Below are 99,874 nucleotides of genomic sequence, written 5' to 3'. Positions count from 1 at the left end.
CCGCAGGTGTAAAGCCGGTGACGGCACAGCCGAGCGGTACTAATAACCCGATAAACTCTGTCGGTTGTTTCATTTCCGCGTTCGATGTCCCTCTCCATTCAACTAGCTTAAGGTTTGACGTTGAAGACGTTGAATTTTTTTAAAGGTATTAAAAGGTATCTACAGCGACGGTGATCCACCTCTTCCCATGCCGAACAGAGAAGTTAAGCCCGTTAGCGCCGATGGTACTGCCGCGAGGTGGGAGAGTAGGTCGATGCCGAATTTAAAAAATCGTTCTAATTTATTAGGGCGATTTTTCTCTGGCGAGGTAGCTCAGCTGGTTAGAGCGCATGATTCATAATCATGAGGTCTCCGGTTCAATCCCGGATCTCGCTACGATTTAGATAAGAGCCACGAGAGATCGTGGCTCTTTTTTTATGCTAAATTCTAATCTCTAATCTCAGAGTCTTTTAATTTATCCTCTTGGTTTACAATGGATAGCACATCTATTCCTCTAAAGTTGTTATTCCCCAAAGTGCGCCGGTTTAAGAAAAATGGGCATATAAGTAAACTATTGAAAATTATATGATAAATAATGGATGTTTTTCTTTTATTATAAATACATTTGAGGATTATTTCGATATAGTGTCAAACGACGGCTAAATAGATGTGATTTGGGTCTGTTTGAAAGCTTTTGTGCTGTATGGATGACTAATATACAAGATTATGGGCATAGTTTCGAAAATAATTTCTTTTTGTAATAAAAAGTCAAGAATACCTGTTCAATCAATAAGCACAATAGCTTCTGTCGATCAGCATAAGAAAATGGAAGTTTCGTTAATGGAAGCAAAAGAGAAACTGGAAATAACCAATTCTATCCTATCTTCGGTGTTGAGTCTTTCCCATGTTTTGCCTTGGGATTGCGATGTCCCTACTCAGATATTTTCTTGCGATTATTTTATTTATCATCATGAAAGTCAACCGAAACCTATTAACGGAAAATATTATTGTTCGGTAGAAAAATATATCAATTCCATTCATCCGGAGTTCAGAGAACATATGATGTCCGTTTTTACCGATTTGTTGAATGGGAAACGGAAAAGTTTTCGTGAAGTTTACCAAGTACATTGGTATAACGATAGAGAATACGAGTGGATAGAAAAGCAGGGAGCGGTTTATGAATACGATTTGTCGGGGAAACCCAAGACGATCATTGGTTCGAGTGTCGTTATTACTGGACGGAAGAGGCTGGAACAGAATTTATTATTAGCCAAGGAGCAAGCAGAGGAGAGTAATCGGTTGAAATCGGCCTTTCTGGCGAACATGAGTCACGAGATTCGAACTCCTTTGAATGCAATTGTCGGTTTTTCGAATGTGTTGGCTCAAACAGATAGCGAGGAGGAAAAGCAAGAGTACTTAAGTATTATTGAACACAATAACGCTTTATTATTACAACTAATCGGAGATATACTGGATTTGTCGAAAATTGAGGCCGGCACGTTGGAGTTTATTTATTCTGATGTAGATATAGATCAGTTGCTTGAAGAGATAGAGCAGATGACAAGATTGAGAGTAAATCCGATAGGGTTTCTGTTGCTTTTACCGAGCGGATGCCGTCGTGTATCGTTCGAACGGAAAAGAATCGGTTACTACAAGTCATTAATAATTTTGTTACGAATGCGATTAAATTTACGGAGCAAGGAGAGATTCGGTTAGGGTATCGTTTACAGGAAGACGGTTATCTGTATTTTTATGTAGCAGATACCGGTTGCGGTATTCCGACGGACAAATTGGAACTGGTGTTCGGGCGTTTTGTGAAATTGAATAATTTTGCGCAAGGTACGGGCTTGGGTTTGGCTATCAGTGAAACCATAGTGAAACGTTTGGGTGGAGATATTGGAGTGGAGTCTGCGGAAGGCGAAGGATCTCTGTTTTGGTTTACCATTCCGTATGTCCCGGTAGAGCCGATAAATTCCATCAAACCTCCGGAGAAGACTGGTGGTTGTTTAGCAAATGTCCCGCGTGACCAGAGACCAGCCATTCTCATTGCAGAGGATAATTCGGATAATTATAAATTATATGAAACCGTATTACAGAAGGATTACAACCTTCTTCACGCGTTGAATGGAAGAGAGGCTGTTCAATTGTATAAGGAATATCTTCCGTCTTTGGTATTGATGGATTTGAAAATGCCGGAGATGGGAGGTTATGAGGCTGCGAGGGAGATACGTAAATTATCTGATCGTGTCGTTATTGTTGCCGTGACGGCTTTTGCTTTTGCTGAAGATGAACAACGGGTTTATCATAGCGGTTTTAATGATTATATCACGAAACCGATCCGGGTTGGCGTGCTGAAAGAGAAAGTGCGGGAATTTTTAAGTCTCGTATGATTTGTATCGTGAGTATCGTAAGAATGAGCGGGTATACAGGGAAAAGTATAATCGTATTCTATGTTTCCCAAATAGGAGGTGGATATCTTGTTTTCCACGATCGGCCTGAAGTAGATACGAAACGATGAATAAGTTGTCGATGGGAACAGGCGGGAAGTTAGCGGATTAGAGTAGTTAGAGAGAGCAACTCAATATAAGGTGAGTTGCTCCTCTTATTTTATTTATTATCAAGATCTTCCAGTAAGGCTTTAACGGTAGCCTCGACCTGAAGGTCTCTTCCCTTTATGGCATTCGCCGGATCGTTATTGACTTTTATATCCGGTTCCAATTGAAGATTTTCCAAATAGCGCCCTTGGTTATCTTTCATACCCACTTGAGGGATACCGAATACAAGGGTCGGGTCCTGTTGAAGTTCCCACCATACGGCAGTCATGGTTCCGGGAACCGGCATACCGACTAATTTACCGAGCTTCATCTCTTTGTAGGCCCACGGGAAACCGTGTGCATTACTGTAATTGTCTTCGCTCATGATTACCGCGGAAGGTTTGGCCCATTGGAATAGAGGATCCCGGCCGATGTATTGCCCTCTGGGGACGAATTGGGCGTATATGTTACCGCTTAATAGCGTTAGAAGGTCTTCATGAAGCCAGCCTCCTCCGTTCGAACGGGTGTCGATAATAATGGCTTCCCGGTTACGATAACGTCCCAATAGTTCGGAAAAAACTTCCCGGAAGCTTTGACTGTTCATAGCTTTGACATGTATATAACCGATTCTGCCTTGCGATAATTTGTCTACCAAAACTTTACGTTGTTTTACCCAACGTTTGTATAACAGGGCGTTTTCTTGTCTTGATGAAATGGGTTTCACGTATTCTTCCCAACGTACCTTGGTCGTCGGATCATAAAGGGAAAGAAGGACTCTTTTCCCCGCTAAATTTTGTAATAGTTGGAAATAATCTTCTCCTGCTTTGATTTCTTGCTGGTTGATCTTTTCGATGATTGTTCCTGCTTTGATTTTGGTGTCGGCGGAAACAAGCGGGCCTTTCTCGATAATCTCTTCAATTTTTAAACCGTTACCTTTGTATTCGGAGTCATAAAAGGCTCCCAGGGAGGCTGTTTGAGTTTTGCTGTATGTTCCGAAATATCTTGCACCCGTGTGGGAGGCATTTAGTTCGCCTAATAATTCACTAAGCAGGTCAGCGAAATCGTAATTGTTATTGATATGCGGCAAGAAACGCTCGTAGGCTTTTTTATAAAAATTCCAATCCAATTGATGAAGATCCGGATCATAGAATTTATCTTTTACTTGTCTCCAGGCATGTTCATAGATGTATTGGCGTTCGGCTGCTTTTTGGAGTTCTAATTCGGCATTGAATGGCAAAGGGGTTACTTTTCCGGAATTGACGTCGATTTTGCTGAGGCGTCCGCCCGACAACATGTAGATGTTTTTACCTTCTTTATCCATTTCCAGGCTGGCATAACGACTGTTTAACTTGGATAGGATACGGGTGCTTCCCTCTTTGAGATCTCTGACCCATAGGTCGTATCCTCCTTCGAAACGACTCATGTAGAAGAGTTTGTTCGCGTCATTTGTTAAAATAGCGTCTCCTAAATTGGAAGAATTGATCGTGAGACGAGCTATACGATCTTCCAGATTGTTAAAGTCGATCTTCAGTTCGGGAAGTTTATCTTTTTTCTCCGTCGTCTTCTCTTCTTTCTGTTTTTTAGCGTTCTTTGTCATCTCTTTGGCTAAGGCCGATTCTTCCTTGTTTCTTTTGAATTCATCCCAGGCTTCCGAGTCCAGGAACAGGGCATAAACATCGTATTGGGAACCCCAGCTTCCGTGACTACGGTACCCTTGTCGGTCGGTAGACCAGATGATCACTTTGCCGTTCATCATCCATTTAGGATTACTATCATTGTATCCGCTATTGGTCAGGTTATGTATTTCTCCGCTACCGTCGGCTTTGACAAGAGCGATGTCTGTATATTGCCAGCCTCCTTTTTCAAAATATTGCGCCAATATCCATTTCCCGTCCGGGGACCATTGATACCATTGATCTCCATCCGCGTAAGAGTAATTGTATCTCCCGTCTAATACGGTTCTTGTTTTTTTGTTTTTAAGCTGGATCACTTTGATTTCGGTTCTGTTTTCCAGATAAGCGATCTCTTTTCCATCCGGAGAAAAAGCCGGTTGGAAACAGGCATTTTTACTGTTTGTGATTTGAGATTCTTTGATCTCTTTTGCATATGTGAACGAGTGATCCGTACTATCCGTCAGGGAGGAAACATAGATGTTCCAGCCTCCGTTTCGTTCTCCGGCGTATACTAAAGATCGTCCGTCCGGAGAAAAACTTACGGAGCGTTCTTGTGTCGGGGTATTAGTGATTCGTCTCGTTGTGCCGTATTCGACAGAACTGACAAAAATATCTCCCCTGAGGACGAAAGCAATCTCTTTTGCGTTGGGCGATAATGCCATTTCTGTCGCCCCGTAAGTTAAATTTTGTAAGATTGAGCTCGGTTCTATCTCATCGGTTGTGATTTGGATGGTCAGTTTTTGAGGTTGTTCGCCTTCTTTACAGGTATAAATTTCTCCGTTGTAAAAATAACATAGGGTCCCGTTATCTGACATGGAGAGAAAACGTACCGGATGTTTACGGTGTTTGGTCAATTGTTTTACTTGTGAAGGATCTTCGAGTGATAATTTGCATACATTGAAATCCCCGAAGCGTTCACTTAGGAAATAGATGCTTTTTTCATCTTTCGTGAAAATAGGATTCCGGTCTTCAACCTCTTTGTTCGTGATATTAGTGAATTTGCCCGTTTTCAGATCGTGTAACCAGATATCGCGGGTGACAGAAGAGGTATGGTGTTTCCGCCAATTATCTTCGTAGCCTTTTCGGTCATGATAAACGATCCGGTCTCCTTTTTTATTAAAATGAATATCGTAAGCCTCAAAAGTCAGAAATTGTTCCGGTCTTCCGCCTTCTACGGGAATGCGATACATTTGTGCGCTGTTGGGAAACTGGGTGTAATGGACATCGGGTAAGATCGTTGCTCTGTAAATAATACTTTTTCCGTCTGGAGTAAAACATACCGGAATCTCGGAATTGGAATGAAATGTAAGTCTGGTAGGAGAACCTCCTGTCGCGGGCATGACATAAACATCAAGGCCGCCTGCTCGATCCGAAGCAAAAGCGATGCTTTTACCGTCCGGGGACCATATCGGTTGGGTGTCGTAAGCCGGGTTTGTCGTGAGTTGCGTAGCTTTTCCTCCCTTGCTGTCTACCGTGAATAGGTCTCCCTTGTAACAGAAAACGATGGTCGTTCCGTCCGGGGAGATGGCGGGATAACGCATCCACAGTGCCTCGTGTTGAGCAAATGCCTTTGGAATACTCAACAGGAAAATAATGGAAATGAAAAATGAAAATAGTTTCATGTTTGATCGTTTAAATGATTTGTTTGGTATAAAAATAATAAAATTATGGTATATAATCTCTTTTCGCAACATATTTAAATATATGGCGTCCCGCTCGAATGGAATTAAATTTGTACATTTACGTGTTAGGCGTATGAATGTCGGTTACCGTTACTTCGATTCCCCTTTCTTGTAAATCGTTTAAAATTTTAGAGGGGATCTTGTTATCCGTGATGATATGGTCAATGGCATCCAGATCGCAGATTTTACTGAATCCCCGCCGACCGAATTTGGAAGAATCTGCCAATACGATTGTTTTTTGTGAAGCCTTCATCATTACTCGATTTAAATTGGCTTCCATCATATTGGTTGTTGTCAACCCGTATTCCAAATCAATTCCGTCGACACCCATGAATAATTTGCTGCATGAAAAATATTCAAGCATATTTTCAGCATAATTTCCTACAACAGAGAGGGCGCTGTTGCGCACGAAACCTCCCAATTGAATAATGTCGATGTTCGGATTACGGGCCAGTATATTAGTTACGTTTATAGCTGCCGTTATTACGGTAAGATGTCCTTGGGCTTGAATTTGTCTGGCAAGGGCATGCATGGTGGTTCCCGAGGCGATCAAGATGGAATCATCGGGGGTGATCAATTGGGCTGCACTTATTCCTATCAGACGTTTTTCTTCCGTGTAGAATTTCTCTTTTTCGCTTACATGCCGGTCGTTGATATATGGGTTGATAAGGATGGCACTACCGTGGGTACGATACAACATCTTTTTTTCCTCTAACAGGGTTAAGTCTTTTCGGATGGTAACGGAGGAGACCTTTAGTTGGTTCGCCAGGTCTACAACGGATACAGAGCCTTGTTGACGTAAAGCTTCCAGAATATAATTATGCCTTTCCTTTACGGATAATGTTTTCATCCTATTTTGTAGTTATAAATGTCGTTTATTGTAATGATATATACACCTGAGACTTATAAATTAAGTTGGACGAAGTTAATAATTTATTTTGAAGGCCGGATGAAGCTCCTTTAAAAAAAGAGAACTTTTATTATATTATTTCGTATGTTAACTTAGATGTCCGGAGTTAATCGACGAGCATCGCATGGTATGGATATAAATTATAAACAGATGAAACGTAATGATTTAATCGGAAAAATTACAGATACATCTAAGACTTGGGATGTAGTAGTCATAGGGGGTGGGGCTACAGGACTTGGGGTTGCTGTTGATGCAGTTCTTAGAGGATTTAGTGTTGCTTTATTTGAATATGATGATTTTGCAAAATGTACTTCCAGTAGGAGTACGAAGTTGGTTCATGGCGGTGTGCGGTATTTGGCTCAAGGTGATGTCGGGCTCGTGCTGGAAGCTCTTTATGAACGTGGACTATTGAAGAAGAATGCTCCGCATTTGGTGAAGAATCAATCTTTTTTAATCCCCAATTACAGGTATTGGGATAATATTTTGTATACGGTCGGTTTGACTTTATACGATCTTTTGGCGGGACGTTTGGGATTAGGACGTTCTTTATATGTATCTAAATCGAAATCTTTGAAGCACATTCCCGTGCTTCGTGAAAAGGGGTTGAAAGGGGGTGTCATCTATCATGACGGTCAGTTTGATGACTCCCGTCTGGCTGTCAATTTAGTACAGTCTTGTATAGATAACGGGGGATGTCCTATAAATCATATGAAAGTTACGGGTTTGATTCATGGTACGGAAGGGAAAGTAAAAGGGGTGGAAGTGGTAGATATGGAAACCGAAAAATCATATGAAGTTCAAGCAAAAGTCGTTATAAATGCAGCAGGTGTATTTGTGGATGATATTATGCAGATGGATACTCCCACGGGAGAGCATATGGTACGTCCCAGCCAAGGAGTTCATTTGGTTTTGGATAAATCGTTCCTGCAAAGTGATTACGCGATTATGATACCGAAAACGGATGATGGCCGGGTACTTTTTGCTGTACCGTGGCACGATAAAGTTGTTGTCGGGACAACGGATACCTTGCGGGAAAAACCGGAATTTGAACCTAAACCCTTGGAAAAAGAGATTGAATTCATATTGAATACCGCGGGGAAGTATATGACGCGCAAACCTACCCGTAAGGATGTGTTGTCCGCTTTCGCAGGTTTACGTCCTTTAGCTGCTCCCAAAAAGGAGGGGAAGAGTACGAAGGAGATTTCGCGAAGTCATAAGATTATAGTTTCTCCGAATAATCTGATCACCATTACGGGGGGAAAATGGACGACTTACAGACGGATGGCGGAAGATACCGTAGATCAGGCTATAAAAATGCAATTACTGGAGGAACGGAAATGCATGACAAAAACGTATCATATTCATGGTTACCGTCTGAATCCGGATCTTTCGGATCATTTATATGTTTATGGTTCTGATGTGGACGGGATAAAAAAATTGATGGATAGCGATCCGGCAATGAGAGAAAAATTAAGTCCTAAATACGATTATACGGTAGCGGAGGTGGTATGGGCAGTCAGGGAGGAGATGGCCAGGAATGTGGAGGATGTTTTGGCCAGAAGGGTTAGGTTGTTGTTTCTTGATGCTCGGGTTGCGATAGAGGTTGCCCCGAAGGTTGCTGAGATTGTCGCGAAAGAGTTAGGGTATGATGAGATCTGGAAAAAATCGCAGATAGAACGATTTGAAAAAACAGCTGCCAATTATATACTGGATTAAACAAGAAGCCGATGTACCGGAGCTTCCTGAAAAATATTTTGTACCGCAAATAAATCTGCTTTTGGAGTGGCAATGTATTACGATTAGAAACCTTTATTCTCGTTAATTGTTTCGTTTTGTTACGAATTAAGTAAAAATAATTGCGTTTTTGTTTTGAATTATTTCGTTTTGTTTGTTTCTTTGTAACAAAACTAAAAATTTCTGTATATGAAACAGGATACTACAAAGCCATTTGATGTCATTGTTATTGGCGGGGGAGCTACCGGAGCGGGGACGGCGAGGGATTGTTCGCGTCGAGGACTGCGGGTACTGTTGGTCGAACGTTTCGACATCTCGACTGGAGCTACGGGTAGGAATCATGGATTGTTGCATAGTGGGGCTCGTTACGCCGTGACCGATAAAGAGTCGGCGGAAGAGTGTATTAAGGAAAATATGATTCTACGCAAAATAGCCAGTCATTGTGTGGAGGAAACGGATGGTCTGTTTCTTAGTTTGCCGGAGGATGATATCGCTTATCAGGCCAAATTTGTAGAGGCTTGTCGCCAGGCTGGAATTCGGGCGGATGTTATTGATCCGAAAGAAGCTTTGCGGTTAGAGCCGGCGGCTAATCCGGATATTATCGGAGCTGTTCGTGTTCCGGATGGTGCCGTAGATCCGTTTCGATTGACGGCTTCCAATATAATGGATGCGAAGCATCACGGTGCTAAGGTGTTGACTTATCACGAGGTGACGGAGCTTTTGCGGGAACAGGACCGCATTGTCGGGGTAAAGGTGTTGGATCATAAGACCAAAGAGGTGAAGTCGTATTATGCTTCGGTAGTTGTTAACGCGGGAGGAATTTGGGGACATAATATAGCCCGGTTGGCGGGAATCGATATTAATATGTTGCCGTCGAAGGGTGCTTTGTTGATTTTCGGACATCGGGTGAATAATATTGTTTTGAACAGATGCCGGAAGCCGGCGGATGCGGATATTCTTGTGCCGGGAGATACCATTTGCCTGATCGGAACGACTTCGAGTAAGGTCCCTTTTGAGGAGATCGACCATATGTATGTTACCTCGGGAGAAGTCGATTTGTTGCTGAGAGAGGGGGAGAAATTGTCGCCTGTTCTGGCTCAAACCCGAATCCTCCGGGCTTACGCTGGCGTCCGTCCTTTAGTAGCATCGGATAATGATCCCAGCGGGCGGAATGTAAGCCGGGGTATCGTTTTGTTGGATCATGCCGTTCGGGATGGATTGGAGGGATTTATAACGATTACAGGCGGAAAATTAATGACTTATCGGTTGATGGCTGAATGGACGAGTGATCTGGTCTGTAAAAAATTGAATGTTTCGGCTGTTTGTACCACGGCCACGGAAAAATTGCCCGGTTCCCGGGAAAATGTGGAAGAGATAAGTAAAAAAATTCTTTCTATACCTTTAACACAGCGGAATGCCACGATTTCCCGTCACGGTGATATGGCCGGTAAATTTTCTGAAAATACCTCTTTGGACAACAGTTTGGTCTGTGAATGCGAGGAGGTATCGGTAGGAGAGGTGAAATACGCCTTAAACGAGCTGGATGTGAATAACCTGGTCGATTTGAGGCGGAGGACGCGTGTCGGAATGGGTACTTGTCAAGGAGAACTTTGTGCTTGTCGTGCCGCGGGGCTGATGAGCGATCTGCATAAATCCTGCACGAGAAGGGCGAAAGAAGATCTCTCCTCTTTTCTGAACGAGAGATGGAAAGGAATGGCCCCGATTGCCTGGGGTGATACTTTGCGCGAGAGTGAATACACGTCTTGGGTTTATGAAGGCGTATGCGGTTTAACATGGTCTCAAAAACAAGAAGAATAATATGAAATTTGATACGGTTATTATCGGCGGAGGTTTGTCCGGATTGATTTGCGGTATTTATTTGTCAAAAAGAGGACAACGTTGCGTTATCATATCTTCGGGCCAAAGTGCCCTGCATTTTTCTTCTGGTTCTTTCGATCTGTTGAATGCGTTACCTGATGGAACCGGGGTGAATCATCCTTTGGAGGCCGTCGAAGAGTTGATCTTACAAGCTCCGGAACACCCTTACGCGAAGTTGGGAGTAGAGAAGTTTGCAACCTTGGCGGCAAAGGCAAAATCATTTCTTGAAGAGGCCGGAGTACCGGTTTCCGGAGATGAACGGAAGAATCATTACCGGATCACTCCCATGGGAACGATGAAACCTACTTGGCTGACCTTAAAAGAGCAATTGATGTCTGCTGAAAAAGATCGGTTGCCTTGGAAAAAGATAGCTGTTTTTAATGTTACGGGATTTTTGGATTTTTACACGCAATTTCTTGTGGATGAATTTTGTAAGATGGGAACGGAGTGTAGGGTTCATCTTATTCATTTTCCTGCCCTGGAGAATTTGCGGAAAAATCCGACGGAGATGCGTTCCGTAAATATTGCCCGCGTGTTTGATCATCCTGAAAATTTGGATGAATTGATTCGTATACTTAGAGAGAAAAGTGTCGATTGCGAGGCGGTCGTTCTGCCGGCAATTCTCGGTCTGGGGCGGGATAATGTATTGGATTACGTGCAAAATGAAATAAAAAAACCTGTTCGTTTGGTATCCACGCTTCCGCCCTCTGTGCCCGGAATTCGGGCACAACAGCGATTATGCAGGAGTTTTCAACAGGCGGGAGGAGTCTATATGCCGGGAGATACGGTGCTGAAGGCCGACAGAGAGGGAAGACGGATCACACGCCTTTACTCCGCTGACCATGGGGATATCCCTTTCGTGGGGCAACAGGTGGTGCTGGCCACGGGAAGCTATTTTAGCCAGGGGCTGATTGCCGAACCGGACCGGATATATGAACCTGTTTTCGATTTGGATGTCTCTTACCTGAAAGATCGGGAACAGTGGTATCGTCATAATGTATTCGAGGTGCAACCTTATCAATCTTTTGGCGTAAAAACGAATACCGATTTCCGGGGGATGTATCGAGGTGAGCCTTTGGATAATCTATATGTAGCGGGAGCGGTATTGGAAGGTTACAACGCGATGAAGGAGGGGTGTGGTGCCGGGGTTTCTATTTTAAGTGCGTTGTATGTAGCAGAGCGAATTTTAAGTAAATAAAACGGACGAGATGAATCTTCAACAACATAATATTAGCGATAATAATTTCGAACAATGTATCAAATGTACGATTTGTACGGTATATTGTCCTGTTGCTGCTGTAAATCCGGCTTACCCGGGTCCCAAGCAGGCCGGTCCCGATGGGGAACGGTTACGTTTGAAAAAGTTTGATTTTTATGATGAAGCGCTGAAATATTGTATTAATTGCAAGAGATGTGAGGTCGCTTGCCCCTCTAACGTGAAGATAGGGGATATCATTCAGTCCGCTCGTATTAAATATAGCGATAAAAAACCGAAATTCCGTGATTTTATATTAGCCAATACGGATTTGGTAGGCAGTTTGTCGACCCCTTTGGCCCCGATTGTAAATATGACATTAGGAATGAAACCCGTCAAGGCGGTTTTGGACGGTGTAATGAAAATCGATCATAGGCGTTCATTCCCTAAATACGCTTTTGGTACTTTTGAAAGCTGGTATAAGAAACAGGCGGAGAAACAGGCGGCTTACCCGGAACAAGTCAGCTATTTTCATGGTTGTTACGTGAATTATAATAATCCGCAGCTGGGAAAAGATCTGATCAAGGTAATGAATGCTTTCGGGGTGGGGGTGCAGTTATTGAGAAAAGAAAAGTGTTGCGGGGTCGCCCTGATCTCCAATGGTTTTATCAAACAAGCTCAAAAACAGGCGAATGCAAACATCAAATCCATTCGGGAGTCTGTGATAGAGAGAAATATGCCGGTAATCGCTACTTCTTCAACCTGTACATTCACTATTCGCGATGAATATCCGCATTTATTGAATATAGAGAATGCGGATGTTCGGGATAAGGTGGAATTGGCCACGCGTTATATATATCGATTGTTGAGTCAACGGAAAGTCAAGCTGAATTTTAAAAAAGGAAAAAAATGGAGAGTAGCTTACCACACGCCTTGCCATATGGAAAAATTGGGTTGGTCTTATTATTCGATCGAATTATTGAAATTGATTCCCGATATGGAGTTAATCGTATTGGATTCGCAATGTTGTGGTATAGCGGGAACTTATGGTTTCAAAAAAGAAAATTATAAAACTTCACAAGATATTGGTAACTCGTTATTTAAGCAAATCGAGTCTTGCGATATCGATTATGTTGTTACCGATTGTGAAACATGTAAATGGCAGATTGAAATGTCTACAACGAAACGTTGTGAACATCCGATATCAATATTGGCAAATGTTTTGGAATAGTACGTTTGTCATTTTTTTGAAAGAGAGAATGTTTTATTTCGTAAACATAAAATGTTAAAACGAAATTTTAATCTAAATTTTGTTGAATTTTATTTTGATTTAAAAATGTTATTCTCTATTTTTGATGCGATTTGAAATTAAATTGTTTCGAATTTGCAAGCAAACTATTTCGCATGAGTTCATTTTGAAATTAGATTTATCTGTTATTGTTAATATTAACACGTAAGTTATGAACCGAGGAAACAGGATGGATGGATTTCCGTTTTACGCTGAATTAGAGGCTGTGTTTGAAAAACAATTTCTTCTGTCCGATTCGGGAAGGAACAGGGATCGGTATGTAAAAAATCTTACGGTATCAGATGATTTATTCGAAATTCGGAAAAAACAGATGAATTTTTACTCTTTGGGATGGAGTAGAATGACAGGTAGAAATAAATTAATTGTAAATAATTAAAATCTAAACACATGTGGAGTTTTCTGAAACCGGAGCCTCATAAGCCCTTGCTTCCAAAGGAAGAAATAGCCCCGACGTACAATCGGTTACGTTGGCAGGTTTTCATTGGTATCTTTATCGGATACGCTGGTTATTATCTCGTTAGAAAGAATTTTGCGCTTGCAATGCCGTATCTTGTGGAGATGGGATTCGACAAAGGACTTTTGGGTGTTGCCATCTCGGCCAACGCTATCGCGTACGGTCTTTCCAAGTTTTTGATGGGAGGTGTTTCCGATCGCAGTAGTGCCCGGAAATTTTTGCCGTTAGGATTGTTGCTTTCGGCTTTGGTGACAATCATCCTGGGAACGGGCTTGGGAATTTCTTCCATCGTGTCGATGTTTATATTGCAATTCCTGATCGGTTGGTTTCAGGGTATGGGATGGCCTCCCAGTGGACGGGTGATGACCCACTGGTTTTCTCAAAACGAGCGAGGAACTAAAATGTCTATATGGAATTGCGCTCATAATGTAGGTGGGGCCGCGATCGGTCCTATGGCTGCTGTCGGTATGGTTTGGTTCGGCTCGTGGCAAGCCGGTACCTTTTGGTTCCCCGCGGTTGTCGCTCTTTTCATTGTCGTAATCAGTTTCTTGTTGATTCGGGATACTCCTCAGTCTTGCGGTTTGCCTCCTATCGAGGAGTTTCGGAACGACTATCCGAAAAATTATAGTGCCAAATCGGAAGAGGAGCTGACAACGAAGGAGATTTTCTTCAAGTATGTATTGAATAACAAAACATTGTGGTTTATTGCCATTGCCAATGCTTTTATTTATTTAGTACGTTATGGCGTATTGGATTGGGCTCCGACCTATTTGAAAGAGGCGCGGGATTTCGACATAAAGAGTATCGGATGGGCTTATTTTGCTTATGAGTTTGCGGCCATTCCCGGTACGATTGTTTGCGGTTGGTTGAGTGACCGGGTGTTTAAAGGGCGTCGTGCTTTGACCACTATGATTTATATGGTATTGGTCGCCGTGTTTATTTTCGTTTACTGGCAATTTGCCAGAACTCCGATGGCTATCAGTATTTGTTTGATTGCCATAGGATTCTTGATATACGGCCCTGTAATGCTTATTGGAGTGCACGCGTTGGATTTGGCTCCTAAGAAAGCCGCGGGAACATCGGCCGGATTAACCGGATTTTTCGGTTACTTCTTCGGAACAGCCTTGTTGGCAAATATAGGTTTAGGATATGTTGTTCAACATTTCGGCTGGAATTGGAACTTCATCGTCTTGCTCTTGGCTTGTGCATTAGCATTCCTGTTTATCGGATTTACATATAAAGAGGAACAATATCTTGTTAAAAATAATCATTAACATTCCTAAAAATCGAAATTATGATTAAAAGACTATTTCATGTCGCATGGGCATGCGGGTTAGTAGCCTCCGTGATGTCGTGTGAAGATCAAAAATTTAATGATGTGACAGTTGATGTCGACCGCGTACACGTGGCGACTTTGTCTGAAGAGATGCAAAAAGTTCGGGATTATGTTCCGGAATATGCCGTGATGGCTCATAGAGGTTCTACGTTCTGGACGCCGGAAGAGACAGAAGCCGCTTATCGTTGGGCGAGAGAGATCGGCGCCGATTATTTGGAATGCGATTTGCAGGTGTCGAAGGATGGAGTGGTATTGGCTTTGCATGATACGGATTTGAAACGTACTACTAATATTGCGGATGTTTTCGGTGAGGCTCTTCCCACGGAATTGAGAAAAGAGTACTACGAGAAATTGGGATATACCGCCGCACAAATCGATAGTTTGATGATTGTGGATACGAAAAATTTTGTTCCCAATTATCCTTCTTCTTATACTTACTATGAATTGATGCATTTGGATGCTGGAAGATGGTTCAACGAGAGCAGTTTAGAGCAGGCGCGCGCCGGCTTCGTGGAACAACATCAGTATATTTCGACTTTGGAAGATTTGGTAATGTATTCAAAAGGGTATCGTTTGAAGAGATACAAAGCGGGAGAAACGGATCCTTTTGGGCTTTGGAAGAAACCGGAAGGAGAGCGTGTCGTAACCGGAATGACGGCTACGAACAAAACCATTACCAATCCCATAAATTTTGTTACGGTTGATAAGGTTGTCAAATATGATTTCGAGTATGTCGTAGATACAAAGGCTGACGGAGGTGCACTTAGCGGAAATATTCCGGGTATCTACATCGAATTCAAGGAACCGTGGTTGAATCCGGCGGGATTTGAGCAAATGGTATATGATGAGTTATCGGAATTGCATATGAATATAATTACCGAGCCGGCAAACGAAAATGAACCTTTCTATAAAAATCATAAAGTGAATGTCGGCAATACGAACGGTAAGGTAGTTCTTCAAACTTTCTCTTTACAAAGTTTGGTGCAGGTGAGCAAGGTTTTTGAAGGAAAAGTTCCGATGTGTTTCTTGTTGTGGCTGGGAAGTGGGGCTACTGATCTGACATACGACGATCCTACCGGATATGCCTCTTTCATTAATTTGGGAGTACAGTATAAAGCTCATTTCATCGGACCGTGTATCGGTGGAGCTCCCAATAACTATCCGGAATTAAACAAACCCTGGCAAAATCATTTGATTCACCGGGCAAAAATGAAGAATCATCCGTATACTTTCGATACTTATGATCAGATGGCTAAATATTTTGGTCAGTATAATTATGGAGTAGAGGGCGGAGCCGTCTTTAAGGCTCCCTATCTGGATGCGTTGTTCACTAACCACTCGGATATGTCTCTTCAATACATGATTAATTTTAATTGGAGAAGTAAAGATGCTCCTCAAACTGTACCGGATGCACGTCAATTACTGGAAGAGTTGGGTTACGAAAAATAATTACATTTAATTGCATATACAAATGAAGAAATATATATTATTCCCTCTTGTGTTAGTAGCTGCCATGCTGTCTTCTAACGTGATAAAAGCTCAGGATCAGGATGTAGAGCCTTTGTTGAAATATATTAATAAGGAAAACGGACTTAAACTTACAGCCGGTGGTCGTCTTTTTGCCGATTTCGCTTATTATCATACGGAATTTACTCCCATGAAATCGGGGGCCGCAATTACAGATGCCCGCATCCGAACCTCGCTGACTTGGAAAAATTTCTATTTTTATGCTGATTTCGATTTCTCCAAGGGAACCTTCAAGCAGAAAAATATTTTTGTAAGGTATAATTTCAAAGAGTCTGTAAATGGCATTCATAGCGTGAAAGCCGGTTATTTTAATGAACCGTCCACGATGAGTTTGAATACCAGTCTGTATAATTATCACTTTATTTCTCGTCCGGCGGGGGTGAATGCGTTGTCTCCCGGACGTGCCTTGGGTGTTACCTACAAGTATTTTGACCGGAATTTTTTTGCGGATCAGGGCTTTTTTGCCGAAAACAAATACAACGATCAGATTGCAGGATTCCAAGGATTTAGTTTAAGCGGTCGTTGGTTATACAAACCGATCAATAATGACTATATGACGTTGCAGTTCGGTATCGGCATGCGTTACGGACGGATCAACAGCGGTGAAGTTATTAATGATAACGTGTTTAAGACCAACCTGGAAATCGAGGCCAATATGCAAACTTATGTGGATGCAACTACCCGTTTCTTGAATGCAGACGTGGCTTGGGCAAAAAATACGTTGAATGTAAATCCTGAATTATTGTTCAGAACGGATCGTTTCTTCTTCCGCGGAGAATATATTTTCAAAAAAATCTGGAAAGACCGGGATGATTTGACTTTGTTCGAAAATCAATTGGGAGGTCAGCAAAGTTGGCAAACTCTGGTGTCCTGGCAGAATGGAAACCCGATTCGTGCTTCCAAGTTCGATGCCGCGTATGTCGAGTTAGGCTATTTGTTGTGCGGTAAGGCTTATACCTATGATGACGAATACGCTTTGTTGGGAGGAATGAACGATAAAGTCGGACTTGAAGTGGTCGCTCGTTATAGTTACACGAATTTGAATGATATCAATAAGGGTGATGTGTTCTTAATAGGCAATCATAAGTTCTATCCGAATGGAGAGATAAAAGATTACCCGGTGGTTTCAACCAGTATCGGCGGAGGAAGAATGCATGCCGTTACTTTGGGATTGAACTACTCGTTTAATCAATATGTCAAAGTGATGGGTGAGTACCAATACGCTAATCTGGATAATGTTTATTTCCCCAATGATAAAAATTTCCATCAGCTGCAATTGCGCTTAATGGTTTCTTTCTAATGATAGGTAGGTTTGTAAGAAAGGGATGGCATATGTCATCCCTTTTTTTTAGGAATAAAGCGAGTTAATTTTATATATTTTCTATATCTTTTTTTGCGTGGGTGTTTTTATTAACAATTGTTTTTTTTATTTTTGACATTGAAATGTTGATGATAAACTGTACCAATTACTGAAATATGAAAATAACCGGCTTAATTATATTGTCTTTTTGGATTGTAACTAAAGGATCTTTCGGTCAGATTGATGTACGTGAAATAAACAAGCCGATCGAATTGCTGAATGAGGCGAATGAGGATATTAAAGATGGTAAGTATAAAGAGGCTGTACCCAAATTACTGGCAGCAGCCAAATTGAATCCGAAATTGAGAGATATTTATATTTCGTTGAATCAGGCTTGTCCTCAGACGAATCAAATATCAATACTAAAGGAGTACCTGAAAAGAGCACAATCTATTTTTATTGAAGATGATGAGATTTGCTATTATTTAGGAAATGTCTATCAAAACGAGAATCGTTTCGCTGAAGCGATAAGAGAGTATACTTCAGCTATCAAATACGCTAAGAAAAATGGCGAAGAGTTTGGCTTGACTTATGCTTATTATTTGAATCGCGGAAATTGTTATTTGAAACGAAGTGAGTTTCAGAAAGCCATACAGGATTATACCTACTCCTTGTCATTGAACGATAAAAGCGGAGCACTCTATGCTAATAGAGGAATTGCTTATTTTAAAACCGGAAAGAGGACAGAAGCTTGCCGTGATTGGAAAAAGGCCAAAACTCTCGGTGTAACGAGTGTGGGGCAATATTTGAATCGCTATTGTAAATAATCGACAAAAGAAGATTTACGGATTCAAGGTCTCGATCAATGAGGTTAAATTACTGGTAAATAATTTTACAGAGATGGCCAGCAAAATGATTCCGAAGAATTTTCTCAGGATGTATACTCCTCCCTTGCCGAATATTTTTTCTACTAAAGAAACATTCTTTATCACCAAGTAGACAACAATGATGTTCAGTATTAAGGCGATAATAATATTGACGGTATGATATTCCGCTTTTAAGGCTAACAGGGTCGTTAAGGTTCCAGCTCCGGCAATAAGAGGGAAAACCAGGGGAACGATCGCCGCGGCATCGGTCGGCCCGTCGTTTTTAAAAATTTCGATTCCGAAAATCATCTCTACGGCTAAAACGAAAATAATCAGGGCTCCGGCAACGGCAAAGGAAGAGATATCCACGCTGAATAATCCTAATAAGGCATCTCCGACAAAAAGAAAACCGAAAAGGATAAGAAACGAAAACAAAGCTGCTTTGGCTGCGTTTAATTTATGATGTTTATTCTGGATGTCGATAATAATAGGAACGGAACCCGTAATGTCGATTACCGCAAATAGAACCATAAAGGCGCTGACGATTTCCTGTATGCCAAGTGTCGAAATATCCATATTGTAAATCATTTATTCACTTGATGTTTTTTATAATCTCTTTTCTTTTTGTCAGAAAAAAATGGGTTAAATGCCAAATAAAAGTATTATTTTTGTCTGGATCTCGTTCATATCTGATGGATAGATACGCTAAGACTCGGCAAAGATACTGAATCATAGGATTTTTTCAAAAAATATGAATGGTAAAGAAAAGATATTTATGGAATATACGAAGTTAATTGTTGAGAAACAGGAAAATATTTGTATTGTAAAAGTCAATAATCCGGAAGCGTTAAATGCTTTGAGTTCCGTTGTGTTGAGAGAGTTAGACGATGTTTTCACGGTAATAGGTAAGGACGAGGCTACGGATATTGTTATTTTGACCGGGGTAGGACGTTCTTTTGTCGCTGGTGCTGATATTTCGGAGATGAGTAATTTGAATGCCGCGGAGGGTAAAGCATTCGGTGAGTTGGGAGCTAAGGTTTTTAGAAAAATTGAGTTATTGAATAAGGTGGTCATCGCTGCCGTGAACGGGTTTGCTTTAGGTGGGGGATGTGAATTGGCTATGGCTTGCGATATCCGGATTGCTTCTTCGAAGGCTAAATTCGGACAACCGGAAGTGGGGCTGGGGATTACCCCCGGATTTTCCGGAACCCAACGATTGCCCAGAATCGTGGGATTGGGGAAAGCGAAGGAGTTGATCTATACGGCGGATGTGATCCATGCCGAAGAAGCTTGTCGGATCGGCTTGGTGAATAAAGTTGTTGAACCCGAAATGTTGTTGGAAGAGTGTTTGAATATGGCCAGGAAGATAGCCTCGAAAGCTCCTTTAGCCGTGCAATATTCGAAAGAAGCTATCAATCGGGGAATGGAGACGGATATAGAGACGGGTATTGCTATTGAAAACTATTTGTTTGGACTTTGTTTTTCCACGGAAGATCAAAAAGAGGGGATGAGGGCTTTCTTGGCAAAGCAAGAGGTGACTTTTCAAAAAAAATAATATATATTAACAAAGTAATTGAAGGTTTAATATGAAAATTTGTGTCGTAGGTACAGGGACGATGGGTAACGGTATTGCCCAGACGTTTGCCCAGGCTGGTCACGATGTGTTGTTGAAAGGGAGATCAGAAGCTTCTTTGGCAAAAGCACATAAAGCCATAGATAAGAGTCTTTCTAAAATGGTAGAGAAAGGCAAAATGGAAGCCGCTCAAAAAGAGGCGATTATCGCAAAGATTAAGGACACCATGGCTTATGAAGATTGTAAAGATGCTGATTTGGTCATAGAGGTGGTGGCCGAAGATATGAACACCAAGAGTGAGATATTTAAAACGTTGGATGCTGTTTGCAAACCTGAGGCAGTATTGGCTACCAACACTTCTTCTCTTTCTATAACCGAGATTGCTGCTACGACTAATCGTCCGGAAAAGGTTATAGGAATGCATTTTTTCAATCCTGTCCCCATGATGAAATTAGTGGAAGTGATAAAAGGACAATTAACTTCTCAAGAAGTACATGATAAAATCATGGCCCTTGCCGCAGAAATCGGTAAGACTCCCGTGAGTGTAAATGAAGCTCCCGGGTTTGTGGTGAACCGTATTTTAATACCGATGATTAACGAGGGGATCGGTATTTATGCCGATGGAGTGGCCTCCAAAGAGGAGATCGATGAGGCTATGAAATTAGGGGCGAATCATCCTATGGGACCTTTGGCATTGGGGGATTTGATCGGTTTGGATGTTTGTCTGGCTATTATGGAAGTTTTGTACCATGAATTCGGAGATTCCAAATACCGTCCGCATCCTTTATTACGTAAGATGGTTCGGGCGAACCTGCTGGGTAGGAAGACCGGAATCGGTTTTTATGATTACCGTAAATGACAAAAATAAAAAAACCGGGAGATTTCTCCCGGTTTTTGTTTATTCTGATTTTTTCAATTTTTCGGTAAGCAAAGGAACGATTTTCCGTACATCTCCCACGATACCCAAGTCTGCTACATTGAAAATAGGAGCATACTTGTCTTTGTTGATAGCGATGATGTATTCTGCCTCTTCCATTCCGGCCAGATGCTGGATAGCCCCGGAAATACCCATGGCGAAATAGACATCCGGACGAACTGTTTTACCGGTTTGTCCTACCTGACGTTCGTGACCGAGAACTCCCGCGTCCACCATTGCACGGGAAGCCGATACCTCGGCTCCGATGGTGTTGGCCATGGCCCGTAACAGATCAAAACCCTCCGTGTTTCCAACTCCGCGTCCCCCGGACACCAGAATATGAGCTTCGGTGATGTCGATCAGATTCTTTTGTTCTTTTACGGTTTCTAACACGCGTACACGGAACTTGGATTTGTCAAAGCGGATCGTAACATCTTCGATCGTACCTTGACGATTCGTGTCTCGCTGTCCGATGCGCATTACACCCGGACGAACGGTTGACATTTGAGGACGATGGTCTTTGCAGATGATTGTCGCCATCAGGTTTCCCCCGAATGCCGGACGCGTCATTAGCAGGTCTCTCTCCTCTGAAATTTCTAATCCGGTACAGTCTGCCGTTAAACCGGTTTCTATACGGGCAGACAGACGTGGTCCCAGGTCCCGTCCGATTGTCGTGGCACCGATTAAAACGATGCTGGGTTTATTTTCCTTCACGATCTGGTAGATAGCCTGAGCGTAAGGTTCCGTTACGTAGGTTTCCAACTCGGGAGCATCTACACGTAAAACCGTGTCGGCTCCGTAAGCAATGCACTCCTGGGCTTGAGTCGATAAGTTGTGGCCTAATAGTATGGCGTATACTTTTTCATTTAAAGCATCTGCCAATTCTCTGGCTTTACCTAATAACTCCAGAGCCACATTTTGGATTACGCCTTCTCTTTGTTCGATAAAGACATAAACGTTTTTATATTGTGATTTATCCATCTGACTATTTAATTTTGAATTTGGAGAAAAGCTCTAAATTCTTATTAGATAATAAATTTCTCTTTTAATTTATTGATAATGATATCGGCGGCTTCCGTCGGTTCTACCTCGTAGATTTGTCCGGCAGCTTTCACTCCCTTCGTGAAGGATTTGTATACCCGGGTAGGAGAACCGTTTAGACCGATCTTGTTTTCATCCACGGTGATATTCGTGTAATTCCATAATTCAATTTCACGGTCGTAGGCTTCAACAATACCTCTTACGGACATATAACGGGGTTTTACTCCCGATGCCAATGCCGTTAATACACAAGGGGCATCTACTTCTACGATTTGGTGGCCTTCCTCGGTGGATTTTTTTATGGTAAAGGTTTTATTGCCGTCGAACTTCAGGTCCTCTACATAGGTTACTTGTGGTAAGTCCAAGTGTTCTGCAATTTGAGGGCCTACTTGTGCCGTATCTCCGTCAATAGCTTGACGTCCGGTAATTACCAAATCGTAATCCAAAGCTCTCAATGCTCCGGCTATCGTGTTAGAGGTGGCTAAGGTATCCGCTCCCGCGAATTTGCGGTCGCTTAATAAAATAGCGCGATCGACTCCCATGGCGAAAGCTTCTCGCAAGATGGCTTCGGCTTGTGGCGGACCCATCGTAATAACGGTTACGTGAGCACCGTATTGATCTTTTAATTGAAGGGCAAATTCAAGACCTCCTTTGTCATCGGGGTTCATGATACTGGGAACCCCGTCTCTGATTAAGGTTCCGGTAACCGGGTCAAGTTTAATTTCCGTGGTATCCGGAACTTGTTTAATACAAACAACTATCTTCATGTCGACTTTTTTTACTTTAATAAATTGGCTGCGATGACCATTCTCTGAACTTCTGAAGTTCCCTCGTAAATTTCAGTGATTTTAGCATCTCTCATCATTCTCTCAACCGGATATTCCCGGGTATAACCGTATCCTCCGTGGAATTGTACCGCTTTGGTCGTTACTTCCATTGCTGTTTCTGCCGCAAACAGTTTAGCCATGGCCGCATCGGCGGAGTAATTCTCTTTTTGATCTTTTTTGAAAGCGGCTTTTCTGACTAACAAACGGGAGGCATTGATTTTAGCTTCTAAGTCGGCCAATTGGAATTGGGTGTTCTGGAATTGACCGAGCGCTTTACCGAATTGTTTACGCTCTTTCACGTACTTCACCGTTTCGTCCATAGCTCCTTGGGCAATACCGAGGGCTTGCGATGCGATTCCGATACGTCCTCCGTCCAATGTTTTCATGGCGATTCCGAATCCCTTGCCTTCTTGTCCCAATAAATTTTCAGCCGGAACAATGCAGTTTTCAAAAATCAATTCGCAGGTAGCCGATCCGCGGATACCCATCTTTTTCTCTTTTTTGCCGATGGAAAAACCGGGAAAATCTTTTTCCACGATAAAGGCGGAGATTCCTCTCGTGCCTTTAGACTTATCGGTCATTGCCATGACAATATATACATGAGCATATCCGGCATTCGTAATGAATATCTTAGATCCGTTCAATACGTAATGATCTCCCTCTTTCACAGCCGTGGTTTGTTGTGCGGAGGCGTCCGTACCCGCATTGGGTTCGGTTAACCCGAAAGCGCCGATCCATTCGCCGGAGGCTAATTTGGGAAGGTATTTGGCCTTTTGTTCGGGTGTCCCGAATTCCATAATAGGAGCGCCGCATAGAGAGGTGTGAGCCGATACAATAACTCCTGTTGTGGCACATACACGGGATAGTTCTTCTACGGCCATCGTGTAAAGAACATTATTTCCGCCAGCCCCGCCATACTCAACGGGGAAGGGAATACCCATAATACCTAACTTTGCCATTTTTTCTACGGTTTCCATCGGGAATCTTTCCGATTCGTCTACTTCTGCCGCTAATGGTTTTACTTCTTTTTCTGCAAACTCTCTTATCATTTGCAAGAAGAGTTGCTCTTTTTTTGATAGACTGAAATCCATTATTATTAATGTTTTTTTAATTGATTGAAGCTAACTGTAATCTTAAATCAGCATTTTTTTAGAATTAATGCCGTTCCCATACCTCCCCCTATACAAAGAGAAGCAAGACCTACTTCAGCTTCACTGTTTAGCATTTCATATACAAGTGATACGATGATGCGATTGCCTGACGCCCCTATGGGGTGGCCTAATGCAATGGCACCTCCGTTGACGTTGGTACGTTCGTTTATCCACTCTCTCGTTACGCCATGTTGTGCCATTAGTTCATGAATTACTCCCAGTGATTGTGCCGCAAATGCCTCGTTGAGTTCTATCACGTCAATATCAGATAGTTTTATATCGGCATTTTTCAAAGCATTGGTAATGGCTGGTACGGGGCCCATACCCATAATGGCGGGGTCCACACCACCTTGTCCGACACCGATAATCTCGCATAGAGGGGTTAGGTTGTATTGTTTAACGGCCTCTTCCGATGCGAGCATCACGAATGACGCTCCGTCGTTGATTCCGGAAGCATTACCGGCAGTTACAGAGCCCTCTTTTTTGAAAGCGGGACGTAAGGTCGATAGTTTTTCCAGCGACGTTTTTCTATTGGGGAATTCGTCCGTATCGAATTGTAAAGTTTCTTTTTTTACTTTATACTCGATAGGCACAATTTCAGCTTTAAATTTACCGTTATCGATAGCAGCTATTGCACGCTTTTGCGATTCTAAAGCAAATTCATCCTGTTCTTCCCGGCTGATGGAATATTTTTCTGCTATATTTTCAGCCGTAATGCCCATGTGATACCCTTCAAATGCATCAGTAAGACCATCGAATACCATGTGGTCGATGACTGTTACGTCTCCCATGCGGTGTCCGTCGCGGACATGACCGGGAAGAATGTAACCGGCTTTTGACATGGATTCGGTACCTCCCGCGATAATAAGGTTAGCAAGTCCCGCTTTGATAGCGCTTACACCGTTGAGCACGGCTTTCATTCCGCTACCGCATATCATGTTGATGCCATAAGCGGGTACTTCCTGGGGAATCCCCCCTTTTATGGACGCCTGACGGGCCACTCCCTGCCCTTGTCCGGCAGATAGTACGTTACCTACGATTACTTCATCAATATGGGCAGGATTAATACCGGTTTCTGCAATGATGTTTTTAATTACTGCGGCACCGAGGTCTGCTGCTGACAATGAAAGAGTACTTCCTAAAAATTTGCCAATCGCTGTTCTTTTTGCTGCTACGATATATGCCTTCATTTATTGAGCCATTGGTTTTAAATTTTTAGAAACGAGTAATTCACAGCCCGTTGCTGCTTTGATGTCATCCAAGGTAAATTCACTGTTTAATTCTACCAATTCGATTCCGGCAGGAGTGATGTTCATAACACCCATCTCGGTGATGATCATGTCAACTTCACCCGCGGCTGTTAACGGTAGTGTACATTCTTTCAATATCTTGTGGTTCCCTTTTGCGGTATGTTCCATGGCAAGGATTACTTTTTTAGCACCAACTAAAAGATCCATGGCTCCTCCCATTCCCGGGGCTTTCTTGCCGGGGATGATCCAGTTGGCCAAATTTCCTTTCTCGTCTACCTGTAAAGCACCAAGAATAGTTACATCCACATGTCCGCCCCGGATGATTCCGAAAGAAGTGGCACTATCAAAGCTACATGCTCCGTCGATAGCCGTGATGTATCCACCGCCGGCATCCGTCAATTCCGGATTTTCTTTACCTTCTTCCGGTTTCGGGCCCATGCCTAATAATCCGTTTTCGGATTGTAGGATCACGTGTACGTCACTCTTCAGGTAGTTGGGGACCATTGTCGGCAACCCGATGCCCAAGTTAACTACGTCGCCGTCTTTTAATTCGAGGGCAACCCGCTTGGCAATAACTTCTCTTACTTGATCTTTATCCATAACCGTTTTAATTTTAAATTGTAAATTTTAGATTGTAAATTGACGATTACCTTTGGCGTGTAATTTAGGATTTAAAATCTAAAATTCTAAATGCTATTTCGTTTTTCTTCTAACAAGTTCTTGTGCAACAAATGAAGCCACATCATCGGCATAGGTGTTCATGCCGAAACCGGCATCGTATCCCAATTCTTTCGCTAACTCATGAGATATGCGAGGACCTCCGCAAGCTAAAATAACCTTATCCCGGAGACCTTCGGCTTCCAGCATCTCTACCAATTCCGTCAGGTTTTTGATATGAATGTCTTTCTGTGTTACTGTTTGTGATACTAACAAGGCATCAGCATGCAACTCGATAGCCTTGGCGATAAACTCTTCATTGGGAACCTGACTTCCTAAATTATGGGCCTCGATCATGTCATAACGTTCCAGTCCATAGTGTCCGGCGAATCCTTTCATGTTCATGATGGCGTCAATACCTACCGTGTGGGCATCGGTGCCGGTACTGGCTCCGACAACGACAATGGGACGTCCGATATGTTCACGGATGAATTCGTCTGTCTCGTGCATCTCCCATTTGGTCGATTCGACTTTGGGAACATGGATTGCGGTAAAATCGACCGTGGGTGTACAGCTCCCGTAACAGTTAAAAAAGGTATAACCTTCGGTCAATTCTTTACTGAATACGATTTGAGGGTTTTCGAAACCCATTTTCTTCAGCAGTTGTTTTGCAGCCTCGATGGCCTCTTCTCCGGCGGGAACGGGCAGGGTAAAACTTAATTGAGTTTTACCGTCGTTCATGGTATCGCCGTATGGTTTTATCTTTTTCAGATCTAAGGTCTGATCAAAATCATTTTTTTCCGTTGAATATAATCCACCACTCATACTAATTGAAAATTGAAAATGAAAAATTGAAATGGTTCAATAGATCATTTGTTGTTATTATTTTAGATTACGCGTTCATTGAAACTTTGGGATTAAAATTTAGTCCTCAAATTTCAATTTTCAATTCTTTTTGAGCATAAGCTCAATGAACGGATTGTAATAGTTCGCACTTTTTTCCGCTACTCCGTCCAGACCTTTGCCTCCGTTTTTCGGACGTTTGATATCTGCAAAAATCCCCTTTTCCAGTGCGGTAAACAGCCCTTCGTGTTCGATGTTCTCCAAAAGAGCGATGGCTTTGTCTAAAACCTCTTTGGCCCGGCGTTGAATGATTCCGTCCGTTTTAAACTCTACTTCGTCCCCGATATTTCTCATATTACCGAAAATATATTTTGCATTCTCGATGGAGAGATAGCGGTCTGACATGAAAGGCGTGTGGATAGCCTCTGTCGGCATTCCCAATAATTGAATACCTTGTGAAGTCCAAATACCGATCATGTTGAAAAGAGCATCTTGAATATGACCGCGGAAAATATTTCCCGTCATAAATTTGGTCGGGGGCATGTATTTTAACGGGGCTTTCGGGAAGATTTCGCGGGTCATTTGAGCTTGTGCCAATTCGAATAAGAAACCGTTTTCTTGCATGGGATCCATTTCGAATGCATGTCCTAATCCCATTTGTTCTTCCGGAAGTCCGGCAATGAGAGCTAATTGTTCGTTGATTAAATCGGAGGCTAATACCGTATGTGCTTGTTCGATTGCGTCGGCCGTCGTTAAATAGTTGTCTTCTCCCGTGTTGATAATGACACCGGCGAATCCGTTGATGACACGGGACATGAATTGATCGACCAAAGTCCGTTGCATGTTGATGTCGCGGAAAAGAATACCGTAAAGAGCATCGTTCAGCATAACATCCAACCCCTCTAAAGCTCCCATGGCGGCGATTTCAGGCATACATAGCCCCGAGCAGTAGTTACATAACCGAATGTATCGGCCTACTTCTTCGCCTACTTCATCCAGGGCTTTTCGCATGATTCGGAAATTCTCCTGGGTTGCAAAGGTTCCCCCGAAACCTTCCGTTGTAGCTCCGTAAGGCACGTAGTCTAAAAGACTCTGTCCTGTGGTACGGATTACGGCGATAATATCTGCTCCCTGACGGGCTGCTGCTTGAGCTTGTACCACGTCTTCATAAATGTTTCCGGTTGCGACGATGACATAAAGGTAGGGTTTGGGACCTTCGCCTATCGTTTTTAAATAGTGTTCTTTCTTTGCTCGACGATCACTGATTCGTTTGATGCTGGCTTCTACGTAAGGTTTCAAGGCCGAGCGAATCTCTTCATTGGAATGGACGGGTAGTTTCGTCATATCCAATTGGCCGTCGGCTACCTTCTCTGCAATTTCCTGGGGAGTCATTCTTGTTTCGGCGATCGTATTACCGAGAAAGAAAAGAATACCCTGATTCAATACCCCTTGTTCTTTGATTTCGTCTACCAAAACATTGGGTAGTGGAACGGTGTTCGCATCCACGCCGTCGATGCCTAAGAGACGGCAAAGAGTCCGCTCTACGGCAACAGTGGTGTAGTGTTCCACGAATTTTTGTACATCATCGGCTATTTTCTTGGACACTTTTTTCGCGTGTGCCACTTTGTCAAAATCCAGCCCTAATTTACTGTTCTGCATAGTTTTTTTGTTACGATTTTACATTCGTTTAGGGAAGAGGGGGAAAGAGGACTCTCTTGCCTTGATCCTCGTTTCTTCTCTTTATTTCCCTGCATTCGAACTTTATTTTCAATTTAATATTATTCTTTCTCTCTCTTATTCTTGGTGCAGATAGATTTCTGCCCGATCCAACAAATTCTCGTCTACTCCCAATATACGAGCAATACGCATCGCCTCCTGCGGCACGGAGGTATCGTTATCCTCGATCAGGGAATAGTCGATGTATTCGTTTATATTATGTATGGTCAACGTGCCTTTTACTTTTTCTTTCATAAATCCTTTTACCCTTAGTTTTCGGCAAGAAGCCTGAATCCCGCTGTAATGGGAGGTGATCAGGGATCGGACCTCGTTTTCCGTGAGAAAATCGAGTACCGCATTCACGATAGCTTTTCCTTCTGCCGGATTGGTCGTCCGTGCTAATTCATCGATAAGGATAAGGGCATTTTTGCCTGCTTTGATGTCTTGGACGATCCGGTTGATCCGGAGCATTTCTGATGCAAAGGAGGATAATCCGTTGAGCTCGCATTGCTCATCTCCGATACAGAGTAAAACCTCATCTACTAAAGCGATCTCGGCCTGAATCGCCGGTACGAAAAATCCGAATTGGAAAAGAGTTTGAGCTAAAGCGACGGTTTTGAGGATAACGCTTTTCCCGGCCATATTGGCTCCGGTAATCAGACAAGCTCCTTTGCCTATTTCGATATCAATCGGTTGATAGGCTTTCTGTTCGCTTTCCAGGATCTTCTTTATCTGCGGATTGAAGATACCCTGATAAGAGGTCGTGTGTGCCGCGATTCCCGGTTTGCAAAGATGCATCTCGATAGCCTGCTTGGCTTTAGCGATAAGGATATCTATTGTCGCGATTCCGGTTAAAGCTTCTGAAACGGAAAGAGCCAATCCACGCAACTGTCCGGAAAGTTTCTCCCGGATCTCGTCTTCCAGTAGAATGCTACGGAAGTATAGTTTCTCCACTTGTTTTTCATCCGCTTTTCCGGATTGTTTCAGTTTCTTTATTTCATGTCGTAAATCGGCCAGCTCGGTAGAGTATGCATCGTATATGTAAAAATAAGGAATACGCATCTTGTCCGGATCGAGGATATCGATGACCGGTTCGAGATCGGGAATACGGATGATATCAATCTTTCCCGTCTCTAACAAAAGACGTATATCCATGGCCAACAAGGAGAAGTTCTTTAATTCGAATAATTCGATGTCATCTAAGTTATGATTTTCTTCTATCCGGGAAATCGTACCTCGAATGTCTTTTATTCGCGTCAGTTTTATGCTGATCCTCGAAAGAATATCGGCGTATTGAGTATCTCGAAGGTAAAGACACATTTGTTCCACTCGATTCAATTCGTTGATAATTTCATCCGGGATTTGCTGGTAGGGAGTTGCATAGAGAACCCGTTTCGCCAAACCGGATTGTATTTCCAGTTGATCGATCATAAACCTGAATCCGTTCACTTCTTCTATGGCATTCCTTACTAAAAACATATCTGTTTCAAATTCTTTTTACATTATATACCGGTATTTGTAGGCTTTCCTGCATGGCAGACCTTAATTCATCCGGATCCAAACAATAGCCTTCGGGAGATAAAGGGTTGATACATACGGCAAGCAACTTGCTTTTTTGCAAGACTTTTAACTGTCCCCCCTTTTTCACGAAAGCGTAATAGGACTCCATAGAGGCAAATACCCGGGTGAAGTCCTTGATTAGTAACGTTATTTCCTTTATTTGCTTTTGTGCCCTTAAAAATTGTAATAACTTGTCACTGATTGCCCCGGCAACGAAAAGGGTGTTCCCATGACGGAAAATATCTTCTTTATGCTGTTCCAGCATAAAAACAGAGGGTATATTCAAATCATGAACGACACCCGTTTCATCTATAGACCAGACTCCGTTTTCGATACCGGCTAATTGGTGTGCCGTCATTGCATCCGCGGTATCAAGACGGATCAGGTCGTATATGTATTTTGTTTTTCTGACCAATTGAGGGATATTACAAGAGAGAGCAGCTCCCGTTGCCAGTATCATAGCTTCCGTTACAGCCGGAGAACTGAGACTGAGACGCGATAAGGCTCCGTCTACGATCGTCGTATCTACGTTAAAACGTTTCATCCCTTCGATGAGGTATCGTAAGGAAGCGGTATCCGGAGGACCGGATAACAGCACTTTTCCTTGCGAAACGGCTTTGGCCGTGATCAGTCGGCCTAAAGAGGTTTGACGATTGCTGACATCCATGATTTCGGAAACCAATCTTTTTTCCCGGTAATGTTTTTCGGACGTGATAAAGATCATGCCTTCGTATACTTCGATTTCCGGTTTGGGAGTTTGGCAAACCTGATCCCGATCTTCACCGTCAATGCCAATGGACGTTAGGGCAAATTGCTTTCCCGTATTCTTAACTCGATTAAGAATATAGTTTAAGCATTCTGTCTTCCCGGCATTTTTTGCCAATCCGACGATAGAAATACTGTTGTATTTTAATATCTCTTCAATAAAAGGCAAAGCGATCGTTGTTTTTAGTTGACGATGGTAAAGGATTCTCTTCACCATCGTCGATTGAAATCGTATTAATGTTTATTTCTTTCGTGACGAGCTAAAACTTTCGGTTCGATAGAGAGCTGATCTCCGTGTAAAAGAGCCGCGATACCTTCTCTGCGAGCCTTTTCGCATTCGGGGCAATGACACTCTTCTTGGTAATCCGTCGGTTCCGTATAGGTCGTGATAACGCCTTCGTAATTTCTTAATACTACCCGTTTCGGAGATTGGGAAAGAACATAATTAGGCATGACCGGAGTTTTTCCGCCACCTCCGGGAGCGTCCACGACAAAGGTTGGAACGGCATATCCGGAAGTATGGCCGCGTAGATTTTCTATGATCTCGATACCTTTGGATACAGGGGTCCGGAAATGTTCGATACCCATGGAGAGGTCACATTGATAAATGTAATAGGGACGAACACGCATTTTCACCAGTCCGTGCATTAATTTTTTCATCACGTAGGTACAGTCGTTGATACCTCTTAATAATACGGTTTGGTTTCCTAATGGAATTCCGGCATCAGCTAAACGGGCGCATGCTGCTGCAGATTCAGCCGTGATTTCATTCGGGTGGTTAAAATGGGTATTCAACCAGACCGGATGGTATTTTTTCAGCATATTGACCAATTCCGGAGTAATACGCTGAGGGCAAACAACCGGGGTCCGGCTACCGATACGAATAATTTCCACGTGCGGAATAGCTCTTAATTTACTAATAATGTACTCCAGACGATCGTCGCTTACCAAAAGCGCATCTCCTCCTGATAATAAAACATCTCTTACCTGCGGTGTTTTAGCGATATAGTCGATACACTTGTCTATTCTTTCTGTCGGGGAAGCACAGTCGTGTTGACCGGCAAAACGTCTGCGGGTACAATGACGGCAATACATGGAACATTGGTCGGTGATCAGGAATAACACCCGGTCCGGATAACGATGGGTCAGTCCGGGAACAGGAGAATCGCTATCTTCGTGTAAAGGATCTTCCAGGTCGGCAGCGGCTTTATGTAGTTCCAAAACAGAAGGTACGGATTGTTTGCGGATCGGACAGTAAGGATCGTTTTTATCGATTAGACTCAAATAATAAGGAGTGATTGCCATTCTTAACGTCTTTAGTGACTCGCGAATACCCTCTTCCTCCTCCGGGGTTAATTCGAGATATTTCTTTAATTGATCAACAGTCTCGATTCTGTTTTTTACTTGCCATTTCCAGTCATTCCATTGCTCATCGGTAACTTCCGGAAAAAAATCTTTTCGTCTGCTTTCTGACATTACTTTTTTATTTTAATTTTAGTTTGAATCTATATAGTGGATTGAAAAAATTCACTCCTATAATTATTTCACGTACAATTTTTCAAATAATTCCCGGATGCACGCTGATTCCCGGACGATATTCAGGGTTAATTCCGCGTGTCCTTTCGCGTAACCGTTTCCCACGATTAAACTTATATCTTTGCCTACACCCTCGGCACCCAAAGCTGCTTTCGTGAAGCTCGTTGCCATAGAGAAGAAGTAAACACATCCTTGTCCTTTGGTGATTAAAATTGATGTCATTTCGGTCGAGGGAACGTTGACGTTATTGATGGTTACTTCGCATCCTCTCTCGCCGGCGATCTCTGTCACCTTTTTATATACGTCCATCACTTTAGTCGCATCTGCTACAATCACGTGAGTGGCTAAATTCATCTCTTTTATCCGTTGTGCATTTTCTTCGGAAAATTCTACAACAATGACCTTTCCGTAAGGTCCCACGTTTTTCATGGCCTGGTAGCAGCATAGGATACCTGACTTCCCGCCGCCTCCGATAATGCAGACCGTGTCTCCTTCTTTTACAAGACGGGCTACTTGTGCCGGAGCTCCGGCGACATCCAGAAGAGCCAATGCCAGTTTTTCCGGAATATCATGGGGAAGTATGGCATACAACCCGCTTTCAAATAGAATGGCTTCCGCATCAACGTCTACTTGATCGGAGGCCGGATCTAATTTTTTTATCCGGTGAATTTTTAAAGGTGTCAAAGATAAGGAAACAAGAGTAGCTATTTTATCGCCGACCTTCAGGCTCTTATCCGGGAAGTTCGATCCTATCTCTTTCACTGTACCGATAAGCATCCCTCCGGAACCCGTCACCGGGTTCTGCATTTTTCCCCTCTCCTTTACGATCGCTAAAATCATCTCTTCCATACGGGAGGCATCTCCGTTGCAGGCTTGTTTGATCTGCGTGTAACTGGCAGAGTCGATGTTTAAGGTTTGAACGTCAATGAGTACTTCATTGTCGTATATCTCCATCGTGTTGTCTAACTTTATGGCCGGTTGAGGGAGAGTCCCTTCTGGAGAGATCACTCTATGTGTTCCGTATCTGCATCCTTTTTTCATCGAATAATCTGGTTTTTTGAAAAGATACTGTGACCTGCAAGGAATCTTCGTTGCAGATCACAGTAACATTATTTATTAAGCGTAAAGTTCGGTAAAGATTTTTCTTAGAGCTTCACACTCTCTTAACTCTTGAAGAGTGATCTCTGCATGTCCTTTGGTATATCCGTTTCCGACGATCATGGTTACATCGCTACCTACCCCTTCTGCTCCCAAAGCAGCTTTCGTAAAGCTGGTAGCCATAGAGAAGAAGTATACGATACCGGTATTTTTCGTGCAAAGAATACTGGTCATTTCGGTGTCGGTAATGTTTACGTTGTTGATGGTGATATCACACATCTCTCCGTTGGTCAACTCGCTGATTTTTTCCATTACCGGAACCGGTTGGGTGGCGTCGGCTGAGAACACGTAGTCACAGAATCCGAGTTTCTGTAAACGCTCCGTACTTTTTTGACTGTGGCAAAGACCGATTACCTTACCGGTTACTCCGGTGCGTTTTTTAGCCTCGTAGCAGCATAACATACCTGATTTACCACCGGCTCCGATGATTAATACGGTATCTCCCGGTTTTACTAATTTGGCGGTCTGAGCGGGGGCTCCTGCTACATCCAGGGCAGAAAGTGCCAAGTTCTCGGGAAGGTCTGAAGGAATTTTAGCATAAATACCGCTCTCGAATAAAATGGCTTTACCGTCGATATCTACTTGGTCAATATCCGGACGGATATCTTTGATTTTGTCAATGCGAAGCGGGGTTAGGGAAAGAGAAACCAAGGTTGCTATTTTATCTCCCTCTTTCAAATCGATTTTACCTTTCAAAGCATCACCGATCTTCTCCACGGTGCCCAGTAACATACCGCCTGAACCGGTTACCGGATTCCGGTGTTTTCCTTGTTTTTCAACAATGCCCATCATGATTTCGGCAATTTTCTTTTTGTCACCGCCGGCTTGTTCTTCGATCTGCGTGAAGCTGGCAGAGTCGATATTTAAGGTTTGAACATCGATTAAAATCTCGTTGTCGTAGATTTCATCCATGTTGTTGTCAATTTTGTTGGCCGGTTGCGGTAAAACCCCTTTCGGTTCGATCACGCGGTGTGTACCGTATTTATTTCCTTTTTTCTGCATAAAACTTTTATTTTAATGGTTTTAAATTTAAAATTCTTCTTGCTTCTTCCGAAGTCGCGATCTCTCGGCCTAATTCTTTTGCCAAACGAACGACTTTAGCTACTAATTCGCCATTGGATTTGGCGAGCACGCCTTTTTCTAAATAAAGATTGTCTTCAAAACCGACTCTCACGTTACCGCCCATGACAATCGCGGGAGCTGCCAGAGCAAACGCGTGACGACCGATTCCGGTAGCCGTCCAGGTTGAACCCGCGGGAATGGCGTTTACAAGCCAGCAGAGATTCTGTACCGTGGCAGGGGTACATCCGGGAACGCCGAGGACGAAATTGAATTGCATGGGAGCACCGGGAACCTGGCCTTTTTTAGCCATGTTTAATACGGTGTCCAAGTGTCCCATTTCGAAACATTCGTATTCCGGTTTGATGTTGTTCTCTAACATCCTTTTGCCGAAATCTCTCATCATGGGCATGGTGTTTTCAAACACGTCGTCCCCGAAGTTGCAAGTACCGCAATCGAGTGTAGCCATTTCGGGGAATAGTTCCGTCGGTTGAAGACGTTCTTCCGCGGTCATACCTACGGCTCCTCCCGTGGAGGGGATGATAATGACGTCGGGGCATACCTTGTAAATGGCATCAATGCACTCTTTGAAACGTGCCTTGCTCTGGGTAGGAGTACCGTCGTCTTCGCGAACGTGAAGGTGAACAATGGCCGCACCAGCGTCTACAGCAGATTTGGCTTCTCTAACTATTTCTTCTACTGTATAAGGAACGGCGGGATTTTGTTCTTTGGTTACTTCTGCCCCGCAAATGGCTGCAGTGATAATTAATTTTTCCATGAGATTATTGATTTTTGCGTTGATCTTCTTTTTTTACCACGCAGGTTCCGCTTGCGCGACAAACTACGATCGGTTCAGCCAAAACATCCGCTGCCGAAGCAGAGATATCAGGTCTGGCAGCAACTACTTTCTTAGCCTCGAAAACCATTTTTCGGGAAGAGTTTCCTACTTTCACGATCTCTCCGGTAGCTTCGATATAATCTCCGGCATAAACGGGCGCTAAGAACTCCACGTTGTCGTAAGCCACGAACAACCCTTCGTCTCCGTCGTGCATGATTAACAATTCCGTAGCCACATCGCCGAACAAGTGTACCATATGAGCTCCATCCACTAAATTTCCACCGTAATGAGCGTCTTTTGCACTCATTCTTAAACGTATCATTGTCTTTTCCATAACTTCTTTGTTTATTATTTGTTAGAGTAAAAGCGTTTACGCTTTGTCTTGTTTTATTATAAAATCTACCATAATAGCAGGGGTCTTTACGTTTTCTGCCGCAATTGCACCTACTTCAACTAACTCCGCAACTTCGGCGATTACCAAATCGGCAGCAGCAGCCATTAACGGGTTGAAGTTTTGTGAAGTGCCTCTGTAAACAAGGTTTCCGGATTTATCTCCTAAACTTGCACCGATCAAAGCAACGTCAGCGCGTAAAGGTTTTTCCAACAGATACTCTTTCCCGTCTACCCGAATGATCTCTTTTCCCTCTGCTACGATCGTACCCAAGCCTGTCTGGGTTAAAATACCTCCTAAACCGTTGCCTCCGGCACGCACTCTCTCGGCGAGACTTCCTTGGGGACAGAACTCTATCTTCAACTCTCCGCTATTCATTTGTTCACTGGTACACGGGTTTGTCCCAATGTGAGAAACATACAGTTTGCTTACTTGTTTATTGGCAATTAACTGACCTACTCCTCTATCCGGGTATGCCGTGTCGTTGCAAATCAACGTCAAATTTTTAACTCCTGATTTTGCCAATGCATCAACAATTTTGTTGGGGGTTCCGTTGGCCAAAAAACCACCTACCATGATGGTCATACCGTCTTTTACTTTAGATACGGCTTCTTCGATTGAAATGAATTTATCCATAGGAAGCATTTTATATTGTTTTGTTAAATATTTAACACATTCGCATTGATTTGTCAAATTTATATCGTTCTAAGGTATAAATGAAATATTTTCAACAAAATCTTTTGCGAATCCCATTATACAGAATGATTATATTTAATTAAAGATATTTTTCTGCTATTCTCTCTTCTCATCGGCGTTAAAGTTAGTAAATTTATAAACATGAGAATCGATTTTTGTTAAAATATTTTGGAGATTTGTATTGTGGAAGTAGAAAATAACAGGGTTGATTGTTAGTAATTTGAAAATACTATGTTGAGAAGTGGGCAATGGTATTTGAATGTTTTATCGACTTCTCGTGTATAGCCTCTTTGAGGGCTTTTTTCATTATTGAAATGCTGAATTTAGCACTTTAACCCCGTCCCCAAGTGCTATATGCCAAGAAGCCGAGTGCGGTTAACGTATTCCATAACATGTGTAGAGCGATGGCATAACCGAATCCCAAGCGGGTTCTTGTATATCCGAATAGTAAAGCTACAGCAAAAAAGGCAAACAAAAACCTGGTTGGCATATTGAAGTGGTAAATAGCAAAAAGAATTGCCGATAAATAAAAAATGACGGTATAATACTTATTCCATTTACTTTCAAATAAGGCGAGTTGTTTGTTTAATAGACTCATTGTAAAAAAAAGGATAGTCGCAACTGAAAGAATTGAACCGTATAAAGAAAGGACATGCCAGATATAATTTGAATCACAGAGCTCTCTGAATTTATACACGTATAGAAAATAAGAGATATAAAACGAGATGATCAGGCTTAACGAGATTTTGATTTTAGTGAGATTAAATCGACCGAGCGCATAGCGGCAACTAAATTCTTCTATGATAGGACCCAATAGGATCATTTGGAATAGATATAATCCGTTATCCGGATAAATCTGATAGAGAGCCGTGTTGGGTATTATGGGATGACTATAGATAAGGGATTCTGCTATTGCTGTCAGCAAATTCACTACGTAAACGGTCAGTAATAACCATAAAAATATAACGAAGAATAGCTTTATTTTATTCCGGGATTTGTCCTGAATGGGCTCAAAATCGGGTTTCTTTAGAAATTGAATAATGTCGTTGATAGTTTTCATGGTTTTATTTTTTTTATTTGTTAATTATAGATAGATAATAAATTATACCCGTGGAAAAAATGAAATGTGATTTTCTTTTCGTGGTTATAAAATCGGAGAGTTGCGTAGAAATATCAGACTAAAACCAAAGTAATTCTCCGTCTTTTGGATCGAAATATGTAAGACTGAGGTGTTCGCTTCTGTACCAGCTGAATTCGCCATATCTACAATTTTTTACAGTAGCAACGCCATTTCTTACTGCAACATATTGTTTGTTTCCGAAAAAAGAGTTGTAAGGGTATAGTCCGTCTGGTAAATATGTGGGAAAAGATTGGCCGGCATACATAGTGTAACCTCTATATGGAATATCTGGAGAGATTATGGAGCCAAACCCAAAAATGGGCAAAAAAAAGTACTCAAACAATGATGCCACGGTTATACCAACTGTTATGCAAAAAAAGTTAACCATACCTTCGTTAATTCCTTGCCATGTACCGATGATTTTATTCCATAGATAACTTAATTGTCCAGCTACCCATGCATCGTAGTTGCGATCGGGATAAGATTTTGTTATCGGTAATTTTTCGTTAATACTATCTATTCTGGAATTTATTTTATTATTGAACATTTTTATTTGTTCCTGATATTTTAATGATTTAGTAAGTAGGCTAAAAAGGTCTTCACTGATTCTTATATCGGAACCTTTGTTGATTGAGGTTTTGTATACATTATTTTTGTCTTTATAAACATGTTCATTAAAGCGCTTGCTTGCTTTAATAAAAAGCTGTAGATTAGCTTGATAATTTGAATTATTAAAATTAATTTCAATATAATCTGGATATAGATTGTCCATTTTTTGATCTTCAGTACATCTTACTCCGAATAAGCTACAGATAATAATAGCCAGACAAAACATTTTATTTTTCATATTTAATTATTTGGGGAAGGTTAATAATTATTGTATTTGTTGGTTGAATCAGCTTTTTCGTATTGGCAATAAGTTAAATCACGAAGATTTTGTAATCACGTCATGAATTAATTCTTATCCTAAGTTTATAATGTTCCTGTGTATTATAATATCGTTTTTCTTTTTTGGAAAATTGTCATTCAATCAGTATCGATTATTTGGTTGGATATTCCGGTAATGATTTAATTCGTTGATACGGTATTGTTTTTATCTGTGTGTGTTAACATCCGTACTATTGCAATGTGATATGCAAATATAACAGTATATTTTTATATTGCAATAAAGGCGGCTAATATTTTAATGATTGTCGAATAATTGGACTCTTTTTGATGATTCGAGTATTACTTTCTTATTTTGCTGCATCTGCTTACAAGATCGAAAGGTTTGTTTATGAGGAGTTATAAAGGTTATCGATGACTATTTGCAAATAACCAGAGTAATTTCTATCATATAACATATCCGCAGATTAAATAGTTGGCAGATTAGGGAAGTTATATTTGATCGACTCCTCTGACGGATTATCATGTATCCAAAAGATTTTTTGTTAGTTTTGTCTTGTAAATCGTTTTGTAAAATATAGGGTCATTTATCGATTGAGTGAAGGATGAGAGAAGTAATGGTGCAATATTTGCAGCGAAGGCTGCTGGAGTGGTTCGATCGGAATCGACGTTCGTTTCCCTGGCGGGAGCCGGGTGCAACCAAATACCAGCAGATACTCTCCGAGATATTATTACAGCGAACGAAAGCAGAAACCGTTGCGAATTATTTCAATACCTTTTTCTCAAAATATCCGGATTGGGAGGCTTTGTCGAATGCGACTCTGGAAGAGTTGGAGGAGATCATGCGGCCTTTGGGATTGTACCGTCACCGGGCAAAGCGGTTGTATAAGTTGGGACAGGATCTGAAACGAAAACAAGGGAAGTTGCCGGAAGATACCAACCAGTTGGCCGATTCCGGTTTTATCGGACTGTATGTGACAAATGCCTACGAGCTATTTGTTTTGTCGTATCGCAAACCTCTGTTGGATGTGAATATGTCGCGTTTGTTGAAGCGTTATTTTAAACCGGGAGAGTTTATCGATGTGCGTTTGGATAAAGAGATTCAGGATCTGGCCAATGATATTATAGAGGTCCGACGTTGCAAAGAGCTGAATTGGGCTGTACTCGATTATGCCGCTCTGATTTGTCGGAAAAAGAATCCCCTTTGTGAAGAGTGTGTTTTAAATAGGTACTGTACGTTTTATCAACAGGAAAACAGAGAGAGACGATAAAAGATATTCGTTGCAATTCTTGTAAATGAACATTAGTAACGATCGTTATCTGTTTGCTGTTCTCAAATCTTTCCATTCGTAATATGTGGATAGAAGCCTTAAATATCTTGCTTAGTATAATAAAATCATGTGTTAATATAGTATAAAAATGAATCACGTTGTGAGCTAACTGTCACCCTGTTTGATCTTTTATTCGTTTCAGGGGAACTTGAACCTAAATTTTGAAAAGATGATTACAGTTTGGCTTATTGCTTTATATGAATGTAAATTGATTTTACGTCAAAAATTGTGTTGGCTTTTGGCTCTTGGCGTGATTACGGGTATTGCTGTTTTTCAATGGGATTTGCAAGGAAATGAATGTGCATCTTGGGTGAATGCGGCTATACCTTGTAGCATCCCTTTGGTTAACGTCTGGTTATTTAATGTTTCGCAGATTTTTTGGGTGGTCTGGTTAGGGATAGATTGTTGTTGGAGAGATAAAAAGTGCCGGGCGAATGAGGTTTTTTCCGTTCGACCGTTCACGAATGTGACTTATCTTTCCGGGAAGGTGTTAGGGATTGCAATCGTATGCCTCCTGTTGAATCTTATCAGTATTTTGATTACTTTGGGAATCCATTTGCTTGCGGCGAGGGGTGACAACTTTCAGCCGTTATTTTATTTGTTCTATTTCCTGACTTTGACTTTGCCGACGCTGATTTTTATGTTGGGATTTGTCATTTGGCTCTCTCTCCGGGTAAGACTTCATTTCGTATTGTATTTATGGATGACGCTTGTTTTTGTGCTGTTTTATTTTGTCGGAGATGATGGGGGATACAGTCTGTTTGACCCATGGGGACGTGCGGTGACTACGCTATTCTCGGATGTGACGGGAATGGCTCATTTCGAGCTTTATGTTTTTCATCGGTCGATCTATTTCCTATGGGGAGTCGGATTGCTGCTTCTTTCGATTCGGAACATGAAACGATTAACGGAAATCGGGAGGATGCAGAAAATGATTCGGTGGGGAGGGGTATTTTGTCTGATTTCGGGGGTGTTGCTTGGGGGCGGTTACCTGAGATTTCTTATTCGGGACGAGATACGTCGAAATCTATACTTGGAGGTTTATGATCGATACGCGAATAAGCCTTTGGCTCATGTGATTTCTCAGGATTTGTATTTGCAACGAACAGGAGACCGGATAGAGGTGAAAGGTGATTTGTTGTTATCGAACAAGTCAAAAAAGGAGATAAGTAAACCGATACTTTATTTAAATCCTGGCCTGCAGGTTGAAGTATTGACAAGCGACGGAATTCCGGTAAAATTTATTCGTGATCATCAAGTTATTATTTTGGAGCGGACGCTTGCCGCCGGTGATTCGCTTTCCCTGCATATAGCCTATGAAGGGTCAATCGACAACGCGGTTTGTTACCCGGAGATTCCGGTCGAGCGGCATCGGGATTCCCGGATCGAGACGAATGAGACCCTTACCCGGTCCGTTTTGCGGGAAGGAAATGACTATGCCGTCGTGGGGGACGAATTTACTTTCTTATTGCCGGAATGTTTGTGGTATCCGTCGGCTTTTCCCCCGATAAACGTCTCTTCTCCTTTAGCTCTTAATTATGATTATACCCGTTTTTGTTTACGGGTCAGGCCGGAAAAGGAAGAGTTCGTTTTATCGCAAGGTGTAATGAAGCGGGAGGGAAAAGAAGTTGTTTTCGAAAACGAGCGGCCTTTGCCTAAATTGTCTTTATGCATGGGACGCTATCAGAAAAAAGAGATTCGCTTAAACGAGGTAGACATAGAACTTTATTATTTTAAAAATCATGATTATTGGCAAAAAGAGTTTCATCCCCGGAAGGATGAAATGGTTGGGATGCTGGAACGGTTTTTCCCGAGCTTGGGACGTTCGTATCAGGGAGGCTTCCCTTACCGGAAACTTGTGATAGCGGAGGTCCCGCTTACCCTGCGTTCTTATAAACGGGTCGGCCTTCAGGCAGACGAATGGGTACAGCCGGAGATCTTGTTCCTCCCGGAACGAAATTTTAAGGGGCCCTATTTCCCCATGAAACAAATTCAAAAATTTTATGGAGATAACTGGGGAGTATCTTTGGATAAAGAATATTTAAGTATGAATTGTTTTTTCAATCTATCTCCCATGTTTAAAATTTATCCGGGAACCATCGTGTCTGAAAAATACATCGGGATAGGTAATTTGTTGGATGGCATTTTACAGGCTGATAATGCTACTGCATTTATTTCATTGATGTCGGCTAGTGTTGAGGACCAACGGGCTACGAATTATTTTAAGAATAGGAATTTGAATGATTTTTTCACGGATCATACCCTTCCGATGAAAGAAATGCTTTTCTTATTAAGGAAACAATTCGAGCAAATCCGCCGGGATATCTATTGCCGGATTCCCCTGAACGAGTTTCAGCACTTTGTCCGTGATTTTATGGAAAAGCATAGAAATGAGTCTGTTGATTTTCGAGTGTTTGACACGGAGTTCCAGCAATGTTTCCGGCTGAATTTGGATTCTATCATACGGCCTTATTATGAAACTCGGGGTTTGCCTCGATTGTTTGTAAAAGAGATGAAAGTGGAACTGGTGCAGGGGAAAAGGATCGGGAGTTGTAAGGTGTATAATCTTTCTTCCCGGGACGGTATCGTGACTGTTGTCGGTGATGTCGATTTCAGGACTTTTAGAAGTAGTATTCTCTATGACTACTTGATTCCTGCCCGAAGTTGTAAGGAGATCCGAACCCCTATCAATTTTACAAACTATGTAGTGAACACGAATTTAAGTGAAAATATTCCTTGGGCAAATATTCTGTCTTTTGCTCATATTTTGTTGGATTCTGAGGATGTTAGAGTAGGAATGTGGGATGCCGATTCAAATGTTTTTATTCAACCGCCGGAAGGAATTATCGTGGATAACGAGGAGGTCGGGTTTCGTATTCGGCAAAAAGAGATCCGGAGACGTTTAGGAAGAGGGAAGAAGAGCGATAAGGAATACGAGGGGATGTTATTTCAGGGGGCGGATCAGTGGACGTGGTTAACAAGTACTGATTGTTACGGGGTGTTGGTGCGTAGTTGTTGTTGCAAGGTGGCGGAAGGTGGAGATAGTGAGGTAGAATGGAAGGTGGAAATCCCGGAGGCGGGGCGTTATGAAATACAGGCTTATTTGCCGAAGATCAAGACAGATGCGAGCCTCGTACTTTTTGAGAAAGGGACGAAATTGCATTATCGGCTAATCACTAAAAACAGAGAGCAAAAAATCGTCATTTATCCGGGAGAGGAGGAGCCGGGATGGGTGTCGTTGGGGTATTATGATTTACCGAAAGGAGAATGTAGATTAGTGTTAAACGATAAGGGTGGGACACCGTTAAGTCAAAATGAAAAAGTATTAGGTGAATCCTACCAGTATATCGTTGCCGATGCCGTGAGGTGGTTACCGATCGATAAGTAAAAATAGGCGTAATAAATAAATGTATAACTTAAAATACAGATTATGAAATTAATAGCAATTGTTATATTCATTCTTATGAGTGTGTTAGGAATGAATATGGAAAGTAAAGCTGCAGTTGTTGAAGGATTTACTGTAAAAATCAAAGTAATTGATCCTTATGGAGAGCCTCTTAAATACGAACTTGTGACGTTTGCAACACAGACAAAGCCGGATCTGGAGACAAGAACTGCATTGGTGATGACGGATGAAAATGGAATTGCCAGGGGATATTTTCCAGTAAGTTTTGCTCCCTGTAAGATTGTGTGTTTTGTCTGCATTAAGATATATGGTGAAAATTATGTGGGAGTTGTTACGATAGTGCTCGACGATATAGCAGAAGTACCAAAACTGATTGTAGAAACTATACGGTTAACGCGACCTCCAAGTGCCATTCTTATTACGGGTAAAATGAAATCAATGGGAATTGCCGTATTAGAAGATAAGCGAAAGGTGGAATTTATATAAATCTCTTTTGCCTGTTTTTATAAAAAAAATCTCTCTTACCTGTTTAGATAAGAGAGATTTTTCTTTATAGCAAACGTCTTATTTAATCACGTTCAGTTTTTTACCGATTTTAATAAAGGCGGCCAAAGCTCGATCCAATTGTTCGTGCGTATGAGCGGCGGACAGTTGGATACGGATACGGGCTTGTCCTTTCGGTACGACCGGATAATAGAAACCGGTAACGTAGATGTTCTCTTTCTGTAATTCTGCAGCGAATTCCTGAGAAAGAACTGCATCGTAAAGCATCAAAGCGCATATAGCGGACTCGGACGGTTTCAGGTCGAATCCGGCTTCCGTTAATTTGGCCCGGAAATAATTCGCGTTATCCATCACTTTGTCTCTTAACTCGGTGCTCTTGCTCAGCATATCGAATACGGCGATAGAGGCACCGCAGATTGCCGGAGATAAAGAGTTGGAGAATAGATAAGGTCTGGAACGTTGACGCAACATGTCGATAATCTCTTTTTTACCGGTGGTATATCCTCCCATGGCACCGCCCAAAGCTTTACCGAGGGTTCCGGTGAAAATATCTACCCGGTCCATGCAATGATGGTGTTCGGCAGAACCGCGGCCCGTTTTGCCGATAAATCCGGCCGCGTGGCTGTCGTCAACCATAACCAAAGCGTTATATTTTTCAGCTAAATCGCAGATTTCGTTCATTTTAGCGATGTCTCCATCCATGGAGAAAACACCGTCGGTAACGATGATGCGGTAGCGTTGTGCTTGCGAGATCTTCAATTGTTCTTCCAGATCAGCCATGTTGGCGTGTTTATATCTGTAGCGAACGGCTTTACACAGGCGAACGCCATCAATAATAGAGGCATGGTTCAACTCGTCGGAGATAATGGCATCCTCTTGCCCGAACAAGGGTTCGAATACACCGCCGTTAGCGTCGAAACAAGCCGCGTAAAGAATAGTGTCTTCGGTGCCGAAGAATTTGGAGATTTTGGCTTCCAGTTCCTTGTGAATATCTTGAGTCCCACAGATAAAACGAACAGATGACATTCCGTATCCGTGACTGTCTAAAGCCTTTTTCGCTCCTTCGATTACGGCAGGATGAGACGAGAGCCCCAAATAGTTGTTTGCGCAAAAATTTAATACTGTCTCACCTGTGGCAAGTTTGATTTCTGCACCTTGCGGTGTAACGATAATTCTTTCGCTTTTGTATAAACCGGCATCTTTTATGGACTGGATTTCAGTCTTTAAAAAGTCTTGAAATTTTCCGTACATATAGCTAAATTTTTTGTTTGTTTTAATGACCCCAAAAGTAATTAATTTTTGATTATTATCTACTTAAAAATAAATAATCGTGTTTTATTTCAATCCTGGGACTTAGATGTTTTTTTATCGTGTGCTTGCTATAAACGAGTGATTATCTTTTACATGAGAAGTATGATGTTTTGAATTGTTTCTTTAAAAAAAACTAAAAGATGAAATGATATGAATTTTTATCTTTGATACGGGAAAAGATGAGTGTTTATAAGGATAATAATAAATTTGAGATTTAAATTATTTTTTATTAATACTTGAAGAAGGAGATTATTTTAAATAAAAGCTATATCTTTATCTCAAATTTCAGTTAAATTTCATTGTAAAGTGAAGAAAATAGCTTATTTAGTGAAAGAATGGGGAATGCTGTTCGTGTGGATGATGATTGGAATTATCTCGGTAAAAGCAGAAACAGGAGTATTTCCTACGGCAGATTCGGTGAAGCAAGTTTTGTTTATCAGCTCTTATCACGAAGAGCAAATATGGACGAGAAATATCATTGAGACGGTAAAACGGCAATTGAAGGATGCCGGGTTGAGGGTTGATTTGAGAATTATTCATTTGGATTCTAAAAGAACAAAAGATAAGGATAAACAGGCCGAAATCTTATTTCAGACGTTGAGTGAAATCCGGGGGAGACAGGATTTGATTATTGTCTCGGATAAGGAGGCCAATCAAATCTTTTTTTCATTGGATATTCCGATGATAAAAAAAATTCCGGTTGTTTTCTGTGCGGTGGCAGTCTCTGATGACAGAAAACAAGAGGGCTGGGAAAATGCGACGGGAGTGGTTAGTAAATTGGATTACGAGAAAGTTTTTTTACTGGGACGGAGATTATTTCCGGAAGCTCGTAAAGTATATGTTATTTCGGACAGTACGGAATCCGGAAGGATGCATAAAAAAATGGCCCAAAGCCAATTGGTTAAATATGAGCGTGTATTCCCGATAGAATACGTGGGAGAACATGAAGCGACGGTGGATGATTTAATAAGGGAAATGGAAAATTTTGATCCTCTCTCTTTTATTATTCTTTCGACTTGGCAGCGGGATCGGCAGGGGATGTATAGGTCTGCGGAAGTTTATTATCCTATTTTTTCAAAGGAGGCTCCGGCGCCGATCCTGTCTTCGATGGATTTTGCCGGGGGAAACGGTATTTTGGGCGGGTATTTGTTGCGGGCGGAGGATCAAGGAACTCGGGCGGGAAAATTAGCCGTGAAGATATTGAAGGGGGAGGATGTCCGGAATGTGCCGGTTGATACGGCAGAGGGTGTCTTTATGTTTGATGACTTGCAATTAAAGCGTAGGCGGGTAGAACGGGCGATTTTGCCGGAAGGAAGCGTTATCGTGAATGAACCTGATTCCCTATTTGTGACTTATCGGAATTACATATTCTTTTTTGTTGTTTTCATCGTTCTTCTTGTCATTTTATTAGGGTTATTTCTTTTTTTCTATTTACGTTACCGAACAATGTTCCACAGGAGTCAGAAACTGGAAGCGGCGGCTAAAGGAATGGCAAAAAATTTGGAGCGAAAAACAGAGGTTTTATCCCATACGCTCTCTTCGATGGAGGAGGGTATTGTTGTTGTGAATCGGGAGATGGAGGTGTTGGAAATGAATCGTATCGCCTTGGAAAATGTGGGATACGGGCAGGATGGAATAGGAAAACGTTTGAATGAGGTGTGCAACATTTGTGTGGATGGGGATGAAAAATATATGCAGCGTGTTATACGAAAAGTGATGGAAACGGGGAAGAGACAGGTGTTGAATGCGGATGCGTTGTTGGTTTCGACACGGGGAGAAGTAAAGCATGTGACGGGAAGTATATCTCCTTTATTTGATAGTTTGCGTGGTGTTGCCGGAGCCGTGTTGATTTTCAGGGATATGACGGATGAATTGCAACAACAGAGATTCTTGAAGATTTCGATAGGGATATTACGTTTTTATACGTGGGTATTTAATATCGATAAACAGACTTTTGAATTTGGAGAAGGGTTCGGGGAGACGGGAGCTCAAAAAGAGCCTTTTGATACCTTGGAGAAATTTGCACTCTATGTTCATCCGGAAGATCGAGCCGGATTTAGTGAGTTTTTCGAAAGGGTACAAAAACAGGATAGTGGCGAATTTACGGCGGCTTATCGTGTGGATTACAAGGGAAACGGTCAGTACAGTTGGTGGGAATGCCGGGGTGTCGTTCAAACCATTGAGGTGGGTAAAGGGAAGAAAATAAAGTATTTATATGGGTTGGATATCAATATAGAACAGCATAAGCGAATAGAAGAAGAGTTGAAACACGCTATGGAAAAAGCGGAAGAATCCGATCGTTTGAAGTCCGCTTTTTTGGCAAATATCTCTCATGAAATACGGACTCCTCTCAATGGAATTGTCGGTTTTGCAAATCTAATATGTGAAAAGGATTATTCCCATGAAGAAAAGCAAACATTTTGTGCCGCGATCAATAAAAATAGTAAACTGCTTTTGTCTTTGTTGGATGATATTTTGGATCTTTCTCGTATCGAATCCAATTCGGTCGGATGTCAGGTGGAAGAGTGTGACGTAAATGAGTTGCTTAATTCGGTTTTTGAAACTCATCGGCTTTTGATGCCTGAACGAATTGTTTTGGTAAAAGAGGAGATTCCAACAGGTTTACGGGTAAAAACGGATAGCGTGAAACTTACGCAGGTCTTTACGAATATTATTAATAATGCCAAGAAATTTACCTCACAAGGAAAGATTACTTTAGGAACACGGCTCTCGGAAGATCGGGAATGGTTGGAGTTTTCAGTTGCTGATACGGGAGAAGGGATTCCGGAAAAGAGTTTGCCGCGTATTTTCGATAGGTTTTATAAAGTGGATGAGTTCAAGCCGGGGGCAGGACTGGGTTTGCCTATTTGTAAGGCTATTATGGATTTGTTAGGTGGTGATATTCGCGTCGAGTCTGAATTGGGAAAAGGTACCACTTTTTATTTTCGCATACCTCTTTATCTGGATGAGGATAAGGGACATTTTGTCTTTGAGGTCTCTAACGAGCCGGAAGATTGGCCTGTGATAGCGAATGAGGATAAGAAGCATATTTTAATAGCCGAAGATACGGATAGTAATTATCTATTGTTAAAGGCATTGTTGAAGAAAGATTATATGTTGGATCGGGCTCGAGATGGAATAGAGGCCGTGGAAATGTTTAAGAAAAATAAGTACGATGCCATCCTGATGGATTTGAAAATGCCTCGTATGGATGGTTTGGAAGCAATGATAGAGATCCGTAAATTTTCGGATATCCCTATAATCATTCAAACGGCTTATGCATTCGAAGTGGATCGGGAGAAATGCTGGGAGGCAGGATGTACGGATTTTATAAGTAAACCTATAAAATCCGTGACGATACATTCTATTTTGAAAAAACACCTCTCTTGACGGGGATATTGGAATTATGGTCTGAAAGGGAATTGATTCTTCAGAAAAGAAAGGAATAAAAAAAAGCCTTACAGAATTTGTAAGGCTTTTTGTGGCTCCTCAGGTAGGACTTGAACCTACGACCTACGGATTAACAGTCCGCCGCTCTAACCAACTGAGCTACTAAGGAATTTTCTCAAAAGCGATGCAAATATATGGATTTGTTTGGTTCCTGCAAAATATTTTAGAAGAAATAATTTGAAAAAATCAACGGGAACGGGAGTTGCGAAAGGACTATTTTCATAATCAGGTGGATGAAATCGTATTGAAATGTTGTAGATTTGCAGCATCAATAAAAAAGAATAGCTATGGATTATATGAAAGAGTTAAACGTGGCAATCACGGTATGTGATAACGACGGAAATATCTTGATGATGAATGATAAATCTCAAAAAACGAATCACGGTGATCTGGTGGGACAAAACGTGTTGGATTGTCATCCGGAGCCGGCCCGAACGAAATTGCTCGGCTTGATGGAAACTCATTCGACAAATGCTTACACGATTGAAAAGAACGGCGTTAAAAAACTGATTTATCAGACACCCTGGTATGAAAACGGAGAGTACCGGGGACTGGTAGAATTTTCCTTGGAGATACCTTTTGAAATGCCGCATTATATTCGAAAACCCAACAAGGTTTGACGGGATGGAAAATTTATAATGGAAAATGGGTAGCTGTTGAAAAGTTACCCTATTTCTTTCGGTTGGATTCCGTCAATGAAAACTCTTTGAAATTCTCTTTTATAAAACTCTTGGGTAGTTTTAGAATGACTTCCCGGTAAGAGTGTTCGATTAACTCCTCGATCAGTTTATCCGATAACGATCCGTGAATGTATACGGTGTTCCAGTGTTTCTTATTGAAATGATACCCCGGGACGATTTCGCTATACTCTTCCCTTAACATAATCGCTTTTTCCGGCTGACACTTTAAAGCGATCCATTCAAAAGGTAGGATATCGGTACAGGCGAACATTTTGTTGAAGACCTTAAACACCAGCGTGGTTTCATCGAATGGAAACTCTTCTGTCGTGTGCGGAAAGGAGAGGCAAATTTCCCGAAATTCTTCGATATTCATAAATTCTTGTTTTAAGAGTTCTGACAAAAGTATAATTATTTCATTCGGAATAATGTAATGCGTGGGATAAATTCATAAATTTCTTGTACGAGTTTTATTAAATGTGGCTTTTGGTATTTTAAATGGTTGAAAAAGGGATAGAATATCTTGAATGAATTTTCGATAGCCTTTCTATATGAATGAATATAATAGATGGTTCATGCAACTTCGTTTATCCGAATGCCGATTTCAGAATCTTATTTTCCGGTTTCGGAAAAATTTATCTGGTAGACTTGAAAGTAAGCTGCTATTTTCGTCTAAAAATAAAAAGAAGATGAAAGTAGCAATGAATTTAATAACAGTGTTGATTTTGATAACGGCACTAGTTTCGTGTGGGGATTCCATGCGGAGCAATCGAGAGCGGAAAATGGTTGTACGAACGGCCTCGGCCGTGAAGGAGCCCTTGCAGAATCGGTGGGAGTTTTCGTTTATATCTGCTCCTTTTCGGGTATCGGAACTCTCTTTTCGGGTAGGAGGACCTATCGATCGTTTTGAAGTCTTTGCCGGAAATTATTACAAAAGCGGTGACGTTATTGCTGAAATTGATGCCCGTGATTTTCGTATCCGTAAAGAACGGGCTGAAGCCGTGTATCGACAAATGCATGCCGAGTTCGAGCGGATTCGGATTCTTCATGATAAAAAAAATGTATCTGCAAGCACCTTTGAAAAGGCTAAAGCCGATTATATATCGGCAAAAACGGCTTATGAAACGGCAGTTAACGAATTGAATGATACCCGGTTGATTGCACCTTTTGATGGATATGTCGGGGAGGTGTATATTGAGAAATATCAAGAGGTGAAAGCTTCGCAACCGGTTATATCGTTTGTTGATATTAATAATCTGAAGATAGAAACATATGTTAATCAGCAGGTCCTTTTGAGCAAGTCTTTGAATCAGGAGGTAGAATTGCGTTTTGATGCGATACCAGATAGGGTATACAAGTTAAAGATCGAGAAGATATCCAAAAGTACGACACCAAATAATCTTTCTTACCTGTTAACTGCCTTATTGCCGAATCAACGTGAACAGTTACCGGCAGGTATGTCCGGAAAGCTTTCTTTCCGGCCCTCAGAGACGATTGCAGATTCAAACGTTATCATTCCGTTGAAAGCTGTTTGGCATAGTCCTGCAAAAGAAGATTTTGTGTGGATTGTTAATAAAGAAAAGGGACGTGTTAGCCGGCGGAAAATAACATTGGGAAAATTAATGCCTGAAGGAAAGGTATGTATTGAGACCGGTTTGATTGAGGGAGAAGTCGTGGCGGTTAGCGGACTTCGCTTTTTATCGGAAGAAATGGAAGTACATATCGGGGATGAAGAATATATCTGATGGAACGTGAAATTCTAATTATTCAACAGGTGGTGGGCGTATTTCGATTATACGGCATTCGATCACTCTCCTTGGAAGAGATAGCCAAACTTATAAATCTGACATCCCATACCCTGAGAAAGTATTTTCGAACAAAGGAACTATTATTGTTGAAGTGTGTTACATACAGGATAAGTCAGGAAGAAATCTTTAACAATGCGGATGAATGTTTACCGGATATGATGGTCGATTTTGTCGAGGTTTATCCCGAATTGTGCGGAAAGTTAAGCCGTCGTTGTTGTCTGGAGATAAAAAAATATTATCATGATGTTTTTCATTTTCTGGATAATTTTTTAGATAGCTATGCTGTTGCTTGTCGGGATAAGGTGGAAGACGCGATTGTAAACGGGTATGTCCGACCCACCGTATCGCCACATCTTGTTTACACTTTTTTTAGCAAACATTGGTCAAATCTTTTTATGCCGGATGCCTGTTCATTCTCGTTATCGGAATCACTTGAAATAACCAAACGTATTCAAGCCTTCACGAGGGAAATTGTGACAATAAAGGGACAGATTTATATAAATGAAAAATTGAAAAACAGAAGTTATAATGAAGCTGATTAAATATTTTTTGCAAAAGAAGTCCGTGAGTGTCTTGCTGCTTGTTTTGGTCTTGTTTGGGGGGGTGTTCTCTTACTTGAAAATGGGGAAATTGGAAGATGCTCCTTTCACAATTAAGCAGGCCTTGGTAATTACGCCTTATTCGGGGGCTTCGCCTTCGGAGGTTCAGACACAAGTAACGGATGTATTGGAAGAGGCAATCCAATCTATGGGAGAACTCTATTATTTAAAAACGGAAAACCGGGCGGGGCTTTCTAAAATTACGGTGTATGTAAAAAAAGAAATTCGTGCCTCCGAAATGCAGCAATTATGGGATAAGCTTCGCCGAAAAGTAAGCGATGTACAAGGAAAATTACCGGTTGGGGCGGGTCCGTCCGTTGTCAATGACGATTTTGGAGATGTCCTGGGCGTTTTTTATGGTTTGACAGGGTCCGGGCATAGTTACCGGGAACTGGAAGATCAGGCTAAATGGATTAAAAATGAATTGCTAAAAGTCAAAGATGTAGCCAAAGTGGAAATTTATGGCGTACAAATGCCTACGATCGAAGTACGAATAAGCCCCTCCGTCATGTCGCAAAGTGGTATTACGACAACGGATATTATACATGCTTTCGAAGGACAAAATAGAGTGGTGGATGCCGGGGGAATAGAATCGGGAATGAATCGTATTCGTGTTGAATCCACAGGGAATTTTTATTCGCTTGATGATATTCGGAATTTGACGATCGTTTCCAGAAGTAGTGAACATTTTCGGCTGGGAGATATTGCTGAAATCAGTGAGGCTTATCAGATGCCAGCGTCGAACATTATGCGGATCAATGGAGAACCGGCTATCGGTATCGCCGTTTCGACAGTCCCTACCGGGAATGTGGTGGATATGGCAGAACTCGTGAAAGAGCGAATCGATCAATTTTCGGGGAAACTTCCGGCGGGATATCATCTTTCCTGTATTTATGATCAGGGATATGAATCGGATGTCGCCAATCGCGGGTTTATTGTCAATCTGATCGTTTCCGTACTCACGGTTGTGGCTATTTTACTTTTCTTTATCGGGTTTAAAAATGGAATTTTGATAGGTAGTGGACTGGTATTTTCTATATTTGCTACGCTTATCGTGATGTATTCCAATGGGATCGCGCTACAACGCATGTCGCTGGCTGCGATTATTATTGCCATGGGCATGCTGGTGGATAATGCCATCGTTGTGTCCGACTCCTGTTTGGTCAATATGCAACGGGGCATGCGTAAAAGAGTAGCCTTGATGCGGGCCTGTTCTTCGACGGCCTTACCCTTGCTGGCGGCTACGGTTATTGCTATTCTGACCTTTATGCCTATTTATTATTCTCCGCATATTACAGGAGAGTTGTTGTCCTCGTTGGTAATTGTTATTGGCGTGTCACTCATGTTCAGTTGGGTGTTTGCTCTTACGCAAACTCCGTTTTTTATTCAGGAATTTGTTCGCCGTCCACGTCCTGCCGAGTTGAAAGAGAATTTGTTTTCAGGGAAATGGTACGACATTTTCCGTTCCTCTTTGCATTGGGTGATCCGGCGTAAATACCTGGTTCTGTCCTGCCTGGTTGTGATGCTTTGTCTTTCTGCCTGGAGCTTTCGATTTATTCCGAAGGTTTTTGTTCCGTCACTTGATAAGCAATATTTTACCATTGATATGTGGTTGCCGGAAGGTTGCCGGATAGAGGAGACTGACCGTATCGCCGAAGATATGACCGATTATATTCGTACTTACGGGGAAACCGAGAGCGTGTCTGCATTTGTGGGCCGAACGCCTCCGCGTTATTATTTAGCGAACGTCTCTTTCGGACCGCAATCAAATTATGCACAGTTGCTGGTGAAATGTAGGACTTCGTCGATGTCCCGTCAATTGCATGCTATATTGCAGGATTCTATTCCCGTAAAGTATCCGGAGGCCTTTGTCAAAGTCAATAAATTTGAACTTAGCCCGCTTACAGAAGCTTTGATTGAAGCCCGTTTCTTGGGACTTGATATGGCTGTTTTGGATTCGCTGACTGGAGTGGCTATTGAAATTATGCGGCGGAATCCAAAAGTTGCGGATGCTCGTAACGAATGGGGTAATATGACGATGGTGATCCGTCCTGTATATGATCCGGTGAAAGCTGGAATGCTGGGGATTACAAAAGCAGATATGATTCAGTCCGTGAAGTCTATTAGTGACGGATTTACGGTAGGTGTTTATCGGGATAAGGAGAAAAAAGTTCCCGTGCAACTTAAATCGGAAGTACCCAATGTCACGGATGCTGAGTCTTTGGGAAATTTTTCTATCTGGAATGGAAGTAAATCAGCTCCTCTGTCGCAAGTGACCGAACGTATTGAAACTACCTGGGAGTTTCCACAGGTCAGAACGTATAACCGACAATTATCGATGGCTGCCATGTGTGGTGTAAAGCCCGGACACACGATGGCCGAGGTACACGGAGAGATAAGGGGAGAGATTGAAAAGATCCGTTTACCTGAAGGATACTCTTTCTTTTGGGATTCGCAATATAAGGATCAGGGAGAAGGATTACAGGCACTTGCCAAGTTTTTTCCTTTGGCTTTTCTCTTGTTGGTGGTAATTCTTGTAGCTCTTTTTGGTAATTTTCGAGAACCTGTCATTATTCTTTGTGTACTCCCCTTGTCGATCATTGGTGTTGCTGTCGGCATGTTGCTTACCGGGTTCGAATTTGGCTTTTTCCCGATTGCCGGTTGGTTGGGGCTTTTAGGGATGATTATTAAAAATGTTATCGTGCTGCTTGATGAAATCAATATACAACACCGGAGCGGCATTAGCCTCTATACTTCTATTGTCGAAGCTACGGTTATTCGTACTCGTCCGGTATTAATGGCTGTAACGACGACCATTTTTGGTATGGTGCCTCTCCTGTTTGATGTCGCTTTCGGGGGAATGGCCGCTACTATTATTTTTGGACTGGCATTCGCAACCTTGTTGACACTGTTTGTTACTCCGGCTCTTTATACTGTATTTTATAACGTAAAAGAATATCAACGATGAAAAAGATTGGTTTAATGTTTGTGGCTTTAGGCTGTTTGTCGACGGTATCCGCACAACAAAGCTCATTACTCGATACTTATCGTTCTATGGCTTTGCAGTACAATCACGATCTTAAAGCTGCAGAGAAAAATATTTCAGTCAGTTTGGAACTTGAAAAATCGGTCCGTGCCGATAGAAAGCCGAAGTTGGCTGCGGATGCGAGTTTCCGGTATACGGGTAATCCGATGGAATTGTCCATCGATTTGCCGGTCGCGGGAGTATCCAAAAGTTTTGAAGGACAACATATGCAATACGGCGTATCGGTTGCTTTGTTGCAACCAGTTTACACGGGAGGCCGGATTCTCGAGGCCATTCGGTTAGTCCGGCATCAACAGGCAATGGCGGTCAACCAAGCCGAAATGGTGCGGGTTATGGTTTGTTACCAAACAGATATTCAGTATTGGAACACGGTAGCTCGTCGGGAGATCATTGATGTAGTCCAAGATTTTTATGATTCGATGGCTTCATTGGTAAAAACAATCGGGGAAAGAGTGGATGCAGGGTTGGCCGATCCTCAAGATTTATTGATGGCTGAGGTGAAGCTCAATGAAGCTGAATATCGCCTGTTGCAAGCAAAAAATGATTTCCAAACGGGATGTATGGCTCTTAATTCCATTATCGGTGTGGAATTGCAAAGTTCTACAGAAATAGAAACAGTTGTCCCAATGCTTGCCATTGGAGACTCCTTATCGTTATCGACTGGAATGAATCGTCCTGAAATTAAGATTGCTGAAGAACAGGTAAAGATAATCGAGAGTAGTTCGCGGCGAAATGATTCTCAATATAAGCCTCAGTTTTATGTGGGTATGGAAGGAAATTATACCTCTCCAGGATATAATTTTCGTTCGGATATGGATCCTAATTATGCTGCTTATGCCAAATTATCAGTACCTTTATTTGAATGGGGAAAACGTCGTAGTGAAAAAAGAGCTTCTACGGAGCAGATCGGTATGGCAATCGATCGGGTGAATCGGGTGAAAGATGAAGTGGCATTGGACATACAGACGGCTAATCTGAATTTATTGCAGGCGCAGGAACGAGCGGTTTTGAGTGAAAATTCATTGGAAAAGGCTCGTGAAAACGAAATAAAAGCGTTGGAACGTTACGGGGAAGGGAAAATTTCTATTTTGGAAGTAATCGACGCCCAGACCTATCGGCAGACTTCACAACTCAATTATGTACATGCTAAAGTGGCTGCTCAAAGTTACTATTCGGGTTTAATAAAAGCTTTGAATGCGTACGGATCTTTCTAAATATAACTAACTTTGCAAAAACGGTATTGAAGATAGGATGAATACAAGACTAAACTCTTTTTTATATGTCGGATTGTTTTCCGGTCTTGGGGTATTTTCTTTTCTTTTGTTGATCAATTATTCCGGTTTCCCGTTACTATTAACCGAAGCGTCATCCTTAATCGGGGTATGCCTGTTTTTTATTTTGACTTTCAATATATTGGGTTATTTTACAATTCGGATCAGTTCCTGGCTAAACGATAGTTATGCTTTAAACACTCGTAGCCGATTGAGAATTGTATTCGTGTACGTGGTGGTCATGCTGATGTTTTTACTGTTAAATTACGGGTTGTTGGTTACAGCTAAACTTTTGGTAGGTTTGGCGCATCCGTTTACTTTTCCGAATGGGGGAGTGCGTCTCTTGATCCTTGTCTGGTTGGTGGAATTGGTCATTCTTGGATTACTGCTTGCTTATCGGGCCATGCAGAATATGCTTTATTTGCAGCAACGTACGTCGGCATTGCAAAAAGAGAACGATACGGCTCGTTACATGGCTTTGCAAAATCAATTGAATCCGCATTTTTTGTTTAATAGTCTCAATACCTTAATCGCCGAAATCGAATATAATCCTCAAAATGCGGTGAGTTTTACTAAAAACCTTTCGGATGTTTATCGTTATGTATTGCAATGTCAGGATAGACTTCTGGTTACCATGGGAGAAGAATTGGAATTTTTGAACTCGTATCTTTTTCTGCATGAGGTCCGGTTGGGAAATTGTATCACTTGTAACCTGATAGTTGCTGACGATTGTAAAGAGCGACTTTTACCTCCTCTGACATTGCAATTACTGGTCGAAAACGTGATAAAACACAATTCGATATCTGCAAGTCGCCCCATGGAAATCAATATAGAGGTAGAAAGGGACACGTTGGTGGTTCGTAATCTGATTAAACCCAAGATAGGCGATTCCTCGCCTGGCGTGGGACTTCAGAATCTGTCTAATCGATGCGAGTTGATTACGGGCAAGAGTATTGAGGTTTGTGATAAATTTGGAGTATTTACCGTGAAAATTCCTTTTGCAAATGAGTAGTTTGAAGGTCGGCATTATTGAAGACGAGGTTCCTGCAGCCCGTTTGTTATATATGATGATTCATCGATTACGCCCGGACTGGGAAATCATCGTGTTGTCCGGAAACGTGGAAGAGAATATACAATGGTTTACCGAAAATTCTCATCCTGATCTTTTATTTCTCGATATTCATTTGTCCGACGGTAATTCGTTCGATTTTTTAAACGCTGCTCGTCCCTCTTCCGTTATTGTTTTTACTACGGCTTACGATCAGTATGCCGTGCGGGCATTTGCGGTAAACAGTATAGATTATATTTTGAAACCTGTTGATGAAAAAAGATTATTGGAGGCCATCGTGAAATACGAATCGTTTACTGCAGGTGGTAAATTGCGGGCAGAGGATTATCTGGATACGATTCTTAATAGTTTGCAACAGAGAGAAAAGCCTTATCGAACCCGTTTTTTGATTTCCGGGGGAGATCGATTCCGCCCGCTGGAGGTAATCGATATCGCTTATTTTTATTCTGAAAATAAGATTACATTCGCTGTAACCTATTCAGGGCAGGAGCATATTGTCGATCTTTCGCTCAATAAACTGGTTGAACAACTTGATCCCGATCAGTTTTTCCGCGCTAATCGTCAGGTGCTTCTTTGTGTGAAAGCCATCATGCGTATAGAACCTTATTTCAACGGTAAAGTCGTTGTTTTTGTAAAACCGCCCTTTAAATCCCAGATTACGGTTAGCGAAGAAAAGATAACCGCCTTTAAACTATGGTTGAATTTTTAGAAATGCTATGGTTTATTTGTAATTGCCTTCGATCTATCGAGATCAGGTAGACTATTTTCTAATCGAAAATTCATGATTGATGACGATTTAAAGTCTATTTATTATTAACGTTCTTCGTTGATTATATATCTTTTGCTGATGGCTGTAAATTCAGTTTTTTTATAAATTATGTAATCGATGGCAAAGAGGGAAATATTCAATGAGGTATCAGACCAAATAGTTGTAGATCATACTGGTCAGTATCTTTACAAAATATCGCTTTGTTAGTAATTTAAGTTTAGGGGAATAATGAATGACAAAAAAACTGGATATTAATTGCTTATAATTAAACACCTTTATTTTATTATTTGAATAGATATTATTAATAAGCAAAAGTAGTAAGGTAAAAATGAAGTTTAATATAACAGGATTTCGGTCTTTATATGACTTGTTAGATGCTTTTCCAACTGAGGAATCATGCATCATAAACCTTGAATGTGTTATATGGCTTTTTAAAGTAATATCTCCATACGATAAAAGGTCTCAAGTCTATCATTTGGGAAATCACAAGTACATGTGTAAAAACACCAAAAGAGTATTCCATGTTAAAATGGGGGCAATATTCCAAGGAACAAGAGTTCCATTAAGAAGGAGATAAAGCCATGTTAGTTTTACCTCTCCATACTCGTTTATAACAAGCAGAATAAGCATAAAAAGTAATACTCACTCATAAAAGCAGGAAATATTTCCCGCTTTTATTAATCCCGAAAAATATGTTTATCTTTATCTTTAATTTTCAAACGAGCCAAATAACAAGCGGTCGCATAGGTGATTCCAATACCTACAATTAATTCAATACTGAACATGGCTGCATATGACCAAGAAAATTCCATATTTCCAAACTCTCGCCACAAAAGGAGAATGCACATAAAAGGTAATATTTGCCAAAATGTTCTTTGAATAATTTTTTTCTGAATATTATTATTTTCCTTCATGATATTTATTCAAATACAATATTCCATAAAATCTTTATCCCTTGCCAAGCAGAGGCTCCAATTGCAAAACTAACGACATATCCCATTGCGGCTTGAATTGTTGCAAGACCCATACCCGGAATTAGAAGACCTTTGTAATCTATGAATATGAATGATGTTGCGAATCCTCCTATACCACCTTCAACATCTGCCCAGAAAATTTCTTCTGCCTTGCTTAAAAATGATTCAAACCAGCGATTCCAATCTCCGTCATACATCTCTTCTTCCGGAATGGCATTTGTTGTTTTTGCCTGAGATTCCATATTCTTTATTTGCTCCATCCAAAAAACAGAGCTGTATTTTGCCACGGACATACCTATTAATAATTGAGCCTGTTCTGACTCGGGAAGATCAGATTCTGCTACCTGTTTTTCTAATTTATTAATAGAAGATATAAGATCTTGTGGAGACGAATGTTTATCTTTACGTACTTTATCCTTAAGATTCTTATAATACTTTCGCTGTTTATCACTATTGAATAATTGATTGTTAGAAGATTTTGCCTGTACTCGTGATTCCATTTTCTGAATGTCTTTTTCAGTTATCTTTACTCCTTCCGCAAAAGGCTTTTTATTCATAAAATCAACTATAAGTTTGCTTAATTTCTCTTTTTCATTTTGAGAAGACTTGGCCGCCGGAGATTTAAAATACTCCTTAAAAACATACGCTAATGCTTCGTTATGATATTTCCCTATCGTGTCATAAGGATTTGTAAAATGAGTCTGATAATTTATTTTTCTTAAATCAAACTCGTTTTTTCTTGATGGTAAGTTGTCGTCATCATTACAACCCGCCATAACTAAAAGTAGGCATACGATGAAATTGAAGAATTTTACTTTTTTCATAATGTAATTTTGTAATTAGTAAGTTTTAGATTAATTAAAATGCAATTTTGCGAATTTAACTTATATTTTTTAAATAAATGTGCCGTAATTGCAGTTTTTTTGTGCCGTAATTGTATCTTTTAGTTAATTTATTGATGGCGAAATTCTCTTTCCCGTACTTTTCATGCCAAAACTTAATTATGTTTTTTGGTATATTAAAATCCGGAAAGAAAAAACGCAATAGAATTGTTATTCCTTCATTTTGCAAAATTTTGAAAAGGATCCGGAAAATTATTCCGGACTTTTTCGTTAGTAGTTCCCTTATATTTTCTGATGTAATGGTATGTGCTTTCGATATCATGGTGTCGAAGGTGATCCATTAAATCTTTGAAGGTTACTCCCGAGTCAAGCAGAAGCCCTGCTCCCGTGTGTTTAAAGCTGTAAAATTTATATTCTTTGCTTAGTTTTAGTTTATCACGAAATTTATTGAACCGATTGCGCAATGTGTTTTTCCCGAGTTCTTCATATCCCGGTATGCCTTTACGTCCAAAAATGAAGAATTCTTTATTAAAATTTTGTAGTTGGTATACCGTTGTTATTAGTTCGTGTAATTTGGATAACATCTTGTCGTGGAGCTTTACTATCGATTATGTTTATGGTTATTTTGCCGGAATAAAAATCGATGTGTTTGATTTTTAGTAATCTTAACTCTGTGCCGGGGCGAATCGCACAGTAGTACTGCATCATGCAAGCTAAGTATAGCTGTGGATCGTCTTTTTGTATACAAACGAGTAGTTTTTTTAAATCATCTGGAGTGATGGGTTTTGGAGCTGCGTCTACTTTTTTCTTTACGTCGGGAATATCGTAAACGGGATTTAATTTAATGTATTTCTTTTTGATTAAGAAGTCGAAGAAAGCTTTTATTTTTATTTTGTAGGTTGTTACTGTTACTTTATCGAGATTTCGGATTTTGATAATGTAATCGAAAAAGTTCAATATAATTTCGTTATCAATCTCCGTTATATCGTATCCACCGAAACCGTTTTTTTCTAACCATAAAGTGAAAATTCGCATTTTGCTTTGATACGAAGAATATGTTTTTTCTTTTAATGCACTTTGTTTATATAGGAGAAATTCAGAGGACAATTTTCGAGCACAATTATTGCTCTTTTTTTAGATAACCAAAGCTCTCGGCTTCATTTTTGTATTGGATCTGATCCTCGTAAAGCACATCAGGATCATTCCATGGCGTCCAGCCATTTGACAACAATTTAGTGTATTTCGCAATTAATTTTTGCGCATGCTCACGCTTTTTAGCGTGGCTTTTTAATTGCTTAAATCCTTCATAAATTTTTTGCCGAACCATACGGCCGGTTTTGGGGTTGCGTACTGAGAAATACACGTACCACACCCGGCCTTCACTTAATTTCGGTATTGTTGCAACAATTTCTCGTTTCATTTTTTTCTGTTTTAAATTCCCCAATCCAAAATCAGAAAGAATGAAAAGTGTCTATATTGTCTGCAACCTGTCTATTGCATGTGTTGGCAATATACTATATATCAATAATTTATCGCCAAACTTGTAATCATTAAGCTCCAATGTCTATTTTGTGGCTATTGTAACCTGTTGATTAAGTGCAACATAAAAAGAACTTTGTGGAGCAGCAGGGAATCGAACCCTGGTCCAAACACGGAATCAATATGTTTTCTACATGCTTAGCTTTTTATTGGTTTTCGAATACAGCCCGGAAAAGAGCACCCAAACTGTACCTTAGCTTCTGAATTTCACCTGCGCCTCGAAGCATGACGCCGGCTAACCCTGTATTGCCTGCACCCCGGATGCCGGTTGGAACAAGGTGGATCCTCCGGCGGGATGTCTTGTCTCCACTATCCTTGAGCGGAGATTAAGCCTGAATCTACTGTGATTCGATTAGGCAGCAAGAGCGTAATTATTTTCGCCAATTAAAATTTTGCGTCCGGGATTAACGGGCCGGCTTCACTACGCCCGACATGCTTACATACCTATTCATCATGCTGTCAAATCCAGGTCTGCCCCATAGTTATGCGACAGCAAAGATAATGAAATATGCGGTATATTGAAGGGATCGGAAAAAAAATTATTCGGAACAATGTTCGATAAGGATCTTTGTTCCTATGGCGATCAGGATGATTCCCCCGAGCAGTTCCACGTTGATTCCTTTTATTTTTCCGAAGCGGTAACCGAAGCAAACCCCGGCGAGGGATAGAATGAATGTTGTAAAGCCGATAATAAATGAGGGGAGATATATACTGACCTTAAGAAAAGCCATGCTTATTCCGACGGCAAGAGCGTCGATACTGGTTGCTACTCCTAAGGTTAATAAGGTTTTGTTCGACAACGAGGCGAAAGAACTCTTCTCTTTCTGAAAAGACTCGTAAATCATTTTGCCTCCCAAGAAAGATAATAGAATGAAAGCAATCCAATGATCGTATGCTGTGATGTATGAACTGAAACTGACTCCCAGAGCCCACCCCGCAAGGGTCATCCCTCCTTGAAAAATCCCCATGGTTAAAGCTAACTTCATGGCTTGTTTCAACCAAAACGGTTTCATAAAAATCCCCCCGCTGATACTTACGGCAAGGCTGTCCATCGCCAGACCAACGGCAATCATAAACATGGTGATGATTCCCATACACAGATATTTTGTACAAAAATATAAAATAGATGGAGATTGTCGGCACAAAAGAGGTAAATCTTCCGTATTTTTGTAGGAGAACTTAAAGAGTTTAAAATTAAAACAAAAGGAAATGAACTTGCAGACGAAGGTGAATATCACCCCTCCCGATTTTTTGATCGATTACCGTTCTAAACTGATGTTGCTGGGTTCTTGTTTTGCCGAAAACATGGGTAATAAGTTTACTTATTATAAATTCGATGTGGATGTGAATCCTTGCGGCATCGTGTATAATCCCCGTTCGGTAGCCAATGTGCTTCGCCTGATGTTAGACAACAAAAAGTTTCAGGAGTCGGATTTATTACGTGAGAATGGGAAATGGGTAAGCCTCTATCATCATGGTTGTTTTTCGGATAGAGAACTTATGACGGTTTTGAACCGGATAAACGGAAGATTGGAAGAGGCCCGGGAGAATTTGAAAAGGACGGATTTATTAGTCGTAACATGGGGTACGGCCTGGGTTTATAAATACATGAAGACGGGGATGGTGGTGGCGAATTGTCATAAGATTCCCGCTAAGGAGTTCGAGCGTTATCGGTTGAGTGTCGGGGAGATTGCAGACGAATATATTTCGTTGATCCGTCGCTTGCGGGAGGTGAATCCCGATTTGCGGGTTATGTTTACCGTTAGTCCGATCCGTCACTGGAAAGATGGAGCCGATGGCAATCAGTTGAGTAAATCGACATTGTTACTGGCTATTGAGCAAATACGGGAGGCCGTGGAGCTGGTTTATTATTTCCCCGCTTACGAGATTGTGTTGGATGAGTTGCGGGATTATCGTTTTTACGCCGAAGATATGCTTCATTTAACCTCGTTTACGGTCGATTATATTTGGGAGCGTTTGTTGTTCAGTTATATCAGTCCGGATGTGTTGGGCGTGATGAATACGATCGGACGAATAAACAAGGGAATAACTCATCGTCCGTTCGATGCGACTTCCGATGATTATCGAAATTTAGTACGAAAACTACTGGCTGCCATTCGAGAGGTTACCCGGATTCATCCAACCGTAAATTTCGCGAAAGAGATAAAGCAGCTTGAAGCTTATCTTACCGTTTGAACGGCAACAAAGAGTCCGGACCGGAAGTCGTATCCTGTTCCTGTACCCGGTTTAATTCTTTTAAATAGATATCTGTTTTTACAGGATAACTGTTGGGATATTTCTTACGGATGCGTTTTAAAGCGGGGATTGCTTCGAGGCGGGAATGAAAATTTCCGACCCTGATTTTGAAATCGGGATCAAAGTATTGTAAATAAGCCGGAATATCGGGAAAAAGCTTTTCAAAATCTTCCGTGTATTTTTTTAAACTATCGACGTTTGAATTAAAAGAACTTGCGGATAGTATCTGGATTCGATAGCCTTTGAACGAGTATCCTTTTTTATTATTGGCTATATTTAATCTGACCAATTTTTCGATTCTGTGATCTCCGGAGATGTGAATATTTACTCCACCCAATCGATTGGGTTCCAGTAATTCGCGTATGAAATCAAATTCTTTCTCAACGGGAGGAATCGAGTCGTTTTGCCCCCGACCGTAACTCGCTATCAATAATAATACCGTGACTAAAAGTGTTCTCATATTTTATAAGATGTATTTGATCGTTCGCGTTATAACAATAGGCTACCATGGTCTTTCATGGAATGAACAAAGATAGCATAAATTGTATTGAAATGATAGAAAAATAGATAAATAACATTATTTTTGTCGGATGGGGATATAATTAAAAGTTCACGTGTAAAAATCATATAGAATGACTCAAGTATCGAATAGCCAAATTGTTGACATATTAAGAAAAGAAGCTAAAGCAGCCTTGGGATGTACGGAACCCGTGGCTTGTGCTCTTGCCTGTGCTAAATGCAAAGAGGTTTTAGGGAGTACTCCGGAATATTTGGAGGTGCGGGTGAGCGGGAATATATACAAAAACGGAATGGGCGTGGGGATTCCGGGAACGGGGATGGTAGGCCTTCCTATTGCTGCTGCTTTAGGTGCCGTTTGCGGCAAGAGCGAGTATGGTTTGGAAGTACTGAAAGAGGTGAACGAAGGGGATAATTTATTATTTGCAAAGGAGCTGGTATCGAAAGTCGTCGTTTCCATGAAAGAGGATGCACCCGATAAGTTATACGCGGAAGTGGATGCCCGGAGAGGAGATGATACGGCAAAAGTGATAATCATGAATGACCACACGAATATCGTGTATGTGGAGAAAAACGGGGAGGTTATTTTTAAAAAAGAGTATCGGGTGGATGTCTCTAAATTATCGGAAGATAATTGTCCCGTGTTGAGTGTCAGAAGAATATGGGATTTTATTCATGAGGTGGAGTTGAAAGATATCGAATTCGTATTGGAGGGAGCCGAGATGAATAAGGAGATTGCTTCGGAAGGATTGAGAAAGGAGTATGGGTTGCAAATCGGTAAAACTTTGCAGGAAAATATCGATAAAGGAGTATTGGAAAATGATTTGTTGAACAATGCTTTGATTCAGGCTACGGCTGCTTCTGATGCTCGTATGGACGGGTGCCCGAAGCCTGTAATGACCAATTCCGGTAGCGGTAACCAAGGCATTACGGTGTATATGCCTGTTATTGTTGCGGCAGAAAAATTCGGTTCTTCGAGAGAGCAGTTGGTGCGGGCTTTGGCGATGAGTAATTTGATTGCGGCTCATATTCACTCCTATATGGGGCACCTTTCGGCTCTTTGCGGTATTCTGATTGCCGGGACCGGGGCTGCATCTGCCATAACTTACCTGATGGGCGGGAGTTACGAGCAAGTCGTAAATGCTATAAAAACGATGTGTTCCAATTTGACGGGAATGATGTGCGACGGAGCAAAACAGGGATGTGCTTTAAAGGTATACTCCGGGGTCTCCGCTGCCGTGCAGGCGGCTTTATTAGCCATGCGGGGAATTCAAACCCATGATGACGGGATCATAGAGGACGATATTGAAAAGACGATCCGAAATGTCGGTTTGATCGGAACGGCCGGAATGGAAGAGACGGATAAGACAATATTGAATATTATGTGTCGTAAGGGAAGTAAATAGTCTCCCTTTTTCCTATCTTCGTGTAGAAGAATTTGTCTTGCAAGCAAAGAGAAATGGTTTCCTATGTAAATATACATACGCATTGCGGAGGGTGCGGGGTCAATATATTGGACGTCGGGGAACTTTATGCCGGTTTGAAGATCGAATTGAAGAAGAGGCGTTCGGGAGGGGAGCGGTTTTTCTATTCCGTAGGCTGGCATCCGATGAAAAAACTCACGAGAAAGAGGGAAGAAATTTTGAAGGAGTTGGGGCAAATGATCGCCTTAAAAGAGGTTGTCGCCGTGGGAGAATGTGGTTTGGACCGGAGATCCGCCGTGTTATTTTCAGAACAGATCCCCTTGTTGATAGGACAGGTCGAGTTAGCGGAACGGGCACGAAAACCTTTGATCATTCATTGCGTTAAGGCCTATCCCGATTTGATCAGGGTTCGTAAAGGCATGAAAACGACGGTTCCTTGGATTATTCATGGTTTTAATAATAATGAACAGATTCTTAATCAGTTATTAGAACACGGTTTTTATATTTCGGTAGGGCCTCAGTTGTTGAATCCTCGTTCGAACGCGTTTCGTTTGTTAAGAAAGATTCCGTTGTACGCTCTTTTTTTGGAGAGTGATGACCGGGACGTCCGGATCGAGGCGATATACGAATCTGCGGCTTCTGAATTGGGAATTGGAGAAGAGGAGTTGAAGCGGGTTATTTGGGATAATTATCAAAAAGTGATAGAGATAAGGTATGATGACGGAATGGTTAAGTAGGACGGAATTGTTAATCGGGAAAGAAGCATTGAAGAAATTGCAGGAAGCTCACGTGTTGGTCGCGGGGTTAGGGGGGGTAGGCGCTTATGCCGCGGAACAGTTGTGTCGTGCGGGAATAGGAGAGATGACGATTATTGACGGGGATTGCGTGGAGGAGACCAATAAAAATCGTCAACTGCCTGCTTTAGATAGTAACATGGGCAAGCCTAAGGCCGAAGTTATGGCCGCTCGCTTTCGGGATATAAATCCGGAAATACGATTGCATGTTATCAATGATTATATCCGGGACGACCGGATGATTGAAGTGTTGAAGCTGGCTTCTTATGATTATATTGTGGATGCGATCGACACGTTGGCCCCTAAAATTTTTTTGATATACCACAGTTTGCAGAACGGTTACTCTATCGTGAGCTCGATGGGGTCCGGGGGAAAGTTCGACCCTACGCAAATACGGATTGCGGATATTTCTAAATCCTATAATTGTAATCTGGCAAGAATGCTTAGGAAGAGATTACATAAATTAGGTGTGTATAAAGGGGTAAAAGTCGTTTTCTCTCCGGAAGAGGTCGATCCTGAAGCGGTGGTTCTAAGTGAGGGTGAAAATAAGAAATCCAATGTGGGAACGATCTCTTATATGCCGCCTGCATTCGGTTGTTTTTGTGCCTCTGTCGTGATTCGTGATTTGATAGGGAAATAAAAGAAAAGCGGCCAATGACCGCTTTTCTACGATTAGGCCCGAAGTTTCTGGGCACTTAATTTTTGTAATTTGCTTTCGGCATACTCTTTGGTGATGGTGACGGTCTCGCATTTTTGCGAGGGAATCTCGAACATCAGGTCTGTCATTATCGCTTCGCAAATGGAACGAAGTCCGCGTGCACCCAATTTGAATTCGATCGCTTTATCGACAATGTATTCGAATACCTCTTCATCGAAATTCAATTGTATATGATCCAAATCGAACAATTTCACGTATTGCCGGATAATGGCATTTTTCGGTTCCGTGAGAATATTCCTTAGGGCTTGTCTGTCTAATGGTTCTAAATAAGTCAATACCGGCAGGCGTCCGATGATTTCTGGAATGAGCCCGAAGGATTTTAAATCTTGGGGGGCAATGTATTGAAGCATGTTGTCCCGGTCGATGGTTTCGGTTTCTTTACTGGCGGTAAAGCCTACTACCTGGGTGTTCATTCTTTGGGCTATCTTCTTCTCGATGCCATCGAAAGCTCCCCCGCAGATAAACAGAATATTTTTCGTATTTACGGGTATCAGTTTTTGTTCCGGGTGTTTTCGTCCACCCTGAGGCGGTACGTTTACGATCGAACCTTCCAATAGTTTCAATAGGCCTTGCTGCACTCCTTCTCCGCTGACATCCCGGGTAATGGAAGGGTTGTCTCCTTTACGGGCGATCTTGTCTATTTCATCGATAAACACGATCCCTTTTTCGGCGGCTTCCACGTCGTAATCGGCGGCTTGAAGCAATCGCGTCAAGATGGATTCGATATCTTCTCCCACGTAGCCGGCCTCCGTTAAAACCGTGGCGTCCACGATGGTAAAAGGAACATGCAACATTTTGGCAATGGTACGTGCTAACAGGGTTTTTCCCGTTCCTGTTCTGCCGACCATAATGATATTCGATTTCTCTATTTCGACGTCATCCTGAGTCTCTTTTTGGGCCAAACGCTTGTAATGGTTATACACGGCTACGGCTAAATGTTTTTTAGCCTCGTCTTGCCCGATCACGTATTGATCCATGAATTCCTTGATCTCGATCGGTTTTTTTACTTCGATCTGATCCAGATTTAACGAAGAGGTATGGTTTTTTTGTTCTTCCTGTACGATATCGTACGCTTGTGTTGCACACATATCACAGATGAAACCGTCCACACCCGATATAAGAAGATCCACTTCATCTCTGGATCTTCCGCAGAAAGAGCACTTGTCTTGCATCATTTATTTTTCTCTGGTTAATACCACATCGATCATGCCGTAGTTTTTAGCTTCCTCGGCAGTCATCCAGTAATCTCGATCGGAATCCTTTTCCACTTTTTTGAACGGGTTTCCGGAATGATCGGCAATAATCGTGTATAGTTCTTTTTTCAATTTGGCAATTTCACGTGCTGTGATCTCGATGTCGGATGCTTGTCCTGAGGCTCCACCCATAGGTTGGTGAATCATTACCCGGGAGTGTTGCAAGGCGGAACGTTTCCCTTTGGTTCCGGCTGTCAGGAGCACGGCTCCCATGGAAGCTGCCATTCCGGTACAGATAGTTGCCACGTCACATTTTATATATTGCATGGTGTCGTATATCCCCAAACCGGCATACACGGAACCTCCGGGCGTGTTGAAATAAATCTGGATGTCTTTTCCGGGGTCCGTGGATTCCAGAAAAAGAAGTTGAGCCATAATGATATTGGCCACATCATCGTCGATAGGTGTACCTAAAAAAATAATCCGGTCCATCATCAAACGGGAAAATACGTCCATCGTGGCGATGTTCAATTGACGCTCTTCGATGATGGTCGGAGATATATAGCTTGCCGTGGCAGATTCGAATCGGTGCAGGTTTAAGCTGCTAATGCCTTTATGTTTCGTGGCATATTTTTGAAATTCATTTTTTGGAAACATATTATTTTAATTTAATCCGCCGCTAAGTTACGAAAAAACGAAGCGAAAGACAAGTATGTAACAAAGATTAACCGGGTGGTGGCTATCCGGGGCTGATCGGGTAAAGGTGCGGGAATCCGTACGTGTAGAGGTCGTCTATAAAGAGCTTTCGATTGGAAATTAGGTAAAGGTTTTTATAGTGATAAAAAATTCTTATTTTTGAATACAATAAAATCATATTTGTTTTCTGTTCGGGAACGAAGGAAATCTAAATTAGATTGTAATAACGAGAAATAATATAAATAGTTGATTATTAGTGTGAATTATTGTTTGCACCAATAAAAACTTTGGGGGAATTTTAAGATAATAAGCAGCAAAATATAAAATATGGATTTGTTTGAAAGGATAAAAGCGGGCGATAGAGTGGCGTTTAAGACTCTTTTTGATCTATATTATAAGGATTTGTTGCGGGTAGCTGTTTATTACGTACGTGACTTCGAGGTGGCTAAGGACATCGTTCAGGAACTTTATACGAAATTGTGGGAAAACCGGGATGCTTTGCAGAGGGTGGAAAATGAACGGGGGTATTTAAGAAATAGTACGCGGAATCGTTGTCTGAATTACCGGGAACACAGTTTGGTCGTGGATAAATACCAACGATCGTACGTGGAGGAAGAGTGTGAAGAAGAGCCGGAGGAGTTGATTCAAAACGTAAAACGTTTACTGGAACGTTTGCCGGAAAAGAGACGTAAAATTTTGGAATTAAGTATTGTCGAGTCCAAATCTTACGCGGAGATCGCACAAGAACAGGGTGTTATGATAAATACGGTCAAAGATCATATTCGTAAAGCCTATGCTTTTATAAGGGAAAATACTTCAAAAGAAAAATTGAAATCCATATTGTTTTTTTTATTTCGAAAAAAATAAAAATTAACATTTCCGAGCCCCACCATTTGGAGAGATTCCTGTCATTTATATAAAATTGTTTTAAACAAATGTATAAAAAATGACGACCGAAAAGGGAGTAGAAGGGATCATTTATGATAAGTTGTGTGGCGAATCGCTTTCCGCTGAAGAGGAGGGTTTGTTTATGGAGTGGTATGCTTTGCCCGAACATCGGAAACAATATCACGAATTGGAGCGAATAAAATTCGCTGTATATATCGCGGGGTGTGAACGCAAAATCGTTTTGGCAAGAGAGTGGCAAAAAATTCATCAGAAAATAGATGAAAAGAGAATCGTCCCGGTATGGATACGCTATGCCGCCGTGTTTATTCTTCTTTTCGGGGTGGGGATTCTATGGTGGAATCCAATGGAGAAAAACGAGTTCGTTTCGGATAATCCGGTAGTCGTGCCCGGTAAAAAGCAAGCCGTTCTGACGTTATCCAACGGTAAAAAAATAGTGCTTGGCGATTCGTTGGTAAAACCTGTCACGGAAGAGAAAGGAGTGGTCATTCGAGGACTTTCCGGAAATATGTTGGCCTATGATATCGTGGGGGAGGAGGCAAAACGGACCTATAACCGGATTGCGGTACCCCGGGGAGGCGAATACGTTCTGACTCTATCCGACGGTTCCGTCGTGTGGTTGAATTCTGAGAGTTCGCTCTATTATCCGATTGTTTTTACCGGAGACACCCGTGAGGTTACCTTGACGGGAGAGGGTTTTTTTGATGTGAAAAAAGCGGATGGAAAGCCTTTTATCGTGAATTCGGAAAAAATGAATGTTCGCGTGTTGGGGACTCAATTCAATGTAAGAGTATATCCTGGCGAGAGCCAACATACCACTTTGGTAAAGGGGGCTGTTGAGGTAAAGGATGGAAAACGAGCGGTACAACTGATCCCCGGACAACAAGTCTCTTTGGAAAAAGATTCTATGGTCGTTCGGGAAGTAGATCCTATGGATTACATTGCCTGGCGGTACGGGGAATTTAACTTCAGGCAATGTCGGTTGGTGGAGTTGTTCGAAGAGTTGGCCAGATGGTACGATCTGAATCTGTTCTTTGTTAACCCGGAAGTGAAGGAGTATGTTTTCACGGCTTCTTTTAAACGAAGCACTCCGGTGGATGAAGTTATATCTATTTTAGAAAAAACGAAAAACATTAAAGTCGAATTAAAAGGGAAAACGTTAAAAGTCACAAAAAATTGTCGGAATTAAAAATTCGGGAGATGTTGGCGTATCTCCCGATCGGTAAAATTCCTTGTCAGAGGAATTTTAAAGTCTAATCATTAACAACAAAACTATGAAAAATCTAAGAGAAAAACTCATTTGGATTATGATTAAATTTAAATTGTTTTGCCTCGTCATGGCTTTGGGCATTTCGGGACTGAATGCGAAAGTCTGGTCACAGCAGGAAAAATTGAGTTTAACGATGAATGGGGATCTTGTTCAGTTATTTGAAAAGATTCAGAAACAGACCGGTTTCAGATTTGTTTTTAACCATGCTGATGTGAAAGGATACCAATTGAAGGGTGAGGTCAAGGAAAAAACTGTTTCTGAAATTCTGGATTGGGCATTAGCGAATAAGCCGTTGAAATACGAGATCGTTAATGAGCATGTAATTATTTATTATGAGTCGGCTAAACCGGCACAGGATTCAGTAAAGATGGTAAATATAAAAGGGACGGTGCGTGATGAAGGCGGTTTGCTTTTGCCTGGGGTTTCGGTTATGATAAAGGGTACGTTGGTCGGTGTCGCCACGGGTAATGACGGAAAGTTTACCTTGAATGTTCCGGTGAGAGATACGGTAATACTTGTTTTCTCGTTCGTGGGGATGAAGACTTTGGAAGTAAAATTCGATCCGAACAAAACGGAGTATAACGTGGTAATGAAGGACGAACAGGTGGCTTTGGATGATGTAGTGATCACCGGATTTCGACAAACAACGAGACAAAAAGCGACGGGCTCCGTGGCTGTCCTAACGAAAGAGAATTTTGCCAATAAAGCTCAACCGACAGTAGATAATTTGCTTCAGGGGCAGATTGCGGGCGTGAGCGTACAGGCCATATCCGGACGTCCGGGCGAGTCGGCTAAGATACGGATCAGAGGAACCAGTACATTTAGCGGGGATGCCGATCCGTTATGGGTTATAGACGGGGTTCCGTTGCAACAAACTTTTCCTAATATTTCGACAACTCAAATTAAATCCGGCGATTTCAGTACGCTTTTTTTGAACGGAATCGGGGGAGTAAACCCGAATGATATAGAGAATGTGACGGTATTGAAAGATGCCGCAGCTGCAGCTATTTACGGTTCCCGTGCGGCCGGGGGTGTTATCGTTGTGACGACCAAGAAGGGGAAAGCCGGAAAGATGCGGGTCAATTATGCGGGTAATGTTACCATTGTAGGAAAACCGCAACGGGATGGAAATCTGATGAATTCGTCCGAAAAATTGGCATGGGAACAGGAGTTGTGGGATGAATTCTCCGCGGAAAAGTACAATGAGGGCCTTCGTTATCCGGTTGTGGGTATTGTCGGTATGTTACGTTCCGGCCGGTTGGGAAAGGACGGTAAGTTCAAAGGTGATAATGGTTACGAACCGATGAGTGCGGAAGAGCAGGACGCTTACCTTCGGGAGTTGAGCGGGCACACGACGAACTGGTTTGACGAATTGTTCCGTACTACGGTTTCGACCAGCCACCATCTGTCTCTTTCGGGAGGTGCTGAGCGTTCTACTTATTATATTGCATTAGGGTATTCGAAAGATAATGGGGTGTTGAAAAAAACGGATTATGACCGATATAGTTTCAATGCCAAAATTAATTTAATGCCGATAGATCAATTGAAATTAGATTTTGGTTTTGATTTGGCCCAGCAGAAATCCGGAGGTTCTTCTTTGAACGTAGATCCTTTCAAATATGCTTATTTTGCCAATCCCTACGAACGTCCCTATAACGAAGACGGAAGTTACCGGGCGGACGTGACTTATTATTCGTTACCCAAGATGAATGATGCATCGAGTACGACGTTATTGCCGCCCAACGGATTTAATATAATGCGGGAGATCGATGAGACTTCCAGTAAGGTAAATAATTTCTCGACCACCTTGCGAATGGGAGTAGAGTATCGCTTTATCGAAAAATTGAAATTTGCAGGATTGGTTTCCTATACTTTTACCAATAATAAAACGGATAATATCAATGGAATCAATACCTATGCGGCTTACGCCGATCGGTTTAGTTTCGATCGTAAAAATCCAGACAGGGTATACGGTTCGATTACACAGACTTCCGGGAACAACAGCAGTTATTTCCTAAGGGGACATTTCATGTATGACGACCTGTACGGTGAGAATCATCGTTTGTCCGTATTGGCCGGAGCCGAGATACGGGGAACAAAGGCTAAAAGCATGTATGCCAAACGGTATGGTTACGATCCGGTAACGGGAAATTCCTCCATTCCCATCCCCTCTAAACCTGCGAGTGGAGATAATATCAGTTATTCCGATTTGGAATCTTTCGCGGCAATCGTGGACCAGCTTTCAGGAGAAAACGTGATCGAGAATCGTTTTGCTTCTTTCTATGCTTCATTGGATTACTATCTGATGGAACGTTATATCTTTAGTTTCTCGTTCAGAACGGACGGATCAAACCATTTCGGTAGCGACGAGCAATTTAATCCGACGTGGTCATTGGGAGCCGTATGGCATTTGGGAGACGAGAACTTCATGGCTCCTTTGAAGCCGGTATTGAACCGGGTGGCTTTACGAGCAGCTTTCGGTTACACGGGTAACGTGAATACCTCTTATAGTCCGGAATTAATCATGAACTACGATAAGGTAAATCGTAAATTCGGTAACGGTTTAAGGATGGCTACCGTGTATAATGCTCCTAATCCGAATTTAAGATGGGAGAAAACAAAGGATATGAAGTTAGCGTTGGATTTCGGTTTATGGAATGACCGGATTTCAGGTTTGGTGGAGTGGTATTATCGATTGAGTTCCGATGTGGCGACCGACGTGAAGGTATTGACGACAACCGGATTCAATCATCAGGGGTATAATACCTCCGAGATAGAGAATAAAGGGATCGAGGGAACGCTGAACGTGAAGGTATTGGATGGAAAAGATTTTAAATTGAAAGTTTCGGCAAATGTGGCCTGGAATCAGAATAAATTGAAAAAATATAATCCACCTGCCTCTACCTATTACTCCTACGAGGGATTCCCCCTGAGCGGTATATTCGGCGGAAGGGTAACGGGTATCGATCCTCAAAACGGGATGTATTTGTTCGAATTGCGTCCGGATGCAGAAATCAATCAGGCCACGGATTTGCATAAAGGCGATAACTACCGTTTTTATTTGGGAACGAATATCGCTCCCGTTACCGGAGGTTTCAATGTGAATTTTTCCTATAAAAATGTCAGTTTGAATGTAGGTGGCTCTTATTCGTCCGGGGCGAAAGTGATAAATAATCTTGCTTCTCCGGCCAGTTATAGCCGGGTGGGCTCTTCTTCCGGAGATTATGAACCCGTTCAGTCGGATTATAATGATCTGTATACCAATCATCTGAATGTTCAGAGAGACCGGACGAACCGGTGGACCCCGAATCGTACGACGGGAGTGAAATACGGACGCATTATCGATAGTTTCGGCGACCGTTTGTATTTGGATTACTATAATCCGACGGAGACGGTGATTACGCGGGGAATTATGCTGGAGAATATCTCTTATCTGCGTATCCAGAACATCTCGATCGCTTATAATTTGGGAACGGAGGTATTGAATAAATTGAAATTGTCTTCTATGGGCTTCATGTTGACGATGAATAATTTCTTTACCATTACGAATTATTCGGGACTTGATCCGGAAACACCGGGAGCTACCTATCCGAAGACCCGTTCCGTGACTTTAGGTATAACTGTTGGATTCTAAAAATGACAGGATATGAAAAATTTGAAATTATATATATTATTGGTATTTAGCTTTTGCTGTTCTTGTAAAGATTATTTGGATGTCAAAGAGCAGGGTGTTGCTATTCCCAAAAGCGCCGAAGAGTTCTCGGCTATTCTCCATGCCCGACTGAACGATATGGATTACGGGAGTGAGGAGGTCGTTTTGGGAAATGCGAGGACCATTCTGAATTATGAATGTTACGGTGATAACCAGAATACGAATTTGTCGACGGCGGGAATCTCGTTGCCTATATACGTGGGTTCGAAAATCAATGATTTCCAGTCTGATTACGAGGAGTTATATGCCGTGATCCGGGATTGTAACCTGATTTTGGATAACATGGAACAGCGGGACTCCGAGTTAGGAAAAAATGTGTTGGGAACAGCTTATGCTTTGAGAGCCGTTTGCTATTATAACTTGATGCGGAATTTTTGCGAACCTTATGATCCGGAAAGGGCTGAAGATAGGTTGGGCTTACCGATAGTCAGTACTTTCGATATGGAAGCAAAGCCTGTTCGCTCCGATTTGAAAACTACGGCAAAATTTATTGAAGAAGATTTGAAAAAAGCCATTACTTATAATGTGCAGGAAGGGATGTACCGTTTTACGGCGGATGTGGCAAAGGCTTATTTAGCCCGGCTTTATTTCTGGTGTCAGGATTGGGGTAATGCTATTCCGGTAGCAAAAGAGATTTTAGAAAAATATCCCTTGTTGTCGGGGCAGGACTATACGGATATGATTCAGAGTCAGAACACTCAAAAAGGAAATATTTTGTTAAGATCTTACGTGATTTCCGGGGATTTTTATTCAGATTCGGATTACGCGGATGCGAAGAGAGATGCTAAATACCGCCCCGCGAGAAAAGAGTTTGTGGATCTGTTTGTCGAGAAAGGAAGAGACGTGCGTTACGCTATCTCTTTCGATGAGAAAAGGTTGAATATGAAAAATATTTTTTCCGGAGTACGTAGTGCGGAGATGTGTTTGATTTTGGCCGAGTCTTACGCTCATCAAAGTAATGGGACATCGGAAGCCTTGTCGTATTTAAACCAGTTGCGGGAGAAACGGATTAGCGATTACGTCCCCTATACCCTTGAAACTTTGCCGGAGGTAAACCCGAATGCCCGGATTAAGGTGGATGCGACCGGAGCCTCTTTGACCAAATTGATGTCGGCTATTTTCGATGAACGTCGGAAAGAGTTGTATATGGAAGGAGACCGTTGGTTTGAGTTGAAACGAAACGGACGCCCGGAATTCTGGGTTGCAAGAAACGGATTGAAGTACGAGACGAGTACTTATCTGTACACGGCTCCCTTGCCTAAAAATGATATCGCCCTGTTGCCGGGATTGATTCAAAATGAAGGATATGAATAATAGTGTCAAACGAAACAAAACAGGTAGAATTATGAAAAAGCTAATATATATTTTGGTTATGGGCGGGATGTTCTCTTTTATCGGTTGCGGCGATGTCGGAGATTATCCTAAAAAGTCCGATGATTATAAAAATGTGGATCCTTATGTGTTGCCTAAAGCAAAGGTGTTGACTCAGGAGGAGCGGGATGCGGTTCAGGCGGAACGGGATGAGTATACAACGGCTACGGAAGTGGAGTAGTTCGAATGATCTTCTAATAATTAAAATGAAAGCATATGAAAAATATATTGTTTCTATTCGCTCTGTTCACTTTCGGTTGTTTGGCAACAGGGTGTAACGATGATGATGATAAAGATTCGACCCTATCTTTTGACCGGGCCGTGTATATTTTGCAAGCGGAAGCTCCGTTAGAGATTACCCTTTTAGCATCTGTTCCGGCGAGCGAGGCTTTTTCGGTCCCTTTTGATATTACGGGAACAGCTGTTTTGGATGAAGATTATACGATTTCGGCCCGTCAATTCGAATTTAAACCGGGGGAGTCGAGCGCAAAAATAGTGATTACGCCTAAAGACAATCTTAACGAGGGGCGTGAGATCAAGTTGGCCTTGAAACCGGTATCCGGATACCGATTGTGGAATAATAAGATCGCCATGATTCCGATAGAATTGAAAGAACGATTCAGTTGTTCTTTTATGAAGGCAAAAACCGAATTGACGCAAAAATTGGATGTGGAAATACAGATTAGCGGAGAATTGAACAGTAGTAGCGTGCCTTCCGTGGATTTGCATTTACCGTTTATTTTTACCGAAGCGACAACCGCCGAATTAGGAAAACATTTTTCTATTGAAGGAGATGTGAATGAATTTGTTATTCCGGCGGGCCAGAAAAAAGCTAAAATCAGCATTGACTTTTTAGCATTGGAAGCCGGAAAAGACATAATCGAACTGGAGTTAGATCCGGATGCCCGCTTTTTTGTCGGAGACTACAATAGGCTGACGATTAAAATCGTAGGTCCTTCTTTTTATGAGCGGATGTTAGGAAAATGGGCATTCAAAGAATTTGCCAGCTACGAGTTTATCGTCGGGTGGTGCGAGTATCCTAACGATTTGGATAATATGCCGTTGGATAACCGTTCGGATGATATTTTGGAATTTGTATCTGGAGAAAAAGACGAGTTGAAAGTACATATGACCGGAGATCTGCGGAAGTATTTCCGGGATAGCGAGGTGACGTTCCTCGGGGAGATAGAGGATGAGGTGAGTGATTTGGAAGATATTATATTACTGCCTTATATGGAGTTGAGTAATGTAAACGTTACCTTCTCCGACAACCAGATGGATATACGTCCTGCCAGAGTCGGATTCCGAGTGCTCGATAACGGTAAAACGCTTGAAGTGCATATCGTGGATTTCGAACCTGTTGATTTCTTGCAGGATACTTATGCCGACTGGGGAGACGAGATTGCTTATTTCTACCGAATGAGGTATCTTTTCACGAAGGTGGAAGAGTAGAAAGAGTTTTTTACGAGGGATATAACCTTTCGTGGGTGTTTTAAGGAAAGATCGTGATATTTTTATATATCACGATTTTTTTACGATAATAATCTCCTGTATACAAGCGATTTTTCTTGACTTGGAGTATTTATGAATATACTGAAATTAGGAAAATATATCTTTTGGATTATGATGTTTCAAATACAGAAGATCGGTGATGCGATGTACGAATAAGTGGTTTTAACAGTGTAAAAAAGAAGCAGGTTACGGTTTATCGGACTTGCTTTCTTTTATTTGTAACATGCCGGTGTTGTGGTTTATGGTGTTCTGCGAATTTTAATTAATTGAATATCTGCTTAATAATGATAACAAAAACATAAAATAAAAGTTTGTTGTAAGTGGTGTATTGCTTGTCAGGCTTTTTTTATAGGCAGAACTAAATTTGAGGTCAGTATGTTAATTCGTGATGAAATTAAGATTTATTATTTTTTGTTGCTCTCTTTTAATTACTTTTATTGTAAATAGAAGGTGATTTAATATTCGTAGCGTGAGTGTGTGTCGTTATGCAAGATTCTGATAATGATATATGTCTATTACTGAAAAACCGGGATGTAAAGGGAATGGAACTTCTTTTCAAGGAATATTACAGGCCTTTGGTTTTATGGGCTGACACCTTTCTGAATAACATGAGTCAGGCAGAAGATTTAATACAGGATTTCTTCATTAATATTGTGGGAACGAAAAGTGGAGAGTAAGTTGTATCCTCGTACTTTGAAATCTTATCTTTTTACGGCAGTAAAAAATCTATCGTTAAATGTGTTAGAAAAGATCGATCCTCTAAAGGGGGGTTATGATGTTGCTAAAATAGATGTTCCGAGTCTGGAATATAAGACCTGAATGAAAAGATGCTTTGTAAGATCGAACAGGAGATTGAGAATTTGCCTCCGCAAAGTCGAAATGTGGTTAAATGTATTTATTTAAAAGGGATGCGTTATAAGGAGACGGCAGAAGAATTGAATATATCTGTTGCTACGGTTAAGACATTGCTGGTTAATTCATTAAAAAGAATGAGAGAGAATACATCGGAAATCGATCTTGAGGTATTGTTACTTTTTATTCAAAAATCTTTGGATAGGTGCGATCGTTTTGATCTTTTCTTGCCTGTTTTCTCGGGAGTTCTGTCGATGATTAAAAATAAACAGTTTGTTTGTTCGGATTAAAATTTAAAATAAAAATATATCTTTGTTTGCAGTAGTATAGTGATTTTAGTATCGATGGTTGAACTTGCCCGTGTATATTTAGGAAACTCTCAAAATTTTAAGACGCAGTATGAGATTCATTTTACCGCGTTAAAGTTTTTCGCTATGCGCTACGTGGGAGACGAGGAGGTGGCCTGTGATTTGATTCAGGATATGTTTGTGAAATTATGGGAGAGAAAAGAGAGTTTTGAAAACGATCAGGTATTGAAAACCTATTTGTACAGGGCGGTAAGGAATAATTGCCTGACCTATATACGCGACAAAAGACGTATGGAGAAACGATTGGAAGATCACCAGGAAGAAGATACGGAAGAGTCTTTTGTCACTAAAGTGATGGAAGCGGAGGTTTACGCTTTGATAAATGAAATATTTGAGGAGTTGCCCGACGCCTGTAAAAAAGTATATTCCCGTAGCCTGGAAGGTAAGAGTCACCAGGAAATTTCCGAAGAGTTACATATTGCAATTAATACAATCAAGCGTCATAAAAATAATGCAAATCACTATTTAAGAGAACGTTTGGAGAAAATATTGAGTCTCGTTTTAAGCCTTTCCTGATTTTTTTGTCAAAAAGATGATTTTTTTATGACACCTGGAATGTATTCTGGTGTCTATATAATACTGTTTATGAAATGGAGATTTATAAACGAAATAGAAACTTATGGGGTGAAAACAATGTCGTGCCGAATTTGAACGGATGTTATGGATATTATACATATAAAAAAGATAAGAAAAATAATCGTAAAACAGTTGATCGGGGAGATCAGCGAACCCGAGAAACGCTTGTTGGACGAGTGGTTGCTTCGGTCGGAGGAAAATAGAAAACTTTTTGAAAGGGTGACTTCCGGGGAGTTTGTCGGCCACGCGATTATGGATGATTATACGGTCGATAGGCGGAAGGTATGGCGGAAAATAGAACGTCAAACGGTTTGTCGGCGATGGAGTGGAAAATATCGTAATCCTATCCGGGTTGCTGCTGTCGTTTTGGTACTTATAGGTGTAGGCTTGTATTATATGGTGGCCGATAAAAAGGAATGTCCGGGTATCGTATTGGTAAAAGACAAAATAGTTTCGGGTAAATCCAAGGCTATACTCGAGTTGGCTAATGGAAATAAGATTGTTTTGGAGAACGATACGACCTTTCGATTCGGGGAGGAGGGGCTTGTTATGGTTAATCGGAGCGATACATTGGATATGGCGGAAGGGGGAGAGAATAAGACCTCCGGCGAATATCACACGATACGGATTCCCCGGGGAGGTGAATATGTAGCCCGACTTAGCGAGGGTACGGTCGTCTGTTTGAACGCGGAGTCGGAACTTCGGGTTCCGGTTGTTTTCGATACAAGTACAAGGGAAGTGTATTTCAATGGAGAGGGGTATTTCTCTGTGGCGAAAGATGCGGGTAGACCTTTTATCATTTATACGGATGGTTTGAGTATTAAAGTGTTGGGGACGGAATTTGTGCTTCGTTCTTATCGGAATGAGGAGGAGATTATCACCACCTTGGTAAAGGGAGCGGTAGAAGTGACCGACGGCCGGGATAGTTGCCGGTTGCTACCCAATCATCAGGCCCGGGTAAATAAGGACGGACAGATGTCGGTAAAAGAAGTTGACGCGTATCGCTATATGGCTTGGACGACAGGTCGTATGGTTTTTGAAAACGAACGCCTTGAAACGATTATGGATGAGTTGAGCCGTTGGTATGATGTGGACGTGTTTTATAGCAGTCAGGATTTAAAGAATTTGCGATTTACAATGGATGTAAAGAAATATAGCGATCTGGATAAGTTTACGGCTTTGATGGAAAAAACGGGTAAGGTTTCTTTCCGGATTAAAGATAGAACTGTGGTCGTGAGTAAACAATAAAAAGAAGAGGATAGTACCGCAAATACTATCCTCGATTAGCCGTAACGGGCTAAGTAAAAACTAAAAAACAAAGTTATGGAAAAAGATCAACAAATGAAAATCCTTTGAAACAAATGAAATTCTGTCTCTGCCGCAAACAGAGGTAATGGTGCTAATGCAAAAACTAAAAACAAATGTTATGAGAAAAACAAATGTCTGTTTCAGGCCGTTGGGCCTGAGGCTTCTCCCAATTTTACGAATTATGAAGATTATATGCTTATTCTTATTGTTGTTTGTCGGTCAATTGAATGCAGGTACGTTTGCTCAAAATAGGCGGTTGGATATTGATGTGAAGAATGCATCGCTTCGGGACGTGTTTGAGCAGATCAAACAAAAATCCGGTATTAGTTTTATGTTTAGTAATGACGATGTAAAACAGGTGGGGCGTAAGAGTATTCAAATGAAGAATGCGGATGTTGAGGCAATTTTGAATAAGTGTCTGGAGGGTACGGGACTGACTTATGAATTAATGGATAATGTGGCTATTATTCGTAAAATAAAATCTTTTGAAAAAGATAGCGTAAAAGATTTAATATTAAAAGGTGTCGTGAAGGATGAAACCGGTTCTCCTTTACCCGGGGTAACGATTAGAATAAAAGGTACAACAATCGGGGTAACCACGGATCAGAACGGAGTTTATAAATTATTGCTTCCCAAGGATACGGCAACGGTTGTTTTCACGTTTATAGGCATGCAGACCGTGGAACGAAAATACACGGGGCAAAAAGAGATCAATGTGGTATTGAAGGAGAGAGCCACAGAGGTGGATGAGGTGGTCGTGGTAACGGGATATGAAACTATTCAGAAAAAGAGATTGACGAGTGCCATCACGAGTATTAAGGCCGAAGATATCATTGTTTCGGGCTTGTCTTCCATAGATCAAATGCTGGAAGGACATATTCCGGATATGATGTTTATGGTGAATTCCGGAGAGGTCGGGGTTGTGCCTAAGATCAGGATCCGTGGGACCTCTACCTTGATCGGTAACCGCGAACCCTTGTGGGTGGTGGACGGTGTTGTGATGAAAGATCCTGTTCCGGTGAGTCCCGATGAACTGAACGATCCTGACTATGTAAATCGTATCGGTAACGCTATTGCCGGGCTGAATCCTCAGGATATTGAAAACATAAACGTGTTGAAGGATGCTTCGGCAACTGCTCTATATGGGGCCAAAGCCGCTAACGGGGTTATCCTGATCACGACCAAGAAAGGGCATAAGGGTAAAATGTTGGTGAGTTACAATATGACTACGACCATGAAACGCCGTCCCCGGTATTCCGACAATAAAATCAACGTGATGAATTCAAAAGAGCGGATGGATTTTTCGCGGGATTTGTTTAACTCTCGTTATAAATATAGTAACAATATGACGGAGGTCGGCTTTGAAGGATTAGCAAAACGGCTATATGACCGGGAGATCGGTTATAAACAATTCAAGGAGGGAGTAGACCAGTTAGAGACGGAGAATACGGATTGGTTCGATTTGTTGACGGAAGACTCCTTTTCACATCAGCATACCTTGAGTTTGACGGGAGGAACGAAGGATTTGCGTTACTACTCTTCCGTGGGATATGCCAGGGATAATGACGTGATAAAGGGTAACCGGAACGAACGTTACACCGTGGTGTTGAATATGGATGCCAATTTAACGAAGTACTTGGCGGCTTCCTTCAGTATAAAAGGAAATGTAGGGGAACGGAAGTATAATCAATCCTCGCTGGCTCCGATGGATTATGCTTATAACACGAGTAGGACGATACCTGCTTATGCAGGGGACGGCAGTTACTTCTTTTATGGTAAATACAACGGGGTGGTTCCGTATAAATTTAATATACTGAATGAATTGGAACATAGCGGTTATAAACAGAATAATTCGAATATAATGTTTGATGCCCGCTTGAACTTTACGTTTACGAACTACCTGAATGCCCAAGTGTTGTTTTCTTATTCCACGTCGAATACGGAGATCGAGGGGTATTATGACGAACAAACCAATTACGTGGCGAATTTACGTAAGTCGGAATATGGCGTCGAACCGGTTAAGGCAACATCGGAATTGCCGTTTGGAGGAGAGTTAAACAAGGATTATACTCGTAATAATGATTATACATTGCGATTGCAACTTAACTTTAATAAGTATTTCGGTAGTGAAGACCAGCATAATTTGAATGCGGTTCTCGGTTATGAGATGAATTCTTCAAAATACAACGGATACACGAGCACCACGAGAGGATATTATCCGGATCGGGGAAAACAATTTGCACAAGGAACCTCTTTGGAAGAGTATTCTGCTTATAGAAGTTGGCTGGAAAACAATGCTTATCCGGTGCTGACAGATAATATTACGAATCTGCTTGCCGGTTTCCTGACGGTATCTTATAGTTATTTTACCTATTTCACGTTAAATGCCAATGCCCGCATCGACGGATCAAATAAATTCGGGGATCAGAGTAATGACAAGTTGCTGCCTGTTTGGTCGGTCTCCGGGGTGTATAATATTTCGGAACATTGGCAAGGCGAGTCGGATATTGTCAATAATTTATCATTGAAATTGTCTTACGGTTACCAAGGAAATATGCTCGAGGGACAATCTCCCGTGATGACTATCAATAAGAAACCGACCGATCCTTATTACAATGAGTTGGTTTCTAAGGTGGTCAATTATCCCAATCCGAAGTTAAAATGGGAAAAAACAAGTTCGTTTAATGCCGGTTTGGAGTTTTCTTTGTTTCGGAATCGTTTGATGATGAGCGTGGATTATTACTATAAGCGTACGGTAGATGCTTTCTTGTCGAAACCGATATCTTCGGTGAACGGATTGAATCAATACGTGGTTAATTCCGGTAACGTGGAGAATCAGGGGTATAGTATCGCGGTAACTCTCTCTCCGGTCAAAACGTCGGATTTCAAATGGACGTTGTCCACCTATTTTTCCGATTCTTTCAATAAGTTGAAAACCAAACCCGGAGCGGAGCAATACGAACTTTCCAATTTCTTGAATGGTACGGCTTTAGTAAAAGGGAAATCCGTGGGAACATTCTATTCTTATAAATTCATCGGCTTGAATCCTATAGACGGGGGGCCCGTATTCGATGATATGCAGGAGCATAGTGAAGATTTGAAAAATTTGAGTAAATACGATACTTATACTCAGGTATTGACGGCTTCCGGTTCACGCGAACCGACCATGTCCGGCGGTATTACCAATACATTGAAATATAAAAACATGCGTTTGAGTTGTAATTTAGCTTATAGCTTGGGGGCTAAAGTTCGTTTGTTCAAATTATACAATAACACGACAACCTGGGATCCGGAAAAAAACGTAAACCGGGAGTTCAGTAAACGTTGGCGACAGCCCGGAGACGAGGCTCATACTAATATTCCGGCTACTATCAATACGACTTCAGCCGCGTATACTTATTATAATGATCATTGGTCGGCTAAAGACGGCTACGAGGGACAATTGATTGCCCGTAATTATTGGGACATGTATAATTATGGCAACCAACGGGTCGTGAGTGCCAATTATTTGAAATGTACGAACCTGAGTTTTACGTACGCTATTGCAGACCACTTGTTGCAAAAGTGGGGATTGAGTCGTCTCGAGGTTACGTTGGCTACGACTAATTTGTTTACGATTTGTTCTTCCGAATTAAAAGGGCAGACTCCGACACAAAGCGGTTTTGCTGAAATTCAGTTATCAGACCGTCCGACTTATTCTTTGGGTATTAATGTTTCATTTTAAAGCTTAAACGATGAAAGTACGATATATAATTGGGATATTGCTGTTAATCACAACTTCATGTTCTGATTTTTTGGAAGAGTATTCACAGGATACGGCGTATGTCCGGGGATACGAGGATTTGGATCAACTGCTCTTGGGTGATGGCTATATGGAGGTTGTCGCTTCCAGCCAGTTAGGAGACGAGAGAGTAAGTAGTTTTTATTATCCGTATATTCATTTCATGTCGGATGAGACTCAGGAGTGTATTTGGGCGACTTTAGACTACGGCAGGACCAGTCGCGAGGCTATTTTCGGGTATTATACCTGGCAACGGAGGGTCGGAATGAATGTGGAAGGAACGGCCCGAAATGCGGAGGACCGGGATTGGGATCGCCTCTACAAGCATATTAATATCGCAAATATGGTCATTAAGGCGATAGATAAAGAAGGGGCAGACTCCGATGCGGGGCGTCAGGCGATACAGCGTATAAAGGGAGAAGCCCATTTTCTGAGGGCTGCCTATTACTTCACCCTGGTGAATCTGTACGGGAAACCTTATTCTAAATCGACGGCATCCTCTGACCCGGGAGTTCCCTTGAAGTTGACGGATTACGTGGAGGATGTAAAATTTAATCAAAGAAATAGTGTTGAAAGTGTATATCGCCAAGTCATTGCCGATTTGGAAATAGCAGAAACCTGTTTGGAAGGGATTCCGACAAAAAGTATTTACAGGGCAGATATCTCCGCTACAAATTTGTTGCAAAGTCGGGTATACTTGTATATGCAAGATTATAAGAATGCTAGAATTTATGCTCAAAAAGTGATAGACCGGAAAAGTGACCTGGTGAATCTAAATACGTTTAATTCGACGGATAATTACTTCCTCTCTTCGAAATCGGTAGAAACCATATTTTCTATGGGATCGAATGTTATTCCGAATACGGTAACCGGTTATACCCGGGATTTTATTATCTCGGAAGAATTGTATAAGGAGTTTGAACCTTATAAAGAGAATGAAGACCTGAGACAAACGGTATTTTTGGAACGAAAAGGTGGTAATTATATCAGCAGAAAAGTAAAACCCGGAAGAACGGGCAGGATAGATGTTTCGGATAATTTCCTTTTCAGAACTTCAGAAGCTTATCTGAACCTTGCAGAAGCGGCAGCTTGCGGGGGAGACGAAGCGACCGCATTGACCGCATTAAATACGTTACGGGAGAAGCGGATGAAAAGAGAGGGATACGTGAAAATTGCGTTGAGTGGAAACGAACTGATTACCTTTATTCGAAATGAACGTTTTCGGGAGTTGTGTTTCGAAGGACATCGGTGGTTCGACCTGCGTCGTTACACGGTAAACGAGAAATTACCCTATACGAAAACCATTCGTCACACGTTTACCTATTTTGAAGAGGATTGGGACGGAACAGTTCCGATTAGAAGCACGGTATACGAGTTGAAGGAGAATGACTCCGCTTACACATTGCCTATTCCGACCGAAGTTGTCGAATTCGACGGAGTAAAGGACAATCCGCGGGAAGACCGGACGGTTGTTGAGGTAATCAATTATTGAATTTTAATTTTTAGATTATGGATTATATACATACAATATTGGGTATGCTCGTTTTAGGGTTGTTGTGTTTGTCTTGTGGATCGGAGGATCATCTGTTACCCAGCGGGCTGGATAAGAATTATTTTGAAGCACCTGGGGATGCAACCGATGCGGAATCGGTTTTGAGAAGGGAGTTTTTCACGAAGAACGGTTCATATTTGATTTTTAACGATACTCTTCATCGGGAATTAAAGGGGACGGATGAAGAAGGAAATCCGCTTTATACCTATGAACTTTTGGATATCGGTTACGGGATGACAAGTATCTCTTCCAATCGTTATGCCTATGACTACCTGAAAACGATAGATGAGAAAGAAATAGCAGTAACATTTCTTGAAAATCGGATTATGCCGGTTATCACGGAAGCTCTTCGCCCTTACTCCGTATTGGCAACCCAATTGGTAAAAGAATCGGTACAAAAGTATGGAGAGTGGACTACCAGTAATATCGATTTTTATTGGGGGATGAGGACTTTGGCAATTGCTTTGTCCGGAATTGAAAATATGACGGAAGAACAACAAGCTGTACTTGCCGATAGAATCGTGGAGGGTATTGTTCGCCAAAAAGTGAACGCTCTCGGTAATAATTATCTGACAGAATTTTATAAGCCCGGTGAGAATTATTATGAGGTTTCCAGAAGTAAATTCCCGAATATCTCGGACGTGAAAACAATCGGCTTCCTGAGTTCGCCGACATATACATTTCCTAAGAAGTCCGTGGATCTGGAGGCTTACTTGAATGCCTTTTTTTCCCAAACAGAGGAGGAATTTATGCTTGAAAATAAGGATTACCCGGTAGTGCAGGAAAAATATAGGGCTTTGAAAGAGGCTATAAAGAAAATAGGTTTTAATGTTGTACGGTAAAATAAAACGAATATGATGCGAATAAAGACCTTTATGATAAGTATTGTATTTCTCACGCTACTGTTTGCTTGTGAGAAAGATGAGAAAGAACTTACCGTGAAACCGAAGGCGGAAGGTGTCTTCGTGGATAATAGAACCGGGATCGAGTATAGTTGGGTCCGTATCGGTAATTTGGACTGGATGGTACAGAACCTGAGCGGAACTTTTGATGATATTGAATTAGGTTCCGTGGAGCCTTATTACAATACGGACGAGTCGGATGATAAACAGTTGGAGGATATTATGGGGAATATGGAAAAATACGGTTTTCTGTATACTTACGAAAAAGCATTGGCCGCAGCTCCCGAAGGATGGCGCGTAGCGACCGACGAGGATTGGCAACAATTGGAAAAAGCATTGGGAATGAAAGATAATGAGTTGGATCAATTGGGATTTCGTGGAAGTATTCAAGGTGAGTTAATGCAACAAGGAGCGGATGGGACCGGATTACATATGCAATTGGGTGGTTATTACGGGTGGTTTAGCGAATCTCGTGGGAAGTGCGATTATTTAGGAGTATACGGTTTCTTTTGGGCTGCCTCTGCCGACGAAAATTCGGAAAAAGCTGTTTATCGGAAAATTGTTTATAATTCGCCTCAGGTTTACAGGGGGACGACATTAAAAATAAAAAGAATGAGTGTCAGGTGTGTGCGGGATGCGCAAGATAAATAGAGTAAACAGGAGTAAATAAGACCTGTGTAATGGGGTACGGGTAGGACATTTTGTTCTACCCGTATTTTATATATAGAGGTAGAGGGTCTGCCTTTGATATACAACGATATTTCGATATGGTGAAAAGTCTGATTTTTTAATAAATATTTTGGGGAGAAAAATTGCTTTCTATTTAAACTTTTCTTCGTTTTTCTTAAAAAAAATAATTTTCTTATAACACCAAAATAACTTTTTGGCGTCTCTAATATAGTATGCTTATTAAATGAACGTTTATTTATATTAAAAATGCTTTCCCCTTTAGCGAGCTATTTTTGCTCATTATCAATATGTTGATAAAAACATTTTTCTTAAAATATGCTGACGTTTGGTTTCTCAATAAACGTTGGTATTATGAGAGTTTGCAAGATAGATAAGATAAAGAAAATCATTGTAAAACAGATCATCGGGAGTATCAGTGAGTTAGAAAAACAGGAGTTGGATACTTGGTTGCTTCAATCAGAAGAACATGAAAAGCTTTTTGAAAAAATAACGTCTGGAGAATTTATTAATCAGGCTATTACGGATGATAATGTGACGATAAAACGTGATGTTTGGCGGAAAATAGATCGTCGAATTTCGAAAAAAAGAAGCATCTTAATGTATCGTCATCTTATTCGCGTTGCAGCTGTTGTCTTGATATTTCTTGGTGTCGGTTTCTATTACATGATGCGGAAGGACATCTCCAAACAAGCCCCTTTATTAACGGAAGAAAAGATATTGCCCGGTAAATCCATGGCCATTCTCGAACTGGCCGGAGGGCGTAAGATCGTTTTAAATAACGATACTGTTTTTCGTTTGGAGGCGGCTGGTTCCGTTATGGTTAACCGGAGGGATACCTTAGATATATCCGGGGAATCTGTACAGAATAGCATTATCGAGTATCATACCATTCGGATTCCCCGCGGAGGGGAGTATGTGGCAAAGCTGAGTGAAGGTACCGTAGTTTGTCTGAATGCGGAATCGGAACTTCGTGTTCCGTCTGTTTTTGATGCAGACTCGAGAGAAGTCTATTTTAGTGGAGAAGGTTATTTCTCGGTAGCTCAGGATTCGAACAGACCTTTTATCGTTCATGTGAATGGATTGGATATTAGAGTGTTAGGGACGGAGTTCGTGCTCCGTTCATATCGTTATGAAAAGGAAATGGTTACGACATTGGTGAAAGGTGTTGTTGATGTTATCGGGGTTCATGATAGTTGTCGGTTATTTCCCGATTATCAGGCTCGAATAAGTAAAGATGGGAAAATAGGGGTAAGGCAGGTGGACGTGTATCGATATCTGGCTTGGAAGAAAGGGCGAATGGTTTTTGAAAATGAGCGGCTTGAAACGATTATGGATGAGTTAAGTCGTTGGTATGATGTAAATGTCTCTTATTGCAGTCCGGATTTAAAGGATTTACGGTTTACAATGGACATAAAAAAATACAGTAATCTGGATGAGTTTATATCGTTAATGGAAAAGATGAATAAGATTTTCTTCCGGATAAAAAACAAAACAATAGTTGTTGAAAAACTGTGATACAGGAGAAGGAATCTATCCTTGATTAGTCGATAAATAAAAGTATAACATGATGAAAAAGATCAATCTATGAAAATGTTTCGAAACAGATGAGATTTTGTCTTTGCCGCAAACAGAGATAAGTAGTGCTAATGTAAAAACTAAAAACAAATGTTATGAGAAAAAAAAGAGTCTGTTTCAGGTTTATAGACCTGAGATTTTATCCAATTCTACGAATTATGAAGATTACATGTTTATTCTTGTTTCTCGTAGTCAGTCAATTGAGTGCGAGTACGTTCGCCCAGAATGTGAAGTTGGATATCGATTTGAAAAAAGCATCCCTTCGGGAGGTGTTTGAACAGATCAAGCAAAAATCCGGTATCAGCTTTATGTTTAGTAACGATGATGTGAAAAATGTAGCAAGGAAAGATATCCGAATGAAAAATGCGGATGTCGTGGCTATTTTGAATAAATGTTTGGAAGGAACCGGTTTGACTTACGAGCTGAGTAATAATGTAGTGATCGTTCGTAAGATGAGAGCTCCGGCACGGGATAGTGTCAAGAGTGTTATTATAAAAGGCTCCGTGAAAGATGAGGCGGGGTTACCCCTCCCTGGCGTAACGGTTCGTATAAAAGGTTCGACCTTAGGGGTATCAACAGATAATGACGGACGATTCAAGCTTAGTTTGTCTAAAAAGGATTCGACCCTAATACTCGTGTTCACCTTTATCGGGATGGAGTCCCAGGAAATTGCGTTGAAAAATCGGGAGGAGATACATGTGGTCATGAAAGAGGAGAAGGTAAAATTGGAAGATGTTGTTATCACGGGTTACGCCAATATTTCCAGGCAATCTTTTACGGGAAATGCCCGTACGATGACAGCAGCGGAATTGAAAAAGATTTCCCCGACAAATATTCTGAAATCTATTCAAGTATTAGATCCTTCTTTTCGTATAGCGGTGAACAATGACATGGGATCTAATCCGAACGTTTTGCCGGAAATCAGTATTCGGGGAGCTTCGGGCATTGGTATTACGGAATTGGACGAGGCAAATGTCTCTAAGACGGCATTACAGAATAATCCGAACTTGCCGACCTTTATTATGGATGGGTTTGAGGTGAATGTAAGTAAGGTTTACGATATGGATATTAACCGAATTGAATCCATTACCTTGTTGAAGGATGCTGCCGCTACGGCTATTTACGGTTCTCGGGCCGCTAACGGAGTTGTCGTGATCACTACCGTTGCTCCCCGGGAGGGACAGGTTTTGTTTACTTATAATTATGACCTGAACATACAAACTCCGGATTTGAGGGATTATAATTTAATGAACGCGAGAGAAAAGGTACAAGCGGAGAAGGCGGCAGGACTTTTTGATCAGAATTTTTGGGAGGAGGCTTATTATCAGTACAAACTCAGGCTGATAGAAAAGGGAATCGAGACGGATTGGTTGTTTCAGCCTTTACGCAACACGACTAGTAGCAAACACTACTTAAGAATGGAGGGAGGAACGAAAGAACTACGTTATGGTATCGATGTAAATTATCAGGGGAATAACGGGGTAATGAAAGGTTCTGAAAGAAAAAGGTTTGGAATTAGTTTTGAGGTACAGTATAATACCGGTAAATTGATGTTTAAAAATATGGCAGGTTACACCGCTGTGAATTCGGAAGAATCTCCTTTCGGGGCCTTTTCCCAATACACCGGAATGAATCCTTATTACCCTTATTTAGATGAAGACGGAACCATTTCCAAGGTGATCAGGGAACGGAATGGCGGAACCATTGTTAATCCTTTATATGATGCCTATAACGGGAGTTATGATAAGACCAAAACGAAAGAGTTTTTGGATAATTTTTCGATCCAATACTATTTGACCAATAAGATTCATTTTAAGGGAAACATTGCCCTAACCTATACCACGGGAACCTCCGATGCCTATACCTCTCCGGAGTCCGGAAAATACGTCTCTAAAAGTTATAAGGGTGAGATAACGTTGGGAAATACTTCCGCCACGACGATTGACGGTGGTGTTTTCGGGTATTACAATGATATGATCGGGTTTCATAATATTAATCTGGTTGCCGGAATAAATGTCAAAGAGAGTTCGGATGAAAGTCGTAGTGTTTATTTAAGAGATATTCCGACAGGTGGTTTTTCCAATCCGCAATTTGCCCGTGAATTTCCGAATGCTCCTACTGTTTATCAGCAGAAAACCAGACTTTTCGGAGCCATGGTTTCGATGAACTATACCTATAATAATATTTATTTGGCAGATGCGACTTGGCGTTTGGATGGAAATTCGGCTTTTGGAAGTGAAACACGTTTCGCTCCTTTTTGGTCCGGAGGATTGGGATTGAATATTCACAACTATTCTTTTATGAAAGGTGTGGATTGGCTATCTGAACTGAAGATCCGCGGTTCGTATGGCGTGACCGGAAAGGCAAATTTCCCGGCCAATACGGCCAGAACCGTTTATAAGATCAATGGAGAATACGTCTATCCCACGGGAGCCGGCGGTAATATTACAGCCATGGGAAATAAAAATTTAAAGTGGGAAAAAACGAAAATTACCGATTTGGGGGGAACGATTAATTTGTTCGACGGAACGATTGTTTTCACGGGAACTTACTATTTTAGAAAAACGGTAGATTTGATTGCCGATATGTATATTCCTTCTTCTTCGGGTTTTTTATCCTATAAAGAGAATATCGGAGAGATCACCAATAACGGGTACGAGTTGAGCCTGCGAGTGAAAGCTTTGGGAAAGAAAAATGCACAGCTCTATTTTTCCGGTAATATGGCATCCAATAAAAACGAGATAAAGAAAATATCGGAATCTTTAAAGTCCTACAATCAAAAAATAGAGGAGAAATACCAGGACCGTGTAAATTATAGCGAAGCGAAGAAGCCTCTTTTGAAATACGTGGAAGGAGCTTCTACAACATCCATTTATGCCATGCAGTCATTGGGGATCGATCCTCAGACGGGTGAAGAGATGTTTCGCTATAAAGACGGGAGCACGGGAACGGCTTGGATTGCGGCTGAAAATGTGGCTTGTGGTAATACGGAACCTAAGCTCAACGGAACTTTCTCGTCCAATCTTTTTCTTTATGGTTTTACGCTCGATCTGTACTTTACCTATACTTATGGAGGGCAACAGTATAATCAGACGTTACAGACAAAAATCGAAAACGCAAATATCGCCAATAATGTGGATAAACGGGTGTTTACCGATCGGTGGAAGGAAGAGGGGGATATTGCGGGTTTCAAGAGTTTAAAAGATTGGAATATTCCGACTAATCCTACCAGTCGTTTTGTGCAGGATGACAATACGTTGACCTTACAGTCTTTGTCTTTCGGCTACGAGTTACCCGATCGGATTACCCAAAAATTCCGTTTCACTCGAGTAAGGTTTACTTTTAATATGAACGATGTATTCAGGGTGTCATCGATAAAGCAGGAAAGAGGGTTGTCGTACCCGTTTGCCAGAAATTATAGTTTTTCAATCAATGTAGGTTTCTAACAAAATATAAGAGTATGAAAAAGAGATATATACTAAGTATGATTTTACTGGCATTTGTATCCGTATCATGTGATAAATGGTTGGATGTAAAGCCGGAGTTAGATATATACGAGGAGACATTATTCGAAAAGACACAGGGCTATTACGTTGCTTTGAATGGTTTGTATATCGATATAGCGCAAGCCGAATTATACGGGCAAGAGTTGTCCTGGGGAGCGATTGAAGCCTGGGGACGTAGTTATACCTTACATGAAACAGGCCATAAAGGTTATAACCAGATTATGAAATTTGAGTACGACCAATCGGAAGCTAAATCAATCGGAGCCTCTATCTGGTTGAGTTGCTATAAGGTGATCGCTGAAGCCAATAACTTGATTCAAAACTTGGAACAGGATAAGGAGATAAAATTTAAATATGGTGATGTGACGAAAAACATGATTCTGGCTGAAGCATACGCTATCCGGGCAATGATGCATTTTGAACTGGTTCGGATTTACGCCAAGGCTCCGATCGACGATGAGGGAGGAGTCTCTTCTTTTGTTCCTTACGTGACAGAGTATCCTTCCCGTTTGAATCTCCCCATTCCGACAAAAGAGTTGTTACAGCACTTGATTGCAGATTTGGAGAAAGCCAAGGAATGGGTAAAACCATTTGATACGGATCCGGAATATCCCGGGTATATTTCTTACCAATACGGGACCTTAGGGGTAAGGATAAAATTAGATGATGGTGTGGGTTATTCTCCTCAGGCAGATGATGAATTTTTCAGGTATAGAGCCAACCGATTAAGCTATTTTCCCATTACACAATTGTTGGCCCGGGTGTGTTTGTATGCCGGAGAGAAAGATAAGGCATACGAAAATGCAAATGAGATTGTAACCATGGCGGAACGAAAAACGACCTATAATTTTGTCGCTCCGGGATATATCGGAGATCCGATGACGTTAACAACGGTGGAACCCCGGTTGCAGACAGAGATGCTTTTCGGGTCTTACAATGCTAAATTGTCGGATTTGACGGAAAAGTATTTCGGGGCCAAAGCCGGGAATTATACATTGAAAGTAAACGATAAGGTGAATATTTTCAGTACGAATCCGAATGATGTCAGGTTGGCTGCAATACCTCGGGATATCATAACCAAATACTCTTTGGACGGTAAGGTGCAGGATAATATGGTTGCGGCCAAATCCTTAATTCCCGTACTGCGATTTCCCGAATGCTATTATATAGCGGCTGAAAGTATTTTTGACAAAGACAAGGCGAGAGCCATCGAATTGTTCAATAAGGTGGTGGAAGCCCGGAATAATGCTGTTTATGACTTGGATATGAACGTGGATAAGGCCGATTTTATGGAAGCGATCGTGCGGGAGTATCGCCGGGAGTTTATAGGGGAAGGACAAATGGTGTATGTTTACAAGAGATTGAACCTGCCTTTACGTGAGAACGGTACGACTGTTCCTCATGACGGGAAGTTAGTGATGCCTATACCGGATTCGGAAGCCGGTTTACAATAAACTGACGTGAAATACTTTAATTTTAATATTATGCGGATTATCTATTTATCAATATTATTAAGCGTATTAGGTTTGTTTGGTTGTCAGACCGAAGAGCCCGAGATGTTTACTCGGGAAAGATACATCAAATTTAAGTTCGAGAATATTCCGGGGAAGGTGTACTATGAGATCGATTATACTTTTGCTTTCGAGGGGGATAATGTGATAGACAAAATCATCAAAGTACCTGTCGAATTTCGGGGATACAATTTGACAAAAGCTTTGCATTTTGCCGTTGCCGTGGATAAAGAAAAGACGACCTTACCCGAAGATTGTTATCTGTTGGAAAGCGAACAACTTTTTCAGGCAGATTCCGGTTGTGTCGATACAATGCGTGTGCAATTGTTGCGAAAACCCGTTTTGAAAGAGGGAAGTAAAATCTTGAGATTACAATTGGTTTCCAATGAAGATTTTAAAACTTATATGCCTGATTCTCTATTTGTCGAGATTACCGTGGGAGATATTTTTATGACGCCTGAATGGTGGAATTTTAATGTGGAACAATCCTATTTGGGAAAATATTCGAAGACCAAATACGAAGAATTTGTGAAAGAGACGGGAATTCGGGATTTTGGCATATTGGACCCTTCCGAAAAAAGGTATTATGCAATTCTGTTTAAAAGAGCATTGGAGAAGAATCCCCGTCAGGACGAGGATGGTAGTATGATGAGTGTGACCATTACGGGATGATCTGTGTCGGATGGGAGAATTTTTAAGTTATGCAGAAAAATCTAAGATTATGAAAAATAGAATTTTAATTATATCGGTCTTAAGTGTTTTGTCTTTCGTCGGTTGTCTGGATGATAAAACGAATTTGGATTATAAAGATATTATTTTGCCGGATTCCGTTATTGTAACGAATGTGGCTAACCAGCAAAAATTTTACTTCGACGAAGAGTCCGCAAAGACTTTTAAGGTGACTTCCGGCGAAGAGTTACAACTGGATGTAGAGGTGAAGTACCGGGGGGATGATGAGCTGACTTACGAGTGGCGATTCGACGGGAAAGTGGTATCGAGAGAACAAAACCTGCGCTATGTATGTACCGAAGAGGCACAGGCCATGTTGTTGATATACCGGAAAAGGGCCGGAAATGCTACTGTTTATCAATTTATGGTAAATATCCGGGCTCCTTTTAATACCGGGGTCGTGGTACTTGGGAAAAAGGATGGAAAAACCGAATTGGATTTCATTGAACGCTATTGGGAGAAAAAAACGGTGGAACTGGATGGAAGAGTGTATAATAATTTCTCGGTAACGGAGTATATACCTCATGAAAACGTCTACCCGTTATACAATGATAACGAAGAACTGGGCGCGAATCCTATTATGATTACCCGATACGGGAAACAATATTATGCTTTGCAGATATTGGATAAAGACTGGCGGAGTTCGGTTGCAATCAATTCGAGTGATATGAAAAAAATCGTTTCCATGAAAGACGAGTTCGTGGGAGATCCCGGTAATTTGAAACCTGTGGATTTTGTACGTGTCGGAGCTACCTCTTTGTTGTTGGATGAATCGGGGAAAATTTATACCCGGGTGAATTATGACGATGGAAATCCCAATACCGGACGTTTTATTACGGAACCGTTGGTGTTTGACGATCCTTACGATGTCCCCGATAAGGGGTCCGAGGTGATTAAGGCTCAGTATATTGAGGCCAAGGATCAATTGGCTGTTATTTATGAAAAAGAGAAAAAACGCTTTCTGGCGATGACGGCTTCCACGGGATCTTACCAAAGTATCGATTATTCTGTTATCTATGATTTGTCTCGACCCTCCAATGCCGGGAATCTTCCGAAAGGGTATATCGATATGAATAATTTTGATAAGGAGGTGATAGCGATTCTTTTTCATGAAAGTTTTTGGAATGATAACGTTTATGTCTTGTATAAAGACGGAGGCGATTATTATATCCAGGCTGCAGGTATAAAAACCGATGTGTACGGATCCGTTCATCGGATTACTTACACGGCCGTTTCTAATGTTAAACTACCCGCGGATGCTGCCGGGTTGATCGAACAGGGCAAAGGGCTTTTGAAACTGGCTATGGATGATTCGTATAATGACTTTTTGTATGTCGGAGCCGGTAAAGCGCTCTACTCGATGAGCATGGAAGGTACATCCATAAAGCAGATCTATGCTTTTGAAGAGGAGGGAAACATGACGGATTTTGTTATTACCGCAACTTGGAGAGGAGAGGGATATAATGCCGCTCAACGCTATTTTAACGGTCAGGTATTTGCAGCTGCTTTTGATAACGGCGATTGCCGGGTCATCAAGCTGTATGCCGATCCTCAGAAACCCGGAGAAATTCAGAAAAAATATTGGTATAATAAAAGATTTGATGGTGGCGTAGTGTCTTTGTATTATTATTAGTTTGTTTTCCTCGCGAAGATGATTCTCCGGACAATAAGTGACAGGGAGTCACGTGGCGGGAAAGTCTATGTTGTGGTTTATACGGGTAGGACGAAAAATCCTACCCGTAATTTGTTGCTGGGTAATAAACTCGATAGGCTTTGCGTTATATCGATATACTGCTCTACATTTTAGTTGCCTCACGGACCTCTTCGACGCCGGAACAGATCGGGGATTTTGGGAAGTTAAAGGTGGACTTCTTGTTTTATGTTAGCGATTCTGCTTAGAGTGTAGAGGAACATTTTTGTATGATGTTAGTTTAATTTTATATCTTTGTTTCCAATGTTTAACTTAACGATGTGGATTATGAAAATAATGAGGTATGTAACGGGGGTATTATTGTGCCTCGTGGGGTGTACTTTGTACGCTCAGGAAACAGATGAGCTTCGGCAAGAGTTGAAGGCGTTGAGGACGGAGAACGGGAACCTGCGTCACGAAAACGATAAGTTGATGAAAAAAATGGATGATGTTCTGTGGTATAACAAGGTGGGGGATGTAGCCTATATCGATAAGGTCTTCGTGTGTGGTCCTCCCCGTGCAAACGTACGGAATCCGACTGAGATGGGAGCTAAAAATCCGTTGAAATTTTGGGCTTATGTGTTTATACCCAAAACGATAAATACGGATAAAAAATATCCTTTAATCGTTTTTGCCCATAGTGGAGTACATTCGGATTTTTCGACCTATTATGCCCATATCATACGGGAATTAATGGCGCAGGGATATATTGTGGTTGCTGCCGAATACAGGGGAAGTACCGGGTATGGGAAACAGACCTACGATAATATCGATTACGGCGGATTAGAGAATGAAGATGTGTACGAAAGCCGGAATCATATGATTGAGAATTACAGTTTCGTGGATAAAAACCGGATCGGGATAATCGGTTGGAGTCATGGAGGGATGATTACTCTGATGAATCTGTTTCAGCATCCGGATGCTTACGTGTGTGGATTTGCAGGGGTTCCGGTCTCTGATATTGTCATGAGGATGGGGTATGCCAGTGATAGCTACCGAAAAATCTTTTCCGATAAGAACCATATCGGAAAAACGGCCAAAGAAAATTTGGAGGAGTACAAGCGTCGTTCTCCCGTATGGCATGCCGAAAAATTAAAAACACCTTTGTTGATTCACACGAATACAAACGACGACGATGTGAGTGTGCTGGAAGTGGAACATATGATCCGGGCTCTGAAAGCCGAGGGAAAGAAATTCGAATATCGTATATTCGAAGAGATTCCCGGCGGACACTCTTTTGATCGTATCGATACGAAACAATCTACAGAAATTCGGTATTCGATATACCAGTTTTTGGCGAAATATTTAAAACCGGAACACCCTTTTAAGTCTCATACGGAGATGAGAAAGGCTGCTTATCGGTTTAATTGAATCGAAAACGAAAACTCCCCGTTTTTACCAAATATCATCGGTTTCTTCCTTGCTGAAACAGTTTAAGGAATAAATAGTCGTGTGATGGTATTTTTCTCCCGGTCGCAAAAGAGTAGAGGGGAAAGAGGGGTGGTGCGGACTGTCCGGGAACATTTGGGCTTCCAAAGCAATACCGGAAAACGGTCCGTAATGTTTACCTTGTTTACCATTTTCGACTTGCAGAAATTTGCCCGTGTATACCTGTAAACCAGGATAATCCGAAAGAATAGTAAGTAAGATACCTGTATAGGGAGAGCTGAGTTCCGCCATCAGTTGGATAGAACCTAAATCGGGAAATAGATAACAATCGTCTAAACCGTCTTTTTCAATAATGTCCGAAAGTCGTTTCGGAAAATGAAACGTGTGATCTGTATCCGCGGTTAGAATATTTCCCGTAGGGATGAGTTCCGGGTTGGTCTCCAGTAAGCGATTGGAGTATAATTGAAGTTCCAATCCGGCGATGGTTTCCTGCTCCGGATTCAGGTTGAAATAGGGATGATGGGTGATATTTACAAACGTGTCCCGGTCGGTCGTGGCATCATACGTTATTTTCAACATGTTGTTGACCAGTATATACTGAACGGTGACCTCCAATTTACCGGGAAAACCTCCTTCTCCGTCGTTACTGGTATAACGTAGAATTAAGTGATGGTCGTCGATTTGTTCCCCGTCCCAATATTGACGATCAAATCCTGCCGATCCGCCGTGCAGACAATTGCTACGGTCGTTTTTTTCTAAAGAGAAGATTTGCCCGTTCAATGTGATTTCTCCTCTATGGATCCGGTTAGCGTAACGGCCGATCGTGGTTCCGAGATAAGGATAATTGTTCAGGTAATCGGGAGATACGTATTGCTCCGGATCATCAAATCCCAGAACGATATCAACTAATTTCCAATTGCAGTCACGCGTGTATATGTTTTTTATGATACCACCGTAATTACAAATGTGCACCTCAATATCCTCGTTCTTTAAGATATATTCTTTAATTTGCATAATCGGTTCTTGTTTTGGTTGTGGTAAAATTAAAGAAAATAGTTTTTTGTTGTTATGAATGGACATTTTTAATATCTTTCGTGTTATAAGAAAATAGAAGATAAAATATAAAAGTATTAAAGAAGAGTCATATGGATCAGAAAATGAATTATAAATTGCAGATGGACATTAAATACGATTATCTTGAAAAAATAAATGTTCCGGAAATCGTGAAAAATTGTACCGATAAATGGTTTAATCAATCCTTGTGCAATGTAAACTCTTCCGTGTTCAGATTAGGTATTTTTGAAGGAGAATTTCATATGCATAAACATGATCATGACGATGAGTTGTTTTTTGTTATCGATGGTAATATTGTCTTGGAAACGGAAAAAGGTACTTTTGAATTGGGACAATATGAAGGAGTATGTGTTCCCAAAGGGGTTATGCACAGGCCCATTGCTAAAAATAAAGCTATTGTGCTTATGATCGAGAATACGGGTATTGATCCTATTGGAGACGATTGAGCGTGCGAACGAGGTAATAACTATGGGAAGGGTAGTAATTAATATAGGATAAATATAATATTATTGCACCGAAGACAATAGCTTTTTCGGCGGATTTGTTTTAAACAGGCAAAACATTTGATCTTACTGTTTGCGTGATTTTTATTTTGTTGGCGATTATTTATGTCCTTTATAAGTGATCCTGATGGTGTAATCATCGATTTGCTTTCTTTAATGGAGGAAATATGCACAGACGTATTCAAATATTTGTTTGTTGTTTGTACTTCTTTGTGAAAATAATATTTTATAAATATATTTGTAAAATATACATACGCGTAAGGAAAGATGATGATCTGGAATATGTCTGATGTTAATATCCAATCCGAAGAATTTATAAAAGGATTAGTCCATAGGGAGCCGCGGTCTTTCCGATGTTTATTCTATTTTTTTCACAAACGCTTGTGCCTTTTTGCCTTGAAGATCGTAAAAGATTCCTGTGAGGCGGAAGACATTGTTCAGGAGGTTTTTTTGGCTTTTTGGAAAACGGATATCGTAAAATTTCCGAATCTAAAAACGATCCGAATTTTTTTGTACAATAGCGTTCAGAACCGTTGTTTGAATTA

82 protein-coding genes, 2 tRNA genes, 1 rRNA gene and 1 other RNA gene (1 of these 86 only partly in view) are annotated in these 99,874 nt (G+C 41.4%); 52 read left to right on the top strand and 34 right to left on the bottom strand.

The genetic code is table 11. The features are described from left to right. Positions 1 to 151 precede the first annotated feature (151 nt). From rrf to DMB45_RS14930, 4 genes are all read left to right on the top strand, one after another. Positions 152 to 262: ribosomal RNA gene (gene rrf / locus DMB45_RS11560) — 5S ribosomal RNA — on the top strand. A 39-nt stretch (positions 263 to 301) separates the two neighbouring features. Then, positions 302 to 375 (top strand) — tRNA-Met (locus tag DMB45_RS11555). Between the two features lie 444 nt (positions 376 to 819). Continuing rightward, complete coding sequence (locus DMB45_RS11550; protein WP_237143303.1) at positions 820 to 1,695, top strand: sensor histidine kinase; 876 nt, start codon at positions 820 to 822, stop codon at positions 1,693 to 1,695. Beyond that, positions 1,590 to 2,369: an ATP-binding protein gene (locus DMB45_RS14930; protein ID WP_052649377.1), complete on the top strand. Its 780-nt coding sequence runs from the start codon at positions 1,590 to 1,592 to the stop codon at positions 2,367 to 2,369. Before DMB45_RS11550 ends, DMB45_RS14930 begins: the two co-directional genes overlap by 106 nt. Positions 2,370 to 2,586: 217 nt before the next feature. On the opposite strand, the gene DMB45_RS11545 is transcribed toward DMB45_RS14930, so the two are convergent. Continuing rightward, on the bottom strand, positions 2,587 to 5,808 hold the full coding sequence (locus tag DMB45_RS11545) for a S41 family peptidase (protein WP_041505028.1): 3,222 nt from the start codon (positions 5,806 to 5,808) through the stop codon (positions 2,587 to 2,589). 118 nt (positions 5,809 to 5,926) lie between these two features. Next, on the bottom strand, positions 5,927 to 6,718 hold the full coding sequence (locus DMB45_RS11540) for a DeoR/GlpR family DNA-binding transcription regulator (protein WP_041505029.1): 792 nt from the start codon (positions 6,716 to 6,718) through the stop codon (positions 5,927 to 5,929). Positions 6,719 to 6,928: 210 nt separating this feature from the next. On the opposite strand from DMB45_RS11540, the gene DMB45_RS11535 reads away from it, so the two are divergent. The 9 genes from DMB45_RS11535 (at position 6,929) to DMB45_RS11495 (ending at position 18,338) form a co-directional block, all read left to right on the top strand. Beyond that, a complete protein-coding gene (locus DMB45_RS11535) occupies positions 6,929 to 8,494 on the top strand; it encodes a glycerol-3-phosphate dehydrogenase/oxidase (protein WP_041502710.1) in 1,566 nt (521 codons plus the stop codon). Positions 8,495 to 8,701: 207 nt separating this feature from the next. Then, positions 8,702 to 10,330, top strand: coding sequence for an anaerobic glycerol-3-phosphate dehydrogenase subunit A (glpA, locus tag DMB45_RS11530; protein WP_041505030.1), 1,629 nt, complete (start codon positions 8,702 to 8,704; stop codon positions 10,328 to 10,330). 1 nt (position 10,331) lies between these two features. Then, positions 10,332 to 11,588 carry a glycerol-3-phosphate dehydrogenase subunit GlpB gene (glpB, locus tag DMB45_RS11525; protein ID WP_041502648.1) on the top strand — a complete coding sequence of 419 codons (1,257 nt, stop codon included), beginning with the start codon at positions 10,332 to 10,334 and terminating at the stop codon, positions 11,586 to 11,588. A 10-nt stretch (positions 11,589 to 11,598) separates the two neighbouring features. Beyond that, positions 11,599 to 12,816 (top strand): anaerobic glycerol-3-phosphate dehydrogenase subunit GlpC, encoded by a 1,218-nt coding sequence (glpC, locus tag DMB45_RS11520; RefSeq protein WP_041502649.1) that lies wholly within the window; start codon positions 11,599 to 11,601, stop codon positions 12,814 to 12,816. Positions 12,817 to 13,045: 229 nt separating this feature from the next. Beyond that, positions 13,046 to 13,270: a hypothetical protein gene (locus tag DMB45_RS11515; protein ID WP_041505031.1), complete on the top strand. Its 225-nt coding sequence runs from the start codon at positions 13,046 to 13,048 to the stop codon at positions 13,268 to 13,270. Positions 13,271 to 13,281: 11 nt separating this feature from the next. Beyond that, a complete protein-coding gene (gene glpT, locus DMB45_RS11510; RefSeq protein WP_041502651.1) occupies positions 13,282 to 14,622 on the top strand; it encodes a glycerol-3-phosphate transporter in 1,341 nt (446 codons plus the stop codon). 20 nt (positions 14,623 to 14,642) lie between these two features. After that, positions 14,643 to 16,133: a glycerophosphodiester phosphodiesterase family protein gene (locus DMB45_RS11505; RefSeq protein ID WP_041502652.1), complete on the top strand. Its 1,491-nt coding sequence runs from the start codon at positions 14,643 to 14,645 to the stop codon at positions 16,131 to 16,133. A gap of 22 nt (positions 16,134 to 16,155) precedes the next feature. Beyond that, positions 16,156 to 17,511: a porin family protein gene (locus DMB45_RS11500; protein WP_110688781.1), complete on the top strand. Its 1,356-nt coding sequence runs from the start codon at positions 16,156 to 16,158 to the stop codon at positions 17,509 to 17,511. 176 nt (positions 17,512 to 17,687) lie between these two features. Further along, positions 17,688 to 18,338, top strand: coding sequence for a tetratricopeptide repeat protein (locus DMB45_RS11495; protein ID WP_041502654.1), 651 nt, complete (start codon positions 17,688 to 17,690; stop codon positions 18,336 to 18,338). Positions 18,339 to 18,353: 15 nt separating this feature from the next. Here the strand turns inward: DMB45_RS11495 and DMB45_RS11490 are convergent, their stop codons facing one another. Beyond that, a complete protein-coding gene (locus tag DMB45_RS11490) occupies positions 18,354 to 18,953 on the bottom strand; it encodes a MarC family protein (protein WP_041502711.1) in 600 nt (199 codons plus the stop codon). A 199-nt stretch (positions 18,954 to 19,152) separates the two neighbouring features. Here DMB45_RS11490 and DMB45_RS11485 point away from each other — a divergent pair, with 199 nt between their 5' ends. After that, positions 19,153 to 19,932, top strand: coding sequence for a short-chain-enoyl-CoA hydratase (locus DMB45_RS11485; protein WP_110688786.1), 780 nt, complete (start codon positions 19,153 to 19,155; stop codon positions 19,930 to 19,932). A gap of 31 nt (positions 19,933 to 19,963) precedes the next feature. Next, entirely contained in the window at positions 19,964 to 20,809 is an 846-nt protein-coding gene (locus DMB45_RS11480) for a 3-hydroxybutyryl-CoA dehydrogenase (RefSeq protein WP_041502655.1), read from the top strand. 39 nt (positions 20,810 to 20,848) lie between these two features. Here DMB45_RS11480 and DMB45_RS11475 read toward each other — a convergent pair whose 3' ends face one another. The 17 genes from DMB45_RS11475 to DMB45_RS11395 all read right to left on the bottom strand — a co-directional run bounded on the left by DMB45_RS11475 (position 20,849) and on the right by DMB45_RS11395 (position 38,321). Then, positions 20,849 to 21,847 (bottom strand): electron transfer flavoprotein subunit alpha/FixB family protein, encoded by a 999-nt coding sequence (locus tag DMB45_RS11475; protein WP_041502656.1) that lies wholly within the window; start codon positions 21,845 to 21,847, stop codon positions 20,849 to 20,851. Between the two features lie 44 nt (positions 21,848 to 21,891). Further along, on the bottom strand, positions 21,892 to 22,674 hold the full coding sequence (locus tag DMB45_RS11470) for an electron transfer flavoprotein subunit beta/FixA family protein (protein WP_041502657.1): 783 nt from the start codon (positions 22,672 to 22,674) through the stop codon (positions 21,892 to 21,894). Positions 22,675 to 22,685: 11 nt separating this feature from the next. Further along, positions 22,686 to 23,825, bottom strand: coding sequence for an acyl-CoA dehydrogenase (locus DMB45_RS11465; RefSeq protein WP_041502658.1), 1,140 nt, complete (start codon positions 23,823 to 23,825; stop codon positions 22,686 to 22,688). Between the two features lie 47 nt (positions 23,826 to 23,872). Continuing rightward, positions 23,873 to 25,075 carry an acetyl-CoA C-acetyltransferase gene (locus DMB45_RS11460; protein ID WP_041502659.1) on the bottom strand — a complete coding sequence of 401 codons (1,203 nt, stop codon included), beginning with the start codon at positions 25,073 to 25,075 and terminating at the stop codon, positions 23,873 to 23,875. Then, complete coding sequence (locus DMB45_RS11455) at positions 25,076 to 25,735, bottom strand: 3-oxoacid CoA-transferase subunit B (protein WP_041502660.1); 660 nt, start codon at positions 25,733 to 25,735, stop codon at positions 25,076 to 25,078. Between the two features lie 93 nt (positions 25,736 to 25,828). Then, positions 25,829 to 26,617, bottom strand: a complete 789-nt coding sequence (gene kamE / locus DMB45_RS11450; RefSeq protein WP_041502661.1) for a lysine 5,6-aminomutase subunit beta — start codon at positions 26,615 to 26,617, stop codon at positions 25,829 to 25,831. Between the two features lie 120 nt (positions 26,618 to 26,737). Further along, complete coding sequence (gene kamD / locus DMB45_RS11445) at positions 26,738 to 28,294, bottom strand: lysine 5,6-aminomutase subunit alpha (protein WP_041502662.1); 1,557 nt, start codon at positions 28,292 to 28,294, stop codon at positions 26,738 to 26,740. A gap of 135 nt (positions 28,295 to 28,429) precedes the next feature. Then, a complete protein-coding gene (gene kamC / locus DMB45_RS11440; protein ID WP_235375043.1) occupies positions 28,430 to 29,830 on the bottom strand; it encodes a lysine 5,6-aminomutase reactivase ATPase KamC in 1,401 nt (466 codons plus the stop codon). 7 nt (positions 29,831 to 29,837) lie between these two features. Beyond that, positions 29,838 to 30,893 carry a lysine 5,6-aminomutase reactivase subunit KamB gene (gene kamB, locus DMB45_RS11435; protein ID WP_237143302.1) on the bottom strand — a complete coding sequence of 352 codons (1,056 nt, stop codon included), beginning with the start codon at positions 30,891 to 30,893 and terminating at the stop codon, positions 29,838 to 29,840. Positions 30,894 to 30,910: 17 nt separating this feature from the next. After that, positions 30,911 to 32,152 carry a lysine 2,3-aminomutase gene (gene kamA, locus DMB45_RS11430; protein ID WP_041502663.1) on the bottom strand — a complete coding sequence of 414 codons (1,242 nt, stop codon included), beginning with the start codon at positions 32,150 to 32,152 and terminating at the stop codon, positions 30,911 to 30,913. 63 nt (positions 32,153 to 32,215) lie between these two features. Beyond that, positions 32,216 to 33,253 carry an L-erythro-3,5-diaminohexanoate dehydrogenase gene (gene kdd / locus DMB45_RS11425; RefSeq protein ID WP_041502664.1) on the bottom strand — a complete coding sequence of 346 codons (1,038 nt, stop codon included), beginning with the start codon at positions 33,251 to 33,253 and terminating at the stop codon, positions 32,216 to 32,218. 75 nt (positions 33,254 to 33,328) lie between these two features. Then, on the bottom strand, positions 33,329 to 34,372 hold the full coding sequence (gene kdd, locus DMB45_RS11420; RefSeq protein WP_110688780.1) for an L-erythro-3,5-diaminohexanoate dehydrogenase: 1,044 nt from the start codon (positions 34,370 to 34,372) through the stop codon (positions 33,329 to 33,331). 7 nt (positions 34,373 to 34,379) lie between these two features. Beyond that, on the bottom strand, positions 34,380 to 35,207 hold the full coding sequence (kce, locus tag DMB45_RS11415; RefSeq protein WP_110688779.1) for a 3-keto-5-aminohexanoate cleavage enzyme: 828 nt from the start codon (positions 35,205 to 35,207) through the stop codon (positions 34,380 to 34,382). Between the two features lie 4 nt (positions 35,208 to 35,211). Then, positions 35,212 to 35,601 carry a 3-aminobutyryl-CoA ammonia lyase gene (gene kal, locus DMB45_RS11410; protein ID WP_041502667.1) on the bottom strand — a complete coding sequence of 130 codons (390 nt, stop codon included), beginning with the start codon at positions 35,599 to 35,601 and terminating at the stop codon, positions 35,212 to 35,214. Between the two features lie 36 nt (positions 35,602 to 35,637). Further along, complete coding sequence (locus tag DMB45_RS11405; RefSeq protein ID WP_041502715.1) at positions 35,638 to 36,294, bottom strand: CoA transferase subunit A; 657 nt, start codon at positions 36,292 to 36,294, stop codon at positions 35,638 to 35,640. A gap of 391 nt (positions 36,295 to 36,685) precedes the next feature. Further along, the gene (locus tag DMB45_RS11400) at positions 36,686 to 37,414 is read right to left on the bottom strand and encodes a CPBP family intramembrane glutamic endopeptidase (protein ID WP_041502668.1); all 729 of its coding nucleotides are present in this window, start codon (positions 37,412 to 37,414) and stop codon (positions 36,686 to 36,688) included. Between the two features lie 118 nt (positions 37,415 to 37,532). Continuing rightward, entirely contained in the window at positions 37,533 to 38,321 is a 789-nt protein-coding gene (locus DMB45_RS11395) for a hypothetical protein (RefSeq protein ID WP_041505033.1), read from the bottom strand. A 643-nt stretch (positions 38,322 to 38,964) separates the two neighbouring features. On the opposite strand from DMB45_RS11395, the gene DMB45_RS11390 reads away from it, so the two are divergent. The 3 genes from DMB45_RS11390 to DMB45_RS11380 all read left to right on the top strand — a co-directional run bounded on the left by DMB45_RS11390 (position 38,965) and on the right by DMB45_RS11380 (position 43,582). Then, positions 38,965 to 39,630: an HhH-GPD family protein gene (locus tag DMB45_RS11390; protein ID WP_052649378.1), complete on the top strand. Its 666-nt coding sequence runs from the start codon at positions 38,965 to 38,967 to the stop codon at positions 39,628 to 39,630. 229 nt (positions 39,631 to 39,859) lie between these two features. Continuing rightward, a complete protein-coding gene (locus DMB45_RS11385) occupies positions 39,860 to 43,078 on the top strand; it encodes a M1 aminopeptidase family protein (protein WP_110688778.1) in 3,219 nt (1,072 codons plus the stop codon). A 42-nt stretch (positions 43,079 to 43,120) separates the two neighbouring features. Further along, on the top strand, positions 43,121 to 43,582 hold the full coding sequence (locus DMB45_RS11380; RefSeq protein WP_041505035.1) for an Ig-like domain-containing protein: 462 nt from the start codon (positions 43,121 to 43,123) through the stop codon (positions 43,580 to 43,582). Positions 43,583 to 43,660: 78 nt separating this feature from the next. Here the strand turns inward: DMB45_RS11380 and kbl are convergent, their stop codons facing one another. Next, positions 43,661 to 44,851, bottom strand: a complete 1,191-nt coding sequence (gene kbl, locus DMB45_RS11375) for a glycine C-acetyltransferase (RefSeq protein WP_110688776.1) — start codon at positions 44,849 to 44,851, stop codon at positions 43,661 to 43,663. Positions 44,852 to 45,217: 366 nt separating this feature from the next. Between kbl and DMB45_RS11370 the strand changes: the two genes are divergently transcribed. Next, entirely contained in the window at positions 45,218 to 48,301 is a 3,084-nt protein-coding gene (locus tag DMB45_RS11370) for an ABC transporter substrate binding protein (RefSeq protein ID WP_041505036.1), read from the top strand. Positions 48,302 to 48,393: 92 nt separating this feature from the next. Here the strand turns inward: DMB45_RS11370 and DMB45_RS11365 are convergent. Beyond that, a tRNA-Asn gene (locus DMB45_RS11365) sits at positions 48,394 to 48,470 on the bottom strand. A 178-nt stretch (positions 48,471 to 48,648) separates the two neighbouring features. Here DMB45_RS11365 and DMB45_RS11360 point away from each other — a divergent pair. Then, the gene (locus DMB45_RS11360) at positions 48,649 to 48,981 is read left to right on the top strand and encodes a transcriptional regulator (RefSeq protein WP_041502675.1); all 333 of its coding nucleotides are present in this window, start codon (positions 48,649 to 48,651) and stop codon (positions 48,979 to 48,981) included. 49 nt (positions 48,982 to 49,030) lie between these two features. On the opposite strand, the gene DMB45_RS11355 is transcribed toward DMB45_RS11360, so the two are convergent. After that, on the bottom strand, positions 49,031 to 49,414 hold the full coding sequence (locus DMB45_RS11355) for an MmcQ/YjbR family DNA-binding protein (protein WP_041502676.1): 384 nt from the start codon (positions 49,412 to 49,414) through the stop codon (positions 49,031 to 49,033). A gap of 313 nt (positions 49,415 to 49,727) precedes the next feature. Between DMB45_RS11355 and DMB45_RS11350 the strand changes: the two genes are divergently transcribed. Genes DMB45_RS11350 through DMB45_RS11325 form a run of 6 tightly spaced genes read left to right on the top strand, consistent with a single transcriptional unit; the run spans position 49,728 to position 57,540 of the window. Continuing rightward, positions 49,728 to 50,783 carry an efflux RND transporter periplasmic adaptor subunit gene (locus tag DMB45_RS11350; RefSeq protein ID WP_041502717.1) on the top strand — a complete coding sequence of 352 codons (1,056 nt, stop codon included), beginning with the start codon at positions 49,728 to 49,730 and terminating at the stop codon, positions 50,781 to 50,783. Then, positions 50,783 to 51,388 (top strand): TetR/AcrR family transcriptional regulator, encoded by a 606-nt coding sequence (locus tag DMB45_RS11345; RefSeq protein WP_041505037.1) that lies wholly within the window; start codon positions 50,783 to 50,785, stop codon positions 51,386 to 51,388. The genes DMB45_RS11350 and DMB45_RS11345 overlap by 1 nt, the downstream gene beginning before the upstream one ends. Further along, a complete protein-coding gene (locus DMB45_RS11340) occupies positions 51,375 to 54,413 on the top strand; it encodes an efflux RND transporter permease subunit (RefSeq protein ID WP_041505038.1) in 3,039 nt (1,012 codons plus the stop codon). The genes DMB45_RS11345 and DMB45_RS11340 overlap by 14 nt, the downstream gene beginning before the upstream one ends. Then, the gene (locus tag DMB45_RS11335; RefSeq protein WP_041505039.1) at positions 54,410 to 55,705 is read left to right on the top strand and encodes a TolC family protein; all 1,296 of its coding nucleotides are present in this window, start codon (positions 54,410 to 54,412) and stop codon (positions 55,703 to 55,705) included. The genes DMB45_RS11340 and DMB45_RS11335 overlap by 4 nt, the downstream gene beginning before the upstream one ends. Before the next feature lie 37 nt (positions 55,706 to 55,742). Further along, positions 55,743 to 56,774 carry a sensor histidine kinase gene (locus tag DMB45_RS11330; RefSeq protein WP_041502679.1) on the top strand — a complete coding sequence of 344 codons (1,032 nt, stop codon included), beginning with the start codon at positions 55,743 to 55,745 and terminating at the stop codon, positions 56,772 to 56,774. Next, entirely contained in the window at positions 56,767 to 57,540 is a 774-nt protein-coding gene (locus DMB45_RS11325; RefSeq protein WP_041505040.1) for a LytR/AlgR family response regulator transcription factor, read from the top strand. Before DMB45_RS11330 ends, DMB45_RS11325 begins: the two co-directional genes overlap by 8 nt. A gap of 737 nt (positions 57,541 to 58,277) precedes the next feature. Here DMB45_RS11325 and DMB45_RS11320 read toward each other — a convergent pair. From DMB45_RS11320 to DMB45_RS11290, 7 genes are all read right to left on the bottom strand, one after another. Beyond that, the gene (locus DMB45_RS11320; RefSeq protein ID WP_041502681.1) at positions 58,278 to 58,514 is read right to left on the bottom strand and encodes a hypothetical protein; all 237 of its coding nucleotides are present in this window, start codon (positions 58,512 to 58,514) and stop codon (positions 58,278 to 58,280) included. 5 nt (positions 58,515 to 58,519) lie between these two features. Further along, complete coding sequence (locus DMB45_RS11315) at positions 58,520 to 59,398, bottom strand: hypothetical protein (RefSeq protein ID WP_041505041.1); 879 nt, start codon at positions 59,396 to 59,398, stop codon at positions 58,520 to 58,522. A gap of 236 nt (positions 59,399 to 59,634) precedes the next feature. After that, positions 59,635 to 60,000 (bottom strand): tyrosine-type recombinase/integrase, encoded by a 366-nt coding sequence (locus tag DMB45_RS15090; RefSeq protein ID WP_041505043.1) that lies wholly within the window; start codon positions 59,998 to 60,000, stop codon positions 59,635 to 59,637. Further along, positions 59,945 to 60,523: a tyrosine-type recombinase/integrase gene (locus DMB45_RS11305; RefSeq protein WP_160289619.1), complete on the bottom strand. Its 579-nt coding sequence runs from the start codon at positions 60,521 to 60,523 to the stop codon at positions 59,945 to 59,947. The genes DMB45_RS15090 and DMB45_RS11305 overlap by 56 nt, the downstream gene beginning before the upstream one ends. Positions 60,524 to 60,536: 13 nt before the next feature. Further along, positions 60,537 to 60,836, bottom strand: coding sequence for a hypothetical protein (locus DMB45_RS11300; protein WP_041505045.1), 300 nt, complete (start codon positions 60,834 to 60,836; stop codon positions 60,537 to 60,539). Between the two features lie 195 nt (positions 60,837 to 61,031). After that, positions 61,032 to 61,433: a transfer-messenger RNA gene (ssrA, locus tag DMB45_RS11295) on the bottom strand. A gap of 61 nt (positions 61,434 to 61,494) precedes the next feature. Further along, complete coding sequence (locus DMB45_RS11290; RefSeq protein WP_041502686.1) at positions 61,495 to 62,049, bottom strand: manganese efflux pump MntP; 555 nt, start codon at positions 62,047 to 62,049, stop codon at positions 61,495 to 61,497. A 115-nt stretch (positions 62,050 to 62,164) separates the two neighbouring features. On the opposite strand from DMB45_RS11290, the gene DMB45_RS11285 reads away from it, so the two are divergent. Beyond that, positions 62,165 to 63,151 carry a GSCFA domain-containing protein gene (locus tag DMB45_RS11285; RefSeq protein ID WP_041502687.1) on the top strand — a complete coding sequence of 329 codons (987 nt, stop codon included), beginning with the start codon at positions 62,165 to 62,167 and terminating at the stop codon, positions 63,149 to 63,151. Here the strand turns inward: DMB45_RS11285 and DMB45_RS11280 are convergent. Continuing rightward, positions 63,141 to 63,671, bottom strand: a complete 531-nt coding sequence (locus tag DMB45_RS11280; RefSeq protein ID WP_052634434.1) for an SPOR domain-containing protein — start codon at positions 63,669 to 63,671, stop codon at positions 63,141 to 63,143. The two genes, DMB45_RS11285 and DMB45_RS11280, sit on opposite strands and share 11 nt — an antisense overlap. 172 nt (positions 63,672 to 63,843) lie before the next feature. Here DMB45_RS11280 and DMB45_RS11275 point away from each other — a divergent pair, with 172 nt between their 5' ends. From DMB45_RS11275 to DMB45_RS11265, 3 genes are read left to right on the top strand one after another with little or no spacing between them, the layout of a single operon-like run. Continuing rightward, entirely contained in the window at positions 63,844 to 65,133 is a 1,290-nt protein-coding gene (locus tag DMB45_RS11275) for an L-cysteine desulfidase family protein (protein WP_041502688.1), read from the top strand. Positions 65,134 to 65,186: 53 nt separating this feature from the next. Beyond that, positions 65,187 to 65,888 (top strand): TatD family hydrolase, encoded by a 702-nt coding sequence (locus DMB45_RS11270; protein ID WP_052634436.1) that lies wholly within the window; start codon positions 65,187 to 65,189, stop codon positions 65,886 to 65,888. Continuing rightward, positions 65,869 to 66,585, top strand: coding sequence for a tRNA threonylcarbamoyladenosine dehydratase (locus DMB45_RS11265; protein ID WP_181416516.1), 717 nt, complete (start codon positions 65,869 to 65,871; stop codon positions 66,583 to 66,585). Before DMB45_RS11270 ends, DMB45_RS11265 begins: the two co-directional genes overlap by 20 nt. Positions 66,586 to 66,617: 32 nt before the next feature. On the opposite strand, the gene clpX is transcribed toward DMB45_RS11265, so the two are convergent. Further along, positions 66,618 to 67,835 (bottom strand): ATP-dependent Clp protease ATP-binding subunit ClpX, encoded by a 1,218-nt coding sequence (gene clpX, locus DMB45_RS11260; RefSeq protein ID WP_041502720.1) that lies wholly within the window; start codon positions 67,833 to 67,835, stop codon positions 66,618 to 66,620. A gap of 3 nt (positions 67,836 to 67,838) precedes the next feature. Then, a complete protein-coding gene (gene clpP, locus DMB45_RS11255; RefSeq protein ID WP_041502690.1) occupies positions 67,839 to 68,513 on the bottom strand; it encodes an ATP-dependent Clp endopeptidase proteolytic subunit ClpP in 675 nt (224 codons plus the stop codon). A gap of 366 nt (positions 68,514 to 68,879) precedes the next feature. On the opposite strand from clpP, the gene DMB45_RS11250 reads away from it, so the two are divergent. The 20 genes from DMB45_RS11250 (at position 68,880) to DMB45_RS11160 (ending at position 97,734) form a co-directional block, all read left to right on the top strand. Next, positions 68,880 to 69,419, top strand: a complete 540-nt coding sequence (locus DMB45_RS11250) for an RNA polymerase sigma-70 factor (RefSeq protein ID WP_041502691.1) — start codon at positions 68,880 to 68,882, stop codon at positions 69,417 to 69,419. 79 nt (positions 69,420 to 69,498) lie between these two features. After that, positions 69,499 to 70,647 carry a FecR family protein gene (locus DMB45_RS11245; RefSeq protein ID WP_052634438.1) on the top strand — a complete coding sequence of 383 codons (1,149 nt, stop codon included), beginning with the start codon at positions 69,499 to 69,501 and terminating at the stop codon, positions 70,645 to 70,647. Between the two features lie 118 nt (positions 70,648 to 70,765). Further along, the gene (locus tag DMB45_RS11240) at positions 70,766 to 74,362 is read left to right on the top strand and encodes a SusC/RagA family TonB-linked outer membrane protein (protein WP_041502722.1); all 3,597 of its coding nucleotides are present in this window, start codon (positions 70,766 to 70,768) and stop codon (positions 74,360 to 74,362) included. A gap of 12 nt (positions 74,363 to 74,374) precedes the next feature. Continuing rightward, on the top strand, positions 74,375 to 75,754 hold the full coding sequence (locus tag DMB45_RS11235; protein ID WP_041502692.1) for a RagB/SusD family nutrient uptake outer membrane protein: 1,380 nt from the start codon (positions 74,375 to 74,377) through the stop codon (positions 75,752 to 75,754). A gap of 31 nt (positions 75,755 to 75,785) precedes the next feature. Next, on the top strand, positions 75,786 to 75,992 hold the full coding sequence (locus DMB45_RS11230; RefSeq protein ID WP_146216442.1) for a hypothetical protein: 207 nt from the start codon (positions 75,786 to 75,788) through the stop codon (positions 75,990 to 75,992). A 35-nt stretch (positions 75,993 to 76,027) separates the two neighbouring features. After that, on the top strand, positions 76,028 to 77,263 hold the full coding sequence (locus DMB45_RS11225) for a hypothetical protein (protein ID WP_041502694.1): 1,236 nt from the start codon (positions 76,028 to 76,030) through the stop codon (positions 77,261 to 77,263). Between the two features lie 545 nt (positions 77,264 to 77,808). Continuing rightward, complete coding sequence (locus DMB45_RS14925) at positions 77,809 to 78,000, top strand: RNA polymerase sigma factor (protein ID WP_052634440.1); 192 nt, start codon at positions 77,809 to 77,811, stop codon at positions 77,998 to 78,000. Positions 78,001 to 78,150: 150 nt separating this feature from the next. Further along, a complete protein-coding gene (locus tag DMB45_RS14920) occupies positions 78,151 to 78,465 on the top strand; it encodes a sigma factor-like helix-turn-helix DNA-binding protein (protein ID WP_052649379.1) in 315 nt (104 codons plus the stop codon). 54 nt (positions 78,466 to 78,519) lie between these two features. After that, positions 78,520 to 79,059: an RNA polymerase sigma-70 factor gene (locus DMB45_RS11215; protein ID WP_041502723.1), complete on the top strand. Its 540-nt coding sequence runs from the start codon at positions 78,520 to 78,522 to the stop codon at positions 79,057 to 79,059. Positions 79,060 to 79,203: 144 nt separating this feature from the next. Further along, positions 79,204 to 80,367, top strand: a complete 1,164-nt coding sequence (locus DMB45_RS11210) for a FecR family protein (protein ID WP_041502695.1) — start codon at positions 79,204 to 79,206, stop codon at positions 80,365 to 80,367. A gap of 241 nt (positions 80,368 to 80,608) precedes the next feature. Further along, positions 80,609 to 84,151: a SusC/RagA family TonB-linked outer membrane protein gene (locus DMB45_RS11205; protein ID WP_237143301.1), complete on the top strand. Its 3,543-nt coding sequence runs from the start codon at positions 80,609 to 80,611 to the stop codon at positions 84,149 to 84,151. A gap of 10 nt (positions 84,152 to 84,161) precedes the next feature. Continuing rightward, on the top strand, positions 84,162 to 85,700 hold the full coding sequence (locus tag DMB45_RS11200; RefSeq protein WP_041502697.1) for a RagB/SusD family nutrient uptake outer membrane protein: 1,539 nt from the start codon (positions 84,162 to 84,164) through the stop codon (positions 85,698 to 85,700). A gap of 17 nt (positions 85,701 to 85,717) precedes the next feature. Further along, complete coding sequence (locus DMB45_RS11195; RefSeq protein WP_041505047.1) at positions 85,718 to 86,602, top strand: hypothetical protein; 885 nt, start codon at positions 85,718 to 85,720, stop codon at positions 86,600 to 86,602. A 12-nt stretch (positions 86,603 to 86,614) separates the two neighbouring features. Continuing rightward, a complete protein-coding gene (locus DMB45_RS11190) occupies positions 86,615 to 87,313 on the top strand; it encodes a fibrobacter succinogenes major paralogous domain-containing protein (protein ID WP_082027508.1) in 699 nt (232 codons plus the stop codon). 390 nt (positions 87,314 to 87,703) lie between these two features. Next, entirely contained in the window at positions 87,704 to 88,867 is a 1,164-nt protein-coding gene (locus DMB45_RS11185; RefSeq protein WP_041502700.1) for a FecR family protein, read from the top strand. Between the two features lie 218 nt (positions 88,868 to 89,085). Continuing rightward, the gene (locus DMB45_RS11180; protein ID WP_041502724.1) at positions 89,086 to 92,373 is read left to right on the top strand and encodes a SusC/RagA family TonB-linked outer membrane protein; all 3,288 of its coding nucleotides are present in this window, start codon (positions 89,086 to 89,088) and stop codon (positions 92,371 to 92,373) included. A 14-nt stretch (positions 92,374 to 92,387) separates the two neighbouring features. After that, positions 92,388 to 93,887: a RagB/SusD family nutrient uptake outer membrane protein gene (locus tag DMB45_RS11175; protein WP_110688775.1), complete on the top strand. Its 1,500-nt coding sequence runs from the start codon at positions 92,388 to 92,390 to the stop codon at positions 93,885 to 93,887. Positions 93,888 to 93,917: 30 nt separating this feature from the next. Beyond that, positions 93,918 to 94,616, top strand: coding sequence for a DUF4843 domain-containing protein (locus DMB45_RS11170; RefSeq protein WP_052634449.1), 699 nt, complete (start codon positions 93,918 to 93,920; stop codon positions 94,614 to 94,616). A 49-nt stretch (positions 94,617 to 94,665) separates the two neighbouring features. Beyond that, complete coding sequence (locus DMB45_RS11165; protein ID WP_041502702.1) at positions 94,666 to 96,306, top strand: PKD-like family lipoprotein; 1,641 nt, start codon at positions 94,666 to 94,668, stop codon at positions 96,304 to 96,306. A gap of 489 nt (positions 96,307 to 96,795) precedes the next feature. Further along, entirely contained in the window at positions 96,796 to 97,734 is a 939-nt protein-coding gene (locus tag DMB45_RS11160; RefSeq protein WP_236684983.1) for an alpha/beta hydrolase family protein, read from the top strand. A gap of 24 nt (positions 97,735 to 97,758) precedes the next feature. Here DMB45_RS11160 and DMB45_RS11155 read toward each other — a convergent pair whose 3' ends face one another. After that, on the bottom strand, positions 97,759 to 98,766 hold the full coding sequence (locus DMB45_RS11155) for an aldose epimerase family protein (protein WP_052634451.1): 1,008 nt from the start codon (positions 98,764 to 98,766) through the stop codon (positions 97,759 to 97,761). Positions 98,767 to 98,897: 131 nt separating this feature from the next. Between DMB45_RS11155 and DMB45_RS11150 the strand changes: the two genes are divergently transcribed. Both DMB45_RS11150 and DMB45_RS11145 read left to right on the top strand, forming a co-directional pair. Next, a complete protein-coding gene (locus DMB45_RS11150) occupies positions 98,898 to 99,272 on the top strand; it encodes a cupin domain-containing protein (protein ID WP_041502704.1) in 375 nt (124 codons plus the stop codon). A gap of 339 nt (positions 99,273 to 99,611) precedes the next feature. After that, positions 99,612 to 99,874: the start of an RNA polymerase sigma-70 factor gene (locus tag DMB45_RS11145; RefSeq protein ID WP_160289620.1), read on the top strand. The gene runs 319 nt beyond the window's last position; only the first 263 of its 582 coding nucleotides appear in the window; the start codon lies at positions 99,612 to 99,614; its stop codon lies beyond the right edge, outside the window.

Origin of the sequence: Sanguibacteroides justesenii (assembly GCF_003204205.1) — a bacterium.
In the GTDB taxonomy this organism is placed as follows: domain Bacteria; phylum Bacteroidota; class Bacteroidia; order Bacteroidales; family Marinifilaceae; genus Gabonibacter; species Gabonibacter massiliensis.
Note: the sequence above shows the minus strand (reverse complement) of the source record. Positions and strands in the feature narration are given on the sequence as shown.

Bases quoted from the DNA above. Each gene is read 5' to 3' on its own strand.
- DMB45_RS11550 (WP_237143303.1), top strand. From the start codon at position 820: ATGGAAGCAAAAGAGAAACTGGAAATAACCAATTCTATCCTATCTTCG.
- DMB45_RS14930 (WP_052649377.1), top strand. From the start codon at position 1,590: ATGCCGTCGTGTATCGTTCGAACGGAAAAGAATCGGTTACTACAAGTC.
- DMB45_RS11545 (WP_041505028.1), bottom strand. From the start codon at position 5,808: ATGAAACTATTTTCATTTTTCATTTCCATTATTTTCCTGTTGAGTATT.
- DMB45_RS11540 (WP_041505029.1), bottom strand. From the start codon at position 6,718: ATGAAAACATTATCCGTAAAGGAAAGGCATAATTATATTCTGGAAGCT.
- DMB45_RS11535 (WP_041502710.1), top strand. From the start codon at position 6,929: ATGAAACGTAATGATTTAATCGGAAAAATTACAGATACATCTAAGACT.
- glpA (WP_041505030.1), top strand. From the start codon at position 8,702: ATGAAACAGGATACTACAAAGCCATTTGATGTCATTGTTATTGGCGGG.
- glpB (WP_041502648.1), top strand. From the start codon at position 10,332: ATGAAATTTGATACGGTTATTATCGGCGGAGGTTTGTCCGGATTGATT.
- glpC (WP_041502649.1), top strand. From the start codon at position 11,599: ATGAATCTTCAACAACATAATATTAGCGATAATAATTTCGAACAATGT.
- DMB45_RS11515 (WP_041505031.1), top strand. From the start codon at position 13,046: ATGAACCGAGGAAACAGGATGGATGGATTTCCGTTTTACGCTGAATTA.
- glpT (WP_041502651.1), top strand. From the start codon at position 13,282: ATGTGGAGTTTTCTGAAACCGGAGCCTCATAAGCCCTTGCTTCCAAAG.
- DMB45_RS11505 (WP_041502652.1), top strand. From the start codon at position 14,643: ATGATTAAAAGACTATTTCATGTCGCATGGGCATGCGGGTTAGTAGCC.
- DMB45_RS11500 (WP_110688781.1), top strand. From the start codon at position 16,156: ATGAAGAAATATATATTATTCCCTCTTGTGTTAGTAGCTGCCATGCTG.
- DMB45_RS11495 (WP_041502654.1), top strand. From the start codon at position 17,688: ATGAAAATAACCGGCTTAATTATATTGTCTTTTTGGATTGTAACTAAA.
- DMB45_RS11490 (WP_041502711.1), bottom strand. From the start codon at position 18,953: ATGGATATTTCGACACTTGGCATACAGGAAATCGTCAGCGCCTTTATG.
- DMB45_RS11485 (WP_110688786.1), top strand. From the start codon at position 19,153: ATGGAATATACGAAGTTAATTGTTGAGAAACAGGAAAATATTTGTATT.
- DMB45_RS11480 (WP_041502655.1), top strand. From the start codon at position 19,964: ATGAAAATTTGTGTCGTAGGTACAGGGACGATGGGTAACGGTATTGCC.
- DMB45_RS11475 (WP_041502656.1), bottom strand. From the start codon at position 21,847: ATGGATAAATCACAATATAAAAACGTTTATGTCTTTATCGAACAAAGA.
- DMB45_RS11470 (WP_041502657.1), bottom strand. From the start codon at position 22,674: ATGAAGATAGTTGTTTGTATTAAACAAGTTCCGGATACCACGGAAATT.
- DMB45_RS11465 (WP_041502658.1), bottom strand. From the start codon at position 23,825: ATGGATTTCAGTCTATCAAAAAAAGAGCAACTCTTCTTGCAAATGATA.
- DMB45_RS11460 (WP_041502659.1), bottom strand. From the start codon at position 25,075: ATGAAGGCATATATCGTAGCAGCAAAAAGAACAGCGATTGGCAAATTT.
- DMB45_RS11455 (WP_041502660.1), bottom strand. From the start codon at position 25,735: ATGGATAAAGATCAAGTAAGAGAAGTTATTGCCAAGCGGGTTGCCCTC.
- kamE (WP_041502661.1), bottom strand. From the start codon at position 26,617: ATGAGTGGTGGATTATATTCAACGGAAAAAAATGATTTTGATCAGACC.
- kamD (WP_041502662.1), bottom strand. From the start codon at position 28,294: ATGCAGAACAGTAAATTAGGGCTGGATTTTGACAAAGTGGCACACGCG.
- kamC (WP_235375043.1), bottom strand. From the start codon at position 29,830: ATGTTTTTAGTAAGGAATGCCATAGAAGAAGTGAACGGATTCAGGTTT.
- kamB (WP_237143302.1), bottom strand. From the start codon at position 30,893: ATGGTGAAGAGAATCCTTTACCATCGTCAACTAAAAACAACGATCGCT.
- kamA (WP_041502663.1), bottom strand. From the start codon at position 32,152: ATGTCAGAAAGCAGACGAAAAGATTTTTTTCCGGAAGTTACCGATGAG.
- kdd (WP_041502664.1), bottom strand. From the start codon at position 33,253: ATGAAAAAAGGATGCAGATACGGAACACATAGAGTGATCTCTCCAGAA.
- kdd (WP_110688780.1), bottom strand. From the start codon at position 34,372: ATGCAGAAAAAAGGAAATAAATACGGTACACACCGCGTGATCGAACCG.
- kce (WP_110688779.1), bottom strand. From the start codon at position 35,207: ATGGAAAAATTAATTATCACTGCAGCCATTTGCGGGGCAGAAGTAACC.
- kal (WP_041502667.1), bottom strand. From the start codon at position 35,601: ATGGAAAAGACAATGATACGTTTAAGAATGAGTGCAAAAGACGCTCAT.
- DMB45_RS11405 (WP_041502715.1), bottom strand. From the start codon at position 36,294: ATGGATAAATTCATTTCAATCGAAGAAGCCGTATCTAAAGTAAAAGAC.
- DMB45_RS11400 (WP_041502668.1), bottom strand. From the start codon at position 37,414: ATGAAAACTATCAACGACATTATTCAATTTCTAAAGAAACCCGATTTT.
- DMB45_RS11395 (WP_041505033.1), bottom strand. From the start codon at position 38,321: ATGAAAAATAAAATGTTTTGTCTGGCTATTATTATCTGTAGCTTATTC.
- DMB45_RS11390 (WP_052649378.1), top strand. From the start codon at position 38,965: ATGAGAGAAGTAATGGTGCAATATTTGCAGCGAAGGCTGCTGGAGTGG.
- DMB45_RS11385 (WP_110688778.1), top strand. From the start codon at position 39,860: ATGATTACAGTTTGGCTTATTGCTTTATATGAATGTAAATTGATTTTA.
- DMB45_RS11380 (WP_041505035.1), top strand. From the start codon at position 43,121: ATGAAATTAATAGCAATTGTTATATTCATTCTTATGAGTGTGTTAGGA.
- kbl (WP_110688776.1), bottom strand. From the start codon at position 44,851: ATGTACGGAAAATTTCAAGACTTTTTAAAGACTGAAATCCAGTCCATA.
- DMB45_RS11360 (WP_041502675.1), top strand. From the start codon at position 48,649: ATGGATTATATGAAAGAGTTAAACGTGGCAATCACGGTATGTGATAAC.
- DMB45_RS11355 (WP_041502676.1), bottom strand. From the start codon at position 49,414: ATGAATATCGAAGAATTTCGGGAAATTTGCCTCTCCTTTCCGCACACG.
- DMB45_RS11350 (WP_041502717.1), top strand. From the start codon at position 49,728: ATGAAAGTAGCAATGAATTTAATAACAGTGTTGATTTTGATAACGGCA.
- DMB45_RS11345 (WP_041505037.1), top strand. From the start codon at position 50,783: ATGGAACGTGAAATTCTAATTATTCAACAGGTGGTGGGCGTATTTCGA.
- DMB45_RS11340 (WP_041505038.1), top strand. From the start codon at position 51,375: ATGAAGCTGATTAAATATTTTTTGCAAAAGAAGTCCGTGAGTGTCTTG.
- DMB45_RS11335 (WP_041505039.1), top strand. From the start codon at position 54,410: ATGAAAAAGATTGGTTTAATGTTTGTGGCTTTAGGCTGTTTGTCGACG.
- DMB45_RS11330 (WP_041502679.1), top strand. From the start codon at position 55,743: ATGAATACAAGACTAAACTCTTTTTTATATGTCGGATTGTTTTCCGGT.
- DMB45_RS11325 (WP_041505040.1), top strand. From the start codon at position 56,767: ATGAGTAGTTTGAAGGTCGGCATTATTGAAGACGAGGTTCCTGCAGCC.
- DMB45_RS11320 (WP_041502681.1), bottom strand. From the start codon at position 58,514: ATGAAGGAAAATAATAATATTCAGAAAAAAATTATTCAAAGAACATTT.
- DMB45_RS11315 (WP_041505041.1), bottom strand. From the start codon at position 59,398: ATGAAAAAAGTAAAATTCTTCAATTTCATCGTATGCCTACTTTTAGTT.
- DMB45_RS15090 (WP_041505043.1), bottom strand. From the start codon at position 60,000: ATGTTATCCAAATTACACGAACTAATAACAACGGTATACCAACTACAA.
- DMB45_RS11300 (WP_041505045.1), bottom strand. From the start codon at position 60,836: ATGAAACGAGAAATTGTTGCAACAATACCGAAATTAAGTGAAGGCCGG.
- DMB45_RS11290 (WP_041502686.1), bottom strand. From the start codon at position 62,049: ATGGGAATCATCACCATGTTTATGATTGCCGTTGGTCTGGCGATGGAC.
- DMB45_RS11285 (WP_041502687.1), top strand. From the start codon at position 62,165: ATGAACTTGCAGACGAAGGTGAATATCACCCCTCCCGATTTTTTGATC.
- DMB45_RS11280 (WP_052634434.1), bottom strand. From the start codon at position 63,671: ATGAGAACACTTTTAGTCACGGTATTATTATTGATAGCGAGTTACGGT.
- DMB45_RS11275 (WP_041502688.1), top strand. From the start codon at position 63,844: ATGACTCAAGTATCGAATAGCCAAATTGTTGACATATTAAGAAAAGAA.
- DMB45_RS11270 (WP_052634436.1), top strand. From the start codon at position 65,187: ATGGTTTCCTATGTAAATATACATACGCATTGCGGAGGGTGCGGGGTC.
- DMB45_RS11265 (WP_181416516.1), top strand. From the start codon at position 65,869: ATGACGGAATGGTTAAGTAGGACGGAATTGTTAATCGGGAAAGAAGCA.
- clpX (WP_041502720.1), bottom strand. From the start codon at position 67,835: ATGCAAGACAAGTGCTCTTTCTGCGGAAGATCCAGAGATGAAGTGGAT.
- clpP (WP_041502690.1), bottom strand. From the start codon at position 68,513: ATGTTTCCAAAAAATGAATTTCAAAAATATGCCACGAAACATAAAGGC.
- DMB45_RS11250 (WP_041502691.1), top strand. From the start codon at position 68,880: ATGGATTTGTTTGAAAGGATAAAAGCGGGCGATAGAGTGGCGTTTAAG.
- DMB45_RS11245 (WP_052634438.1), top strand. From the start codon at position 69,499: ATGACGACCGAAAAGGGAGTAGAAGGGATCATTTATGATAAGTTGTGT.
- DMB45_RS11240 (WP_041502722.1), top strand. From the start codon at position 70,766: ATGATTAAATTTAAATTGTTTTGCCTCGTCATGGCTTTGGGCATTTCG.
- DMB45_RS11235 (WP_041502692.1), top strand. From the start codon at position 74,375: ATGAAAAATTTGAAATTATATATATTATTGGTATTTAGCTTTTGCTGT.
- DMB45_RS11230 (WP_146216442.1), top strand. From the start codon at position 75,786: ATGAAAAAGCTAATATATATTTTGGTTATGGGCGGGATGTTCTCTTTT.
- DMB45_RS11225 (WP_041502694.1), top strand. From the start codon at position 76,028: ATGAAAAATATATTGTTTCTATTCGCTCTGTTCACTTTCGGTTGTTTG.
- DMB45_RS14925 (WP_052634440.1), top strand. From the start codon at position 77,809: ATGCAAGATTCTGATAATGATATATGTCTATTACTGAAAAACCGGGAT.
- DMB45_RS14920 (WP_052649379.1), top strand. From the start codon at position 78,151: ATGCTTTGTAAGATCGAACAGGAGATTGAGAATTTGCCTCCGCAAAGT.
- DMB45_RS11215 (WP_041502723.1), top strand. From the start codon at position 78,520: ATGGTTGAACTTGCCCGTGTATATTTAGGAAACTCTCAAAATTTTAAG.
- DMB45_RS11210 (WP_041502695.1), top strand. From the start codon at position 79,204: ATGGATATTATACATATAAAAAAGATAAGAAAAATAATCGTAAAACAG.
- DMB45_RS11205 (WP_237143301.1), top strand. From the start codon at position 80,609: ATGAAGATTATATGCTTATTCTTATTGTTGTTTGTCGGTCAATTGAAT.
- DMB45_RS11200 (WP_041502697.1), top strand. From the start codon at position 84,162: ATGAAAGTACGATATATAATTGGGATATTGCTGTTAATCACAACTTCA.
- DMB45_RS11195 (WP_041505047.1), top strand. From the start codon at position 85,718: ATGGATTATATACATACAATATTGGGTATGCTCGTTTTAGGGTTGTTG.
- DMB45_RS11190 (WP_082027508.1), top strand. From the start codon at position 86,615: ATGATGCGAATAAAGACCTTTATGATAAGTATTGTATTTCTCACGCTA.
- DMB45_RS11185 (WP_041502700.1), top strand. From the start codon at position 87,704: ATGAGAGTTTGCAAGATAGATAAGATAAAGAAAATCATTGTAAAACAG.
- DMB45_RS11180 (WP_041502724.1), top strand. From the start codon at position 89,086: ATGAAGATTACATGTTTATTCTTGTTTCTCGTAGTCAGTCAATTGAGT.
- DMB45_RS11175 (WP_110688775.1), top strand. From the start codon at position 92,388: ATGAAAAAGAGATATATACTAAGTATGATTTTACTGGCATTTGTATCC.
- DMB45_RS11170 (WP_052634449.1), top strand. From the start codon at position 93,918: ATGCGGATTATCTATTTATCAATATTATTAAGCGTATTAGGTTTGTTT.
- DMB45_RS11165 (WP_041502702.1), top strand. From the start codon at position 94,666: ATGAAAAATAGAATTTTAATTATATCGGTCTTAAGTGTTTTGTCTTTC.
- DMB45_RS11160 (WP_236684983.1), top strand. From the start codon at position 96,796: ATGAAAAAAATGGATGATGTTCTGTGGTATAACAAGGTGGGGGATGTA.
- DMB45_RS11155 (WP_052634451.1), bottom strand. From the start codon at position 98,766: ATGCAAATTAAAGAATATATCTTAAAGAACGAGGATATTGAGGTGCAC.
- DMB45_RS11150 (WP_041502704.1), top strand. From the start codon at position 98,898: ATGGATCAGAAAATGAATTATAAATTGCAGATGGACATTAAATACGAT.